At 63.6% G+C, this 114,196-nt stretch carries 97 protein-coding genes and 6 pseudogenes (2 of these 103 only partly in view); 68 read left to right on the top strand and 35 right to left on the bottom strand.

Annotated elements, in window-relative coordinates; all coding sequences use genetic code 11:
* The 4 genes and pseudogenes from AC3AP7_RS07075 to AC3AP7_RS07090 form a co-directional block, all read left to right on the top strand.
* Positions 1-334, top strand: partial view of a tyrosine-type recombinase/integrase gene (locus AC3AP7_RS07075; RefSeq protein ID WP_475764382.1) — the 3' end only. 545 nt of this gene lie to the left of the window's left edge; 334 of the gene's 879 nt are visible here — the last part of the coding sequence; the start codon falls outside the window, past its left edge; its stop codon occupies positions 332-334.
* A gap of 8 nt (positions 335-342) precedes the next feature.
* A complete protein-coding gene (locus AC3AP7_RS07080) occupies positions 343-1,551 on the top strand; it encodes an IS91 family transposase (RefSeq protein WP_475764381.1) in 1,209 nt (402 codons plus the stop codon).
* Between the two features lie 681 nt (positions 1,552-2,232).
* Positions 2,233-2,391, top strand: a pseudogene (locus AC3AP7_RS07085) (ATP-binding protein); the annotation flags it as partial.
* A 251-nt stretch (positions 2,392-2,642) separates the two neighbouring features.
* Positions 2,643-3,422: pseudogene (locus AC3AP7_RS07090) on the top strand (IS110 family RNA-guided transposase); the annotation flags it as partial.
* A gap of 39 nt (positions 3,423-3,461) precedes the next feature.
* Here the strand turns inward: AC3AP7_RS07090 and AC3AP7_RS07095 are convergent.
* A protein-coding gene (locus AC3AP7_RS07095; protein WP_475764380.1) for an IS3 family transposase occupies positions 3,462-4,642 on the bottom strand; the annotation gives its coding sequence in 2 pieces (ribosomal slippage) (positions 3,462-4,390 and positions 4,390-4,642; 1,182 coding nt in all).
* Between the two features lie 53 nt (positions 4,643-4,695).
* Here AC3AP7_RS07095 and AC3AP7_RS07100 point away from each other — a divergent pair.
* The 6 genes and pseudogenes from AC3AP7_RS07100 to AC3AP7_RS07125 all read left to right on the top strand — a co-directional run.
* Positions 4,696-4,959, top strand: a pseudogene (locus tag AC3AP7_RS07100) (transposase); the annotation flags it as partial.
* Positions 4,960-5,256: 297 nt separating this feature from the next.
* A protein-coding gene (locus tag AC3AP7_RS07105; RefSeq protein WP_475764379.1) for an IS5 family transposase occupies positions 5,257-6,074 on the top strand; the annotation gives its coding sequence in 2 pieces (ribosomal slippage) (positions 5,257-5,605 and positions 5,605-6,074; 819 coding nt in all).
* 10 nt (positions 6,075-6,084) lie between these two features.
* Positions 6,085-6,429, top strand: a pseudogene (locus tag AC3AP7_RS07110) (integrase); the annotation flags it as partial.
* A 961-nt stretch (positions 6,430-7,390) separates the two neighbouring features.
* Positions 7,391-7,852, top strand: coding sequence for a hypothetical protein (locus AC3AP7_RS07115; RefSeq protein ID WP_475764378.1), 462 nt, complete (start codon positions 7,391-7,393; stop codon positions 7,850-7,852).
* 10 nt (positions 7,853-7,862) lie between these two features.
* Positions 7,863-8,555 carry a nucleotide-binding protein gene (locus AC3AP7_RS07120; protein ID WP_110856520.1) on the top strand — a complete coding sequence of 231 codons (693 nt, stop codon included), beginning with the start codon at positions 7,863-7,865 and terminating at the stop codon, positions 8,553-8,555.
* On the top strand, positions 8,548-9,318 hold the full coding sequence (locus tag AC3AP7_RS07125; protein WP_475764377.1) for a hypothetical protein: 771 nt from the start codon (positions 8,548-8,550) through the stop codon (positions 9,316-9,318). The genes AC3AP7_RS07120 and AC3AP7_RS07125 overlap by 8 nt, the downstream gene beginning before the upstream one ends.
* Here the strand turns inward: AC3AP7_RS07125 and AC3AP7_RS07130 are convergent.
* Positions 9,313-11,538 carry a ParB/RepB/Spo0J family partition protein gene (locus AC3AP7_RS07130; protein WP_475764376.1) on the bottom strand — a complete coding sequence of 742 codons (2,226 nt, stop codon included), beginning with the start codon at positions 11,536-11,538 and terminating at the stop codon, positions 9,313-9,315. The two genes, AC3AP7_RS07125 and AC3AP7_RS07130, sit on opposite strands and share 6 nt — an antisense overlap.
* A gap of 124 nt (positions 11,539-11,662) precedes the next feature.
* On the bottom strand, positions 11,663-12,496 hold the full coding sequence (locus tag AC3AP7_RS07135; protein ID WP_475764375.1) for a DUF932 domain-containing protein: 834 nt from the start codon (positions 12,494-12,496) through the stop codon (positions 11,663-11,665).
* Positions 12,497-13,186: 690 nt separating this feature from the next.
* Between AC3AP7_RS07135 and AC3AP7_RS07140 the strand changes: the two genes are divergently transcribed.
* The 13 genes from AC3AP7_RS07140 to AC3AP7_RS07200 all read left to right on the top strand — a co-directional run bounded on the left by AC3AP7_RS07140 (position 13,187) and on the right by AC3AP7_RS07200 (position 24,930).
* A complete protein-coding gene (locus tag AC3AP7_RS07140; RefSeq protein WP_475764374.1) occupies positions 13,187-13,507 on the top strand; it encodes a hypothetical protein in 321 nt (106 codons plus the stop codon).
* On the top strand, positions 13,504-13,869 hold the full coding sequence (locus tag AC3AP7_RS07145; RefSeq protein WP_060126803.1) for a helix-turn-helix domain-containing protein: 366 nt from the start codon (positions 13,504-13,506) through the stop codon (positions 13,867-13,869). Before AC3AP7_RS07140 ends, AC3AP7_RS07145 begins: the two co-directional genes overlap by 4 nt.
* Entirely contained in the window at positions 13,866-14,762 is an 897-nt protein-coding gene (locus AC3AP7_RS07150) for an ImmA/IrrE family metallo-endopeptidase (protein WP_475764373.1), read from the top strand. Before AC3AP7_RS07145 ends, AC3AP7_RS07150 begins: the two co-directional genes overlap by 4 nt.
* Positions 14,755-15,606 (top strand): thymidylate synthase family protein, encoded by an 852-nt coding sequence (locus AC3AP7_RS07155; RefSeq protein WP_475764372.1) that lies wholly within the window; start codon positions 14,755-14,757, stop codon positions 15,604-15,606. Before AC3AP7_RS07150 ends, AC3AP7_RS07155 begins: the two co-directional genes overlap by 8 nt.
* On the top strand, positions 15,603-16,757 hold the full coding sequence (locus tag AC3AP7_RS07160; RefSeq protein ID WP_475764371.1) for a nucleotide kinase domain-containing protein: 1,155 nt from the start codon (positions 15,603-15,605) through the stop codon (positions 16,755-16,757). Before AC3AP7_RS07155 ends, AC3AP7_RS07160 begins: the two co-directional genes overlap by 4 nt.
* A complete protein-coding gene (locus AC3AP7_RS07165) occupies positions 16,757-17,671 on the top strand; it encodes a nucleoside triphosphate pyrophosphohydrolase family protein (protein ID WP_060126809.1) in 915 nt (304 codons plus the stop codon). Before AC3AP7_RS07160 ends, AC3AP7_RS07165 begins: the two co-directional genes overlap by 1 nt.
* Positions 17,672-17,681: 10 nt before the next feature.
* Positions 17,682-18,101, top strand: a complete 420-nt coding sequence (acpS, locus tag AC3AP7_RS07170) for a holo-ACP synthase (protein ID WP_475764370.1) — start codon at positions 17,682-17,684, stop codon at positions 18,099-18,101.
* 15 nt (positions 18,102-18,116) lie between these two features.
* A complete protein-coding gene (locus tag AC3AP7_RS07175; protein ID WP_475764369.1) occupies positions 18,117-20,321 on the top strand; it encodes a metallophosphoesterase in 2,205 nt (734 codons plus the stop codon).
* A 209-nt stretch (positions 20,322-20,530) separates the two neighbouring features.
* The gene (locus AC3AP7_RS07180) at positions 20,531-21,424 is read left to right on the top strand and encodes a nucleoside triphosphate pyrophosphohydrolase family protein (RefSeq protein WP_475764368.1); all 894 of its coding nucleotides are present in this window, start codon (positions 20,531-20,533) and stop codon (positions 21,422-21,424) included.
* Between the two features lie 121 nt (positions 21,425-21,545).
* Entirely contained in the window at positions 21,546-22,043 is a 498-nt protein-coding gene (locus AC3AP7_RS07185) for a TIR domain-containing protein (protein WP_475764367.1), read from the top strand.
* A 2-nt stretch (positions 22,044-22,045) separates the two neighbouring features.
* The gene (locus AC3AP7_RS07190) at positions 22,046-22,690 is read left to right on the top strand and encodes an Nmad2 family putative nucleotide modification protein (RefSeq protein ID WP_475764366.1); all 645 of its coding nucleotides are present in this window, start codon (positions 22,046-22,048) and stop codon (positions 22,688-22,690) included.
* 243 nt (positions 22,691-22,933) lie between these two features.
* The gene (locus tag AC3AP7_RS07195; protein WP_475764365.1) at positions 22,934-24,109 is read left to right on the top strand and encodes a toll/interleukin-1 receptor domain-containing protein; all 1,176 of its coding nucleotides are present in this window, start codon (positions 22,934-22,936) and stop codon (positions 24,107-24,109) included.
* Positions 24,109-24,930 carry a hypothetical protein gene (locus tag AC3AP7_RS07200; protein ID WP_475764364.1) on the top strand — a complete coding sequence of 274 codons (822 nt, stop codon included), beginning with the start codon at positions 24,109-24,111 and terminating at the stop codon, positions 24,928-24,930. Before AC3AP7_RS07195 ends, AC3AP7_RS07200 begins: the two co-directional genes overlap by 1 nt.
* Before the next feature lie 236 nt (positions 24,931-25,166).
* Here the strand turns inward: AC3AP7_RS07200 and AC3AP7_RS07205 are convergent, their stop codons facing one another.
* Positions 25,167-25,682: a hypothetical protein gene (locus AC3AP7_RS07205; protein WP_475764363.1), complete on the bottom strand. Its 516-nt coding sequence runs from the start codon at positions 25,680-25,682 to the stop codon at positions 25,167-25,169.
* Positions 25,683-25,844: 162 nt separating this feature from the next.
* On the opposite strand from AC3AP7_RS07205, the gene AC3AP7_RS07210 reads away from it, so the two are divergent.
* Positions 25,845-26,432, top strand: a complete 588-nt coding sequence (locus AC3AP7_RS07210; RefSeq protein WP_475764362.1) for a hypothetical protein — start codon at positions 25,845-25,847, stop codon at positions 26,430-26,432.
* A gap of 120 nt (positions 26,433-26,552) precedes the next feature.
* Here the strand turns inward: AC3AP7_RS07210 and AC3AP7_RS07215 are convergent, their stop codons facing one another.
* Together AC3AP7_RS07215 and AC3AP7_RS07220 are read right to left on the bottom strand one after the other, a co-directional pair.
* Positions 26,553-28,340 carry a UvrD-helicase domain-containing protein gene (locus AC3AP7_RS07215; RefSeq protein ID WP_475764361.1) on the bottom strand — a complete coding sequence of 596 codons (1,788 nt, stop codon included), beginning with the start codon at positions 28,338-28,340 and terminating at the stop codon, positions 26,553-26,555.
* Positions 28,337-30,085, bottom strand: coding sequence for an ATP-dependent nuclease (locus AC3AP7_RS07220; RefSeq protein ID WP_475764360.1), 1,749 nt, complete (start codon positions 30,083-30,085; stop codon positions 28,337-28,339). Before AC3AP7_RS07220 ends, AC3AP7_RS07215 begins: the two co-directional genes overlap by 4 nt.
* Positions 30,086-30,694: 609 nt before the next feature.
* Between AC3AP7_RS07220 and AC3AP7_RS07225 the strand changes: the two genes are divergently transcribed.
* Both AC3AP7_RS07225 and AC3AP7_RS07230 read left to right on the top strand, forming a co-directional pair.
* Positions 30,695-31,471 (top strand): hypothetical protein, encoded by a 777-nt coding sequence (locus tag AC3AP7_RS07225; RefSeq protein WP_475764359.1) that lies wholly within the window; start codon positions 30,695-30,697, stop codon positions 31,469-31,471.
* Between the two features lie 1,110 nt (positions 31,472-32,581).
* Complete coding sequence (locus tag AC3AP7_RS07230; RefSeq protein WP_475764358.1) at positions 32,582-33,424, top strand: hypothetical protein; 843 nt, start codon at positions 32,582-32,584, stop codon at positions 33,422-33,424.
* 461 nt (positions 33,425-33,885) lie between these two features.
* Here AC3AP7_RS07230 and AC3AP7_RS07235 read toward each other — a convergent pair whose 3' ends face one another.
* Positions 33,886-34,800, bottom strand: coding sequence for a LysR family transcriptional regulator (locus AC3AP7_RS07235; RefSeq protein WP_475764357.1), 915 nt, complete (start codon positions 34,798-34,800; stop codon positions 33,886-33,888).
* Between the two features lie 65 nt (positions 34,801-34,865).
* Between AC3AP7_RS07235 and AC3AP7_RS07240 the strand changes: the two genes are divergently transcribed.
* The 6 genes from AC3AP7_RS07240 (at position 34,866) to nosR (ending at position 41,267) form a co-directional block, all read left to right on the top strand.
* Positions 34,866-36,365 (top strand): nucleobase:cation symporter-2 family protein, encoded by a 1,500-nt coding sequence (locus AC3AP7_RS07240; protein ID WP_475764356.1) that lies wholly within the window; start codon positions 34,866-34,868, stop codon positions 36,363-36,365.
* A 19-nt stretch (positions 36,366-36,384) separates the two neighbouring features.
* A complete protein-coding gene (locus AC3AP7_RS07245) occupies positions 36,385-36,906 on the top strand; it encodes a nucleoside deaminase (RefSeq protein WP_475764355.1) in 522 nt (173 codons plus the stop codon).
* A gap of 553 nt (positions 36,907-37,459) precedes the next feature.
* Positions 37,460-38,857, top strand: coding sequence for an ATP-binding protein (locus tag AC3AP7_RS07250; protein WP_475764354.1), 1,398 nt, complete (start codon positions 37,460-37,462; stop codon positions 38,855-38,857).
* A 2-nt stretch (positions 38,858-38,859) separates the two neighbouring features.
* On the top strand, positions 38,860-39,240 hold the full coding sequence (locus tag AC3AP7_RS07255; RefSeq protein WP_475764353.1) for a response regulator: 381 nt from the start codon (positions 38,860-38,862) through the stop codon (positions 39,238-39,240).
* Positions 39,221-39,820: a chemotaxis protein CheC gene (locus AC3AP7_RS07260; protein WP_475764352.1), complete on the top strand. Its 600-nt coding sequence runs from the start codon at positions 39,221-39,223 to the stop codon at positions 39,818-39,820. The genes AC3AP7_RS07255 and AC3AP7_RS07260 overlap by 20 nt, the downstream gene beginning before the upstream one ends.
* Positions 39,821-39,851: 31 nt before the next feature.
* Positions 39,852-41,267, top strand: coding sequence for a response regulator c-di-GMP phosphodiesterase, NosR family (gene nosR / locus AC3AP7_RS07265; RefSeq protein ID WP_475764351.1), 1,416 nt, complete (start codon positions 39,852-39,854; stop codon positions 41,265-41,267).
* A gap of 195 nt (positions 41,268-41,462) precedes the next feature.
* Here the strand turns inward: nosR and AC3AP7_RS07270 are convergent, their stop codons facing one another.
* The 13 genes from AC3AP7_RS07270 to AC3AP7_RS07330 form a co-directional block, all read right to left on the bottom strand.
* Positions 41,463-41,792, bottom strand: a complete 330-nt coding sequence (locus tag AC3AP7_RS07270; RefSeq protein ID WP_475764350.1) for a hypothetical protein — start codon at positions 41,790-41,792, stop codon at positions 41,463-41,465.
* Positions 41,793-41,956: 164 nt separating this feature from the next.
* On the bottom strand, positions 41,957-42,673 hold the full coding sequence (locus AC3AP7_RS07275; RefSeq protein WP_475764349.1) for an O-methyltransferase: 717 nt from the start codon (positions 42,671-42,673) through the stop codon (positions 41,957-41,959).
* 109 nt (positions 42,674-42,782) lie between these two features.
* The gene (locus tag AC3AP7_RS07280; protein WP_475764348.1) at positions 42,783-43,079 is read right to left on the bottom strand and encodes a 4Fe-4S dicluster domain-containing protein; all 297 of its coding nucleotides are present in this window, start codon (positions 43,077-43,079) and stop codon (positions 42,783-42,785) included.
* 2 nt (positions 43,080-43,081) lie between these two features.
* The gene (locus AC3AP7_RS07285; protein WP_475764347.1) at positions 43,082-43,390 is read right to left on the bottom strand and encodes a hypothetical protein; all 309 of its coding nucleotides are present in this window, start codon (positions 43,388-43,390) and stop codon (positions 43,082-43,084) included.
* Between the two features lie 10 nt (positions 43,391-43,400).
* Complete coding sequence (locus tag AC3AP7_RS07290; protein ID WP_475764346.1) at positions 43,401-43,982, bottom strand: RNA polymerase sigma factor; 582 nt, start codon at positions 43,980-43,982, stop codon at positions 43,401-43,403.
* Positions 43,983-44,392: 410 nt separating this feature from the next.
* Positions 44,393-45,913, bottom strand: a complete 1,521-nt coding sequence (locus tag AC3AP7_RS07295) for a SulP family inorganic anion transporter (protein WP_475764345.1) — start codon at positions 45,911-45,913, stop codon at positions 44,393-44,395.
* Positions 45,914-45,978: 65 nt separating this feature from the next.
* Complete coding sequence (locus AC3AP7_RS07300; protein WP_475764344.1) at positions 45,979-46,875, bottom strand: formylglycine-generating enzyme family protein; 897 nt, start codon at positions 46,873-46,875, stop codon at positions 45,979-45,981.
* A gap of 112 nt (positions 46,876-46,987) precedes the next feature.
* Entirely contained in the window at positions 46,988-48,355 is a 1,368-nt protein-coding gene (locus AC3AP7_RS07305) for an arylsulfatase (RefSeq protein ID WP_475764343.1), read from the bottom strand.
* Positions 48,356-48,440: 85 nt separating this feature from the next.
* The gene (locus AC3AP7_RS07310) at positions 48,441-49,301 is read right to left on the bottom strand and encodes an ABC transporter ATP-binding protein (RefSeq protein WP_475764342.1); all 861 of its coding nucleotides are present in this window, start codon (positions 49,299-49,301) and stop codon (positions 48,441-48,443) included.
* On the bottom strand, positions 49,298-50,197 hold the full coding sequence (locus AC3AP7_RS07315) for an ABC transporter permease (protein WP_475764341.1): 900 nt from the start codon (positions 50,195-50,197) through the stop codon (positions 49,298-49,300). The genes AC3AP7_RS07310 and AC3AP7_RS07315 overlap by 4 nt, the downstream gene beginning before the upstream one ends.
* Position 50,198: 1 nt before the next feature.
* Positions 50,199-51,635 carry an ABC transporter substrate-binding protein gene (locus AC3AP7_RS07320; RefSeq protein ID WP_475764340.1) on the bottom strand — a complete coding sequence of 479 codons (1,437 nt, stop codon included), beginning with the start codon at positions 51,633-51,635 and terminating at the stop codon, positions 50,199-50,201.
* Between the two features lie 111 nt (positions 51,636-51,746).
* Positions 51,747-52,550: a GntR family transcriptional regulator gene (locus AC3AP7_RS07325; RefSeq protein ID WP_475764339.1), complete on the bottom strand. Its 804-nt coding sequence runs from the start codon at positions 52,548-52,550 to the stop codon at positions 51,747-51,749.
* Between the two features lie 175 nt (positions 52,551-52,725).
* On the bottom strand, positions 52,726-53,373 hold the full coding sequence (locus AC3AP7_RS07330) for a cadmium resistance transporter (protein ID WP_475764338.1): 648 nt from the start codon (positions 53,371-53,373) through the stop codon (positions 52,726-52,728).
* A gap of 395 nt (positions 53,374-53,768) precedes the next feature.
* On the opposite strand from AC3AP7_RS07330, the gene AC3AP7_RS07335 reads away from it, so the two are divergent.
* Positions 53,769-54,554, top strand: coding sequence for a GntR family transcriptional regulator (locus tag AC3AP7_RS07335; protein WP_475764337.1), 786 nt, complete (start codon positions 53,769-53,771; stop codon positions 54,552-54,554).
* A 199-nt stretch (positions 54,555-54,753) separates the two neighbouring features.
* Here the strand turns inward: AC3AP7_RS07335 and glgX are convergent, their stop codons facing one another.
* The 3 genes from glgX to AC3AP7_RS07350 all read right to left on the bottom strand — a co-directional run bounded on the left by glgX (position 54,754) and on the right by AC3AP7_RS07350 (position 59,670).
* Entirely contained in the window at positions 54,754-56,955 is a 2,202-nt protein-coding gene (gene glgX, locus AC3AP7_RS07340; RefSeq protein ID WP_475764336.1) for a glycogen debranching protein GlgX, read from the bottom strand.
* A gap of 142 nt (positions 56,956-57,097) precedes the next feature.
* Positions 57,098-58,147 carry a hypothetical protein gene (locus AC3AP7_RS07345; RefSeq protein ID WP_475764335.1) on the bottom strand — a complete coding sequence of 350 codons (1,050 nt, stop codon included), beginning with the start codon at positions 58,145-58,147 and terminating at the stop codon, positions 57,098-57,100.
* Positions 58,148-58,266: 119 nt separating this feature from the next.
* A complete protein-coding gene (locus AC3AP7_RS07350) occupies positions 58,267-59,670 on the bottom strand; it encodes an MFS transporter (RefSeq protein WP_475764334.1) in 1,404 nt (467 codons plus the stop codon).
* 188 nt (positions 59,671-59,858) lie between these two features.
* Here AC3AP7_RS07350 and AC3AP7_RS07355 point away from each other — a divergent pair, with 188 nt between their 5' ends.
* Positions 59,859-60,104, top strand: coding sequence for a DUF2934 domain-containing protein (locus tag AC3AP7_RS07355; protein ID WP_475764333.1), 246 nt, complete (start codon positions 59,859-59,861; stop codon positions 60,102-60,104).
* A gap of 290 nt (positions 60,105-60,394) precedes the next feature.
* Here AC3AP7_RS07355 and AC3AP7_RS07360 read toward each other — a convergent pair whose 3' ends face one another.
* The gene (locus tag AC3AP7_RS07360; RefSeq protein ID WP_475764332.1) at positions 60,395-61,867 is read right to left on the bottom strand and encodes an MFS transporter; all 1,473 of its coding nucleotides are present in this window, start codon (positions 61,865-61,867) and stop codon (positions 60,395-60,397) included.
* Between the two features lie 173 nt (positions 61,868-62,040).
* Between AC3AP7_RS07360 and AC3AP7_RS07365 the strand changes: the two genes are divergently transcribed.
* The 4 genes from AC3AP7_RS07365 (at position 62,041) to AC3AP7_RS07380 (ending at position 67,412) form a co-directional block, all read left to right on the top strand.
* Positions 62,041-62,808 (top strand): coniferyl-alcohol dehydrogenase, encoded by a 768-nt coding sequence (locus AC3AP7_RS07365; RefSeq protein ID WP_475764331.1) that lies wholly within the window; start codon positions 62,041-62,043, stop codon positions 62,806-62,808.
* A 33-nt stretch (positions 62,809-62,841) separates the two neighbouring features.
* Positions 62,842-64,314: a benzaldehyde dehydrogenase gene (locus tag AC3AP7_RS07370; RefSeq protein WP_475764330.1), complete on the top strand. Its 1,473-nt coding sequence runs from the start codon at positions 62,842-62,844 to the stop codon at positions 64,312-64,314.
* 68 nt (positions 64,315-64,382) lie between these two features.
* Entirely contained in the window at positions 64,383-65,219 is an 837-nt protein-coding gene (locus AC3AP7_RS07375) for a p-hydroxycinnamoyl CoA hydratase/lyase (RefSeq protein ID WP_475764329.1), read from the top strand.
* A gap of 18 nt (positions 65,220-65,237) precedes the next feature.
* Entirely contained in the window at positions 65,238-67,412 is a 2,175-nt protein-coding gene (locus AC3AP7_RS07380) for an acetate--CoA ligase family protein (protein WP_475764328.1), read from the top strand.
* A 41-nt stretch (positions 67,413-67,453) separates the two neighbouring features.
* On the opposite strand, the gene AC3AP7_RS07385 is transcribed toward AC3AP7_RS07380, so the two are convergent.
* Positions 67,454-67,966, bottom strand: coding sequence for a MarR family winged helix-turn-helix transcriptional regulator (locus AC3AP7_RS07385; protein WP_475764327.1), 513 nt, complete (start codon positions 67,964-67,966; stop codon positions 67,454-67,456).
* Between the two features lie 105 nt (positions 67,967-68,071).
* On the opposite strand from AC3AP7_RS07385, the gene AC3AP7_RS07390 reads away from it, so the two are divergent.
* The 4 genes and pseudogenes from AC3AP7_RS07390 to AC3AP7_RS07405 all read left to right on the top strand — a co-directional run bounded on the left by AC3AP7_RS07390 (position 68,072) and on the right by AC3AP7_RS07405 (position 71,910).
* Positions 68,072-69,364: an MFS transporter gene (locus AC3AP7_RS07390; RefSeq protein ID WP_475764326.1), complete on the top strand. Its 1,293-nt coding sequence runs from the start codon at positions 68,072-68,074 to the stop codon at positions 69,362-69,364.
* Positions 69,365-69,516: 152 nt separating this feature from the next.
* A pseudogene (locus tag AC3AP7_RS07395) lies at positions 69,517-69,689 on the top strand (sugar O-acetyltransferase); the annotation flags it as partial.
* Between the two features lie 345 nt (positions 69,690-70,034).
* Positions 70,035-71,270, top strand: coding sequence for a PepSY-associated TM helix domain-containing protein (locus AC3AP7_RS07400; protein WP_475764325.1), 1,236 nt, complete (start codon positions 70,035-70,037; stop codon positions 71,268-71,270).
* 181 nt (positions 71,271-71,451) lie between these two features.
* Positions 71,452-71,910: a hypothetical protein gene (locus AC3AP7_RS07405; RefSeq protein WP_475764324.1), complete on the top strand. Its 459-nt coding sequence runs from the start codon at positions 71,452-71,454 to the stop codon at positions 71,908-71,910.
* 43 nt (positions 71,911-71,953) lie between these two features.
* Here AC3AP7_RS07405 and serC read toward each other — a convergent pair whose 3' ends face one another.
* Together serC and AC3AP7_RS07415 are read right to left on the bottom strand one after the other, a co-directional pair.
* Positions 71,954-73,048, bottom strand: a complete 1,095-nt coding sequence (gene serC, locus AC3AP7_RS07410; RefSeq protein WP_475764323.1) for a 3-phosphoserine/phosphohydroxythreonine transaminase — start codon at positions 73,046-73,048, stop codon at positions 71,954-71,956.
* Positions 73,049-74,602 carry an ATP-grasp domain-containing protein gene (locus AC3AP7_RS07415; RefSeq protein WP_475764322.1) on the bottom strand — a complete coding sequence of 518 codons (1,554 nt, stop codon included), beginning with the start codon at positions 74,600-74,602 and terminating at the stop codon, positions 73,049-73,051.
* A gap of 288 nt (positions 74,603-74,890) precedes the next feature.
* Between AC3AP7_RS07415 and AC3AP7_RS07420 the strand changes: the two genes are divergently transcribed.
* The 10 genes and pseudogenes from AC3AP7_RS07420 (at position 74,891) to AC3AP7_RS07465 (ending at position 84,358) form a co-directional block, all read left to right on the top strand.
* Positions 74,891-75,346 (top strand): DnaJ family domain-containing protein, encoded by a 456-nt coding sequence (locus AC3AP7_RS07420; RefSeq protein WP_475764321.1) that lies wholly within the window; start codon positions 74,891-74,893, stop codon positions 75,344-75,346.
* Positions 75,343-75,996, top strand: a complete 654-nt coding sequence (gene tadA / locus AC3AP7_RS07425; RefSeq protein ID WP_475764320.1) for a tRNA adenosine(34) deaminase TadA — start codon at positions 75,343-75,345, stop codon at positions 75,994-75,996. The genes AC3AP7_RS07420 and tadA overlap by 4 nt, the downstream gene beginning before the upstream one ends.
* Positions 75,997-76,032: 36 nt before the next feature.
* Positions 76,033-76,959, top strand: a complete 927-nt coding sequence (ldcA, locus tag AC3AP7_RS07430) for a muramoyltetrapeptide carboxypeptidase (protein WP_475764319.1) — start codon at positions 76,033-76,035, stop codon at positions 76,957-76,959.
* 700 nt (positions 76,960-77,659) lie between these two features.
* Positions 77,660-78,376, top strand: coding sequence for a GntR family transcriptional regulator (locus AC3AP7_RS07435; RefSeq protein WP_475764318.1), 717 nt, complete (start codon positions 77,660-77,662; stop codon positions 78,374-78,376).
* A 344-nt stretch (positions 78,377-78,720) separates the two neighbouring features.
* Entirely contained in the window at positions 78,721-80,217 is a 1,497-nt protein-coding gene (locus AC3AP7_RS07440) for an NCS1 family nucleobase:cation symporter-1 (RefSeq protein WP_475764317.1), read from the top strand.
* Positions 80,218-80,248: 31 nt separating this feature from the next.
* A complete protein-coding gene (locus tag AC3AP7_RS07445) occupies positions 80,249-81,100 on the top strand; it encodes an aspartate/glutamate racemase family protein (protein WP_475764316.1) in 852 nt (283 codons plus the stop codon).
* A gap of 189 nt (positions 81,101-81,289) precedes the next feature.
* Positions 81,290-82,241 (top strand): annotated as a pseudogene (gene puuE, locus AC3AP7_RS07450) (allantoinase PuuE).
* A complete protein-coding gene (uraD, locus tag AC3AP7_RS07455) occupies positions 82,238-82,762 on the top strand; it encodes a 2-oxo-4-hydroxy-4-carboxy-5-ureidoimidazoline decarboxylase (protein ID WP_475764315.1) in 525 nt (174 codons plus the stop codon). The pseudogene puuE and the gene uraD overlap by 4 nt, the downstream one beginning before the upstream one ends.
* A 64-nt stretch (positions 82,763-82,826) precedes the next feature.
* The gene (gene alc, locus AC3AP7_RS07460; RefSeq protein WP_475764314.1) at positions 82,827-83,840 is read left to right on the top strand and encodes an allantoicase; all 1,014 of its coding nucleotides are present in this window, start codon (positions 82,827-82,829) and stop codon (positions 83,838-83,840) included.
* A complete protein-coding gene (locus tag AC3AP7_RS07465) occupies positions 83,837-84,358 on the top strand; it encodes an ureidoglycolate lyase (protein ID WP_475764313.1) in 522 nt (173 codons plus the stop codon). Before alc ends, AC3AP7_RS07465 begins: the two co-directional genes overlap by 4 nt.
* Before the next feature lie 453 nt (positions 84,359-84,811).
* On the opposite strand, the gene AC3AP7_RS07470 is transcribed toward AC3AP7_RS07465, so the two are convergent.
* Together AC3AP7_RS07470 and uraH are read right to left on the bottom strand one after the other, a co-directional pair.
* Positions 84,812-86,002 (bottom strand): urate hydroxylase PuuD, encoded by a 1,191-nt coding sequence (locus AC3AP7_RS07470; protein WP_475764312.1) that lies wholly within the window; start codon positions 86,000-86,002, stop codon positions 84,812-84,814.
* 39 nt (positions 86,003-86,041) lie between these two features.
* Positions 86,042-86,395, bottom strand: coding sequence for a hydroxyisourate hydrolase (uraH, locus tag AC3AP7_RS07475; protein WP_475764311.1), 354 nt, complete (start codon positions 86,393-86,395; stop codon positions 86,042-86,044).
* A gap of 612 nt (positions 86,396-87,007) precedes the next feature.
* Between uraH and AC3AP7_RS07480 the strand changes: the two genes are divergently transcribed.
* Positions 87,008-88,414, top strand: coding sequence for an 8-oxoguanine deaminase (locus tag AC3AP7_RS07480; RefSeq protein ID WP_475764310.1), 1,407 nt, complete (start codon positions 87,008-87,010; stop codon positions 88,412-88,414).
* A gap of 40 nt (positions 88,415-88,454) precedes the next feature.
* On the opposite strand, the gene AC3AP7_RS07485 is transcribed toward AC3AP7_RS07480, so the two are convergent.
* Positions 88,455-89,387 (bottom strand): LysR substrate-binding domain-containing protein, encoded by a 933-nt coding sequence (locus AC3AP7_RS07485; protein WP_475764309.1) that lies wholly within the window; start codon positions 89,385-89,387, stop codon positions 88,455-88,457.
* Between the two features lie 253 nt (positions 89,388-89,640).
* Here AC3AP7_RS07485 and AC3AP7_RS07490 point away from each other — a divergent pair, with 253 nt between their 5' ends.
* From AC3AP7_RS07490 to AC3AP7_RS07505, 4 genes are all read left to right on the top strand, one after another.
* Entirely contained in the window at positions 89,641-91,257 is a 1,617-nt protein-coding gene (locus AC3AP7_RS07490; RefSeq protein WP_475764308.1) for an ABC transporter ATP-binding protein, read from the top strand.
* Between the two features lie 47 nt (positions 91,258-91,304).
* The gene (locus AC3AP7_RS07495; RefSeq protein WP_475764307.1) at positions 91,305-92,411 is read left to right on the top strand and encodes an ABC transporter permease; all 1,107 of its coding nucleotides are present in this window, start codon (positions 91,305-91,307) and stop codon (positions 92,409-92,411) included.
* A gap of 19 nt (positions 92,412-92,430) precedes the next feature.
* Entirely contained in the window at positions 92,431-93,360 is a 930-nt protein-coding gene (locus tag AC3AP7_RS07500; protein ID WP_475764306.1) for an ABC transporter permease, read from the top strand.
* Positions 93,361-93,435: 75 nt separating this feature from the next.
* Complete coding sequence (locus tag AC3AP7_RS07505) at positions 93,436-94,530, top strand: BMP family ABC transporter substrate-binding protein (RefSeq protein ID WP_475764305.1); 1,095 nt, start codon at positions 93,436-93,438, stop codon at positions 94,528-94,530.
* Between the two features lie 198 nt (positions 94,531-94,728).
* Here AC3AP7_RS07505 and AC3AP7_RS07510 read toward each other — a convergent pair whose 3' ends face one another.
* A complete protein-coding gene (locus AC3AP7_RS07510; protein WP_475764304.1) occupies positions 94,729-94,938 on the bottom strand; it encodes a dodecin in 210 nt (69 codons plus the stop codon).
* 174 nt (positions 94,939-95,112) lie between these two features.
* On the opposite strand from AC3AP7_RS07510, the gene AC3AP7_RS07515 reads away from it, so the two are divergent.
* Together AC3AP7_RS07515 and AC3AP7_RS07520 are read left to right on the top strand one after the other, a co-directional pair.
* Complete coding sequence (locus tag AC3AP7_RS07515) at positions 95,113-96,012, top strand: NAD(P)-dependent oxidoreductase (protein ID WP_475764303.1); 900 nt, start codon at positions 95,113-95,115, stop codon at positions 96,010-96,012.
* Between the two features lie 244 nt (positions 96,013-96,256).
* Positions 96,257-97,849 (top strand): ABC-F family ATPase, encoded by a 1,593-nt coding sequence (locus tag AC3AP7_RS07520; RefSeq protein WP_475764302.1) that lies wholly within the window; start codon positions 96,257-96,259, stop codon positions 97,847-97,849.
* Between the two features lie 112 nt (positions 97,850-97,961).
* On the opposite strand, the gene AC3AP7_RS07525 is transcribed toward AC3AP7_RS07520, so the two are convergent.
* Positions 97,962-98,867: a LysR substrate-binding domain-containing protein gene (locus AC3AP7_RS07525; protein WP_475764301.1), complete on the bottom strand. Its 906-nt coding sequence runs from the start codon at positions 98,865-98,867 to the stop codon at positions 97,962-97,964.
* A gap of 184 nt (positions 98,868-99,051) precedes the next feature.
* Between AC3AP7_RS07525 and AC3AP7_RS07530 the strand changes: the two genes are divergently transcribed.
* Genes AC3AP7_RS07530 through AC3AP7_RS07540 form a run of 3 tightly spaced genes read left to right on the top strand, consistent with a single transcriptional unit; the run spans position 99,052 to position 103,059 of the window.
* Entirely contained in the window at positions 99,052-100,461 is a 1,410-nt protein-coding gene (locus AC3AP7_RS07530; RefSeq protein WP_475764300.1) for an MFS transporter, read from the top strand.
* A 16-nt stretch (positions 100,462-100,477) separates the two neighbouring features.
* Positions 100,478-101,953, top strand: coding sequence for a CapA family protein (locus tag AC3AP7_RS07535; protein WP_475764299.1), 1,476 nt, complete (start codon positions 100,478-100,480; stop codon positions 101,951-101,953).
* A gap of 11 nt (positions 101,954-101,964) precedes the next feature.
* A complete protein-coding gene (locus AC3AP7_RS07540) occupies positions 101,965-103,059 on the top strand; it encodes a M14 family metallopeptidase (protein WP_475764298.1) in 1,095 nt (364 codons plus the stop codon).
* A gap of 63 nt (positions 103,060-103,122) precedes the next feature.
* On the opposite strand, the gene AC3AP7_RS07545 is transcribed toward AC3AP7_RS07540, so the two are convergent.
* Positions 103,123-104,055 (bottom strand): LysR family transcriptional regulator, encoded by a 933-nt coding sequence (locus AC3AP7_RS07545; protein ID WP_475764297.1) that lies wholly within the window; start codon positions 104,053-104,055, stop codon positions 103,123-103,125.
* A 331-nt stretch (positions 104,056-104,386) separates the two neighbouring features.
* Here AC3AP7_RS07545 and AC3AP7_RS07550 point away from each other — a divergent pair, with 331 nt between their 5' ends.
* Entirely contained in the window at positions 104,387-105,634 is a 1,248-nt protein-coding gene (locus tag AC3AP7_RS07550) for a porin (protein WP_475764296.1), read from the top strand.
* Positions 105,635-105,788: 154 nt separating this feature from the next.
* Positions 105,789-107,261: a CapA family protein gene (locus AC3AP7_RS07555; protein ID WP_475764295.1), complete on the top strand. Its 1,473-nt coding sequence runs from the start codon at positions 105,789-105,791 to the stop codon at positions 107,259-107,261.
* Between the two features lie 362 nt (positions 107,262-107,623).
* Here AC3AP7_RS07555 and AC3AP7_RS07560 read toward each other — a convergent pair whose 3' ends face one another.
* Positions 107,624-108,928, bottom strand: a complete 1,305-nt coding sequence (locus tag AC3AP7_RS07560) for an MFS transporter (protein ID WP_475764294.1) — start codon at positions 108,926-108,928, stop codon at positions 107,624-107,626.
* 542 nt (positions 108,929-109,470) lie between these two features.
* On the opposite strand from AC3AP7_RS07560, the gene AC3AP7_RS07565 reads away from it, so the two are divergent.
* From AC3AP7_RS07565 to AC3AP7_RS07575, 3 genes are all read left to right on the top strand, one after another.
* Positions 109,471-110,718 carry a LysR family transcriptional regulator gene (locus tag AC3AP7_RS07565; protein WP_475764293.1) on the top strand — a complete coding sequence of 416 codons (1,248 nt, stop codon included), beginning with the start codon at positions 109,471-109,473 and terminating at the stop codon, positions 110,716-110,718.
* A gap of 138 nt (positions 110,719-110,856) precedes the next feature.
* On the top strand, positions 110,857-112,047 hold the full coding sequence (locus AC3AP7_RS07570) for an NAD(P)H-dependent flavin oxidoreductase (RefSeq protein ID WP_475764292.1): 1,191 nt from the start codon (positions 110,857-110,859) through the stop codon (positions 112,045-112,047).
* 70 nt (positions 112,048-112,117) lie between these two features.
* On the top strand, positions 112,118-112,774 hold the full coding sequence (locus tag AC3AP7_RS07575) for an OmpW/AlkL family protein (RefSeq protein WP_475764291.1): 657 nt from the start codon (positions 112,118-112,120) through the stop codon (positions 112,772-112,774).
* A gap of 23 nt (positions 112,775-112,797) precedes the next feature.
* Here the strand turns inward: AC3AP7_RS07575 and AC3AP7_RS07580 are convergent, their stop codons facing one another.
* Positions 112,798-113,001, bottom strand: coding sequence for a DUF1289 domain-containing protein (locus AC3AP7_RS07580; RefSeq protein WP_475764290.1), 204 nt, complete (start codon positions 112,999-113,001; stop codon positions 112,798-112,800).
* A gap of 449 nt (positions 113,002-113,450) precedes the next feature.
* Between AC3AP7_RS07580 and AC3AP7_RS07585 the strand changes: the two genes are divergently transcribed.
* A protein-coding gene (locus tag AC3AP7_RS07585; RefSeq protein ID WP_475764289.1) for a polyamine ABC transporter substrate-binding protein crosses the window boundary here: on the top strand, positions 113,451-114,196 show its 5' portion. Its footprint extends 355 nt past the window's final position; only the first 746 of its 1,101 coding nucleotides appear in the window; its start codon is at positions 113,451-113,453; its stop codon lies off the right edge, out of view.

Consider the following 114,196-nt stretch of genomic DNA (forward strand, 5'->3'; position numbering starts at 1 on the left):
CCACCCGAGGGAATGGCTCTTTCCGGGGAACATTCCGGGGCGGCCCATCAGCCGCCATGCCGTGGGCGACGCATGCCAGCTTGCACGTGAGCGCAGCGGCATCACGAAACCCGTTACGCCACATTCTTTGAGGCACGCGTTCGCCACTCATCTCCTGGAAACCGGTGCTGATGTACGCAGGATCCAGCTGCTCATGGGACATCGCAGCATGGCGACTACGGCACGGTACCTCAAGCTGGCGACGAGCACCGTGTGCGCCACCACCAGTCCCTTCGACCTGCTGCCGCATCCCGCACCCGTTCCACCCCAGCCGCCTGCGCCCGAGTACTTCTGAAGCCGGCGATGCGACAGGCGCTCGAGGTGGCGGACATCTTCCGCCGCTGCGGCCCTCACTACCGGCAGACCCATGCCGACGCCCTCAGTCGTGCCCAGCGCCGCGCGATGAGCGCGATCGAGCTGTGCCGCACCGCCGCGCTCGGCGGACATGTCGAGCAGTGCGATGCCTGCGGCCATCAGCGCATTGCCTACGACTCGTGTCGCCATCGCTGCTGTCCGAAGTGCCAGTCGCTTGCCCGCGCGCAATGGCTCGAACGCCGGCGGGCAGAACTGCTCCCCGGGCTCGAGTACTTCCACGTCGTCTTCACACTCCCCGAGCCCATCGCTGCGCTCGCATACCAGAACAAGAAGATCCTCTACGATCTGCTTTTTCGCACCAGCGCCGAGACGCTGCGCACGATCGCCGCCGATCCGAAACACCTGGGCGCGGAAATCGGCTTCATCACGGTCCTGCACACGTGGGGGCAGAATCTGCTACACCATCCGCACGTGCATTGCGTGGTACCGGGCGGCGGCATCGCCCCGGACGGCGAACGCTGGATCGCCTGCCGGCCAGGCTTCTTCCTGCCCGTTCGGGTACTCTCGCGGCTCTTCCGGCGGCTCTTTCTCGACCAGTTGCACCGCGCGTTCGATGCCGGCGCGCTGCGCTTCCATGGCCAGCTCGAGCCGTTGCGTGATCCGCGAGCGTTCGCCACCTGGCTCGCGCCCGCTGCTCACGCGCAGTGGGTCGTCTACGCGAAACCACCGTTTGGCGGCGCCGCACAGGTGCTCGATTACCTGGGCCGCTACACGCATCGCGTCGCCATCTCGAATAACCGGTTGCTGCGCTTTGATGGCGATTCGGTCCTGTTCCAGTGGAAGGACTACCGTCACCAGGTCCGCCACACGACCATGACGCTCACGGCCGACGAGTTCATCCGCCGCTTCCTGCTGCACGTGCTGCCCGCCGGCTTCAAGCGCATCCGCAGCTACGGGTGGCTCGCCAACCGCCATCGGACAGCCCGCCTCGCCATCTGCCGGCGGCTGCTCGGCGTCGAGCCGCCCGCCGCTGCGTCACCCACCATCGGCGAAGACTACCGTGACCGTTACCAGCGGCTCACCGGCAGGTCACTGCGCGATTGCCCCGTGTGCGGCAAGGGCCACATGGTCCGTATCGAAGGCGGTGTGCCTGGCATCCTGCCGCGGGCTCCGCCTGACCCGAGCAATGGGCACTGAGCGCCATCAGCACCACCCCCGCGCACGTTGGTCTTCCCCCATGCGGCCAACGCGAACCGACTCGTGCCGTGGCGTCGTCGCACCATCACAATGCCGTGAAGCTCTGCACTACCTGCCCGTTGACCCTCGAATTCCCGCTGTCGTCGCGCGGCTTGCTCTATCAGAGCGCCTCGTTCCGGCGTGCAATGGCCAGGCGCCCGGTCGTGCGAATTACCGCGCCGTTCATTCAATGCCCATAGAAGCAAATGCCTGCGGAGCGGTTTAGCACAAACATTTTTTTGATTACCGATCGCGGAGCGGCCCCGGCCGGCCTGTTCGCGCGTAAGTAGCCGCGATCGCCAACCAAAAAAATCTCTGCTTTATATACCCAACGATATAAGAGGCATACCTCTGCGCTTACCGTCCTGCAGGCGACAAAAGACTTGCGAAAGGTCTCTCTATGGCTCGGTCATGCGAGCATGCAGACGACTGAAATGTACACACGGATCGAGCATTCCGTGAAACTGGAAGCGCTCGAATCTGTCGTGGCGCCGAAGCTACGCTCCGGGCGCTTCAAGGCGACAGACAAGCTAATTGCGTCGCTGAACACCGCACATATTACGCATAGACGGAAAAGCGCTGGACGCTGATGGCAGCGGGGTTCGTACCGTCGGACTCCGCATAAGATTATTCAGCGCATTACAGATTCCAGTCGACAGTTGGCATGCCGCGATTGGCGATCCGACGCTTGCTGACGCCATTCTCGACCGGCTCGTTCACAACGCGCATCGCTTGACGCTCTCGGGCGAGTCTATGCGCAAGCGCCGAAATGGTTTGACCACCGACGGCGAGGAGGAGTAAAAGAGCTCACCCCGCGTCGTCGCGTCCGCAGCGCTCGCTTTGCTGTGGAATCGCTGCTCGACTTTGCGTCGAATGCCCGCTTGCCTTGCCGTGGAACGGCTGCTCGATTTGCGCGGAATACGCACATTGCCTAAGAAACGGTTTCAAAAAAGCTTCGTGGGGGCTGTTAACCCATAGCGCAACCTGTAATGGGATGGTCACCCCCTCCTCGCAGCAGGTGTACGCTGCCCGGATTCCTCGGGAGATCTGCCATGCAAAACGTCACACTGGTCGGAATTGATCTCGGCAAGCACGCTTTTCACCTTCACGGTCAAGACAAGGCTGGCGCTGCTGTATTTCGCAGAAAGGTGTCGCGCAAGCAACTGATCGAATTCTTTGCAGCGTTCCATCCATGCACGGTAGTCATGGAGGCGTGCGCAGGCGCACACTGTATGGCACGCAAGCTTGCCGAACTTGGCCACGACGTAAAGCTGATCTCACCTCAGTTCGTACGGCCATTCGTGAAGAGTAACAAGAACGACTTCGTCGACGCGGAGGCAATTTGCGAAGCAGCTTCGCGACCGTCGATGCGCTTCGTTACGCCGAAGACGGTATCACAGCAGACATTGTCGGCTCTGCACCGGGTACGCGATTCGCTCGTGCGGGACAAGGTGCGCACCACCAATCAGATGCATGGATTCCTGCTTGAATTCGGCGTCACGCTACCTGTCGGCAATGCCGTGGTCAGGCGCCTGCCTACCTTGCTGGCCGAACATTCACTGCCGCCACGTCTTGTCGCGATTCTTGAGCGGCTGCATGCACATTTCAAATATCTTTCGGAGCAAATTGGCGAGATCGAGAAGGAGCTCAATCGGCAGCTTGCAGATGACACTAGAGCTCAGCGATTACTTACCATTCCCGGTGTTGGAGCGATTACCGCAAGTTTACTTACCTCCGAACTCGGCGATGGAAAGCAGTACCGATGCGGCCGCGACTTTGCCGCCGCTGTTGGATTGGTACCACGTCAGTACAGCACGGGAGGCCGGTCGAACTGAGGTTCCCTCGGTTTTTCGCCTTCCAGAGGCCCCGGGTTATGCAGCCGTTTCCTTTGTTCGCTGAGCCGCAAGCCAGTTTTGCATGAACTGGGTTGGCGACACGAAGCCGAGTGATGAATGACGACGACTGCGGTTATAAAACACTTCAATGTATTCGAACAAGTCCGCCACGGCTTCGCGATGCGTGCGATACCTCGTGCCGTGTACCCGCTCGTTCTTCAGGCTGTTGAAGAAGCTTTCTGTCGGCGCGTTATCCCAGCAACTGCCTTTGCGGCTCATCGAGCAGCGCATGCCGTACGAGTTCAGCTTGCGCTGGAATTCTTGACTCGCGTATTGACTGCCTCTGTCCGAGTGATGCAGCACGCCGGGCGCGGGCCGGCGGCGGAACCATGCCATCGTCAGTGCATCGGTCACAAGGTCCGCCGTCATGCGCGGCTTGACGGACCAGCCCACGACTTCCCGGTTGAACAGGTCCAGCGTGACGGCCAAATACAGCCAGCCTTCGTCCGTCCAGATGTACGTGATGTCCGACGTGAACACCTGATTGGGCTCGGCCGGCGTGAAGTTGCGGTTCAACACGTTCGGCGCGACCGGCAGTTTGTGTCGAGAATCGGTTGTCACCCGATAACGGCGCTTGTGGCGGGCTCGAATACCGTTGTTGCTCATCAGCCGCTCCACCCGTGCTTTGCTGGCTGGAAAGCCGCGAGCGCGAACCTCCTCAGTCATGCGCGGCGAGCCGTAGGCGCCCTTGTACTGAGCGTGAATCGTCCGAATCAACGTGAGCAACTGCGCATCGGTCAGCCGCTGACGCTCGGGCGTGCCGCCGCGCTTCCAGGCGCGATAGCCGTTCACGCTGACATCAAGGACCTCGCACAACGCCGACAGCGGATAGTGCCGGCACTGCGTGTCAATCCAGGCGTACTTCACAGGAGGTCCTTCGCGAAGAACGCCGCCGCTTTTTTTGCGATTTCCAGCTCCATCTGCAAGCGCTTGTTCTCCGCTCGAAGGCGCGAGAGCTCCATCTGTTCTGCCGTGACGACCTTCGCCCCGGCGCCGTTCAGCTTGCCGGCTTCGGACGCCTTGAGCCAGTTGCGCAGCGTCTGCGTCGACATACCCAATTCGCGGGCCACGGCGCTCACGCCTTGCCCGTCCTTGACTCGTTGCACGGCAGCTTCCTTGAACTCTGCCGTGTACACCTGGTGCGGTACCTTGAACATTTCTTCTTTCCTTCCTTTGGGTCGAGTTTATACACGACCTGCTGGAAGGCGAAAATTCAGGGGAAGCTCAGAACCTGTTGGGAATTTCCAAGCGGGGAGACAAGAACATCCGCCGGTTGCTCGTCCAATGTGCACGTTCCTTCATGCTGCATCTGAACAGGCACCCGGGCAAGATGGCCGACTGGGTGCGTTCAATGCTCGCAAGACGACACTCAAATGTGGTGGCATGCGCCCTCGCTAACAAGTTCGCGCGAATAGCCTGGGCCATTGCGAGTCGCGACGCAGTATTCGACCCATGCAAGCGGAGTGCCACTTGACGAGCAAGGCCATGCGTTATCGCTTTACCGAAGTCAAACCATCTGGTTTTGCGAATGCTGAATACTGATGACGTGAACGGCAAACCGGCCTGACGGAAACCCTGAGAGGTTAACCAGCTTGTGAAGCTGCCCCTGTTATCAGGACCACCAGGCGCGATTCTCATCGAGGCGCAACGGCTCATCAAGCCCTGACGCCGGATAGATTTACGCAAGCCCAACACGCCATAAGATTCAACATTGCAAAAACGGGGGTGACCATAGATTAACCTCGATCGTCGTGACAACAGGATCGAGGAGATGGGCAAACCAATCATCGATGACGAACTGTGGGCACTGATCGAGCCACTGCTTCCACCAGCGAAGCCACACCGCTTCAAGTATCCGGGCCGCAAGCCGGTTCCGGATCGGGCTGCGCTGACCGGCATCTTGTTCGTGCTGAAGACCGGTATCCGCTGGCGAGATTTGCCTGCGGAGATGGGATGCGGCTCCGGTGTCAGTTGCTGGCGAAGGTTGCGCGATTGGCAGCAAGCCGGCGTATGGGATCGCTTGCACGCAGTGCTTCTGGCGAGGTTGCGAGCGGCGGACAAGATCGACTTCTCGCGCGTCGTCGTGGACTCGTCCTCGATTCGCGCGGTTGGGGCGGGCGAAAAACTGGTCCGAACCCCACCGATCGAGCGCGACCCGGATCCAAGCATCACCTCGCCACCGACGCCAACGGAACGCCCATCGCGGCAATCCTGACTGGGGCCAATCGTAACGACGTCACCCAACTGGTTCCGCTGATTGAGGCCATCGTGCCGATCGGCGGCAGGCGTGGACGGCCTTTGAGCCGTCCTGGCCGCGTCTACGCTGACCGCGGTTACGACCACGACAAATACCGACGCGTGCTGCACAAGCGCAGTATCCCCACGAGCATCGCCCGCCGTGGCCACCCGCACGGCAGTGGCCTTGGTAAAGTCCGTCGGGTTGTCGAGCGTACACATGCCTGGTTGCATCATTTCCGTCGTCTACATATTCGCTTCGAACGTCGCGCTGACATTCACGAAGCGTTCCTCAAACTCGGCTGTTGCTTGATCTGCTGGAATACTCTTCAGCGCGTGCAGCGGTCTTTATGAAACCGTCTCTAAGGCGAAATACGGTTATCTCTTCCCGGGCTGCAGAGAAGGGCGTCCATTGTCGAATATGGCGATGCTGAGTCTCCTGAAACGCATGTCGCGGCCCGGGATCACCGTGCATGATTTCCGGTCGACGTTCCGCGACTGGGTGGCCGAATGCACGGAGTATCCGGATTCGTTGGCGGAAGTGGCTCTGGCTCACGTCATCTGTTCGCAGACGGTGGCGGCCTACCGGCGTCGCGACCAGCTTGAGCGTCGGCGCCTGATGATGGAGCAGTGGCGAAGGTATTGCAGCAACGAGCAGACAGAGTCTGCGCAAACCGCGTCGGCTGTACCAGAAGCATTCACTGCCTAGTTCTTGTTCGAACACGCGGAAGACTGGGCCATTCGACAGGTTTCTTCCAGTCGGTCCTTAAGCAATGGACGACCGGCAATCGGAGTAGCAGTCACTCGAATGATCATGTGACCGCGGTGGCGAACAGCTTACGCTGCTTGTTTCGATCGCTACTGCTCCCAACACTCTCGGCGTCCAAAACCGGCGATAGCCAATCCTGCCATCCCTTGTTTTCTGTGCATTTTTTGTGGTCCAGAGTAAACGCCGTGCGCAGAAGTTTCTGCGTTAGCGTAAACGGCCGATCGTGCCGTGGAGAATGGCGTGCGTTGTCGTTGCGATGACGATGCGACGTTGGGTTGTGTCTGTGTCAACGCATTGCGTAAAACGATGTGTTAAGGGATGCGCAACCAGTGCGTCTTAAACTGCGAACCAGTGGCGAACCCAATGTGTGAAGTCTGCGCGCTGCCGTGCATTGGGCGCTCACCAAAATGCGAATGGTTTGCTGGGTAAATGTGCTGATCGATGCGCTTCGCGAGGCGCATGAAAATACAAAACGAGAGAGTGTGCTGGGAGCCAATGCAACGCTCGGAACGAGTGAAAGCATGTGAAGGGTGCGATTCAAGCGGTGCGCTATGGGGCGAGCATCGAACGCGCAGACGAGAGCGATACACCATGAGCAGTTCCCGGCTAGGCGTGTACAGTCTGCATGCCTACATGTGACGCAACCGAAACCGGAATCCGGCGTCAAGGTGATGGTCTCCGGAGTGAACGGCAAGCGCTGCCGCGGCGCTCCTAGATCCGTCGGTGAAGCGTGTCGCGTGCGCACCACATACGCAAAAAATGCGTTGTTCTCCTACATTCCCTTCGCTGCCGGTGTGTTCCTGAGCGGGCAATTCATGCGTAAAAGCCGTGTTGACGCGTGCTCAGGACGTGCGCACGATGGTGTCACAGCGATGCGTAGCCGATGTTCAGGAGGGTAACGATGCCTGTTGCGAAGGTCTATACGAAGTCGCAATGGGAGGCGTTTGCCCGCGCGCTCGATGCGCTGCCAGAGAAGCCGGATACCGAACGTGGCGTGACGGTGCGCGATGCGATGAAGGACATGCGCGTGCGCGTGCGGACTGCGCAGGCGAAGGGCTATACGCTGGAGCAGATCGCGGAGCAGGCGCGGCAGCAAGGACTCGACATCACGGCTGGGACGATTCGCTACGCACTGCGCTCGACCGGGAAAGGCGGTGGCGCAGGTGGTGGTGCGCGGCCAGCACCAGCTGCACGCGCGCCCGGTGCTGAGAAGGTGTTCACGGTGCAATCGCGCACGCAGGATGTGACATCTCCGGCAAAGCATGTTCGCAAGGATGGGGGAAAGACGGAGGCCAGACCGCAATCCGGGCCGGTGCAGGGCGCACTCGGATTTGCGATCCGGCCCGACACTGACGATCTGTAGAGGAGTCGAGATGGATACGACAGTCAATCCCATCTATCTTGTGGGCGGTGGCAAGGGCGGTGTTGGCAAGAGCCTTGTTGCGCTCGCGCTGGTCGATCATCTGCAGCGGCGCGGAGTGAAACCCGTGCTGGTTGAGAACGACACGTCAAACCCTGACGTGATGAAGGCCGTGCAGGGCGAGATTGATTGCGCCGCGTTCGATCTGGACGAGGCGGACGGCTGGATCAACTTCGTGAACTACTGCGACGAGCATCGCGACGCAGTTGTGGTGGTCAGCACGGCAGCCCGCAACCAGGATGGCGTCGCCCGCTACGGTGCGACGCTGGCTAGCACGCTGGGCGAGCTTGGCAGGCGGCTCGTCGTGTTCTGGGTGATCAACCGGCAGCGCGACAGTTTGGAACTGCTGCGCCAGTTCGGGGAGACGTTTCCAGAGGCGATTACACATGTTGTACGCAATGGCCACTACGGCGCGCCGGACAGGTTCGTGCTGTATCAGGACTCGAAAATCCGCAAGAGTGTCGAGGCGAAGGGCAAGTCGCTCGACTTTCCGGAACTCGCGGATCGCGTGGCAGACGATCTGCGCAGTCAGCGCCTGTCGGTGCGCAAGGCGGCAGAGTCGCTGCCCATTGGGCAGCGCGCGGAACTGCTGCGCTGGCGGGCCCTCTATGACACGATGTTCACCGGGGTGACGGGCAATGCCTGAACGGAGGGCGCGGCGCGGACGTCCTGTCGATCCGCTCGCCCGGCTCTTTTACGACGTGACCGGCGAGAAGCCGGACGATGCGAGTCTGCTGCGCATGCGCCAGGTGTCGGTGGCCCTGAATCTGCGCGACAACGATGCGCTGTGGTCGGTGCTGGCGGTGCTCGAATACTATGCGCGGCTTTACGAGGCGATGCCGGAGCGCATCCGGCAGGCAGGCAAGGGCAATCTGGACGCAGTGCGGGATGAGGCACGTGAGGCAACGGACGCGTTGATGGCGCAGCACCGCGACGCGCTCGCGCGCTGCAAGGCGACCATAGAACTCGCGGAACGGATGACCGTTGAACACGAGGCGAGGTATCGCGCGACGCTCGCGGCACTGAATGAACAGGCGTTGGTTGCGCAGGCGGGGCGCGCGGCTGACCGGATAGCGCGCATCGCGGGAAACCGGGTAGTGGGCGCGGTAGCCGTCGCGGCTCGCGAGCACCGGCAGCAACTCGACGCAGCGGTAGCTCTGTTTGAGCGGGAAATGAGCACGGCAGCGGCGCGCGCCGCGAAGGTTGAGCAGATAGCCGCGCGACGGATGACGAAGGCGTTCCGCGCACTGGTGGTGGGGGCGCTGATCGTGATTCTGCTCGCGGCGACAGCGGGTGCGGTGGCGGGCCGCTACTCCGGTAGTCATATGGTGCGGGCAGAGGGTTTGCCGTCTGCCCGCACCGGTCATACTTCCTTGATGTCGCCTTTCATGAACGCGAGCGCATCATGAAGCGTGCGCGAGGCTGGCAGCGGTCGGAAAGGGCCACGGCGGCTGCGTGCTGGCTGGGGCGGGAGCCACGGCCACACCGCAAGCCGTGTTGTTGATGCCACTGTGATTGCTCCCGGGCTTGGCGGCACCTTCGTCGTCGTCCTGCGCCTTGTCAGAAGCATTGCCAGTGTCCGGGCCGTGTTCGTCCTCGCCGGGGTTCCCGTCCTCGTCGTCGCGCGCTTCCCATGACGGCATGACCGGGATTTCCGTATCGGTGAGGATTTCCGGGAGCCACGCGACCTTCGCCAGCCGCAGTTCGGCTGCGGCAGCGGCGTCGGCCTTCTTCATCTTTCCGAGGTCGGCGGCAACCTTGGGCGACACGGCTGCGGACACGACTTCCCCGATGCGCGCCTTGCTGACATGATCGAAATACGTGGTGCGGGTCGGCGTCCAGTACCGGGTCATGTCCAGGTGCAGCGCGCCCGCGAGCGCGCTGATCGCCTGCGGCTTTTCCTCGCCCACGATGCCGTCGAGCAGGGTGCCGGTGCAGAAGGCAAGCAGGTCGAGCAGCGTCGTCCCCGGATCCTGCTTGGAGAGCCACGGCAGCAGGTCGGCGCGTTTCGCGGGCAACTCGGCGACCCATCGGGCGCGCTGTGCCTCAATAGCATTCCAGGCGGCGCTGGTGGGGAGGTCGTCCGCCGCGCGCAGGAGTCTGTCGTGATTGTTGTCGCCGGACAGCGCCAGATAGTCGCGCGCGGACGTGTGGCCGTAGTACTCGGGCAGCGCTTGCGGAACGAGATGCCGCAACAGGGCCGCGAGCGCGACGGACGGCTGCGCGACCATTTCGGCGTGGATGGCGACGGTGCGGTGCGCGGTGAGTCGCTGGCAGAGTTTAGCGCTATGAACCGGTTTGATCTTCGTTCCGTGGCCATCTGACGGGGCCGCAGCTTCGGCTTGTGGCGTGCCGGTGACAGTCGCACCCGCCGCGTCCAGTGCCGCACTGTTTTCGCGCCGCACGAGACCGCGCTCGATGAGCAGCTTTCCCTGCGGATCAATGATCACGAACGCACCTGCCTCGACCATCTGCTGTGTATCCCACACCAGGGCATGGCTTTCGAGTGCGACGATCGCGGCGTTGACCAGTCCGATTTCGGCATCAAGGCGGTCAGCTTCCTCGTAGGCATTTTCATCGTCCTCGGGGAGCGCTTCCAGCTTCCCGGACAGGTCGTCCTGCTGTGCCGTGAGCGCGTCCATCTTGCGCTGCTCGTCGTCGGTAAAGGGGCGCTGGATGGGGCGCAGTTTGCCATGGCGGTTGACTTCCAGCAGGTCACGCTCGACGCGGGTTTCTGTCCAGCCCCAACCCTCGGCGCGGACCTCTTCTGCTGCCGCGTCGAGCTTCTGCGCGACGAGACGCTGCAGCAGTTCGGCATCGGCAATGTAGCCCGCATTCCCATCGTCGCTGAAGAGGTCACGGCGTACATACCCGCCCGCTGCTTCGTAGGTGTCGAGGCCAATGAAGCGCACAAGGCGGTTGCGGCTCGCGTCGATTTCGGCCCGCGTGATCGCCTGCCGCAGATAGTTGGGCTGACGCTGCCACTCGTTCGCATCGAACCAGATGTGTTCCTGCGTCTCGTGGTTGTCCGCGAGGGCGAGTGCGGCAAGCTGGTCGAGCGTGATTGCGTCCTCGCGCAACAGGGCCAGCAGCTTTGGGGATACGCTGGCGAGCTTCATGCGCCGTTTGACTGTGAGCGGCGAGGCAGAAAACAGCGCGGCGATGTAATCGACGCTTCTCCCTTCCTCGGCCAGCATCCGGTATGCGCGCAGCACGTCGAACGGATCGAGCCCTTCGCGCTCGGTATTCTCGATCAGGGAAATGGCGAGGGCTTCACCTTCACTGACGATCCGCACGGGGACCGGGTAGTCGGCGGCGATGTCTTTCTGTTCGAACAGGAGGTCGAGGGCGGCCTCGCGGCGCTGACCAGCGCAGACGCCATATTTGCGCTGCCTTCCGCGCGATCCCTTGATCTCATGGACGACGAGGTTTTGCAGCAGACCCTTGGCCCGTATATTCGCAGCGAGGCCGGGAATGCCGGACAGGGGTTTCGTGCGCGCATTCAGTGGTGAAGGCCGCAGGGTGGAATACGGCACGGTCACGATGGGCTGCTCGTTACCGAAGTGGGATTCGAGCACGGTAGCCGGTTCGGCGGTGTCTGCCGGGGTGGTTTCGAATTGGGCTTGCATGACTGACTCCAGAAAGAAGAAAAGAAAGTTCCGGGTCGGGCACTATCGGATTCCGTCATGACTTGACCCGGATAGGAGTCCTGACAGATATTGAGAAGGAGCGGCTTTCTTGCCCCTGTCGTGGCTAAGCCTTCATTTGGCGCATTGCGTCGGCGAGCATCCAGAGGGCGCGGTTGAGCTTCACGTTCTGGTCGATACCGGTGATGGGGCGGGTGGACATCGAGCGACCCGTGCGCGAGCGACCATGCAGGCCGCCTTTGGTGAGGTTTTCCTGAACGCGGTTAAAAACGGTCCAGAGGTCGTCGCGGCGATCCTCGAAGCGGCGCGAGGCAAGCAACTGGCTGTCGGTAACCGGGGCCGGTGCCTCTGCGTCGGTCGGGTCGTAGCGCAGCGCCAGTGCGGAGCGGGCGAACGCGTGCTGTTCGTCGCGGTCGAGCGTGACGGCACGCATGCCTTCCTTCTGCTCGCGGATCAGGTCGAAGCCGTCGAGCACGTCGAATGCACCGTTGATCACGTTCTGGACGATGTTGCCCTTGTGCGGGACGCGGATATCCGCGACGTTGTCGCCCGCCACCATGCCGTTCTGGCAGACGAAGCGCAACATGCCCGCGAGCATCTGGTAACTGCTGGTGCCATCGTGCGAATTTAGCAGCACGATTTCGTTGGCTTCCTCGCCGGTAATCTGGTCGGCGTAACGAAGCCGAAGCATGTGTTTCGTGTACTCGCGACGATCGTCGTGCCGCACGCGGGTCTGGCAGACCATGAAAGGCTGGAAACCTTCATTACGCAGGCCGCGTAGCACGTCGATGGTTGGAATGTAGGTGTAGCGTTCCGAGCGGCTTTCGTGCTTGCCGACCGCAAAGATGGACGGGGCAACGCGGCGAATCTGGTCGTCTGAGAGCGGCGAGTCGGCGCGCAGCATCGGGGAGCCGTATCGGAAAGAGGAGGCGAGTTGCATGGCAATCTCCAGAGTCAAGGTTGAGGACCTGAACCGGGCGAGGGGATGTGACTTGCCGTTGCGGCTGAACACCTCCCGGTGGAACTCGGGTTTGGCCTTGTTGCCGCCAGGTTCCCGGGTTTCCGCCCGTGCGACTTGAGGAGCCGATTGCGGACAGACGTCAAGGAAAAAGGCGAGGGAGGGGTGCGGGCAACACGGTCCCTCGCCCCTTGACGTCTGCCCGCTATCGGCTACGGTCGCGGGTCAAGGGCGGGAACCTGGGAACCGGATGCATGCCGAGCCTCGGGTTGACCGGGCAGGGGCGCCATAAGCGAGGGCGATCACGGCAGCATGTGCAGACTGCGTGTGAAGCGATATTGGAGGGATGAGGGGCCGCGAATCGATGCGCGACAGGTGTGAGTCGCTGCTCGTGGCCAGATACTGGGCTCAGAAGCCCGAATTGGCTGCGTTCGCGCCGAGTGCGCCGTAGCTGAGCGATGGTCTGTCCCTTCGCTGCGCTTAGTGGCACCGTTTCGGCCGGTCCCGGCCGAGCGGTTTCGACGCTGGCGGTCGCAATTCCTTGTGTTCGTCGTCACGGACACGATCCAGTGAGGTTCAATATTGACGCTCAACGTTCAAAAAAGCTTGCGCCTGAAAAATTGCGTGGTAAGATAATCTTACTACCGGTAAGGCCGGGCACGGATGGCAAACATGAACGCAGCCGTAGTACGCGCATCGCTCGTCGAAGTTCTGCAGGAAATTCAGGCCGCAAGCGGACTCGAATGCCCACCTCTTGTCGGTGAAACGAAGCCGATGGAAGCCTTACCGAAGTTCGACAGCAAAATCTGGCCTGTAGCCATAGGGATGCTTGCCGCGAAATTGGGAGTCGTAATCGCGAACGACGTAAATATCTTTCGCAAGGAAAAGAGTTGTATTGCACTCACCCTTGACGAAAGCGTAGAGCTCGTCGTGGCGCTGGTCGACGCACAAGCTCCGGCACAACAGGCCGCACAGGCGGCAAACGCAAAATGAGTGAACAGCAAGAAGCCAAGCGGGCCGAAATTGCTTCCCGGCTACGGGAAGCCAGGAAAATGGCCGGGTTGTCGCAGGGGCAGGTCGCGAAGCTGCTTGAAATGCATCGACCGACTATCTCCGAGATAGAGGCAGGGAATCGCCGGGTGTCGGCGGAGGAGCTTTCGCGATTTGCGGAAATATACGACGTCACCGTTCCGTGGTTACTTGCCGAAACGGCTGAGCAACTGGAAACGGATGATCCACGGCTGCAACTCGCTGCGCGAGAGCTGGCCAAGCTCAAACCAGACGATCTCGATCGCCTGCTGCGCTTACTGGCATCGATGAGGGGCACCGATTCTGAAGGCGAAGGTAACTCATGATGAGCGCGAATTCCTCAGTGTCGACGTCGCGCACGGAACAGAAAGCATTGGTCATGAAGGGGATGCAGGCAGCAATTGCCGCACGCACGAAGGCCGGTCTTGACCAGAAAAGTCCGGCGTGCATCTATGGACTCTGCGAGGCACATCGCGTCACGGTACGGTTTAACGACATCAATATGGAGGGGATGTACGACCGCGAGCCTCGCCCCCGTATTCATGTTTCGGCTTTGCGACCATTGGCAAGGCGTGCATTCACCTGCGCGCATGAACTTGGACATCATGTTTTTGGGCATGGCTCAACAATCGACGAACTGCGGGAAGAGCAGCTCTCGACCGAGGCCCGCCACCCGGACGAAGTGCTCGCAGACGCTTTCGCTTCGTTCGTCCTGATGCCGACGTTGGGATTGCGCGAAGCGTTAAATCGACGCGGACTAAACCCGAACACCGCTTCCGCGGCACAAATGTATGCAGTCGCGTGCAATTTCGGTGTGGGGCAGGCGACGCTCGTCAATCACATGGCTTACGGCATACAGGCAATGAGCTTGGCACGGCGTGCAGAACTCGGAAAGATAACCCCGAAGATGATCCGGACTGAGCTCCTCGGGGAAGTTGTGCCTGAACCACTGACGATTGCGGACCGCGAATGGAACTCGCCAACGCTTGACGCGGAGGAGGGAGCGCGGCTGCTGCTTCCAATGGGTGTTGTCGTGGATACGGCAATCCTGATGCCAGAGCGAGACGTAAAAGCAGGAAGAGTTTTTCGCATCATGAGGCCGGGTATCACGCGTGTCGTCATCCCCGGAACTTCATGGGCCACCTTTGTGCGCGTAGCCAGGAGGCGGTACGTTGGACTCGCGCGGTATCGCCACCTAGAGGATGTGTCAGATGACTAAGCGACATACACCAGTCGTAGCCCCATTTCTCGTCGACGAGCCTGATTTGTCCCGCGCTTGGGCCAAAGCGGTACTACACGTTATCGACCATGGAGGGACCGAGATTTCTCCTTTGGTGTTGAGCGTAACGGGCTTTGACGAGGACGGGATGCCTGCTGAGGACTCAGGCGTTCGTAGCGAACTGGACAAGCTGTTGCTTTCCAAGAAGTTCCGAGATGTTGAGGACGTCGCCTTTACGATCTTTCCGCAACGACTTTGGCAGATCGCACGAGGCGACAGGAAGGTATTGTTCAAGCTGTACCGTGACGCTTTTCCTCGCTATCAGGCAATGAATCGCCGGGACAACAAGCGAGGACTCTACTTCGAGCGCTTGACAAGCTTTGGGAGTGGCCCGTGCGATGGAAATCAGCTGGAATGGATTCTGTCGCAATACAGCGCACGGGATGGCGTGCGGCGGTCGATGTTTCAGGCAAGTGTTTTTGACCCGGCACGGGACCATGTCGCAGACGCGCAGTTGCAGTTTCCCTGCATGCAACATGTTAGCTTTGAGCCCACAGGCGAAGGCTTGGTCATTAACGCCTTTTACGCGACACAACAGTTGTTTGTGAAGGCCTACGGCAATTATCTTGGGATTGCGCAGCTTGGCGCTTTCATGGCACAGCAAATGGATATGAAGTTGATACGGATAAACGTAGTGGTTGGTGTTGCCAAATTTGAAAGGATCTCGAAGACTGATCCGGCTATGAAGCCGTTGCTTGCGGCCGCTCGCGCGTGCCTCACGGAGCACGAATCGGCGGTCTCGCCGCAGCCAGCAGAACAAACGACAACAGAGACAGTGGCGTGAGACGCAAATCAAGTGTTGGTGCAAGGAGCGGCGACGGGGCGGGGGGCGATACGACGGAATTGGTTGATGCAATATCGAAGTCGTCGCATCTGTCGCCCTTGAAGGTGTCTACGGCGTACGACAGCTATTGGCGCTTTGCCGTAGAGAGACAGTGCGTTTTTTTTCGCCGACTTGCCGGTGAGCCTGGGCCTTGGACTGCCGATCCGATCATATGCGCGCATAAATTTACGAATGCATACCGCGCGTCAGATCGGGTTAGCCAGTATCTGATTCGGCATGTCATCTATCGCAATGACTTGCCCGATTCCGCACCTGAGGTACTTTTCAGGACGTTGTTGTTCAAGCTGTTCAACAAGATCGAGACATGGGAATTGCTCGAGTATGCTTTCGGTTCTATAACGTTCAAAGATTACCGTTTTGAGCGATACGATCGCGTTCTAAGCGAGGCGATGCGCGCCGGCGCGCGTATTTATTCTGCTGCCTATATCATGCCACCGGGAGGATCCGCATTTGGTCATGCGGCAAAGCACCAGAACCATCTTCGGCTTTTGGAAAGAATGATGGCGGACGACCTGGCGGGTCAACTTGGCAGAGTGCGGAATATGCAGACGGCGTTTGAATTGCTGAGAAGCTATCCGACTATTGGCGACTTCCTAGCGTATCAATTCACGACCGATATCAACTATAGCGAAATCACCGATTTCTCTGAGATGGATTTTGTCGTGCCGGGGCCAGGAGCGCGAGATGGATTGCGGAAGTGCTTTTCCTACAGTGCGGGACTTAATGAAGCTGAGCTTATCCGGTTGATGGCGGATAACCAGGAGCGAGAATTCGAGCGGCTTGGTATAACGTTCCAATCACTATGGGGGCGCCGACTTCAGCTTATCGATTGTCAAAATCTGTTCTGCGAGGTTGACAAATATGCCCGTGTCGCTCACCCCGAAATCGCTGGAATCTCAGGGCGAACGCGTATCAAGCAGAAATTCTCGCCAACCGGGCCACTCAACCCTCCGTGGTACCCCCCCAAATGGGGCCTCAATGAAAAGATTGACGCGAGCTTTGTGCCTCTTAAATCCAGTCAAGAAAGAGGAAAGAAGCGCAAAAGTTTGACGCAAGAGACGCAAGGAACTTTGAAACTCGGGGACTCGTAATGAACCTGAACGTTTACCAGCAGGAAGCGCAGAAAACCGATCGTGTACCTGGGCGTCAGAAGAACCAGGTCGGCACAGATGTCATCGTGCCACTCTTGGGTCTTGCTGGTGAAACGGGCGAGTTATTAAGCGAATACAAGAAGCATTTGCGCGACGGAGATTCTCATCAACTTTTCAAGGATCGCGTTGCCGAAGAGTTGGGCGATCTCCTTTGGTATATCGCCAACGTTGCAACCAAGTTCGGTCTCACTCTAGAGGATATCGCGAGCATCAATCTTCGCAAGACGCAGGATCGCTGGGGTGACCAGGACTCCTCGTCAGTAAATTTTGACGCTGACTACGACGCGCTTGAAAGCTTCCCTCGGCGATTTGAGGTCGAACTTAGTGAAGTGTTAGTCAAAGGCAAGAAAAAAATACGCGCGCGGATGGATGGAAAGAAAATCGGTGACGACCTAACCGACAACGCTGATGATCCTGACGGTTACAGATTTCATGACGTTTTCCACTTGGCTTATGTTGCCGTCCTTGGCTGGTCACCGGTGATCAGAAAATTGCTAAAGCGAAAACGAAAGAGCCGCGCCGATATAGACGAGGTTCAGGATGGGGGGCGTGCACAGGTAATCGACGAAGGTGTTGCCGCCCTTGTATTTGAATACGCCAAAGGCCACAAATGGCTGGAGGGTGTATCAGAGCTCGACTACCATCTGCTTCGAACTATCAAAGGGATAACGTCCCTTCTTGAAGTCAGAAAGCGTTCGATGGGTGAGTGGCAGAGGGCGATTCTCTTAGGGTTCAAGGTGTGGCGCGAGGTACTTGCCAATGAGGGTGGCAGGATTCTCGTAGACATGGATGCGAAGGATTTGAAATATCTCGGTCCAATTAAATTGGTCGGTAAGAAAAGCAAATCCCGATGAGGAGCGTGGAATGACGGCGACACACATTGCAAAGCCACTGGGAGGTATCCTGGGGCACGGTCTTGACGTTGTCGATATCCGTGAATTTTCAATACTCGTCAAGGAGCCAGCGCTTCCTTTCCTCGATCGCTATTTTACTTCGAAGGAGCTGGCTGCGGCGGGGACCGGTGTCGATCGGTTGGCGAGATTGGCGGGACGATTCGCCACAAAAGAGGCCGTTCTAAAAGCGCTTGGGATAGGGTGGGGTGATGGTGTCTCGTTTACCGATGTGGAAGTTTTGACCTCAAATGCTGGGACACCTACTGTTGTTTTGCACCGAAGTTTGGCTAATTTGCAGATCGAACGCCATATAGAAAGCTGGCTGGTTAGTTTGAGCCACGCAGGAAACGTCGCCGTCGCTAGTGTCATCGCCTTGGGATGCGTGTCTTGACGACGATCTGTAGGAATGCTTACCTTTAAACACGTAACTATTTTGAGTGCTATGTCCAGTTCCGCGACATTTCTTCATTTGACGGACACACACCTGGCGTTGGCCGGTGTGCCTTTCGTGCGCGACGACCATAAAGTAAAGATCCCCGCGATCGATGGTGAAACACGAGAGTCGGCACTCGAACTGCTGTTTATCCGTCTTGCCGAACGATTGAGTCGTAGCCGTCATCAACTGGATGGGGTGTTGTTCACTGGCGACGCGCAAGAGCGGGGGCAACCCGGTGGTCATAGGATACTTCTCGATCTCCTGCTGCATCACTTTGGGCCTTTAGGCGTCACGGCGGCCAACATCGTTGCCATCCCCGGGAATCACGACGTCCCGCGTGTTAGCGAACCCAGTTCCGCCGCCCGCTACGCCGAGTTTATAGAAGTGTGGCGAAAGGCCGGGTGCGTAACTCCCTGGCTGGACGGAGTCGATGCGTCGGACAAAGAGGGCGGACCGCATCGACTCGTTAGTGATGACGGACGTTGGGCTGTTTTTCCAATCAACACAAGCAACTGGTCCCACGCTACCCAGATCCTCCCTGAGCCGCTCGCAAGCGTATGGGCTGCTCTACCCTCTATCGCGGCGAAAGGGAGCCAGGAGATGGAGGCGAATCTACGGCGTCAGCTCGACGCTTTAGCTCGCTACGACATGGCTCGAGTGTCCGGTCAGCAACTCGAGGTTCTACGGAAAGTAATTGAAGAGACACCACGGCCGTCATCAGGACGACAAGTCAGGTTCGCGCTGCTGCATCATCACCTCCGCACACCGAGCTTACGCGAGGAGCTGAAGCCGTTTGCGGATATTTCCAACTTGGAGCAAGTACGGACCTTTTTACGCGATCGGGATATCGCTGTTGTCGTGCATGGTCATAAGCACGAGCATTCGGTTCAATTCGAGCACGTCTACAATCGTGACGGTGACAAAGAGCACCGGATTCTTGTGATATCTGGGGCAACATTCGAAGCAAGAAGCGAATCTGATGCCGCTCGCCTGATTACTCTTACTGGCATGCCCAACAGCCCAGCCGTGTCGATCGAGCCGGTGCAAATTCCGCGTAGCGGTGTCGAACTCATTGATATACCACCCATTGTTCGTCGAATCTGGACCACTGACGTTGTTCAGGGGGGGCCAGTCGTTATCCAAGGTAATAGTCTTGATGAGGTCTACGAACGCGCCTGTGAGGCAGCTGCAAAGGAAGCCGCAAACGGAACGCTGATCGTTCATCTCGATATTGAACTCGGGGTATCCGGAGACCTGCCTCTGCCCACAGACTACCCAACGTCGGAGCCAATGGATGAGTCGGAGCGCCAGCGTTGGCTGAAAGATCTTGTCACGTGGTGGCAGCTCGATCGGTCAGGTCTGGAAGATCGAATGCCATTCGTGCATGGGGCCCGCCTTCGGCGCTTCGGCGGTAAGATCAACCAGATCGAACGAGTAATCAAGCTCCTAGAGACGAAGGCCAGTACCCGAGCGATAGCGGTTCTAATCGATCCGTTCCGGGACTTCACGGCGGACGGAACACGGGAAGAATTCGCCTCTTTCTGCTTGGTGGAATTTAAACGCCGCGATTTGGGAAATGCACAACACGCGGTCGACGTTATTGCGTTCTACCGCGCCCAGGAATTCGCGCGGTGGTGGCCGATCAACGTCGCCGAGATGCGATATCTGCAATGGGAAATCTGTAACGCTTTGAGATTTCGACCGGGCCGGATTACGACGATTACCGGTGACGCGCGTACCCATTCTCGATCGCCCACGCAAGTCGCTATGCCGATCATCGATCGTTGGCTTGATCAGTCGCCGGAGCGGTTCCATCTATTGGCAAATGCCTTGGTACATCGCTCTGCGCGAAATGACGCCCAGCGCGATGCCATGCGTGGCTGGGAACGTACGCTCTGCGATCTCGAAGCAACGGCCAAAGAATATAACCCAGATGGCCTTCCGGTAGCTATTGAAGGACTCAACCTGCTGGCGTCGTATCTGGAGGTCGTCGATGAAGGTGAGGATCAGGACCTCGGAATGTTTGTACGTGTTTTGCGGCGTTTGGCACGAGACAACGAGGGATTCGAGAAGGGCTCACGTTCGAAAAGTGACTTCGATCGTTGGGCGCCGAGTGCGTTGGATGCTGTGTCCGAGCTGCGGTCGCTCACAAAGAAACGCGTGCAGTCTCCCTGAGTAGGATGTAGCTTTTACATGAGAGGCTGTGGCGATGCTGCAATTTCAAGCGTCAAAGCGCGTTATGGAGGTCTGTTGATGTTCGCCTTTATTTTACTTGGAATGCGAACCTAAGAAGCGAAAACCATCATTTTTCTCGGCGCCGGAGCCCAACCGGTTGGGGCTTGGCGCAGGTCTTTTGATGGATCACATAGTTACCCGGATGATCGATGAAACTGAATGAATATCAACAGCGAGCAAATGCTACGGATCAAGTTGCAGATACGCAGCGAATTGAATCAGTGATGACCCCGGTACTTGGTCTCACGGGAAGGGCCGGGGCATTATCGACGGAGTACTTACGCTATTTGCGCGACGGACCCGCCTATTTGGCATTTCGTCCGCGCATTGGAGAGGTGCTTGGCGATCTACTATGGTACGTGTCTAACATCGCACACAAGAATGACCTGAGGCTTGAAGACATCGCCAGGCAGAATCTTGACAAAACTAGCAACCGCTGGGATCGAGGTACAGAGGGAGAAGCTTGTTCCCCTGATTTCGATGGCGAATTTCCCAATAATGAGCGGTTTCCTCGTCTGTTCACCGTGGATGTCACCGCAACGAGAAAGCCCGATGGTACAAGTGCGGTGTCACTTTCATACAATGGCAATCCCTTCGGGGACCCATTGACCGACAACGCCGAAAAGGAGGATGGCTATCGCTTTCATGACATCTTCCACTTAGCCTTTGTTTCGCACTTGGGCTGGTCGCCAGTACTTCGAGGTCGACTTTTCTTCAATTGCAAGCGGAAAAGTAGCCCGACCGTCGATGAAGTTGAAGATGGAGGGCGTGCAGCTGTAATCGATGAAGCTATCGCGGCGCTGATTTTTAACGAGGCACAGAAGAATTCCTACTACGAGGGTGTCAACAGTGTGAGCATTCAGTTGCTTCAACTCATCAGTCAGTTGACCGGTCACCTAGAGGTCAGTCGCTGCACGATGGCCCAATGGGAGCAAGCCATTCTTAATGCTTTCGAGGTCTGGCGGCGGGTACGGAGTCACCCGAACGGGCGCCTAGTCGGAAATCGAGAAACCCGCCGAATCGAATATGTCACCAACCCATGAGCGCCGCCGTATTCGACGTAAATTAGAGAGTGCGTTTGCGGCGCGTTGAACCAAATTCGGAATCGAGACTAGCATCTGGCTGTCGCTAACGTGTGCGGAAATATCAGCGAGGATCCATGAAATGACTAAATCTGAACAGCGGAGGCACCTTTTTATCAGCCACCATCATCGAGATGATGCTTTGGTTGATAAATTTACGGGGCTACTCGGGGGAAAAGGGTGGGATGTGCGAAACAGCTCGATTCGTGCGAAGCCCGCGAACCAGGAGCGGCTGGATCGAGGTTTGGTGAAAGATGCTGTGATTGAGCGTTTGCTTCGGATGAAGATTTCATGGGCATCTACCGTTGTAGTTCTGATTGGAGAAAAGACCCATACAAGACCTTGGGTTAACTGGGAAATCGATCAGGCGCATGCTCAAGGTAAGAGAATCGTCGGAGTATTTGAGCAGGGAGGGAAGGATGCGGATATTCCTAAGAGCCTTGAGAAATATGCATCGGCCATAGTTGGATGGAATGCGAATAGTATTAAAAAGGCAATCGACGATGGGGATAATACATTTGAGAATCCAGATGGCTCAGTTCGATCCCCAGTAAACGCCTCAGTGACCTCTCAGTGTTAGCCATGTCGAAGGTATATATGTATGTGGTGGATCGCGATTTTGGGTTTGCGCCGAATCCGTTCCACAAATTGTGCACTTTGGCGACTTGCAAACCAATTATTCGGCGTGTAGCCAAAGAGGGGGATTGGGTTATTGGAATGGGAGGTTCACGGCTAAAAGCAACGGGTAGATGCATATTCGCTATGAGGGTGTCCAGTTCAATCACGTTCAACGAATACTGGGAAAATCCGCTCTATCGAGACAAGAAGCCAGTGCGAAATGGAAGCAAAAAAATGATGGTAGGCGATAATATTTATCATCAGGCTTCTGGAGATTGGAGGCAGTTGAATTCGCACCATAGTTATCCAGATGGTTCGCCAAATATTTATAACGTAAAAAACGACACCCAGACCGATGCGGTTCTCGTGTCAGATTATTTTTTTTATTTTGGTGCTGCGGCCATAGAAATTCCGGTCGATCTGCTCCGGAAAATCAATTATAGAAATGCAAGGCATCACAGGGTTTTTGATATTTCTGACGTCGAACTGTTATTGAAATTTATAGAATCAAATTTCGCATCTAATAGAGTGCTCGGAGACCCATTTGATTTTGAGACGGCGAGTGCCAGATATTCCGCGAAGGACAACAAGGTCATAGTGGAAGGTTAGGGGTCGAGCATATATTACAATCCAGATGAACAAATTTTCTGGGCTGTCAACGGTTCTCGCGGAGCTATCCGAAGTCGCCGAAGAAACGTGCCGCTTGGCTGGCATTGTGCATGTTGGTATACAGTTCGAGTGCAGGCCGCGAATGCCGGCGCTTGCATTCATGTCGTTGAAGATTTGAATAACGAGACAAGAACCCGAACATGAATGATCGGGATCGACGCCTGAAAAACGCTTAGGACATCCATGGTCGATATTGCTCGCCCTTTCTTAGTGGTCTACATCGTCTGGCATCCAGATTTTGAGGACGGAGCCGCGGTGGCGGAGGTGTTGAGGAAGCATTTTCGCCGCGAACTTTACGCAAACGTGGCGGGAGGCACGGGCTTAAGCGTCATATTCCGTTCTGAACCGGCGCCTGACGCCGGAAGGCCGTTGCCGATCGATCTTGGCGAGGCGGAGACGACGGCTATAGTCGTACTCTCGGAATCATTCCTGGCGAACGATGCAGATTGGATGGCGTACATCCGTGAGTTGTCTGAACAGACGGACGCTGCGGGTCTCGCGGCACGACTGTTCCCCGTCGCGATTGAGCGGACCGGACTCGTCGTGGCGGAGCAGGCTCTGCGATGGGATCAATGGAGCGAGACACTGGCTGGCGACAAGCTCCTTCTGCGGCTAATCAGTGAGCTGACATACGAGTTCTGTCGCATGCTCAGACACTATCTCGAACACCTGAAGCGGCCGGAGGAGGACAGCGAGGCACTCGTCAGGTATTTGCAGAAGGTTCAGATATTTTTGAGCCACTCCAAGCACGACGATGACGGCGAAAGCATTGCGCGTCGCATTCGCGAGCATCTTCATGTTGGCCATGGTTTGGGCAGTTTTTTCGACGTACACGATATTCCAGCGGGACTTCGCTTTAATGAAGTCTTGCTGAAGCAGGTGGCTCAGAGTGCGGTCGTCGCGATTCACACCGACTCGTATTCTTCTCGCGAATGGTGTCGGCGCGAGATTATCGAGGCCAAACGGCGGAATGTTCCACTGGTAGTCGCCAACTGCATTGGCGATCAAGACGAACGGGCGTTTCCGTACATGGGCAACGTCCCGATCGTGCGTATGGATCCTCAGCTCGCTGATCGTATCGATGTCGTTGTTGGGCGATTGCTCGATGAAGTGCTCAAGGACTTCCTCTGGCGTTGCCGGGTTGAACTTGAAAGAGGCGGCGAGCGCGACGTCGTTTTCGTTCCCCGCGCACCTGAGCTCGTTTCGCTTGCCGGACTTCCCCCGGTTTCGGAGATGGCACAACCGACTATCGTCTATCCAGACCCGCCCTTGAGCGCTGAAGAGGAACGTCTGTTTGAAACTGTCGCGCCACATGTGCGGTTGCGAAGCTTCACAGAATGGATTGCGGAGGAGATCTGATGACTTACCGTGAGGCACTGGCGCAGCATGCCGTTGCGATTTCGACCTCCGATAGCCCGGACATGCCAGCTCTTGGACTTAGTGATCAGCACTTGAGCGATGCCATGACGGAAATTGCACGTCACCTGCTTGCCCTCGGGGCCCGGATAGTCTATGGCGGTGACCTGCGTGCGAACGGCTTTACCGAGCTGCTATTCGAACTCGTCGCGCGGCACCGTCGAGATGCCGATGACGGCGATGAGCGTGCCGGAATTCTGAATTATCTTGCCTGGCCGGTGCACATCCAGAAGCCGGTACAGGAGCTGGAGCGGATCCAGTCGGACCTGAACGGGGTAGCCAAGCTTGTCCTTCTGGACCTGCAGGGGCGAGTTGTCACCATGGGCGAGCGGAGGAATTTTCCCGAACATCATCCGACAGGCGAGGAGTGGCGACAAGGGCTTACAGCGATGCGAGAGGCGACGGCGCGAACCACACACGCACGTATCGTCCTTGGCGGCCGCGTCGATCGGTACAGTGGTTTGATGCCGGGTATTGCAGAGGAGGCGTTGCTGGCGCTCCAAGGTAAACAGCCGCTCTTCGTGATTGGCGGGTTTGGTGGTTGCGCCCGCGATATCGCGGAGACGCTGGGTATGGTAGCCCCGTGGGCAAACGCACATCGTGGTTGGGCCGAGCGCCAGGCATTTGAGGTGTTCTCTTGGTGTGACTTGAATAATGGCTTGACGGAACAGGAAAACGCAATCGTTGCTCGCACGCCGCACGTGGACCAGGCTGTTGCGCTAATCTTACGGGGGCTTTTCCGACTCGGACGAAGGGCCGTCTGACGTAGTGTAAGAGGGTGTCTGCAAGTTCGGCCAGGATATCGCTGGACAACACCTGATATGGACGACCGTTCCTGCGAAGAGGTCGTCCTTATGTGATCGGAGGTTCTGATCGTTGAGCGAAAGAAAGATTCGGTTCTCGCATGCTATCTGATGAGCCTTGTGTTTTCTGCGTCGGCGAGGGGATCGTTGATGCACGGCGTCGTGGTAATTTGGCGCTACTGCGGATGCTATTGGGGCTAGACGAAAAACTTAAGGCCCAACGGTAGGCCGATGATGACGCTCAGGGCCGGCAGATAGGTTCGGGAATGGCCCGGCGGAAAGAACGGGTTGGCAGCAATCTCGGCGAGCGCGACAAAATACAGGGCGAAGTACTCGAACATGAGGGCGTGACCAAAGGCTTGGAAAAAAGCGGCGGCGAGTCCGAAACCCATAACGACCGCTGCCGCGACGGAAGCCAAGGCGACAGCGCGAGCGACGATATGGTCAACCAGCGCCGTGAGGTGAGACAGTTCACGTTTTGCACGTAATCGCTCGACGGTTCCTTTGACGAGCCAGAGGAACATCACCGTCAGGACCATCGAATTGAAGGCGATATGCTCCTGAAGCAATTCAGCTCCCCATTGTGCTTTGTTGAAGTATCGGTAGCCAACCCACTGAACGAGCCCACAAATGAATCCCAATGCACCGAAGAACGGTAGGTCGTTGAGTAGGTCTTTGGCTGCTAGCATCCATGGGATATTGCGTCCTGTCACGTGGTCTCCATTTCCGTTGGCGACAGGCGTGCGTAAGCTTGCGTTGCGCACACGTCAGCGGTCGTCATACTGCATTTCCGCATGAAGCGGTTTTCCGCGATAGTTAGAAAATTTCGAAATTTTTACTGTCCGAGATTATTTTCATCCAGTCATCAAGAAAACATGAATACCAATAATTGGCCACCATGTATTGTCACAGCTTTTGATCTCGTTGGTACTCGCAGCCTTGCCACATCTGGCAAAGGCTCGTCAGCGATGATTGCAATGCAAAGTCGCGCCGTGGCAAAGATCAATCACGGTCTCCCGCTACATAGTCACGGATACATATGGAACGACTCTGTCTTGCTCCTTTCCTACATGACGGAGCCGAACTGGTCTAGGAAAGGATTCTTTGCTGAGTTAAACGACTTCAGGTCTTTTCTGCAGCATGCGTGCGGCGCGTCGATCTATGCTATATCGGTAAAGGGACTGGCGTTTCCGCATAATGCATTTGCGCCGGCTGTTTTCGACGGCCAAATTGCGCATCAACCACGTGCTGTTGTATTGAAGACATCGAGCTGGGCAATGGCAAATTGCTTTCTTATCGAAAAGATGCTCGGACATCATCGTGCGGACTGGTACATCGACAGCAGAATCTCAGATGGTGCCGATCTTCCTGTGCCATTTGCGTCGGACACGATTGAGCTCTTGCCCAAGAAAGAATCGAGAAGGATCGACATGTTCAAAGGAAACATTCATCTCATCGATTAAAGGTGCGATACCATTTGCTCGGTTGCTTAGTCGTGCCACATCCCCCGCATGTCGGTATCCCTCTCGTCATGGTTGCCTTGCTGTTGGGCGAAAATTCGAACTCGTCAGAATCTCCGACGTTCATTCCTGTTCTCCCATTGTTACCGAGGGAGTTTCCGTTTGGAGACGAGGTGCGACGTGAGTCACCGGCATGCCCGCCTCGTGAAAACCGAACGCAATCAGTTGCGGACGCAACTCGGCCAGTGCATTGGCTGGAACACCCAGCCAGAGGAGGTTTCTAGCCCGAGTCACTGCGACATACCCAATACGTCCCACCTCTGAATCGACTCCGGCTAACAAAGCGGCAACATGCTCTTTGGTTGCCATATAGAGCACGGCGTCCAGACTCTCGCCCTTCACTTGGTGAACCGTATCAATACGGATTCGAGGGGCGTTGGGGGCGGCAAGGTCTGCGGCAGTGACAAGCGGGGCATTGGGCAGGCCTTTCTTTGCCAGCTTCATGCCGATGTTGTCAGTAGCTTTCAGACCATGCGCGCTTTCCAGGGTAGCGAGCAACGCCTTTACCCTCGCGAGCAATTGCGGATGCCATTCGGTGTCAGCCAGCAGCGTCGCTGAAGGCAGGCCCGAATCGGGGTCGCGCGTAAAACGCCAAACGAGACGTCGCAGGCTCTTGGGTCCCGGGTAGCGGGTGGGTTGAGTGATCGCGGCCACCAGCTCTTTTGGCGGATCAGCAAGAAGGCCGACGATACAGGTGGCGACTGCCTTGAAGGCGGACACGTAGTCCTGTTTTTTGTCACGCGCAACGGCAGCTTGGGCAAAACTCTTCACCGTTCCCTGGCCCGCCGGCGAATCGTTGCCAGCCAATCGGTCGGCAAGGTCGCGGCCACGGCATAGCACGGCAGATCGTCCGATTTCCAGCTCCGCTGCGAGTACCGCGGTTTGGAAGGCGGTTACAACCTTGTCGCGGTCAGTCGTCTTGTACGGAATGAAGAACGCGCCATGGGTGGTCTTGGGCGCCTTGCGGTCGGCCACATCCTTCCGAGCCGAGAGCTTGTTGGCCAGGTCGACGATGGGGGGGGCAGAGCGGTAGTTTCGGGTCAGGCCCAAATCTGTGATCCCGGTGCGCTCACCATACTGAGCCAAGAACCGTCCGTTGGCACCGGCAAATTCGTAGATGCCCTGGTTAGGATCGCCGATCAACGAGATCCGCACGCCGGCGCCGATCAGTTGTTCGAGGATAGCCTGGTGAGGGGCGCCGATGTCTTGCGCTTCGTCGATGAGAATGTGCGGATACCGGCGAGCCAGGGCGCGCAGGACAAGGGGCTGTTCCTTGAGTGTCCGGAAGCACCAGTAGCGGCCAAGGTTATGCGTATAGGCGCCCGTCTTTCCCAGCCGATGGACGATCCTCGATGCGATGTCTTGATCCAGCGCCACAACCTGGTCGTTATTCGCGTAATAGAAATAGAGGCCGGCGTCACAGGTTCCGACCTGCATGCTTGTGATGCTGACGGGATAGCTAGCCGGCTTGAATGTGAACCCGCTCAGGAACGCTTCGCCGCCTGTCACGAGGAACGCGGCTTGGGCCGCTTTCATCGTTCGATGCGCGTGTGGATGAAGCACGTGACGCGTGATGAATCCATCCAGTGTGTCGATGTCAACACGGTGGCCGCCCGCGCCGACAGACATTTCCCGGACGAGGGGCTGATAACCTTGTCGAAAGGTATCCACGGCCACGTTGGAGAAGGACAGCAGTGCGACCCATCGCCGATGGTCGCCGAGTTGTCGGCGTATTTCGGCGAGCCGTCGAACCGCCGTCAGCGTTTTTCCGCTTCCTGCGCATGCGATGACGGCCATGGGCTCAAGCGACGCATCAATGATCGCCGACTGTTCAGGTGACAGTTCCGTCATGAGTGTGCCGGCGCCTTCTGGCAGGCGTGCTCAATGGCCAGGCGTAGGTACTCCGGCACGGTGCATGGCGCGCCGTCCGCCAGAATCTGGGCGAGCGCTTGCCCAAATCGTCCTTTCTGGACGTTGTTCTGCGTTCGTTCGAACATGCCGCTGAACAGGAGCCGTGCCTTGTCGGCGTCTGCGGTGGCCGCATTGACCGAAGTTTCAACCGCTTCGCCGATTTTCGGATGCAGCTCCTTGAGTGCCTTGAGCATCGCCGAGCGATTGTCCTGGTGTAGCGCCAGGTCATACTCAAGCGTCTTGACGCCGTGAAAAATCTTGACGAGGGCGTCTTCGCTTTCCTTCATCTTGGCGGTGTTGTCGGAAACTTTGACGGCATCGCCGGCAGCCGGGTACAGCGCCTTCGGTTCGCTTCCGTCGGAAGGCGTGTCCACGGGATCGGCGTCCGTAATCACGGAAATCGGGATCTTCAAGGCTTTCTCGCCAAACAAGGGGAGGAATGAATCGAAGTTCAGCCCCTCGACGCTGATGAGGCTCACGCCATGTTCGCGTAGCCTGTAGCCGGCCTTTTCGGCTAACACGCTGACCAGCATCAATTCAGCGGCACCTTCCACGAAGATGACCCGGCGGGCGAAAAATATCTCCGCGCGCGTCACGTCGAGGTAACGCTCCAGCTTTTCCCGCTTTCCCTTCCCAAAGCTAATGTCGCGCGGGAAGAATGTCTCGACTGCGCCGCCTGTGTCCACCATGCACGCCAGACTGTTGATATCGGCAATACTGGCGAAGTTGGGGGAATGGCTGGTCACAAATAGCTGGACCGGCTTCTCTCCATCCGTGGCCTTGATGGTCTCGAGATAGTCCAAAAGGACAGCCTGAAGCTGAGGATGCAGATGCGCTTCAGGTTCTTCAACGATCAACCCACGGTAGTTCGACTCCGGGTTCTTGGCCAGCTCGCTGAGAACCACCGCCATGAAAATCAGGTTATTGAAGCCAAGCCCGTTCTGTTCGATCTCGAACGCGTCGACCATCAGTGAAAGACGAGACGCCAGTCGCTGAAAGTCGCTCCCACTTAACCCCAGCTCCAGCAGTTGGGCCAACTGGGGGCCCAGCATAGTGTCGTGCCGACTCTTGATTGCCGTATGGGTATTGGTGATCGGCTGATGTTTTTTCAGCTCTTCGTCGAGCTTCTTCAGTGCTTCATTGATCTCGCTGCGTCCGACATCATCGGACAGCAGCTGAAACAGCCGCGAAAGTTGGCTGGTACGACTGGGTTTCAGGCTTTGTGACGCATCGCGGAGTGGGGGCAAATACACCCCGCGGAGGTTCTCCATCATGTCCGCCGTCAATCCCACGTCTTCATGATCGCCGCACCAGCGTTTGGCGCGCAGGCGGCCTATCTTGTCAGCGTCCGCATAGCGAATGGTAACGTGTGCTTCTGCGTTGCCAACGGCATCCATTTTCAATGCCGGAAGGAAGTCGGCCTCATCGTCTTCGTCAAGGCCGCGAAATATATACTGGAACGTGATGTCCCCGGCTGGCGTCCCGCCATGAGGTCGATGCACATCGTTGATGTCGAGCCGAGGATACGGTTCGTCATGCCCGGCGAGTAACGCCCGCAAGCCATCGACGACAGCAGTCTTGCCCACATTGTTCGCGCCCACTAGGACATTTAAGCCCGGTTGGAATCGCAACTCTGCTTTCTGGAGCTTTCGAAAGTTTGAAATCGTCAACTGCGCCAAATACACGTCTGCCCCCTGGTCACAATTTGTCGTTGTTTCGGTCGTTCGCGTTTTACATGGTAACGCATACATTTCAGAAGCCAGGCGTCGGTGGTCGTGGCGCGGAATGGGGATGTCGCGGCATGCCGACGTCGGGGTTTCGACGGCGCGCGGTACCTCGCATCGAAGCCCGGCAATCGAGCTTTGGCACCTGACACCGGGGCCTGAATATCGAACCGCATGCCTTGGTGAGATATTCGCTCCGGCCCCGTCGTGGCTATAGACAGAGCCACTCTGCCATTCATTGAGCGACAGCTGGCAATGACGGGAAGTGCTCCACGGTTGCGCACCCAGTGAAACGAGGATCGATGAGCTTCGAAAGGCTATCGACGCAGCCTTGAACTTCCAAGCCAAGTACGCCAGTGCGCCATTGTTCCCGATGTGGAACTCCGCCGACACAGTAGCCAAATTTCACGCACGGCGTGCCTTCGAACATGGCTAACGTATTTCCGCTTGGAGGACGTCTGCGGCTTGCGGCAGCCTTGAGATATCTCCGCGCGAGAGCGTTTGTCCCGGTGCACTTCACAAAGAAGTTTCCACGCCATAGAAAGCTAGAGATCTAGGATTTAATATAAAATGAACACAGCGAATTATATCCCGTATGGTAGTGTGGTGCCAATTTTACTTGAAAGCCAGGATTTACCTGGCATGCCATTTTTTAGTGGGACAGGTTTTTTTGTCTATTTTCCACCATATGATGATATTTTCTTTGTCACAGCAAAGCACTGCGTGATAGATGCCTGTGGAAAAGAGAAAGGTGTTGTGACGATACCTTATCATCAAAATCAATCCGATCGTGAAGCAGTTAATTTTGATGGCTTCTTTCTCGTGAAGGCTTCGCAAGACGAAGAGGAGTATGAAGACGTCGCAATATACGTCGTCGCAGATGTAAGTGATGAGAAGCGAAATATTTTGAAAGGGAGAGCACTCCCACTGCGACATCAAGATGACGTCGATTTCATGATGGAGCGTCTAAAGTTAGGTGGTGGCAAGCTCAGGGCTGTAGGGTTTCCTGGAATTTCGAAGAGCATTGACTATGACGAGGGATTGGCGAGGGTGCAGCCAAGAGGGTTTCACGGGACTTTCGCTGGCGACAGCGTAATCGGCGGACGTTACAAGCTTGAGAATTTAAACTGGAAAGATGGTGATTTGGATGGGTTTAGCGGATCGCCCGTAATTGAGTTTGCTCTCGATGCTCAAGGAAACATATCGGTGTTTGCAATTGGACTGGTAACGACAGGGTCTGGGGATGTTGCGCATTTCTTGCCAATGAGCTTTGTAACTGACGCAATTGCGAAATTTATTATCCAAAAATATCATCCGGACGGAGGTGGCTACAAGTCGGAAACCTAAGAAATTGTCTTTTCAGAGGGCGATTCTCCAGCTAACCAGTATTGTATGTAGACTTTTGCGGTGCATCGAGATTGGAACGGTATCGAGGGCTGCGGTCGAATGAGCCTGACGGTATCAACGGCGGTATGATGCTCACAAAACGTCGTGCGATACCGGTGCGCGCGATTTTTTCAAACAGGCAGACCGGTGATCTGCCGAGGTGTTTCGATAGCTGCCGCCAACTGCCGGACACATTTTTCGGTATCGCAGGCGGTATCGACGCCGCGCGACGAGGCTCAAACGCCCGTCCCCACAAGGCTTCAGCCATTGGGTTGACAATCGAGTGGGAGTGAGGTGGAAGGAATCCTTTTTTAAATCAACCGGTTACATCAACTGGCAAACGAGGTGGGCTTGACCATCGCTTGCCGGAGTCGATTTGTAATCTATTGAAAAATATGAGGATTTTTTCATTTCAATCCGTGTTGTGCCAAGTTGCAGAGGGCCCGGATTGACGGTATTTCTGACGGTATACGGGGCGCTGTGCGCAAGAGGTCTGCCGTATACCGTCAGTGGCGTTGACGGTATACGGGACGGTATCGGGGAACCGTGCGACAGGGACGTGATTGCCGGGGCGCCGACGTGTCAGTCGTTCGATTGACGGGGCCGGCTTCTGACCAAGGCTCCCGATTGTCGTCGGATTAGAAATTAGGATGACATAGTTTATTGAGCGTTGCTTTGCTCGTGCCGCGATCTTCGCGGGCCCGGCCCCACGTTAGATCTGGCTTGCGTCGCGGGACATCCGCGAGATAGCGGCCACCTTCGGTTAGTCGACAAGCTTGAGCAGATCGTTGACAATCCCACTCGTTGCGGTTGTTGGTCGTCAAAAGTGGGCCGTCGTCGAGAGGCGCGGATCGATCGTCCGCGAACGAAGAAACAATGCGGCCCACTTTATTTCGCTTGGCTACATCGTTCGCGGTTAACTGATTCCGAGTGGCACAACGAGTATCGACACGTGAATAAGCGTCGTCGTAACTATCATGGATTTCTTGGGGGGTTGTGTTGAGAGCATGGAAGAGCGCGAAGAGTACAGCGGTAGCTTGGTGGAGACAAACCCCTACATCAATAAAGGCCGTGGTTTTTCTACTGCTGGCGGTATGGGCCACTTACGCTATATTTTTAGCGAGCCTTCAGAGAACAATTCCGGTAGCGACCTCGACACAACGCATCGCTGGCCTCTTCATAGAGGCCACGTTGCTGGCCCAACTAGGTTTCGGCCTATACGTCATCGCACTTGTCGGGCGAAAACGCGCTATCGGCCGTCTCGTCGTACTCATAGGGTTCGTTGGTCTCTCAGCCTTTCGCTTCGCACACTCAATTAAACTGAATGTCGACACGGGCACCGCTGTGTTCCTGATGCTTGGCGCTGCCTCTGCGCTACTCTTCACACACGAAAGTCTGATGTGGTTTCGCTCTCGTGTCGCGGAAGCACCGAAGAGAAATCCCACAGGGAAATTTGATCTTCGCGAAAGTGTGCCGATCCTCAATAGCGACACACCGGCCACTGCAAAAATTGCCGCACTTGTTTTTGTGATTTCTTATTGGATATCCCTCCATTTATTGATCGAGATAGCTCATGGCGCATATTTACTCTCGGTGAAGCATTTTTCTATCTCACCCAAAATATCGGCAGGCACTTTAAGGAGCTTCACACTCTTCTCCGTCGCGGTGCTCGCCGTATGGGCATTAGTGAAAGGATTTCTGATCGTCAAGCTATTTTTTCGGCGCGGCTGGGCGAAAAACGCACTATCCGCGATAGCACTGGTAATTTTCTTTGTGGTCTTCTTGACGCACTTAATGCACCCGGAGAACGCGTCGATGACGCTAGGCAATAACCTTGAGCATGTCGCCGAAGTCGTAGCCGTGATTTTGCTGTTCACCCCGAAAAGTACGATTTGGTTTAAATCCAAGGGATAGGCGCCGATCCGATTTCAGAAGATCGGACGTCTGTTTTGTAGAAAATCAATAAGCCGAAATGGATCGCCTGCTGCCGACCGCGTGAAACAGGCGTCGGCCATCATGAGCCGTCCGCCGGGAGGCCCTCTGCGATATTCGAGCGTCATCGACCATCCAGAAGCGGTCGCCCAATCGATGTCTCCGGTGCGGTCGCGGACTGCAGTTAAGCCGGATTGCCAGCAGGTCTGCTCATCCTTCGGTGTCAAATGCGCCAGAAGCGCTTGGCCAAACGAGGCCCTGGGTGGGCCTCTGAGCACCGTTGGGGCCCATCACGGGCCCCGTCAAGCCATTCATGTTCAACTCATTCTCGCGGCACTGAGCGGCGAAAAGCGTGGTGCCGCTATCACTGCGTCGTCTGAGCGCATGCGAGCAGCGGAATCGCAAACAGTCCCCGGACTCTCTTCGCGTCGTCTCGAAGCTCGCTACAGGGTGGTCGCATTGCCATTGCGATCCAGTTCATAGACCTTGTGGCCCTGCAGACGGCGCTTCAACCAGACGCCGGCCTTGCCCAGCACGCGCGTTTTCAACCACGTCAGATCGACGCCCACCAGCCAGTCGGTGTGCGGATACGCCGCCAGTTGCAGTTCGACGAATTCACCATCGGCCAATTCGCGCAAGATCAACTGCCGCGGCAGCGTCGTCCAGCCCAGCCCGGCGCGTGCCATCTCCAGTAGTGCCAGGTAACTCTCCGCCTGCCAGCTTCGCGCCGAATCGAGATACTCCGTGCCAGGAAGCGTGTTGTTGTGCGCGCTGAAGACGAGGCGGCGGTGCGAGCGCAACTCGGCGAAGCTCACACTCGTCAGGCGTGCAAGCGGGTGATCGCGATGCGCAATATGAGCAAGAATCAGCTTGCCAACCTGCGAGAAACCAAGGTCCCGAGAATATGCAGGCTGTGCAAACGCGACGCCCAGATCCACTTCGCCCTTTAGCAGCAGATCGTTGACGTCGCCGTGCATGGGATGGCGAATATCGAGGTCGACGTTGGGAAATTGCACGGAAAAATCTGTGATGGCCGGCATGAGCGTCTTGTGCGGCACCTCGATCGCGAGTGTCAGTCCAGGCTCGACCAGGTCCCCGAGGTCGTTCGCGTGGGACTCGAGGTCGAGACACCGCTCCAGCACCAGCTCGACCTCGTTGAGCAGCTTGCCCCCGGCAGCAGTCAGCACCGGCAGCTTGCTTGTGCGATCGAAGAGCGGCAAGCCCCAGTCCACCTCAAGGTTCGCAATCGCCATGCTGATGGTCGATTGCGTCTTGCCCAAACTGCGCGCCGCCGCAGAAAACGAACCGGTCTTCACCACCCGGGCAAACATCTCGAGCTGTTCAAGCGAATAGCGCATTGCCTCATCCTGATGTATCAAGAAAATCGATGAGTGATCATTTTGCCCGATCGCTATCGTGATGGATGATGGCGCACGGGCCGAGGCATGGCCAGCCGTCTACGCGGAGCGATTTTCGGCACGCGGCTCGCTGGCGCAGGGCGGCTCGAAACGAACCAGGGAGACATTGCATGAGCAGACAAAGTACGCATCGTGTGGACGAAATCCTGCCGGCGCGGCAACTCGCGAGCTACGGATTGCAGCACGTGCTGGTGATGTACGCGGGAGCCGTGGCCGTGCCGCTCATTCTCGGCAGCGCGCTCGGCCTGACGCAGCAGCAAATGGTGACGCTCATCAACGCCAATCTGCTGACCTCGGGTGTCGCCACACTGATTCAAACGATCGGCCTCTGGACGTTCGGCGCGCGGCTCCCGTTGATCCAGGGATGCTCGTTCATCGCTATCGCGCCGATGATCATGATCGGCAAGCAATACGGCCTCACATACGTGTTCGGGTCCGTGATCGCTGCGGGCGCTCTGACTGTTTGCATCGCGCCGGTCTTCAGCCGCCTGTTGCGCTTCTTTCCGCCAGTGGTGATCGGTAGTCTCATCACGATCATCGGTGTTTCGTTGATGCCGGCCGCAGCGATCTGGCTGGGCGGCGGCAATCCAGACGCCCCCGGCTTCGGCGCGGCCGCGAATCTGATGCTCGGCTTCGCCACGGTGGCGGTCACACTGTTCATCTACGCGCGATTCAGCGGATTCGTCGGCAATCTTGCCGTGCTGATTGGCCTGATCGTCGGCACCCTCGTCGCGACGGCATGCGGCATGACGAGCTTCGCGCACGTCGGCGAGGCGTCCTGGTTCGAGATCAGCGCACCATTCGCATTCGGCATGCCGCACTTCGCCGCGACGCCGATCCTCGTCATGGCGCTTGCGATGCTGGTCATCATGGCGGAAACGACCGGCAACGTGCTCGCCATCGGCACGATCATCGGCCACCCGTCCACGCAGACGACCCTTGGCAATGCATTTCGCGCGGACGGTCTCTCGACGATGCTCGGTGGCATCTTTAACAGTTTTCCCTACAACGCATTCACGCAAAACACCGGGCTCATTGCGCTTTCGAACGTAAAGAGCCGCTATGTGGTCGCTGCCGCAGGTGGAATCATGGTGCTCATGGGACTCTTTCCCAAGCTCGGCGCGCTGATCGCCTCGGTGCCGCGTCCTGTGCTCGGCGGCTGCGCGGTCGTGATGTTCGGCATGACGACGGTCGCTGGCATTCAGGAACTCACGCGCGTGCGGTTCGAAGGCACGCGCAACGCGATCATCGTTGCGGTCTCCGTGAGCGTCGGCGTGCTGCCGATGTCGTTTCCCTCGCTGTTCGCGCAAGTGAGCGGGCCTGCGAAACTGATTCTCGACAGCGGGATCTTCCTCGGCGCGATCACCGCCATCTTGCTCAACGTCCTGCTCAACCACGAGCGTCAGCCCACCGATGCCTCCGATACCGCGCATGCCATCGTCGGCGGCGCGGGCAGCGAAGCGCACACCGAAGCCCATCGACCGACCCATCCTCTTCTCCCTTGACCAAAAGGAAATCTTTCAGATGAGCGCAAATACGGCACGCGAATCCGCGACCCCTTGCGAGCGCGATATGGCTCTGCTGCGCGCCACCATCGAACTGGCTGACGAGTCGCGCCGCAAAGGCCGCCATCCATTCGCCGCAATCGTGGCGGACGAGCACGGCAACATCGTCGCTTCGGCCGGGAACAATTCGATGCCACCGGCAGGCGATCCCACCCAGCACGCCGAACTCGCAGCCGCGGCGATGGCTGCCCGCCTGCTGTCACCCGAGCAACTTGCTCGATGCACGCTCTATACGAGCGCCGAGCCATGTTGCATGTGCGCGGGTGCGATCTACTGGTGCAACATCGGGCGTGTTGTCTACGCGCTATCCGAACATCGCCTGCTCGCACTAACCGGCGCGCACCCTGAAAACCCGACCTTCTCGCTACCCTGCCGCGAGGTCTTCCTGCGCGGGCAGCGGCCAGTCGAAGTGGTCGGCCCCCTGATCGAGGACGAAGCGGCATCCTCGCATCGCGGCTTCTGGACTTCTGGATCTAGGTGACGGCATGTCTGGCAGTTCGATTCACGTCGTGGACGTTGCGCGCGGCCTCGTCGCGCAAGCGCTTGCAGTCAGCGCGTCGCGCGTCGACGCACAGGGCCGCGTACTGCTGTGCAGAGGGAGGATCGGCGCGGACGGGTGCCTCGCGGCACTCGACACGCTTGCGTCCCCGCGTTCCCGGCGCGGATGAGGTGACGCTTAGCGCCGGGGCCTGACATAAAGAGCACGGGCTAGCCTACGCAGCGTTTCCGCTCCTCGACGCAATCGTCGATCGATTCGGTCTTGCCGACGTGACGCAGCACTATCATTTGCCGTTCAAATTGACGCGCTGCGTTTTTTTTCCCGGTAACGCGGATGCGGCTATCCGGCCGGTTCGCCCGGCTTTGATGGGGCGCCGGTTGTCCGTATCCGGCGCGGGCATTCATCTCGCATCGGTGTGCGATTCAACGGTTTTTTAGCGCGGCATATTCCTCAGGTAAATACGGATATCAGAAGGTGTCGCCACGGCCGTTATGCATGTGTGGCCACGCGTGTTACGCGGTCGTCGGGAGCTGAAATGGAACCGGTTGGAGCGGATACGCTCGGATTCGCCATTGCCGATCTGGTGGACGTCGGCGTATTCGCGGTGGATCGCGACATGCGGATACGGGTCTGGAACGGCTTCATGGAGCGGCATAGCGGCCGCAATCGCGCCGGACTGCTGGGCTGCCCGCTGTTCGACGCATTTCCCGAGTTGCAGGAAAAATGGCTGCGCAAGAAATTCGAATCGGTGTTTCAGCTCGGCTCATACGCTTTCAGCGACTGGCAGCATCGTCCTTACCTGTTCAGATTCGAGCATAACCGGCCGATCACCGGCGCACTGGACGCCATGCGGCAGAACTGCACGTTCATCCCGATCAGGGACGGGGCCGGCGTGAGTGCCGTATGCGTCACCATCAGCGACGTGACCGACGTCTGTATCGCCTGGGACGAACTGCAGAAGCGCGAACGGCTGGTCAGCGACGCCCTCGCGCAGCTCACCGAGCGCAACCGCGAACTGTCGGCGGCGAATGCGCAGCTCGAGCAGGCGCATCAGCAACTGCTGCAGTCGGAAAAGCTTGCCGCGATCGGGCAGCTTGCGGCCGGGGTGGCGCACGAGATCAACAATCCGGTCGGCTTTGTCCTGTCTAACCTCAATTCGCTCGACACCTATGTGCATGACCTACTCGGCGTGATCGACGCATACGCGGAAGTGGACGCGCAGCTCGGCGCGCACGAACTGCGCCGGCTCTCGGCAGTGCGGCGCGACGCGGATCTCGAGTATCTGCGGGAAGACGCGCCGACGCTGTTGCGGGAGTCCAGAGAAGGGCTGTCCCGCGTGCGCGAGATCGTGGTCGATCTGCGCGATTTTTCGCGCGTGGACGGCGCCCATACGTGGGAATGGGTGGATCTGCATCGCTGCATCGAATCAACGCTGAATATCGTCGGCAAGGAGGTCCGGTATCACGCGGAGCTGGTGCGCAGTTTCGGCGAGCTGCCGCCGATCCGCTGTGTGCCGTCGCAGATCGGCCAGGTCGTCATGAACCTCGTCATGAACGCGGCGCATGCCTGCGCGAGCAGCAGCGTCCACGCGACGCCCGGCATGGTGTGCGTGCGCACGGGCACCGCGGCCGACGGCCTTGCGGTCTGGCTGGAAGTTCAGGACACAGGCTGCGGAATCGCGCCGGAGAACCTCAAGCGGATTTTCGAACCGTTCTACACGACGAAGCCGGTCGGTCAGGGCACGGGACTCGGGCTGTCGGTGACATATGGCATCGTGAGCGCGCACGGCGGCTCGGTCGACGTACGCAGCGTCGTGCACGAGGGCACCACGTTCAGGGTCACGCTGCCCGTCGACCAGAACGCCCAGCGTGACGCGTCCGGCAATCTCCCGCCCGGTTGCCAGGGCCGTGCCGGTTCGGCCGACGGAGGATAGCCATGTCGCTACCGGTACTCGTGGTGGATGACTCGAACCTGGCGCGCAGGCTGTTGATCGCCAGCCTGCCGCCGCAGTGGGATGTCGAGATCAGTCAGGCTTCGAACGGCGTCGAAGCGCTCGAAATGGTCCGGCAGGGCAAGGGCCAGGTGATGTTCCTCGACCTGACCATGCCGCTGCTCGACGGCTTCGGGGTCCTCGCGCAGTTGCAGCAGGACGGCAGGCATCCGTTCGTCGTGGTCGTGTCCGCCGATGTCCAGCAAGGCGCGGTCGAGCGGGCATTGCAACTCGGCGCGACGGCGTTTGTCGCGAAGCCGGTCAAGGCGGCGGCGCTGCTGGAAGTCTTGAAGGAGTACGGCGTGTATGAGCGAAATCTTGCTTAGCGACGAGCACCGCGATGTGCTGCAGGAGATCACGAACATCGGCATGGGTCGCGCGGGTGCGGCGCTCGCCGCGCTGCTCGGCACGTTCGTCACGCTCAGTATCCCGTCGGTGCAGCCGGTGGCATCGGCGAGCCTGCCGGCGCTGCTCGAAGCCTGCTGTCCCGCGGGGCGCGCGCAGCCGGTGATACGGCAGGCGTTCAACGCCGGCGTGGCGGGCGAAGCGGTCGTGGTCTTCGGTCGGCAGGGGATGGAAGAGTTGCGCGAGCTGATGGGCTACGACGCTCCGTCGGAGATGCATGAGCGCGAGATGCTGGCCGATGTGGCCAACCTGCTGGTAGGCGCCTGCGTGCAGCGGGTATTCGAACAGCTCGAGCAGCGCATCACTTTCACCCCGCCGACCGTTCACGAAGAACTGCTGCTGCAGACGGACAGTGCGAGTTCGCGATGGCGTGTCGCGCTGCTCCTGCATGTTCATTTCAGTCTGGAGAAGGGCGGTTTTACCGCGCACCTGGCGATGCTGCTTCCCGATAGTGCCGTCGACCATATTCGCGCGGCGCTGGAACGGATGATGGGCGGCTGACCGACGAAACAGAACGCGAGAGGGGGCTACGATGAGCGAAACCGGCCAGGCGGTCGACGCCGCGGCGATCGACACCGGACTACCGGACGAGCCGTCCGGATCGATCCTGATTGTCGACGACGAACCCGGCGTGGTGTCGGCATTGCGCCGGCTGCTGCACAGAACCCGCTACCAGGTGCATACGGCGGAGAGCGGCGCGGCGGGACTTGAAATACTGGGCACCCATCCTGTCGATCTGGTGATTTCGGACATGCGGATGCCGCACATGAGCGGCGCGGAATTTCTCGCACGCGTGCAGGCGGGCTGGCCGGGTACCGTCCGCCTGCTGCTCACCGGCTATGCGGACATCGACTCGGTGGTGAGCGCGATCAATGAGGGGGGCGTGCATCACTACCTGCACAAGCCGTGGGACGACCACGACCTGCTGCTGACGGTCAGGCGTTCGCTCGAGCAGCATGCGTTGCAACGCGAGACCGCGCGGCTCGCCGAGCTGACGCGTGCACAGAACGAACAGCTCCGGCAGTTCAATGCGACGCTCGAGGCCCAGGTCAAGGCACGCACTGAAGAGATCGGCCAGACGGTGATGTTTCTGGAGAAGGCGGACGAGGAGCTGAAGAGCAATTTCACTGCGATGCTCAAGGTGTGCGCCAACATGATCGAGATGCGCTGCGGCGCGCTGGGGGGACAGTCCTCGCGCGTGGCGGACCTGGCCCGCCGGCTGGCGCTCGAATCCGGGATGAGCCACTACGACGCCCAGGAAGTGTATTTTGCGGGACTGCTGCTTGGCATCGGCAAGCTCGCGCTGCCCGATTCGATCCTGCAGAAGTCGGTGGACAAGCTCACGCCGACGGAAGCCCGCACCTATTTCCAGCATCCGTTGCACGCGCAGATGACGCTGATGCCAGTGGGCAACCTGCAGCCGGTCGGGATCATGATCCGTCACCAGTACGAACGCTACGACGGACGCGGGACGCCCGCCGGATCAAGCGGTGCGGATATCCCACTGGGGGCGCGCATCCTGTCGATCGTGCGGGATTTCGAAGGGTTGCAGTCGGGCGGACTGCTGGGGCGCGTCGTTCCGGATGCGCAGATCGTGTCGATATTCCGCTCGCAGGCCGGCTTGCGCTACGATCCCGCGCTCGTGGAGCACTTTCTTAAACTGATCGGCACGAAGCAGGGCGAGGGCAACGACCACATCTGTATCGAAACCGCGCGGCTGAAACCGGGCATGAAGCTCGCCGACGATCTCCGTACGCCGCGCGGCGTATTGCTGATGACGCGCACGAGCGTGCTGGGAACGCATCATATCGCGCAGATCCGACGCTTCGAGGAGTCCGAGGGGGTGCACTTTTCGGTACTTGTTTGCTCAGAAGGCGTATCGGCAGCGGGCACGGACGGCGCCGCACAGGAGGATCCGGCACGGCAGACAGCGAACCCGCCCGGATGAGCGGGGCGCGAGGCCAATCCGCTGTCGGGCCGGCCCATGCGCCGGCCGGCTTCTTGCCGGCTGAACGGCAAGAAGCGGACCTTCGGCGGTTGCGCGTTCGGCGCGGGCACCGGGCGTTCGGCGCGGGCGCCGGGCCTGCGGCCGGGTATGCGTCAAACCCGGGGTTCGTCGCAGTGCGCCCGGCGCCTCGCCGCGTCACTGGCCGTCGTCCTTCGACGGGCCGTGTGTCCCTTCGAGCGGCTGATGCCGCTCGTTGCCGAGTCCGGGAAAGAACGCATTCCACGCGGCGCGCACGCCGACTGCCGCGGTCGCCGCCGCATCGATCGTTTCGGCATCGGCGGATCTGGCGGGATCGGCGCGCAGGCCGCGCCAGTGGGAGAAAACGAGCGGCGGCTTTTCGGTCCATTCACCCGCGGCAAACTTCGCGAATGCCGTATCCCCGCTCACCAGCCGAACCTCATACCATCCATCCCGAACCGGTGCGTAGCGGTCCAGTGGAAACCATCTGGTCGATTGAAGTCCCATATCGCCCCCTCTCGTCGTCGATTGGCGCTAACCGTTACGCATGATGCGTGCCCGGACGAGCGATGGTTCGCGGCACGGGAGGGCGCCGACCTGTTCCGGGGAGACTGCGCGATCGACCATCCTGCGCGCGGCGGCAGCCGTTCGCGAGACGACGCATCGTCCGCTCACGACACGACGACCGTAAATTCGACCCCTGATTCAAAGGCCAGCGTCGTGGTCGAAAAGCGAGGATTGTCGTCGAGATAGCGCTTGTACGGCCGAACGGCGTCCTCGGCGGTGTACATGTTGTCGGCGAGCACGACCGATCCCGGCCGTAGCAGGCGCTCGACCTGCCTGAACAGCCGGAGATAGGTGTCCGCCCAGACGTCGATGAACACCATGTCGAATGCGCCGTCCAGTCCGGCGACGGTCTGGAATACGTCGCCTTCGCGCAGCTCGACATACGCGTCGACGTCCGCTGCGTGGACGTGAGCGCGCAGCCGCGCGCACTTGAGCGCATCCCGTTCAGTCGCCACGACCACGCCGCGGCCCAACGTGCGGAGCGCCTCGGCGAAATAGAGCGTGGACACGCCGCACGAGCTGCCGAGTTCGAGGATGCGGGCGGGCTTCTGCGAGAGCACCATGTTGCGTAAAAATTGTCCCGTTTCCGCCGACACGGCCAACGAAAGCGGCGTGCCTTGCGACGATTCGAAATCTTCGCCGGACAGCCCGAGCGTTTCGAGAAACCGTCCGCGCAGCCGGGGCGCAAGCATTTCGTATTCGTCGGCAAGCGTGAGAAACGCTTCGTCCGATCCCTCGAACTGCGCGCGTGCGCGGGCAATCATTTCAGTCTGGCTCTGCTCGTGAAGCCGCTGCAGAAGAACGGTGGTGGATGAAGCCATGTGCGCTCCCTGGGGTGATCGATCCTGTCGATGACGTCCGCCACGGCCGCTCCTGTCGGGCGGGCCGCGCCGTCGTTCCGTCACCGGCGGACAGGTGTACGTGTGACGCTTATGCGGTCCGGGCGAGCCGGATCGCGCGTTCGGGGCATGCGGTCACGCACCGTCCGCACGAGCGGCAGGCGTGCGCATTCGGCGTGTAGGCGACTTTCATTCCATGCACGCGCAGCTTGAGGCGATGCATCCAGTCGAGGCCGACATAATCCGCCTCGTCGATGCGCCGGATCTCGAACACGTGCTCCGGGCAGACCGCGAGGCAATCGCCTTTGCCTTCGCAACGTTTCAGGTCGACGACCGGCGCAATCACCCCCGGCTTCCGCCTGCAGTCGTCCGTCGATTTCTCGCGCATGCTCACTCTCCCGTGCGCGGCGCGCGGCCCGATCGCCACGCGGTCCGGAACAGCTCGCGTTCCTCGGGCGTCATGGCTTCCCATTTGCGCCAGTGACGCCGTGCGCGCCAGCCGCCGTGTCCGCGAAATCCGCCGAACAGGATGCGGCTCAACACCAGCAGGCCCAGCGCATGGGCGAAGTCGATCGCACGGGCGCCGACGAATAGCGCCGGAATCACCCAGTTCCACAGCATCATGACGACCCACCCGAGCACGCCGACGGCGACCACCACAAGCAGCGCCTTACCTGCACATCTGATTCGAAATTTCATTCGGATTCCTCTAGATATCGAGTTCATCATAAATCGCCTGCAACCGCGTGCGCAGATGCAAGACCGCGTAGCGTTTGCGCGCGAGCAGCGTATTGAGCGAGACACCGCCTTGCGCGGCCATCTCCTTGAAGGAACGGCCCTCCAGTTCGTGCGCGACAAACACTTCGCGCTGATTCGGCGGCAACTCGTCGAGCGCGTCCTGCAAGGCCTGAAGCAGCAGCGCGCGGGCGTAGCGTGCTTCGGGACCGTCATCGTGCGCCGGCAGGGCGAGGTCGAGGCGATACTCGCCGCTCGCGTCGTCCTCTCCCTCGTGCGGATCGGTCAGCGGCTGCTCTTTCTTCTTGCGAAAGCGATCGATGATGCGGTTGCGTGCGGCGCGAAAAAGCCAGGCGCTCGCCTGCTCGATCGGAGCGGGCAGCCGGTACGCCTGCACGAATTCATGGAATACGTCCTGAAGGATGTCCTCGGCATCGTCCGGGTCGCGAATGCGGCGCCGGATGAAATTGACGAGCCTCGCTCGTTCACGCATCACGGTCGCGGTGATGTCGCGGTCTGGGTCGGTCATCGGGCGCGAGGTGGGAGGCGGTTCCATGCGCCTGAAGACGTTTCAGGCGCGCGGATATTGTGGCGAGCGCAAAAAAACTGCGTTGCCGAATTGCCGGGCGGCAGGACGCGGCACGGCCCGGCACGGCCCGGCACGGCCCGGCACGATGAGCATTATGGAACAGGATGGTGCGCAGAGATCGCCCGCATGGCACGCGCGATCGCGCATGACAGTCTTGAGGGCGCATTGCGGCGGTGACGGGATCGAGGGCGCGGGCTCTTTCAGACGCGTCCGGCGCCGGTTCTGCAGTGTGGACGGACAGCGGCTGTCCACTGCCCGTCAGGCGTTTCGGCGTGGCTGGCCGGCAATATTGTCCCGGTGCGCGGCCCGGACGAGCGGCGCGCTCCGGCGCCCGCCGCGCCGCCGTAATATGCGGCGACCCGCGGCGACCCGCGATATCAGCCGACGTTCAGTTTGCCGCTCAGGCGTGCGTGAAAATCGCGGCTATGCTCGTCGAGCCCGACAAACTCGACGTCGGTGCCGCGCCGACGGTATTTCAGCGCGATCGCGTCGAGCACGGCGACGCTCGACGCGTCCCAGATCCGCGAGCGCGAAAGGTCGATCGACACCGACCGTGGATCGCCGGTGTAATCGAAGTGTTCGACAAGCCCGTTGCTGCTGCCAAAAAACAGCGGTCCGTGAACGTCGTAGCGCACGCTGCCGCCGTCCGTGGACAGCGTGCGCGTCGCCCCCGCCGCGCGCGCGAGCCGGCGCGCGAGCAGCAGGGTGGCGAGCAGCGCGCCGCCCACCACGCCGAGCGCGAGGTTGCCCGTGTACACGGTCACCGCCACGGTCAGCAGCATCGTCACCGTTTCCGTAACCGGCAGGTGTCGCAGCGTGGCCGGACGCAGACTGTGCCAGTCGACCGTCTTGAACGCCACCACCATCATCACCGCGGCCAGCGCCGCCATCGGAATGTAGGCCATCACCGTGCTCAGGCCCGTGATCATCAGCAGCAGCGTGAGCGCCGCCGCGAGCGTCGACAGACGCGTGCGGGCGCGGCCGATGCTGACGTTCACGACCGTCTGCCCGATCATCGCGCAGCCCGCAATACCGCCGAAAGCGCCCGCACACAGGTTGGCGGCGCCGAGCGCCCAGGATTCGCGCGATTTGTCCGACGGCGTATGCGTGATTTCGTCGACCAGCGTGGCCGTGAGCAGCGTTTCCATCAGGCCGACGAACGCGATGCTGAGCGCCGGCTGCCAGACGATGCGAAGCGTCTCGAACGAAAACGGCACGACCCACGCGGTCAATCCCGGCAAGCCGGCCGCGTTCGCGTGGGAGGGCTGGGCGCCCCCCACGGTCGGTACTGTCCCATGCAACACGACGGTCAGCAGCGTGGCCGCGGCGATCGCGAGCAGCGGCGAGGGGATCGCCCGCGTGAAGCGCGGCATGACCAGCACGATGCCGAGCGTGAGCGCGAACAGGCCGTACACGGCGGACGTCTGGTGCAGCACGTGCGGCACCTGCGCGCAGAAGATCAGCACGCCGAGTGCGTTGACGAAACCGAGCATGACCGGGCGCGGAATGAAGCGGACCATGCGCGCGAAGCCGCCCAGACCGAAGCCGATCTGCACGATGCCGGCCAGCAGCACGGCGGGCAGGATATAGCCCGCGCCGTGCGCGTGCGTCATCGGCCCCACGACGAGTGCGACCGAGCCCGCCGCGGCGGTCACCATCGCGGGCCGTCCGCCGAACAGCGAGGTGACGACGAGCAGCACGACAGACGCGAACAGCGCGGCGCGCGGATCGACGCCAGAAACAAAGGAGAACGAAATGACCTCCGGAACCAGCGCGAGGCTCGTCACCACGCCGGCCAGCACTTCCCGGAACCATTCGCGGCGCGTGGCCGGCCAAAAGCGATGCGAGGAGCCGCGCGCATCGGGCGGGGCGTCGATTCCGGTAACGGGAGATGTCATGAAAGCATCCGTTTGCGAGAACAATAGGGTGTGCGGCGCCTCCCGAAGAGGGCCGCACATGAAGATCAGATCCGGACGATGCAGCGAAAGCCGATATGGCTCGTCGAGGTATCGAGTGTCTGCCCCTGGCGGGCGGCCGGCCGGTAGCGCAGGCAGTAGCTGGGCGCACAGAGGTGCGAACCGCCCTTCACCACGTTGCGCACCGTCGGATCGTCGAGGCCGGACGACGGAATGCAGCACGATTTGGCCTCTTCGGCGCCGGGGGCCGCGCCGTAGCGTGTGGCGGTCCATTCCCAGACGTTGCCCGCCACGTCGTAAAGACCGTAGCCGTTGGGCGGAAACGAGCCGACCGGCGACGTGCGTTCATAGCCGTCGAGGGCCGTATTTTGCCACGGGAACGCACCTTGCCAGGTATTGGCCATCTGCACGCCGTCCGGAGCGAACTCGTCGCCCCACGGGTAGATCGCGCCGTCGAGCCCGCCGCGCGCTGCGTATTCCCACTCGATCTCGTTCGGCAAGGTCTTGCCCGCCCACGTCGCGTACGCATGAGCGTCCGCGAACGAGACATGGACGACCGGGTGATCGTGCAGGCCGGCGAGATCGCTGTGCGGCCCCTGCGGGTGCCGCCAGCTCGCGCCGGGCACGTATGCCCACCATTGCCGGTAATCGCGCAGTCCCACGCGCCCGGCTGGCTGCGTGAAGACCAGCGAACCGGGGCAGAGCAGCGCGGGGTCGGCGTCCGGATAACGCGCCGGATCGGGCGCGCGCTCGGCCGTGCTCAGATAGCCGGTCGCGGCTGCGAACGCGGCGAACTGCGCATTCGTGACGGGATGCGCGTCGATCCAGAAGTCCGGTGCACGCGTGCGCCGCGCCGGACGCTCTTCCGGATAGAACGCGTCGGAACCCATCAGAAACGCGCCGCCGCGCACCCGTGTCATGCCGGACGTCAACGAGTCGCGCACGCGCGACTCGACGGCGTCGCCCGGCTGCGTCGTTTGCTTCGCTGTCTGGCCTGCGCAGCCGCAACATCCGGGCTTCGCAGGACCGCTATCCGCTGGCGGCGCTCGCATGGCGTTACTCCGTCATCGCCGACTTCGGCACGAAGTCGAGCGGCGAGCCAGGCGGAATCAGCGCTTCGCGCCTGACGCTCTCGTCGAACTCGCGCACGACGCGATGCGCGTGCTGCATCACCCACCAGCGCACGTAGCGCTGATTCACTGCTTCGCGCTCCTTCGGATCTTCCTGCAGATGCGTGATGCGCGCAAAGCCAAGCGGCAACTCGGGATCGTGGAAATGCTGCTGACGTTTGAAGTTGATCTTGAAGTCTTTCCATTTCACCGCATGCAGTTCGTCCTTGAGCCAGACCATGCACGATTCGCGGTTCGACGTGTCCTGCTCGCCGCGGAAGAACGCGCTCTGGTCGCGGCCGTCGATCAGCCGGTCGTGCGGCACGTCGCAGCCGGCGAAGCGCAGCAGCGTCGTGAACATGTCCGTCACGTGCACCATCTCGTTGCTCTCGATGCCGGCCTGGATGTGGCCCGGCCAGCGCGCGAGCAGCGGCGTGCGGATGCCGCCTTCCGCCGAACTGAAGTACGAGCCGTCGAAAAAGCCGCCGGTGCCGCGACCGGCCAGATGATCCTCGGCGCCGTTGTCGCCGCACAGGATCACGATCGTGTCGTCGGCAATGCCGAGCCGGTCGAGCTCGGCGAGCAGCACGCCGAAGTCGTGATCGAGCATCAGCAGGCAGTCGCCCCAGTCGCCGTTGGTGCTCTTGCCGACGAATTCGTCGCGGGGGAGCATCGGGAAGTGCATCAGCGAATGGTTGAAGTACAGGAAGAACGGCTCGTCCTGCGCGGCGCAGCGCTGCATGAAGTCGATGCCGCGCTTCTGGTATTCGAGGTCGCAGGTTTTCTTGGTTTCCATCGTCAGCTGCTCGTCGAGCAGCGCACGGGTGCCTTCGCCCTTGCGGCCTTCGTGCATGTGCGAATAGCCGTCGCGCTCGGGCACGTAGTGAGGATCTTCGAGCCACATGCACTCGTCGTAGGTGCGCAGCGGGCCATACCACTCGTCGAAGCCGTGGTCGGTCGGAAAGCGGCCGTCCTCGGCGCCGATGTGCCATTTGCCGAGACACGATGATTTATAGCCGGCCTGTTCGAGAATCTCGGCGATCGTGATTTCCCAGGAGACGAGGCCGCCGCCATTGCCGCCCAGCGCGATCGTGTGATTGCCGGAGCGGATCGGATAGCGCCCGGTCATCAACGCGGAACGCGTGGGCGTGCACTGCGGTTCCACCACGTAATGCGTGAGTTTCATCCCTTCTTTCGCGAACGCGTCGATGTGCTTCGTGTCGGCGCCGCGCAGCCTTCCGCCGCCGTAGCAGCCGAGCTCTCCCATCCCCAGATTGTCGACGTGGAAAAAGAGAATGTTCGGTTTTTTGTTCATTACAAAAACTCCTGTGTATAAAGTGCGAGTCCTGCTCGCGTTCAGGGGCGCGCGCGCTGCGACATGCGGCGCGCGCGGGCGACGCTTACATCACCGTGTCGACGCCGGCCGGACCGACCTCCAGCCCGAATCCGGCGACACCGCCTGTTTCCAGTTCGGGGCCCATCGCCGCGAGCGATTCCTCGCGAATCAGCCCCTTGAGCCGCTGCACCAGATCCGCAAACGCGGGCGTGCCGAACATCTCGGCGGTGCGCGGGCGCGGCAGCGGCACGTCGATTTCCGCCTTGATGCGCCCGGGGCGCGCGGTCATCACGTAGATGCGGTCGGAGAGAAAGACGGCTTCTTCGATGTCGTGCGTGATGAACAGCACCGAGAGCCGGAACCGCTGCCACATGTTGGTGAGAATTTCCTGCATGACGGTGCGCGTCTGCGTATCGAGTGCGCCGAACGGCTCGTCCATCAGCAGAACCCGCGGACTCGCCGCGAGCGCGCGCACGATGCCGATGCGCTGGCGCATGCCGCCCGACAGCTGGTCCGGATAGTGATGCTCGAACGCGAGCAGGCCCGCGAGGCCGAGCAGCGTGCGCGCCGTGCTCTCGCGCCGGGTGCGGGGGACGCCGGCCATTTTCAGACCGAACTCGACGTTCTCGCGTACCCGCAGCCACGGAAAGAGCGAATACTGCTGGAACACCACGCCGCGCTCGGCGCCGGGCTTCTGGATCGGCACGCCGTCCAGCGTGGCGCTTCCGCGCGAGGGCTTCGTGAAGCCCGCGACGATGCCCAGCAAGCTGGATTTGCCGCACCCCGACGGTCCGATCAGGGACACGAACTCGTGCGGCCGCACCGTGATCGAGACGTCCTTGACGGCTTCCGTCTGCGCGTCGCCCGAGCCGAACACGACGCCGATCCCGGTGCATTGAACGAGGCCTTTCGCTGTGTGATTCATTTGCGCGCTCCTTTGACAAAGGCGAGCCACGGCATCATGAGTTGCCCGACGAGGCGGATCGCGCCGCTGCAGGCAAGCCCGAGTGCGCCGATCGTGATCATCCCGAAGACGATCGCCGGATAGTCGACGAGGGAATAGGCTTCCCACGTGTAGTAGCCGACGCCGTACTGCCCCGCGATCATTTCGGCGGCGATCAGCGACACCCACGCGACCCCCATGCCGACCGCGAGTCCCGTGAAAATGTTCGGCATCACGCCTGGCAGGATCACGTACCAGAACAGCTGGATTTCATTCGCGCCCAGGCAGCGCCCCGCCCGCAGCAGCACGCCGTCGAGCGAGTCGACGCCGTCGACGGTGTTGAGCAGCACCGGATAGAACGCGCCGATGAACGTGATGAACACAATCGAGGATTCGGTCGTCGGCCACAGCATGATCGACAGCGGCACCCACGCGATCGCCGGAATCGGCCGGAGAACCTCGATCGCCGGCATGCACAGCAGGCGCACGAGCCGATAGCGTCCGATCAGCAGACCGATGCCGACGCCCAGCACGAGCGCCGCGGTGAATCCGAGCAGGATGCGTCGCAAGCTGTCGGCGATATCCACGCCGAACTTGCTTGACCCGACGACACTGAGCGCTTCGTGCAGCACGTCGAGCGGCGTCGGCACATCCTGAAAGCGGATGTAGAACTGGAGCCTGTAGCGGGTGCCGAGATACCAGACGAGCAGCAGGGCGCCGATCGAAACCGTCGCGAGGACGGCGCGCACCACGAGGCTCTTCAGGCTGCCGGCGTGCGGCAGGCTGAGCCGGCGCGAACGGCGCGCCGGTTTTTGCAGGGCCTCCGCGAGCGCTGGGGGCAACGCGTGATCGAGCTCGATGTCCCATGAGCGTTCCATGTCAATGCCCTCCGTTGCCGGCCGCAGCCAGCGCCTGCGTGTAGGTGGCGACACTCGCCCCGGTCTTCTTCGCGTACTGTTGCGCGTCGCGCTTGAGCAGCCACGGGACGATGTCCGGCGCCGTGCCGTTTTGCGCGTCCACCGTATAGAACGCGGCGTTGGCGAATACCATCACGCCGAGCGCGTGATCGGTCAGGTAGACCGCGTCGAGCTTCTTGCCTTCGGCGTGATAGCGATTCACCGCTTCGAGCGTGCAGACGGGCGAACTGAACGGCACGATGCGCGCGCCGTCCACCCAGATCTGCCCTGCGTCGGCGGGCTTCGTGACGGCGACCTTGCAGACCGGATCCCTGCCTTCGACCGGGTAATTGCTGAAATTCGCGAGTTGCGCGTCGTAGTTCAGACCCAGCTCCTTGTAGGCTTCGCGCACATACCGGTCGTCGACCCACTGGTCGATGTTCAGGTCCTTGACCATCTTCAGCCGCTTGAGCACGCCGTAGTCGGTTTTCAGCGCGGCGACCCAGCGGGGCTTGATCGTGGGATCGAGCGTGTCGATGCCGCCGGGACCGAGGAAGATGTAGGCCACCTCTTTGGGCGTGTGCGTCCAGGTCTCGATCTGCCGGGCCGCCTGCTCGGGGTCGTGGCGCAGCCAGTCGTCCGCCGCGAGCATCGCCTTGATGTACGCGACCACCACTTCCGGATACTTCTCGCCGAAGTCCTTGCGGATCACGATGCCGTGAAAGGTCGGCTGACGGGTCTCGGCGCCGTCGAAAATCTTGCGGGCGTAGCCGCGAAACGGCAGCAGTTCGGCGAACGGCACGAAGTCCGCATGCGCATCGATGCGGTTCTCCTGGATGCTGGTGCTGCCGACTTCGGGAGACTGGTTGACGAGCTCGAAGTAGTCGCTCGGCAGACCGCGGCTTTGCAGCGCGGCGAGCAGCATCCCGTGCGCGGCCGAGCCGAACGGCACCGATACGCGCTTGCCCTTGAGATCGTCGAGATCGTAGTAAGGCGAGTTCTTCGGCACCACGACGCCGTTGCCGCTACCCAGCGCGTTGTAGGCGATGACGGCGACGAGTTCGGTGTCGTTGCCGGTCGCATGTCCGGTCGCGCCGTTGACGAGCAGCGGGTAGTCGCCCATCATGCCGATCTGCAGGTTGCCCGCGATCATGCCGTTCGTGATGGGCGGCCCCGACGTGGCGTTCTGCCACGTGATGTTGTACTTGACCCCCTGGTATTTGCCGGTTCGCGGCAGATACTTGTCGAGCAGACCGAGTTGCCGGATCACGATGCCGGCCGTGACGGTATTGGTCGTCGTGTCCTGTGTCCCGATGCCGATGTTGATGGTCTCGCCCCGGGCAGCGCCGGCGAGCATGGAACCCATTGCGATCAGCGATGCGCTGCAAAGCGTGCGGCAGATGAAACCCTTCATTCGCATGATGTAACCCCAGGTGATGACGACATGAGCGGATCCGTCGTGGCGCCCATGTCATGCTGACAAGAACCAGGCCGCCCGATGGACGCCTGCGCGTGGCCCAGCATCGGGGGATCAGACAAGCGCCTGGTTAGCATGGCGCTCGACGCGAACCTTGAACTGGAATGCGTCTCCCCGGTAGTACAGTTCTTCGTATTCGAGTGGCGCGCCCTCGCGCGTGTGGATCACGCGCTCGATGAAGAGAATGGGCGCGCCCTCCGCGACACCGAGCAGGGACTGCAGCTCCTCGGTGGCGAGAATCGAGCACATCCGCAGATCGGCATGACCCAGCGCGATCTGGCAGTCGTTTTCGAGCACGGAAAAAACGTCGCGATTGGCGAGGTCGGCTTTTGCCACACGGCGTCCGACTGCCTCGGGCAGAAAGGAAACGTCGAGCGAGATCGGCTTGCGATTCAGAAATCGCAGACGGCGCAACTCCGTCACCCGGTCGTCCTCGTCCAGACCGAGCCGCCTCGCGACATGCTGGGGCGGGCGGACCGTACGCGTCGCCAGGACCCGCGAATGCGTGTCATAGCCGATTTCGCGCATGGCGGCGCCGAACCCCTGCAGGCTGCCGAGATCCTGATACGCGCGCGGATGCGACACATAGGTACCCTTGCCGTGGATCCGGAAAATCAGCCCCTCGCTTTGCAGATTGCCGAGCGCCTGGCGGACCGTGATGCGGCTGACGCCGAACGACGCCATCAACTCGCTTTCCGAGGGCATCTGCGCGTTCGGCTGATACGTCCCCTGCAGGATCCGGTCGCGCAGGATATCGGCGATCTGCGTGTAAAGCGGGCAGTGCGCTTCGAGATGCGTGGAATCGCCGCCGTGACGGGAACCGGGAACCGGTTCGGTGCTGATTTCGCTCGTTCTCATGTCAGTGGATATAGCTTGTCATTACAAGATGGACGGTTCGAGGCAAGACATATGCCATGCGCGTAAAGGCCTTTTCAGCGGCGTTTAGCCGTTCCTCGCGCGGCCGGGGCACCGCGCTGGTGCTGCGCCCCGTGACGCGCGGTGCATCGGTGTGGGCTGCTGGTGCGCATATCGCTCATGCCCGGACGAACGAGCAGAGCCAGGTGAGCGTGTCGAAGCGGACCAGCAAGGCCATGCCGATCGTCGCCGTGACGAATGGCGAGAGCTGCCTGATCGCGTGACGAATCGCCCCCGGCGCAATATGCAGGCGCGCAACCGCGAATGCGCAGACGCACATCGCCAGCGTGAGAATGGCGAGCACGACGACGATCGAGGTGGCTTGCGGCAGGGTGCGCCGGACAAGCGTGGCCGAGTACGCGAGCACGTTGTCGGTCGCGCAGCTCGTCGCGGCCATTGCCACGGTTGCGACGTGTCGCGCGTGGCCGGTGCGCAGGCGCGGATAAGGCCGCATCCCGGAGGTATCCATCGACGCCGGATCCCGCGGGGTAGCGGACCGGCGCCGGTCGACGATACGCTTCAGTCCGATGGAAAGCGGCACGATCCCGAGCAGGCCGATAACCGCCTGATGGCCTGCGAACGCGAGTGCAACGACACTGGCGGACAACGCAAGCTGGGCTGCGAAGCTCACGAGCTGGCCCGCCACGATGTCGACGGTGCGATACCGCGCGTCGCTGAAAAAGCCGAGCAGGAGCGCGTAGCCGTCGACGTTGGTGGACACGTAGGCAAGGGCGGCTGTCACGATCAGTTCTATCCAGAAAGTCATAGGTCTCTGCCGGGCTGTTCAGTCGGGTAACTTGTTATGACATGTCAGTACGCGGCATATCTAGCAAGGTCGATGCCAACGCACGCATGCCGTCCAGACGGGCTTTGCGCGTGTCGTATCGCCAGAAAAACGTGCATCGGGAAGCGCGGAGGTGCATGGCTGCTGCTTGCCGGTGCAGCGCAGCCGTCCTGCCGGCACGGTGCGCGCAGAGGCGCGCCTCTTTGCGGCAGGGGGGCGATGTCGTGGACGGAGCGTGCCATCCGCGGGCGCCGCGTGGCGAGCCGGCGCGCTGACCGGGGCGCAAACGGCGGGCGCACCCGCGTGCAGGCGAGGTTATAATCCGCAGACCTCAAGCTGCGGATACCGGCGTTGGCCTTTACACCGGTCCTTTTTCCATGCCGAAACGCCGCCCCGCCTTTGCGATCGATTCACCCGTTCCGCTCTACATCCAGATCAAGAACACGCTGCGCACGGGCATTCTCGACGGCGCGTATCCGCCGCATAGCCGCATGCCGTCCGAGAGCGAACTTCAGGCGATGTTCGAAGTGAGCCGCATCACGATCCGGCAGGCGCTGGGCGATCTGCAGAAAGAAGGCTTGATTTTCCGGGTGCACGGCAAGGGCTCTTTCGTTTCTCAACCAAAGGCCTTTCAGAATGTGACGTCGCTGCAGGGCTTCGCGGAGGCGATGTCGGGCAGCGGCCATGAGATCATCAACCGTGTCGTCCAGTTCCGCTTCGTTCCGGCACCGGTCGAGGTTGCCGGAAAACTCGGCCTGGAGGAGCACGCTGTGGTGGCCGAGATCCACCGGGTGCGACTGCTCAATCGCGAGCCGGTCTCCTATGAAATCACGTTTCTGCCGGAAGCGATCGGCCGCCGTTTGCAGCGCGCCGATCTGGCGACGCGCGACATCTTCCTGATTCTCGAAAACGACTGCGGCATGGCGCTCGGCGCCGCCGATCTGAGCATCGATGCAACGTCCGCGGACAGCGCCACCGCCCGTGCGCTGGCGATCAGGAAGGACGCGCCATTGCTGCGTATCGAACGGCTCACGCACGATAGCCGCGGAAGGCCTGTGGATTTCGAATATCTGTATTTCCGTTCCGGCACGTTCCAGTACCGGATGCGTGTCGAACGCAAGCGCGCGGCCACGGCCAACGGCAAGGTGAGACGCGCGGGCTGAGCGGAGCGAACCCGGCCGCGACGGGTGTCGTTGCCGCGCATACCCGCACGTGCTGCAAGCCGGCGGCGGCGAAATATCGCCCGCATCGCGTGGCACGAACGGCGCTTGTCGCGCGTGTGCGCGCGCCGTGTTTCCCGTGCGGGCGATAACCGTGCAGCAGCATGACGCACACGCGCGCACACGCGTTGTACGACCGCCATTACGGATTTTTCACTTCGTCGGTCAAATCGCTCGCGAGGCGCGCGAATACGCGTTCCGTCGCGCCGCGCGCGTGCAGTGCGAACAGCAGCAGCGAGCGGCCTGTCACCTGGTAGACATCGCCCGCCTCGAAGACCGGCAGTTCGTCGCGGACCGGCATATGTGTGTCGACGAGGCACGTCCACTGGTCGTTGCCCGGCACGGAAGGCAGCGTAAATCCGACGACGTCGTGATACGCATTGAACACGATGAGCAAGGTCGCGTCCGCTGCAAGCCGCATGATGCCGCTGGTTCTGGATCGACCATCGATCAGCATGCCGAAGCATTGCATCCGGGCATCGCCCCATTGTTCGTCGACGAGCGGCACGCCTGCCGGCGAGAGCCATGCGACGTCCGTCACGCCGAGCTTGTCGTTATGCTCGCCGATGAGAAAGCGGTTGCGACGCAGGACCGGCAGTGCGTGACGCAACGTCGTGAGCTTGCGCACGAAGTCGGCCAGCGCGCGGCCGTCGTCGTCGATTGCCTCCCAGTCGATCCAGCTGAGCGCGTTGTCCTGACAGTAGGCATTATTGTTACCCTGCTGCGTGCGTCCGAATTCGTCGCCGGCCAGCAGCATCGGCGTACCTTGGGCCAGCAGCAGCGTCGCGAGGAAATTGCGCTTCTGGCGCTCGCGCAACAGGCGGATGCCGGCGTCGCCGGTCGGGCCTTCCGCGCCGCAGTTCCATGAGCGGTTATCGCCGTGTCCATCGCGGTTGTCTTCGCCGTTGGCCTCGTTATGACGCTCGTTGTAGGAAACGAGATCGTGCAGCGTATAGCCGTCGTGCGCGGTCACGAAGTTCACGCTCGCCCACGGGCGTCGTCCGCGCCGGTTGAAATGGTCGCCCGATGCGCACAGGCGTGTCGCGAGATCCGGCGCGATGCCTTCGTCGCCTTTCCACCATGCGCGGACGGTGTCGCGAAAGCGGTCGTTCCATTCGGCCCAGCCAGGCGGAAAGCCGCCCACCTGGTAGCCGCCGGGCCCGCAGTCCCAGGGCTCGGCGATCAGCTTCACGCTGGAGAGAATCGGGTCCTGACGGCAGCTGTCGAGAAAGCCGCCGCCCTCGTCGAAGCCGTACGGTTCGCGCCCGAGGATCGTGGCGAGATCGAAGCGAAAGCCGTCGACGCCCATTTCGACCACCCAGTAGCGCAGGCTGTCCGTGACCATCTGAAGCACGCGCGGATGCGACAGGTTGAGCGTATTGCCGGTGCCCGTGTCGTTGATGTAATAGCGCGGCTCGTCCGGCATCAGGCGGTACCAGGACGCATTGTCGATGCCGCGAAACGACAGCGTCGGTCCGAGCTCGCTGCCTTCGGCCGTGTGGTTGTAGACGACGTCGAGGACGATCTCCAGACCGCTTTCGTGGAACCGGTCGACCATGTTCTTGAATTCGTCGATGGACGCCTGTGCGCCCACCGAATAGCGCGGATCGGGCGCGAAGAAGCCGATCGTGTTGTAGCCCCAGTAGTTCGTCAGTCCGCGTTCGAGCAGATGCGCGTCGTTCACGAAGGTGTGGACGGGCATCAGTTCGACCGACGTCACGCCTAGTTCGCGAATCGTTTCGATGACCTTCGGGTTCGCGAGTCCCGCGAAAGTGCCGCGCTCGTCCTCGGGCACACCGGGGTGCCGGATCGTGTAGCCGCGCACGTGCGTCTCGTAGAGAATCGTGCGTTCGCGCGCGACGCGCTCGCGCAGCGGGTGATGCCAGGCGAAGGTCTGGTCGACGACCCGGCAGCGCGGCACATAGGGCGCACTGTCGCGCGCGTCGAACGAGAGGTCGGCGTCGGCGCTGCCGAGCGTGTAGCCGAACACCGCCGGATTCCACACGAGCGCGCCGACGTGCGCCTTGGCGTACGGATCGAGCAGCAGCTTGTGCGGATTGAAGCGGTGTCCCGCGTGCGGTTCATACGGGCCATGCACGCGATAGCCGTAGACCGCGCCGGGCTTCAGGTCGGGCACGAACACATGCCACACCTCGTCGGTGTACTCGGGCAGCACGATGCGCTCGATCTCGCGCTGGCCGGCGGCGTCGAAAAGGCACAGTTCGACCTGGGTCGCATTCGCCGAGAACAACGCGAAATTGACGCCGTTGCCGGTCCATGTGGCGCCCAGCGGGAAGGGCTGGCCCTCGGCGATGCGGGTCGCGGTCTTGCTCGAAGTGGGCATGGCGGCGGCTCCCGGGCTCAATGCCACAAAAGCGCGATCAGGATGATGACCGGAATGGGAACGCCGAGCAGATAGAGCAGGATCGAGCGCATGATTGCCTCCTTGGGGTTGCGGTTCGTAACGCAGATGTGCCGCGTCGGATTCAGTGTTCGCGCATCCGGCCGCCGACGGTCGCCATCAGACTGGCGGCAAATGCCCCCATCAGCAGCGAAATGAACAGCCACAGGGTCACGTGGATCGTGATACGGCGCGCCTCGTCCGCGGCGGCGCGCGATGCGTCGTCGAGCGCGTTCAGCTTGTTCACGAGGCCCGACCAGATCGTCGCGACGCGCGTCTGCGCATCCGCCGGCGCGAGCCCGGTTCGCTGTGCGACGATGCGCGCGAGGTAGGCGGCGTCGGCGGGCGCGAGCGTGCCGCGCGCCGGCAGCGCGTTCAGAAAGATGCGCCCGATCGCGCGGTTCTGTTCGGCGAGAACGGCTGCGGACGGCGCAGTGTCCTGGGCAGAGGAGAGCGCGGAGGGCGCGGATGCGACAGATGCAGCGGGTGCATCAGACGCGGCAGCTGCGGCAGACGCAGCAGATGCGGCAGATGCGGCAGATGCGGCAGATGCGGCAGATGCGGTGGCCCCTGCGGCCGGACGCAGCATGCTGTCGATGAAATAGCCGATGGGCCAGGTCTCGTAGGCGGCACGCGCGTTGCCGCGCGCAGCCGCGCTCACCGGGCCTGCCATCGCCGGCGCCGCAGCGCCGGCTTGCGCGATGCCCACGCGCGCGATCCCGGAGAGCGCGGAAGTGAGGACGACGGCGCTCAGCAGTGTCGCCACCGACCATGCAAGAAAGCCGTGAACGCTGTCGCGAAAGTGCGTTTCGTCGAGGCTTGCGCCGGGCCAGTGGCGCCGCAGGCGGCCGGCCAGATAGCCGCCGAGTCCGGCCGACATCAGTTGCGTCACGCAGACCCAGATGATCGCCGCCACGCCGAATGCTCTCGCGTGCATGCCATTGCCGGGCCACGGCGAAAGCGACGAGAGTCCCAGCCCGGTGCCGAGCATGATCAGGATGAGCGAAAAGGCCGTCATGCCGAGCGCGCCCGCGATGACCGCCCCCCACGAAACGGCGGACGGTGCGCGCCGATACCCGTACGGCGCTTCGTGCGAGGCCGCGAGGTCCGCACCCAGTCGATCTGTCTGGCTCATGTTGCCTCCGATGTGTCGTTTCGCTGGCATCAGCAGAAAACGTGCCGCGGCGCATGCCGGGGCTGTGGACGCGTGAGACGGGTGTCCGCGCTCGCCGCGAATGGCCGGCGCGCGTGCCGTTATGGCTTCGGTCCGCCGGATGCGGCCGGGCCCGACGCGCCGTGCGTGCCGCGGCCGTCCTGCGCCACAGACTGTTGCTGCGGAGCGGCTCCGCTCGCGCCGGGCGCGGACCCGCGCAGCCCGAACGCGCAGCCCAACGCGGCGAGGGCGCCGAGCGCCGCGAACGCGCACACGCTCGGATAGCCGAAATGATCCGCAATCGTGCCGCCGACAATCGCCCCGCATGCGGACGCGAGCGCCGCCGTGGCGTTGAACAGGCCCATCGCGGCGCCCGCGCCGAACTGCGCGAGGTCGGCGGCCAGATCGTTCGAGGCGACGCTCAGCAACGGCCAGATGCCCTGGTAGCTGCCGAACAGCGCGATCACCGGCAATATCACCCATCCGGGATGAAAAAACGCCAGCATGGCGAGGCCGCCGAGTGTCGCCATCCGCGCCGCAAGGCCGATCCGCAGCGACGCACCGGGGCCGCGCCGGGTCGTGAGCCGGCCTGCGAAGTTGTACAGCGGTATGCTGATGCCGGTCGCAACCGACATCAGCATCGAAGCGCGCGCGACGTCGATGTCGAAGCGCTTGTCCATCAGAACCCGGTAGAGCGAACCGAATGACGACACCGCCAGCGAGAAGAGAAACCACGCGGCGAGAAACAGTCCGAATCCGGACAACGAGATGCGTCCGGCGCGGACGAACGCGTCGCGGCGCGGCCGGCGCAGGTGGCCGATCACCGACGCAGCGTTGGGTCCACTGTATCTTGGCAGATGCAATAGTTCGTCATCCTTAAGGTTGTGGCGCAGATGCGGCAGATGAAACGTGCCGCCCGGCACGGGCAGGCCGCGCGCGCCGATGACGAGCGCCGGGACGGCGAGCGGTGCGGCGACGAGGGTCGTGAGCCGTGCGGACAGGAATCCGACGAGTGCCATGCCGAACATCGAGCCGACTGCATTGAAGGTTTGCAGCCAGCTGATGCGAGGGCTCCATTGCGCCTTCGGCGCGAATTCGACGATGAACAGCGCGGCCACCGTGTTCGACGCGCCGGTGCCGAGTCCGATCAGAAAAGCACTCGCAAGCCACGGCCGCAGTCCGTGCAGCAGCGTGAACCCGAGGAACCCCGCGGCGATCAGGATGAACCCGGCAAAGAAGATCGCGCGATAGGCACGCGTGCGGTCGGCAAGTGGGCCTGACCGCGGCGCGAATACCACGCCGATGTTCTGCGCGGCGATCGCCACGCCGATTTCGCTGGCGCTGCCGCCCCCCCGGCTGACGACGAGCGGGATCGCGATCACGGCGAAGCCGGAGGCGAGCGCGCCGAGTATCGCGTAGGCGCCGTACCACGGCTGGATCCAGGCGCGAAGGTCCGCGGGGAGGGCGACGATCTGGCGGGAAACGGGAGGATGGGCGTCAGACATGGTCTGTGACGGTGCGATGGACAGGCATCGCCCACCAGCAAGCGTTGGTCCCGCGCAGGCGGCGAAGCGATTCGCGTCATGCGTGCGTCTGCGGCCCCCGGGTACGCGCCGTGCGCAGGCAGTGAGGCGGCGGGGCGTCCGGCCTTGCCGCAGCGCTCGGCATCCGTTCGCTCGACAAGGAGGGTCGCATGGATCAGCAAAAGGAAGACAGAATCCGGCAGCGTGCCTACCGGCTCTGGGAAGAAAGCGGTTCGCCGGAAGGACAGGCGGACGAATACTGGCGACGCGCCGAGGCACAGATCGACGCCGAAGGCGGCGCCGAGCCGCCGCCGGCCGCCGGGCAATCGGGCAAGCGGCGCGACGCCGGGGAGTCGCTGAAGGAGGGTGAGCGGGAGTCGTCGGGTGAGCGGGCGCGCGAGGCCCGTCGACGCTGACCATCGTGTGCGTCTGCCGCGATGCGATGCGGCAGACGCTGTGCGGCGGCGCAGTTTTACACGGGCATGCGCAATTTCGACCAGGCGGGCTGTGGCGCTGCGCTGCGTCATGGATGTGGCTGCAACGATTGCGACGATTGTTTATCGTGCGGTGCGGTGCGGTGCGGTGCGGTGCGGTGCGGTGCCCGCGCCCGCGAGCCGGACCACCGCGAGCCGGACCACCGTGCCGTTGCTGACAGCCCCTCTCCGCCTGTCCGCGCGGGAAGGCGCGCACGTTCGTTCAGCGGCACTCAGCCCCGCCCCGGATCGTCCTGGACCGCGCCGAGCGGCGTCGCGACCTGCTCGAGCGGCTTGCGCTCGGCGTCCACGCCCCAGATTGCCGCGGCGACGGCCGCGCCGAGCATGAGCGCGGAGCCGACGAGGTAGCCCGCGAACACCTGACCGCGCAGATGCGTGTCGATCAGCCGGCCAAAGAACGCGGGGCCGACGATGCCGCCCAGCCCCGTCCCGAATGCATAGAAGATCGCAATGGCGAGCGCGCGGATCTCCAGCGGAAACGACTCGCTGACGGTCAGATAGGCGGAGCTGGCTGCCGCGGATGCGAAGAAGAAGATCACCATCCACGCGAGCGTCTGCGTGGCGACCGTGAGCAGCCCCTGCTCGAACAGGTAGCCGCTCGCCGTGAGCAGCACGGCGGACAGCGCATAGGTCGCGGCAATCATCGTGCGCCGGCCGACGACATCGAAGAGCCGGCCCAGCACGATCGGCCCGAGGACATTGCCGAGCGCGAACGGCAGCAGGTATAGCCCGACCGCGTCGCCTGGCACGTGATAGAAGTCCGTGAGCACGAGCGCGTACGTGAAGAAGATCGCGTTATAGAAGAACGCTTGCGCGGTCATCAGCGCGAGGCCGACGAACGCGCGCCGGCGATGCCGCACGAAGATCGTGCGCAGCACGGTAGAGAGTGCGGTGCGGCTGTGCGCGCGCAGCCGCAGCCGGTCGGCCGGCGGGGCGGCGAGCGTGTGGCCGGCGTCGCGAAAGCGTGCCTCGATCCGCTCGACGATCGTGCGCGCCGCCGCGTGTTCGCCGTGCGTGAGCAGCCAGCGCGGGCTTTCCGGTATCCATGCGCGCATCGGCAGAATGAGCAGCGCGAGCGCGGCGCCGATGAAGAAGCACGCGCGCCAGCCCCAGTCCGGCGGCAGCAGGCGAGGATCGAGCAGCACGAGCGATCCCGCGGCACCGATGCCCGCACCGACCCAGAACGTGCCGTTGATGCTGAGGTCGGTCCAGCCGCGCACGCGCGCCGGCGTGAACTCCTGGATCGTCGAATTGATCGCCGCATACTCGCCGCCGATGCCGGCGCCCGTGAGCAGACGAAACGCGAGAAACGCCGCGAAGCTCCACGACAGCGCGGTCGCGGCGGTGGCCAGCAGATAGACCGCGAGCGTCACGAAAAACAGCTTGCGCCGGCCCAGCCGGTCGGTCAGCCAGCCGAAGACGAGCGCGCCGAGTACGGCGCCCGTGATGTACGCGCTGCCGGCGAGACCGATCTGCGCGTCGTCCAGGTGCAGCACGGGGCTCGTCTTCAATGCGCTGGCGACTGCGCCGGCCAGGGTGACTTCGAGGCCGTCCAGCAGCCAGGTCACGCCGAGCGCCACCACGATCAGCACGTGAAAGCGGCCCCACGGCAGTCGGTCGAGGCGCGCCGGCAGATCGGTCTCGACGACCTCGGCCGTTGCGGGGGGCGGCGTGGCGACGCGCATGAGGGTTCTCGTCGGGTGGGACGAGAGGCAAGCGCAAGCAGGCGGCGTGCCTGGCTGCGTGCCGCCGCCCCGGATTCATGCTGCGGTGCAGCTCGAAAAAATAGTTATGTCATGTAACGATTATGGTATAAAACTAAAAATGGCGATTAAACGAAACCATGGAGACAGCAGCAATGAATCTGCACGGGAAAACCCTCGTTGTCACGGGTGTCGCGTCCGGCATCGGCGCGGAGACGGCGCGCCTCGCCAGGTTTCATGGCGCGCGCGTGATCGGCGTCGATCGTCAGCCGGTCAACCTGACGCTGGAGGCGTTCCATCAGGCCGATCTGGGCGATCCGGCCGCAATCGATGCACTGGCCGCCCGCCTGCCGGAGCGTATCGACGCGCTGGCCAATATCGCGGGGGTGCCGGGCACGGCGCCGGTCGATGTCGTCGCGCGCGTGAACTATCTGGGGCTGCGCCATCTCAGCGAAGCGTTGCTGCCGCGCATCGCGCCCGGCGGCAGCGTGATCAACGTCGCGTCGATCCTCGGGGCGCAGTGGCCGCAGCGGCTCGAACTGCACCGGCAACTGGCCGAGGCGGCCGGATTCGAGGCCGGCGCCGCATGGCTCGGCGGCCATCCCGTGCCGCAGGCCACCTGCTATCAGTACTTCAAGGAGGCGCTGATCGTGTGGAGCGCACGTCGCGCGCAGGACTGGTTTGCAAGGCATTCGGTGCGGGTCAACAGCGTCGCGCCGGGTCCGGTCTTTACGCCGATCCTGGGCGACTTCGTCACGATGCTCGGGCCGGAGCGCGTCGAAGCCGATGCGGCGAAGATGAAGCGCCCCGCGTATGCCGACGAAGTCGCCGAAGCCATCGTGTTTCTCGCTTCCGATTCCGCACGCTGGATCAACGGCGTCAATCTGCCCGTCGACGGCGGACTGGCGGCCACCGCAATCTGAACATCCGATCAACGACGACAGGAGACACGCACGATGAGTACGCTTTCAGGCGCTTGGCTCGCCAACCCCGCCACCTGGCGAGGCGCAATCTTCAACGGCGACTGGATCGAGGCGCCCGGCGTCCTCGACGTCGTCGAACCTGCTTCGGGGCAATGGCTGCATCAGGTTGGCGAGGCCACGCCGGCAGACGTCGCGGCTGCGGTGAAAGCGGCGCGCGCGGCGCAGCGCGCGTGGGCCGCGACGCCGCCGCGCGAGCGCGCCGCGGTTTTTCATCGGGCAGCCGCGCTGTTGCAGGAGCAGGCTCCCGCGGCGGCGGCGCTGATCGCGCGCGAGACCGGCGCCATTCTGGCGAAGGGCGAGCATGAAGTGCGCGAGGCGATCGTCTTGCTGCAGCGCGCCGCGGCCATGCCGCTGGAAGCCAGCGGACGCGTGCTGCCGAGTGCGCCGGGGCGGCTCAGCCTTGCGCGGCAATTGCCGCTCGGGGTGATCGGCGTGATCTCGCCGTTCAATTTTCCGCTGGTGCTGTCGCTGCGCTCGGTCGCACCGGCGCTCGCCGTGGGCAATGCGGTCGTGGTGAAGCCCGATCCGCGCACGCCGTATGCCGGCGGCTGCGTGATCGCCGAAGTGCTGGCGGCCGCGGGCCTGCCCAAAGGGCTGTTGCACGTGCTGCCCGGCGGCGCGGACGTGGGGCAGGCGCTCGTCGAGGCGCCGGGCGTGCCGATGATCGCGTTCACCGGGTCCACGTCCGCGGGCCGCAAGATCGGCGAACTGGCGGGGCGCCATCTGAAGAAGGTCTCGCTCGAACTCGGCGGCAAGAACGCACTGATCGTGCTGGACGACGCGGATCTCGACCGGGCGGTGTCGGCCATCGCGTTCGGCGCGTGGTTTCATCAGGGACAAATCTGCATGGCGACAGGCCGGGTGCTGGTCCAACGCAGCATCGCGGCCGAGTTGACGCGGCGTCTCGCCGACAAGGCGCGCAACCTGCCGGTGGGCGACCCCGCCGTGGCCCAGGTCGCGCTCGGTCCGATCATCGACCGGCGGCAACTGCAGAACGTCGTCGACATCGTCGGCGCGTCGGTCGCCGCGGGCGCCGTGGTCGAGGCGGGCGGCACGCACGAGGGCCTGTTTTACCGGCCCACGGTGTTGTCCCATGTGAAGCCGGGCATGCGCGCGTTCGACGAGGAAGTCTTCGGACCGGTCGCCAGCGTGATTCCGTTCGACACCGACGACGAAGCGGTCGAACTCGCCAATCGCACCGAATACGGGCTGTCGGCGGGCGTGATCTCGGCGTCGCTCGGGCGGGCCATGGCGATCGGCGAGCGGCTGCACACCGGGCTCCTGCATATCAACGACCAGACCGTTGCCGACGAAGTGATCAACCCGTTCGGCGGCACCGGCGCCTCGGGCAACGGCACGAGCGTCGGCGGTCCGGCCGACTGGGAGCAGTACACGCACTGGCAGTGGGTGACGATCAGGGACGCCGTGCCGCAGTATCCGTTCTGAGCCGCAGACAGGCGCCTGCGCGCGGGCGCCGTGTTTCACCGTTTTCCGTTATTGATAAGGTATACGAAATGACTAGCCGTGAAGAAGAGCAGACCGTCGCTTTCAGCATCGAGGAAGGCGTCGCGTGGGTGAAGTTCAACCGCCCGGAAAAGCGTAACGCGATGAGTCCGGCATTGAACCGCCGCATGATGCAGGTGCTCGACGAACTGGAGTTCCATCCCGACGTGGGCGTCCTCGTGCTGACCGGAGAAGGGTCTGCATGGACCGCCGGCATGGACCTTCAGGCGTATTTCCGTGACACCGAGGCGCAGGGTCTGCAGGGCACGCGCAAGGCCCAGCGCGAGAGCTATGGCTGGTGGCGGCGCCTGCGCTGGTATCAGAAGCCGACGATTGCGATGATCAACGGCTGGTGTTTCGGCGGCGGCTATGGTCCGCTGTTTGCGTGCGATCTCGCGTTCTGCGCCGACGACGCGCGCTTCGGCCTGTCGGAAATCAACTGGGGTATTCTGCCGGGCGGCGGTGCGTCGAAGGTTGCCGCCGAACTGCTGTCGTTTCGCCGCGCGATGTACCACGCGATGCTCGGCGAGAATATCGACGGCCGCAAGGCGGAGGAATGGGGGCTCGTCAACGAGGCGGTGCCCGCGGCGCGCCTGCAGGCGCGCGTCCTCGAAGTGGCGCAGGCGCTGCTGAAGAAGAATCCGGTCGCGCTGAAGGCCACGAAGGATGCGATTCGCCGGGTGCGCGAGATGACCTACGATAATGCCGAGGACTTTCTCGTGCGTGCCCAGGAAGCGGCCAACAGCTTCGACGACGAGGGCCGCAAGGAGGGCCTTAGACAGTTCCTCGACGACAAGATCTACAAGCCCGGTCTCGGCACCTATGACGTGACCCGCAAGCCGGCCTGAGCGCAGGAGCCTGCCAACATGAATACGATCCAATCCGTGGCCGGGGCCGCCCGGCCCGGCGTGAGCGGCGGGGCCGTCGCGCGCCTGCTGCGGCCGGCGTCGATCGCGATCGTCGGCGCTTCGCCCACGCCGGGCGCGCTCGGTGCGTCGGTGCTGGCCAATCTCGAGCGCAACGAATACCGGGGCGACATTCATCTGGTCAATCCGAAGCGCGACGCGATTCACGGGCGGCCCTGCGTGAAGTCGATCGCGCAGCTGCCGCCCGGCGTGGACGTGGCCGTGCTGGCGATTCCGCAGCCCGCCGTGCTCGATGCCGTGCGCGAACTCGCGGCGCGCAACGTGGCGGCGGTCGTGATCTTTTCGGCGGGCTTCGCGGAGGCGGGCCCGGAAGGCATCGCGCAGCAGCGCGAGATCGCGGAGATTGCGGCGGCGGCCGGCATGCTCGTCGAAGGGCCGAATTGCCTCGGCTGCATCAACTACCGCGATCGCGTGCCGTTGACGTTCATCGAAACCGGCGTGAGCGAAGCGCAGGCGCAGCGTAGCCGCAACCAGCCGGCGATCGGCATCCTGTCGCAAAGCGGCGCGATGATGGCCGTACTCAATACGACGCTGACGAGCCGCGATTTGCCGCTGTCCTACGCGGTATCGACCGGCAACGAGGCCGCCAGCCATCTTGAGGATTACCTGGCATTCATGCTCGACGATCCGGGCACGCGCGTCGTTGCGATGATCGCCGAGCAGTTCCGGCAGCCGCGCCGGCTGCTGGAGGCGGCCCGCGGCGCGCGGCGCGCGGGCAAGCTGCTGGTGCTGCTGCATCCCGGCAAGAGCGCGGCGGCGCGCGCCTCGGCGGCGACGCATACGGGGGCGATGGCGGGCGATTATGCGGTGATGCGCGCGAAAGTCGAGCGCGCAGGCGTCGTCGTCGCGCAGAGCCTCGAAGAGCTCGGCGATATCGCGGAGATCGCGTTGCGTTGCGCACATCGGCCCGCTCGCGGCGCGGCGGTACTCGGCGAATCGGGCGCGTTCAAGGCGCTGTGCCTCGATGTCTGCGAGGAACTCGGCGTCGAGCTGCCCGTCGTCGGCGACGACGATTCGCCCGCGCTGCGCGCGGCGCTGCCGCCGTTCGTCGCGGTGGCCAATCCGCTCGATCTGACCGCCCAGGGCCTGGTCGATCCGGAGTTGTACTACCGCACGCTGTCGGCGCTGTTCGACGACGCGCGGTTTTCGTGCATCGTGGTCGGCCTGATCCAGACGGATCCGGTCACCTGCGCGATCAAGATGCCGCCTGTGCTGCGCGCGGTACAGGATCTTCGTCCGCGCAAGGCGGTGATCTGCGCGGGGCTCGACGAGGGGGCGGCGGTGCCGCCCGAGTACATTGCGCGCATGCGCGAACTGGGCATGCCGTATTTCCCCAGCACGGAACGCGCGTTGCGGGCGCTCGCGCGACTCGGCCACGCGGCTGCGCAGGACCACGAGGAAATCGCATTCGAGCCGGTGACGGCCGATCTGCCGCCGCAACGCGGCGTGGTGCCCGAATACCAGGCGAAACGCGTGCTCGCGCCGCTCGGCATTCCGTTTGCGCGCGGCGAACTCGCGACCGGCATCGATGTGGCGCTAACGGTTGCCGGGCGGATCGGCTATCCGGTCGCGCTCAAGGTGCAGGCCGCCGAGTTGAGCCACAAGAGCGACGTGGGCGGCGTGATCCTCGGCGTCGACGGGCCTCAGGCGCTACGGGCGGCGTGGACGGAGCTGGCCGGCAATATCCGGCGGCACGCGCCCACGGTGGTGCCGGACGGCGTGCTGATCGAGGCAATGGGTTCGCGCGGCCTGGAGATGATCGTCGGCGCGCGCCACGATCCGCAGTGGGGGCCGGTCGTCCTCGTCGGATTCGGCGGCGTGACGGCCGAGGTGACGCGCGACGTCCGCCTGCTGCCGCACGATCTGTGCAGAGACGCCTTGGTGCGCGAACTGGACCGGCTCAAAGGGGCGCCGCTGCTGCACGGATATCGCGGGACGCCTGCGCTCGATATCGATGCGCTGGCGGATGTCGTCGTGCGTCTGGGCGCATTGCTGCAATCCGAGCCGGCTATCCGGGAGATCGACCTGAATCCGGTGGTCGTGTATCCGCGCGGTCAGGGCGTGCTCGCACTGGACGCGCTGATGTTGCTGGAGCGCGACGAGGCAGCCGGCTGAGCGGGGTCGGGCGCGGAGCGAGGCGTGCCGCGCCGACGCGTTCAGACGGAAAAGACCTTTGACAGAAGGTGCTTCAACTGTGCCTGCTCGGCGGCACTAAGGGGGTGGACGGCCGCTTCATCGGCTTTTCGGGCGGCCTTCAACGCCTGCGTATGGCGCTTCGTGCCTTGCGGCGTGAGCGAAACCTGCTGAATGCGTTTGTCGTCGGTACTGCGCTGGCGCGTCAGCAATCCGTTCGACTCCATCCGGTCCAGCAGCGTGGCGAGGTTGGGCGGGGCGATCGCCAGCGCTTCGGCGAGCGTCTTCTGGTTGATGCCCGGGTTGTGCCGCAGCACCGACAGGACAGCGAAATCGGCTTGACGCAAATCGAGCTTTTCCATCTGCGCGTCGAAGTGCATCTGGATCACGAGATAGGTGCGCCGCACGTTGTATCCGAGAAGACCCAGCAGTTCCGACTGATCAGCCTGACCGGACAGTTCGTCGTGGGTGTGATGAGGAGCGGGCTTGGTCGGCATGGAGGTAGAGCGAGGCGGTACGCGGTTGCGCGAGATCATAGCACGCGCCGGGGACCGCCGTTTTCACCAAACAATTTATTTGTTATAACAAATATAAAAAGTAACTGGGTTGCGATACGGATACCTGTCGACAGGAGACAATTCATGCATGCTTCATTGCGTCAACATTCTGCAAGCAACGGAAAACATGATTCGGCGTACGAATTAAAAACGCTGGTCCTGCTTGGGTTGGGGTTCGGGCTGGTCGGCCTCGACCGCTGGATCGTCGCACCGCTGTTTCCCCACATGATGCACGACCTGCACCTCGATTTTCAGCAACTCGGGAGCCTGATCGGCATCCTGAGTGTCGCGTGGGGGATATGGGCCATCGCGATGGGGCCGGTATCCGACCGCATTGGCCGAAAACGCATTCTGGTCGTGACGATGGTCGCGTTTTCACTGCTGTCGAGCCTGTCCGGACTCGCGACGGGATTTGCGAGCCTGATGTTGATCCGCGCGGTGATGGGGGTGGCGGAGGGAGCATTTACGCCGGCCAGCGTCGCGGCCACCGGCGAGGCGTCGCTGCCGTCGCGGCGCGGCTTCAACCAGGGGCTGCAACTGAGCATGTTCTCGCTGCTGGGTCTCGGCTTCGCGCCGATTCTGGCGACCCAGTTGCTGCGCGTGCTGCCGTCGTGGCACTGGGTGTTTACGGTGTCCGCGGTGCCGGGTCTGATCGTCGCGTGGCTGATCGCGCGCACGCTGCGCGATCAGCCGCGCAGCGCGTTGTCCGCGCCGCGCGCCGCGTCGGGTCGGCCGCGCTGGACGGCGCTGTTCGGCAGCCGCAACGTGTGGCTGGCGACGTTGGCAATTCTGTGCGCGATGTCGGGCATTTTCGTCGTCAGCGCGATGGTGCCGACCTATCTCGTCGAGGTGCTGCATCTCGGCACGCAGCAGATGGGCTTCGTCGTCTCGGCGATCGGCTTTGGCGGGTTCATCGGTTCATTCGGGGTGGCCGGGGTGTCGGATTTCATCGGCCGGCGCAATGCCGCGCTGATCGCGTTTGCCGGCGCTGCGGTGCTGCTGTACCTGTTTGCCGGCGTCGGGGCGAATCCGACGCTGCTGTTCGTGCTGCTGTTCGGCGTGTCCGTGTTCGCCCTCGGTCTGCTCGGCCTGCTGAGCGGACCGATCGCGACCGAAGCGGCGCCCGCGGGCCTCGTCGCCTCGTCGGTCGGCTTCGTATCGGGGGCGGGCGAAATCTTCGGCGGCGGTCTGGCGCCAGCGGTTGCCGGATTCGTCGCGCAACACTTCGGTCTTGCGTCCACGCTGAGCTTCGCGCTCGGTGGCCTGATCGCGGGCGGCGTCGTGTCGGTGTTCCTCGTCGAGACCGCACCGCGCAGGCGCGATGCCGCGCGGCCGGCTAGCCCGATGAGCGCGTCGGAGGATAGCGTCGGAGGATAGCGTCTGAGGCGTGCGCCGGGTGCGTGACAGTCCTGGCATCGCATGCGGGTCGCGCAGGGCATCGCACTGCGCGGCAAGGCCGCAGCATCGACGGTTCGCGCCGTGTCGCGATACCCGGCGGATTCCGGCACGACACGCTTGTGCCGGACATGAAGCCGATCGTGACCAAGCGACCCGTCTGGATGGGTGCGGACGCAACGATTACGCCGGCGTAACGGTCGGCGAGAACGCGGTGGCGGCGGGTTCCGTCGTGATGAAGGACGTGCCTCGGGATACGCCTGTGGGCGGCAATCCGGCGAGCGTCTTCCGTTCGATCGCCGGGTAGACGCGCGTCGGCACGCGGGCGCGATGCGGGGACAGCACGGCGTCCGCGTGCCGACGCCGCCGGCGCGGCAACTACGGAGCGCGCGTCTCTGCTATTGCAAATGAGAATGTGTCGTATTATCATTGGCAATGGCTGGATGTCCGGCTCATTCTCCGGACTCTCCCTTCACCCGGCATGCGTGATTGCTCCGGCGGCGCGCCTCGTGCCGATCCGGCAGCCCGCGCATGCGTCATCCCCTCGATGCCATGCCCGCTCATCACCGTGCTTTCGCATCGCGTGCTGCATTCTGCTGAACATGGTGCAAACACGCGAAAGTAATCAGGAGTCCGACAGGATGGATGCGCGATGAGATCCGTTCTCGTGCGCCTGCATCGCTGGGCGGGTGTCGCTCTCGCGCTGTTCCTGTTTGTATCCGGCCTGACCGGCGCGGTCATCGCGTGGCACGAGCCGCTCGATGCATGGCTGAATCCGCGCTTCTACGTCGCGCAGTCGCACGAACCGCCGTTGCCGTCCATCGAGATCGCACGCCGGATCGAGGCGGCCGACCCGCGTCTCGTCATCACCTATTTGCCGCTGGCTGTGCCGCCCGGGCGCACGTTGCGCCTGCGTGTCGAGCCGCGGCGCGATCCGGCCACGCAACGACCCTATCCGCTCGGCTTCAACGAGATCGCGGTCGACCCGGGCACCGGCGCGATCCAGGCGCGCCGCGAATGGGGGGCGCCGTCGCTTCGGCGCCTGAATCTGTTGCCGTTCCTCTATCAGTTTCACTACACGCTGTACCTGCCGGTGAAAGGCGGCATCGCGACGGGCGTGTGGCTGCTCGGGATCGTGGCGATCGTGTGGCTGCTCGACTGCGTGATCGCGCTCGTGCTCGCGTTTCCGAAGCGCGCGGCCTGGCGCAAGTCGTTCGCGTTCCGCGTGCGCCGCGGCGGCTATACGTTGCTGTTCGATCTGCACCGGTCGGGTGGCGTGTGGGTCTGGGGCCTGCTGTGCGTGATGGCCTTCACGTCCATTGCGATGAACCTCGGCACGCCGGTGGTGCGCCCGCTGGTGGCGCTGTTTTCGCCGTTGACGCCGCCTGTCGGCGCAGCGGCTGTTTCGCCCGGCTCGCCCGGCTCGCGCAACGTCCCGCTGAGCCGCGCGCGCATCCTCGCGCTCGCGCGCGCTGCCGGACAGACGCTCGAACTCGATGCGCCACCCGGAGCGATCTATGCGCTGCCCGCGCAGCATCTCGTCGCCGTCGGCTATTTCCGCCCGGGCGATGGGGCCGGCAGCGGGCTCGGACATGCGTGGCTCTACTGGGATGCGACGACCGGCCGGCGCGTGGGCGCGAGTCTGCCGGGCAAGGGGAGCGCGGGCGACGTCTTCCTGCAGGTGCAGTTTCCGCTCCATTCGGGGCGGATTGCTGGTGTGCCCGGTCGGATTGCCGTATCGGCGATGGGGCTCGTTGTCGCGATGCTCAGCGCCACCGGTCTCGTGATCTGGCTGAAGAAGCTCGGTGCGCGGCGCGGCGCCGCACGCCGCGCGCGGCGGGCCGAACCGGCCGGGCATCCGGCGCGGCGGCCGGGCGCGCGGGAGTGAGGGCGGGAGTGAGGGCGGCGGGGGGGGGCGTGCGTGCGGGGCATGGGCACCCGGCCACGAAGCGCGTGCACTCGCATCGGGCGACGGCGGGCAACAGCGGTGGACAACAGCGGCGCGCTGCTGCGCCACGTGTGCGCAGTTGTCTATAATCGCGTCGAATTCGATCCTGGATAGTCGACCTGTGAAAACTTTCATCCTCATTGCGCTGACCGGCCTCGCGCTTGCGGGCTGCGCTTCCTCCGACAAACAGGCCGAGCGCGCGGCCGACTTCTCGCGCTCCGAAAGCCTGCTCACCGATGCGCAGCGCAGCGCGGTCGTGGCGTGCGACGACCCGGCCCAATGCGATCAGGCCTGGCAGTGGACGAAGACGTACATCGGCCAGCATTCGTCGATGCCGGTGGTGCGCGCCGACGCGACGTCGATCGAGTCGGATGTGCCGAGCCGCTCGGGGCGCCCCGTGTATTCGGCCACGCGGATCGCGAAGGGCGGCGGCGCGACGATCACGCTGTACGCGCAATGCCGCGGCATGTACGGACCGGACCGCGCGATGGGCTCGGGTTACGACGATTGCGTCCGCAAGATCGTCGACACGCAAAACGGCTTCGCCCCGTATCTCGACCAGCATCTGAGCGCGCACTGAGCCTTCGCCGGCCGCGTGCGCGTCGCATCGCGCGGCATCGCCGCTAGCGCGTGGCCTGATCGCGAAACACGTCGAGCCATTGTGCGAGGGCATCGACGGCTTCCGGCGTCACTGCGTTGTACAGCGACGCGCGCAGTCCGCCGATCGAGCGGTGGCCTTCGAGACCGTGGAATCCCGCCGCACGCGCGGCATCGAGCAGGCGCGCTTCGAGTGCGGGATCGGGCAGGCGGAACGCGACATTCATCGTCGAGCGATGGGCGGGCTCGCCATGCACGCGGTAGAAGTCCGCGTGCGCGTCGAGCGTGCGATAGAGCCGTGCGGCCTTCGCGCGATTGATCTGCGCCATCGCGGCAAGGCCGCCGATCTCGTCGCGCAGCCAGCGCGTCACGCACATCAGCACGTAGATCGCAAACACGGGGGGCGTGTTGTAAAGCGAGCGTGCGTCGACGTGCGTGCGGTACGCGAGCGGCGTGGGCAGCGGATGCGCCGCGCGCCGCAGGAAGTCGTCGCGCAGGATCACGACGGTCACGCCCGCCGGACCGAGGTTCTTCTGCGCGTGCGCATAGATCATGGCGTAGCGGTCGACGTCGAGCGGTGCGGCGAGCAGGTTCGACGACATGTCGCAAACCAGCGGCACGTCCGGCAAGCCCGGGATGTCCGCAAACTCGAGCCCTTCGACGGTCTCGTTCGACACGTAATGCAGGTACGCAGCGTCGGCCGAGAGCGCCAGGTCGCGTGCGGCCGGCAAGCGGCGGTAGCCGTGCACGCAGCCGTCCCAGACCACCCGCGTGGCGCCTTCGAGCCGCGCCTCGACAGGCGCCTTCGCGCTCCAGTAGCCCGACACGACGTACTCGGCATGGCGGCCGCTTGCGCGCAGGAAGTTCATCGGCAGCATCGAGAACTGCAGGCTGCTGCCGCCCTGCATGAAAAGCACATGATAATGATCGGGAATGCGAAGCAATGCGCGGAGATTGTGCTCGGCCTCGTCGAGCACATTGCGAAACCACGCCGAGCGGTGGCTCATGCCGAGCATGGACAGCCCGGTCTCGGGCAGCGCTTCGATCGCGCGCTGCGCATCGCGCAGCACCGGCGCGGGCAACGCGCCCGGACCGCCGGAAAAATTGGTCGGAGGATTCATTCAGACTGAAGTGACGCGCGTCATCAGACGCTCGAAGGCGTCCGCAATGCGCAGGACGTAGGGGTTTTTGTGGGCGAGCGGGCCGTTCGCGCGCTCGTAATGCGCGAGCATCGTCGCGTTCGCTTCGAACACGAAGAGCCGGCCGTCGGCGAGCACCGTGCAGTCGAGGCCGCCATAGTCGAGATCCAGCTGCCGGCCGATCGCCTCGACCGCGCGCTGCGCCCGCAGGCCGAGCGCGGCGGCCGGGTCGTGCAGGAAGCGGCGCTCTTCGTCGAGCTTCCACTGCGCGTCTTCCATGTCCGCGGAAAAGTAATGCACCATCCAGTGCGGCGAGATCGCCAGATGGTACGGGTAGGGCACGCGGTCGACGAACAGGATGCGGTACTTCCGGTAGTAGCCGTCCGGTGAGCGGTAATCGTGGAAAGCGGTGACGTAGCGCGGGCCGTCGATGCCGGACAGACGCTGCCACAGCGTATCGAGGTCGTCGCAGCGCGCGACGCCGGCGCCGCCGTGGGTGGCCGCCGGGCGGCACAGCACGGGCAGCGCGATGCGCTGCCGGGCGAGCACCGCGGCGAGCGCGGGCACGGACGCGGGCATGGCATCGAGCCGGATGCACGGCGCGCTCGCGACGCCGTCGAGCGCGCCGAGCAGCGCGGGAATCCGCTCGCGTGTCGTTTGTGCGATCCGCTCGGGCGGATTCAGCAGCGGCCGCGCGCAGCCGCGCACGAAGTGCGCGAGCCGCGCGGCGAGCGGCGCGGCGACGTCGGCGTCGCCGATCGCGTTGAACACGAGGTCGTAGGACGGCAGGCGCGCATCCTCGTCGTCGGCCGCGTAGTCGATGGCGTACTTGATCCGGCCGTTCACGCGGCCCGGCAGCAGCGCGTCGAGCGGCACGTTGCCCGCGCTGCGAGCGGCGCTCAGCAGCAGCACGCGGCGCGTCTGGCCGGGCGCGGTCTCGACGAACACGCGCTGGATGCGGTAGGCCCGCTCGCGCCATGCGTGCGCGTCCGCCTCGCGGCCCGCGCTCGCGTGCCACGCGGCGAGGTTCTGGCAGGCGACGGCGTTGAGCGGATCGAGCGCCAGCACGAGCGCGTACCAGCGCGCCGCGGTTGCGTGGTCGCCCTTCATGAAATAGCCGGTGGCGACGTCGCACAGCGGCGCGGCGCTCGCGTCGGCGACACCGCGCGTGTACGCGTCGAGCGTGTCGGCGGCGATCAGGTGGGCGAGCGCGCCGAGTTCGTCTCCGGCATCGCGCCGGGCGTCGGCCTCGGCGCGGTGCCGGGCCGGGTCGCGCGCGGCGCGGACGATCGCGGCGGCCGTGCGGGCGTCGGGGGTGTCGGGTGGCTCGGGCAACTCGGGCAACTCGGGCAACTCGGGCAACTCGGGCAACTCGGGCAACTCGGGCAACTCGGGCAACTCGGGCAACTCGGGCAACTCGGGCAACTCGGGCAACTCGGGCAACTCGGGCAACTCAGGCGACTCAGGCGACTCAGGCAACTCGTCCGCGCGGGCGGCGGCGGGAGGGGATCCGGCGGAGGCGTCGAAAGGCTTCATCGTCTGCGGGGTGGGCGGAGGGCATTGCGCCACCGGGTGAGGCGGCGCGCGGGCGGGCTCAAGATTAACGCCGATTGGGCAGCCGCGGTGTGAAATCGCGCCGACGGGTTGCCCGCTGCGACTGCTTCGCACGCAGCGCCCCCGACGCCGTCCGCGCCGCGAGCTACGCCGTTCGCGCCGCTCGCAAAGTTAACGGCCAGACGGGGCCGCCCGGCGCGCCTGCGCGGATAGCGCGCTGCCAGGGAGCACCCTGATAGAATGCGGGGGCCGCAACGTAGTGGATTGCCGATGAGATTGCTTGATGCGTTAGTCGAACAGCGTATTGCCGCCGCCGCCGCGCGCGGCGGGCTGGACGACGGGCCGGAAGGGCGCGTGCGCCACACCGGCGAAGAGGAGGACGCGCGGGAGGACGCGCGCGTGCCGCAGGCGGCGCGCGTCGCCAGCCGGATCCTGAAGGAGGCCGGCTTCGAGCCGCCGGCGCCGGATCAATTGCGCGCGCTGTGCGATCTGCAGGCGGACCTGCAGGCGGTCGGCGGGCGCGCGGCGCGTCAGTGGCTGCAGGCGCGGCCGCACGCGCGGCTGCTCGCGCACGGGATGGCGCTCGAATCGCTGCATGGCGGGCCGCCCGTGCTGCCGCGCGAATACTGCCGGCGCATCGCCGAGCGGCTGTGCGCGCGGGCGGCACCCTTGCAGACGCCGGGCGCCGGCGCGGCGCCGCTGGCCGTGTACGCGGAGGCGCAGTGAGCGACGCGCCCGCGCCGCAGGGCGCACCGCAGAACGCGCCGGAGGGCGCAGCGCAGAACGTGCCGCAGAACGCGCCGGAGGGCGCGGACGCCGCGCCGCCGCCGCCCACCGCCCGCGACCTGCATTTCATGCGCGTCGCGCAGGCGGCCGCCGAGCAGGCGCGTGCCGCCGGCGAAGTGCCGGTCGGCGCGGTGCTGGTGCGCGGCGACGACGTGATCGCGCAAGGCTTCAACCATCCGATCGGCGCGCACGATCCGTCCGCGCATGCGGAGATGGTCGCGCTGCGCGCGGCCGCGCAGACGCTGTCGAACTACCGCTTGCCCGGCTGCGAGTTGTATGTGACGCTGGAGCCGTGTCTGATGTGCGCGGGCGCGATCATGCATGCGCGGATTGCGCGGGTCGTCTACGGCGCGCGCGATCCGAAGACCGGTGCCTGCGGCAGCGTGGTCGACGCGTTTGCGAATCCGCAACTGAATCACCATACGACGGTCATCGGCGGCGTGCTGGAGGATGAATGCGGCGACGCGCTGCGCGCGTTCTTCGCCGAACGCCGGCGCGCGGCGCGCGCCGTGCGCGCCGCATCGGGCGACCCGGCTGCCGGCGATGGAGAGAACGGCGCACAGAACGGCGCGCCGGCCGATCCTGTCTGAGCCCGAACTGCGAGCGTTTTCTGCCATTTTCCCGCCATGATCCCTCATCGCCGCATCGATCTCGTCGCTCCGTCGGGGTATCCGCACGATCCGGAAGCGGTGCACCGCGCGCTGGCGCGCCTGCGTGCGCAGGGGCACCGGATCGACAACGTCGAGGCCACCGCGCGGCGCTATCAGCGCTTCGCGGGCACCGACCGGGAGCGCGCCGCCGATCTGAACCGCCTCGCGGATCCGTCGCGCGAGCTGCCCGACATCGTGCTGGCGGTGCGCGGCGGCTACGGCGCGGTGCGCATCCTGCACGGACTCGACTACGCGGGCTTGCAGCGGCGTCTGACCGGCCAGCCGGTGGCGATCGTCGGCCATAGCGATTTCACCGCGATCCAGATGGCGCTGTACGCCCAGGCCGGGCTGAAGAGTTTCGGCGGCCCGGTGCTCGCGGGGGACTTCGGCGCCGAGCCGCTGAACGAGGCCATGCTGCAGCACTTCTGGGCCGCGATCAGCCAGCCCACGCTGACGGTGACGGCGCGGGCGCCCCAGGCGCAGACCGCCGACGTGCGCGGCACGCTGTGGGGCGGCAACCTCGCGGTGCTGACGGCGCTGGTCGGCACGCCGTACCTGCCGCCGGTCGAGGGCGGCATCCTGTTCGTCGAGGACATCGGCGAGCAGCCGTTCCGGCTGGAGCGCATGTTTTATCAGTTGCATCTGGCCGGAATCCTCGAACGGCAGCAGGCGCTGCTGGTCGGCCGGTTCACCGGCACCCAGGCGTACGAGTACGACAACGGCTACGATCTGAAGACGATGATCGAGCAGGTGCGCGCGATCGCCGGCATCCCGGTCATCACGGGGCTGGAGTTCGGCCATATTCCCGGGCTGCTGACGCTGCCGGTCGGCGCGGACGCCCATCTGGTCGCCGACGAACACGGGTTCAGTCTGACGCTCTCGGACTATCCGCACCTCGGCTAGCGACACCGGCGCGGCACGACGTAGCGGCGCACGGACGCACGGACGCACAGACGCACAGACGCACGGACGCACGGACGCACGGACGCACAGACGCACAGACGCACGGACGCACGGACGCACAGACGCACGGACGCACGGACGCACGGACGCACGGACGCACGGACGCACGGACGCACGGACGCACAGACGCACGGACGCACAGACGCACAGACGCACGGACGCACAGACGCACGGACGCACAGACGCACAGACGCACAGACGCACAGACGCACAGACGCACAGACGCACAGACGCACAGACGCACAGACGCACAGACGCACAGACGCACAGACGCACAGACGCACAGACGCACAGACGCACAGACGCACAGACGCACAGACGCGGCATGGCGGGCCTGGCCCGCGTCCTTTTTCGCCCGGTCCACGCGCCTCATTTATGCAACTAACGGTCTGATTCTCCCGCGCCCGGAGAACGCGTTTGTAGCTGCATTCATTCGCCATTTTGTTGACAAAACAGGCCGCCAGGCAGGCGATGCCAGGGCACAGAAACCTATAATCAAGGGCGACACAGCCGCTTTCAACGCTCTGGGCCGCCGATCCTGGCGCTAGAGGTGTACCCAGGATTGTCACCAATGAGACGCAAAAATTGTTGACAATTCGGCTGGCTATTTTAAGATACCGGACATAACGGAACGCAAATCATGGCGACACCTTCCACACCCCTGTCGAACGGCTCGAAGCCCGAAGCAATCGCCGAGCGCATTCGCGCCGCGATCCTCGAGCATCGGCTGGAGCCCGGGGCGAAACTGACCGAAGCACAGTTGTGCGAAGTATTCGGCGTGAAGCGCGGGCCGATCCGCCAGGCGCTCGCGCTGCTCGCGACCGACCGGCTGGTCGATCTCGAACCGAACCGCGGTGCGTTCGTCGCGAGCCCGTCGCTGCAGGAGGTGCACGAGGTGTTCGAAATGCGCCGCATCATCGAGCTGGCGGTGGTCGAGCGGATCTGCAGCGGGCACGGCCCGCGGCGGCTGAAGGGCATCGGCAGCATGATCGGCCGCGAGCGCAAGGCCTTCGAGACGCGCGATTTCTCCGCGTGGATCCGGCTGTCGGGCGAGTTTCATACGGAGCTCGCCGGGCTCACCGGCAACACGGTGCTGTGCGCGTGTCTGGACGGACTGGTCGCGCGCTCGACGCTGATTTCGGCGCTGTACGAATCGCCGGGCCGCAGCCCGTGCTCGTTCGAAGACCATGAAGCGATTCTCGCCGCGCTCGACGCCGGCGATGCGCAGCAGGCCGCCGCGCTGATGGCGCGCCATCTGCAAAGCGTGGAATTGAGAATGCTCGACCGCCCGGCGCGCGGCGCGGTCGATCTGCAGGAAGTCTTCGCCGCGCGCCCGGGCAGGCTCGGACCGTCCTGAGCCTGCGCTGGCCGCGCCGGGAAGCGCCCGCTGCTGGTGCGCGGCGCACCGAAAAGAACAGACGGAAAACAGACGGATCACCCAGGCATCATCGCAGCAAGGCGGTGCGGCGGAACTCGCCCACGGCCGGCGCGCGGCCGCCCACGAGGCGGCAACGGCCACGCCAGAACGCAGCAGCGCCGGTTTGCGGCCCGGACTGAAGCGATAACGACAAGTGCTCAAGCACGACGATGACCGCAGCCCCGCCGGGAGGAGACACCGTTCCGCACGGAACGCACTGCTGGCACGGCGGATGCAGGGCCTGTCGACGCCTGTTCGACAGTTCACCGACCCAAGGAGATACCATGGTCCAGTTCAGTGCAGCACCGCATGATCCCGCGCTCCAGGCGTTCGCGGCGAATCCGGAGGCGAGCGGGGATTCCGCGCTGCCCGCCGGCTACAGCGAAAGGCTCTACAACGAAGATCTCGCCCCGTTGCGCGATCAGACGTGGAGCGCGTACAACATCTTCGCGTTCTGGATGTCCGACGTGCACAGCGTCGGCGGCTACGTGTTCGCCGGCAGCCTGTTCGCGCTCGGTCTGACGAGCTGGCAGGTGCTGGTCGCGCTGCTGGTCGGCATCACGATCGTCAACCTGCTGTGCAATCTCATCGCAAAGCCGAGCCAGCTGAACGGCGTGCCGTATCCGGTCGCGTGCCGCGCGACCTTCGGCGTGCTCGGCGCGAACATTCCGGCCGTGATCCGCGGCCTCATCGCGGTCGCGTGGTACGGCATCCAGACCTATCTCGCGTCGAGCGCGCTGGTGGTCGTCGTGCTGAAGTTCTGCCCGCAGCTGATGCCGTACGCGGACGTGCATCGCCACGGCTTCATGGGCCTTTCCGCGCTCGGCTGGGGCGGCTTCATGCTGCTCTGGGTGCTGCAGGCGCTGGTGTTCTGGCACGGGATGGAGACGATCAAGAAGTTCATCGACTTCGCCGGTCCGGCGGTCTACATCGTGATGTTCATGCTCGCCGGCTACATGATCTGGCGCGCGGGCTGGCAGAACATCCGGTTCAACCTGGGCGGCGTCAAGTATCACGGCTTCGGCGTGGTGCCGGTGATGGTGACCGCGATCTCGCTGGTGGTGTCGTATTTCTCGGGTCCGATGCTCAACTTCGGCGACTTCTCGCGGTACGGCAAGAGCTTTCGCAGCGTCAGGCGCGGCAATTTCTGGGGGCTGCCGGTCAACTTCCTTGCGTTCTCGCTGGTGACGGTCGTCACGACCTCGGCCACGCTGCCGCTGTTCGGCCAGCTGATCACCGATCCGGTCGAAACGGTGAGCCGCATCGACTATCCGCTCGCGGTGATCCTCGGCGCGCTGACGTTCACGATCGCGACGATCGGCATCAACATCGTCGCGAACTTCGTGTCGCCCGCGTTCGATTTTTCGAACGTCGCACCGCGCCTGATCAGCTGGCGCGCGGGCGGGATGCTCGCGGCGGTCGCGTCGGTGTTCATCACGCCGTGGAACCTGTTCAACAATCCGGCGGTGATCCATTACACGCTCGACGTGCTCGGCAGCTTCATCGGACCTTTGTACGGTGTACTGATCATCGACTTCTATCTCGTCAAGCGCCAGAAGATCGCCCTCCACGATCTGTACACGGTGGCGCACACCGGCGCCTACTGGTATCGCAACGGCGTGAACCGCAAGGCGGTCGCCGCGCTGCTGCCGGCGGCGGTGATCGCGGTGCTGTGCGTGATGGTGCCGGCGCTCGGCGCGACCGCGAACTTTTCGTGGTTCATCGGCGCGGGGCTGGCCGCGCTGTTCTACCGGCTGCTGACGTTGCGCGACGCGCGCTGAAATACCCGCAGCACAGGCAAAGGAGTAGCAGATGCGTATCAAACTGATCAATCCGAACACGACCGTGCGGATGACCGAAGCAATGGGCCGGTGCGCCCGCGAGGTCGCGGCGCCGGGCACCGAGGTGGTCGCGGTGAGTCCGACGATGGGCCCGCCGTCGATCGAGGGCTACTACGACGAGGCGCTCGCAACGCCGGGGCTGCTCGCCGAGGTCGCCGCCGGCGAGCGCGACGGCTTCGACGGCTACGTGATCGCATGCTTCGGCGACCCGGGCCTGTACGCGGCGCGCGAACTCGCGCGCGGGCCGGTGATCGGCATCGCCGAGGCGGCGATGCACGCGGCGAGCGTGCTCGCGCCGGGCTTCTCGGTCGTCACGACGCTCGCGCGCACCTGCGGGATGGCGTGGCATCTCGCGCAGCGCTACGGCATGACGCCGTTCTGCCGCAACGTGCGCGCCACCGACGTCGCGGTGCTCGAACTCGACCAGCCCGGCTCGGCGGCGCGCCGCATCATTCTCGACGAGTGCCGCCGCGCGCTCGCCGAGGACGGCTCGGACGCGATCGTGCTCGGCTGCGCCGGGATGGCCGAGCTGTGCGCCTACCTGCAGGACACGCTCGGCGCGCCGGTCGTCGAGGGCGTGACGGCGGCCGTCAAGTGGACCGAAGCGCTGGTCGCGCTGCGCCTCGGCACCGCGAAGCGGGGCGATTTTGCCCGGCCGCTCGCGAAGCGCTACGACGGCGCGCTCGCGTCCTTCAGTCCGGGCGGCGGCGACGCGCCGCGCGTCGGCCCGGCGGCGGCGCCGGTGCGCGCGGAAATCGCGGAAGCCGCGGAAAATACGGATAAAACCGCGCGCGATGCGGCAGTGCACATACATTCCGTCTGACCCGCACTATCTGCGCGGAGGTATGGGCCCACCCTGGGCTTTTCGCTACACTCGTTCAACCAGGTCTGCAAGCCGTGCGCCCGCGCGGCGGCGGCCCGGCGGCCGCGCCAGGGGCGCCGCCGCCGCGACCACCGCGTCCGCCGCCGCGCGCCCGATCCGTTCTGTCCCGTTACACGCCACCGTCAAACCATGCCACTCGATTCGAACTACCCGCGCGATCTGATCGGCTACGGCCGCCACCCGGTCGACGCGAAATGGCCCGGCCGCGCGCGCGTCGCCGTGCAATTCGTGCTCAATTACGAAGAGGGCGGCGAAAACTGCGTGCTGCACGGCGATCCGGGCTCGGAGCAGTTCCTGTCGGAGATCGTCGGCGCGGCCGCATACCCGGCGCGTCACATGAGCATGGAGTCGATCTACGAGTACGGCTCGCGCGCGGGCGTCTGGCGCATCCTGCGCGAGTTCGAGAAGCGCGGGCTGCCGCTCACGGTGTTTGGCGTCGGCATGGCGATCGAGCGGCATCCGGACGTCGCGCGCGCCTGCGTCGAACTGGGACACGAAATCGCCTGCCACGGCTATCGCTGGATCCACTATCAGCACGTGTCGCCGGAAGTCGAGGCCGAGCATATGCGGCTCGGCATGCAGGCAATCGAGCGCGTGACCGGCGAGCGTCCGCTCGGCTGGTACACCGGCCGCGACAGCCCGAACACGCACCGGCTCGTCGCCGAGTACGGCGGCTTTCTGTACGACTCGGACTACTACGGCGACGACCTGCCGTTCTGGATGGACGTCGAGGTCTCGGGCGGCGCGAAGGTGCCGCAACTGATCGTGCCGTACACGCTCGACACGAACGACATGCGGTTTGCGAGCCCGCAGGGCTTCAACACCGCGGATCACTTCTTCTCGTACCTGCGCGATGCGTTCGACGTGCTGTACGAGGAAGGCGACGAAGCGCCGAAGATGCTGTCGGTCGGCATGCACTGCCGGCTGCTCGGCCGTCCGGGGCGTTTTCGCGCGCTGCAGCGCTTTCTCGATCACATCGGGCAGCGCGACCGCGTGTGGGTAACGCGGCGTGTCGACATCGCGCGGCACTGGCGCGAACACCATCCTTACCAGCAGAAATAACCGCGGGGCGGCCGCATGAAAGCGATGCACTACACACTGGACCAGTTGAACCATCTCTCGACGGACGCGTTTGTCGCGGCGCTGTCGGGCATTTTCGAGCACTCGCCCTGGGTGGCCGAGGCGGCGGCGGATGCGCGTCCGTACGCAAGCGTCGACGCGCTGCACCGGACCATGTCGCAGGCGGTCGAAACCGCCGGCGAGGCGCGCCAGCTCGCGCTGATCAACGCGCACCCGGAGCTTGCCGGCAAGGCCGCGGTGCGCGGCGAGCTGACCGCCGAGTCGACCCGCGAACAGAGCGGCGCCGGGCTCGCGCACTGCACGCAGGCGGAATTCGACCGGCTGCACGCGCTGAACGCAACCTATCGCGAGAAGTTCGGCTTCCCGTTCATCCTCGCGGTGCGCGGCTATGACCGCCACGGCATCATCGCGAACTTCGAGAGCCGCGTGAACAACAGCCGCGCCGACGAACTGCGCGCGAGCCTCGACCAGATCTACCGTATCGCACGCTTTCGCCTCGACGAGCTGATCGACCCGCAGTGACACGCGCCGGCCGGCCGCACGCAAAGCGTTTTTTCCGCACTCACAGACACGAAGGAAGACAAAGATGGCACTCCCGATTCTCGACCCCAACGCACCGGACTTCACGCGCCGCTACGTGAACCTCGCGGACCCGCGTCTGGGCGCGCAGGCGCTCGAGGCGAGCGACGACTTCTTCGCACCGAAGGAGCGCATGCTCAATCCGGAGCCGGCCGTCTTCATCCCCGGCAAGTACGACGACCACGGCAAGTGGATGGACGGCTGGGAAACGCGCCGCAAGCGCAGCAACGGCTACGACTGGTGCATCGTGAAGCTCGCGCGCCCGGGCGTGATCAAGGGGCTCGACATCGACACGAGCCACTTCACCGGCAACTTCCCGCCGGCCGCGTCGATCGAGGCCGCGCGCGTCGTCGACGGCGCGCCGGACCAGACCACGCGGTGGACCGAGATCGTGCCGTCGATGACGCTGCAGGGCAACCATCACCACTACGTCGACGTGAGCGATGCCGGCGCGTACACGCACCTGCGCGTGAACATCTACCCGGACGGCGGCATCGCGCGGCTGCGCGTGTACGGCCAGCCGCAGGTCGACTGGGCGGGCGCGAGCCGCGCCGAGCTGTTCGATCTGGCCGCCATGGAAAACGGCGCGTATCTCGTGGCCGCGAACAACCAGCACTTCGGCGCGGCGTCGACGCTGTTGATGCCGGGCCGCGGCGTGAACATGGGCGACGGCTGGGAAACCCGCCGCCGCCGCGAGCCGGGCAACGACTGGGCGATCATCGCGCTCGCACAGCCGGGCGTGATCCGCAAGATCGAAGTCGACACCGCGCACTTCAAGGGCAACTACCCGGACCGCTGCTCGATTCAGGCCGCACACGTGACGGGCGGCACCGACAGCTCGCTGATCACGCAGGCGATGTTCTGGCCGGTGCTGCTCGGCGAGCAGAAGCTGCAGATGGACAAGCAGCATCACTTCGAAAGCGAGCTCGCCGCGCTCGGGCCGGTCACGCACGTGCGCTTCAACATCATTCCGGACGGCGGCGTGTCGCGCCTGCGTCTGTGGGGGAACCTCGCATCATGAAAACACTGCGGATCGAACCGCTGACGCGCGCCGCGTTCGCGCCGTTCGGCGACGTGATCGAACTGGAGGGCGCGAAGCAGATCCCGATCAACCTCGGCACGACGATCCGCTTTCACGATCTCGCGAACGTGGACGTCGCGGACGAGGGCGGCCGCCCGCTCGTGAACCTGTTTCGCGGCGAGCCGCGCACGCTGCCGTTCGAAGTGAAGATGCTGGAGCGCCATCCGCTCGGCAGCCAGGCGTTCGTGCCGCTCACTGAGCGGCCCTATCTGGTGGTGGTGGCGCCGGCCGGCGAACTCGATCCGGCGGCCGTCCGCGCGTTCGTCACACGCGGCTGGCAGGGCGTGAACTACGCGAAGGGCGTCTGGCATCATCCGCTGATCGCGCTCGATGAAGTCAGCGATTTCATCGTCGTGGACCGCGGCGGCGACGGGCCGAACCTGAACGAGCAGGATCTGGCGGAATCGCTGTGGCTGGGCGCGGACGCGCTGAGTGCACTGAATGTGCTGACTGCCTGAACCCGCTTCATGTCCACTTGCGAACGCTAGCGTGTTCGCCTCGAACGCCCGCGACTTCGGTCGCGGGCTTTTTTGTTGGGGCGTCCGGTTGTTCAGGCGGCCCGTCGCGGGTGCGGGGCGGCGGCGTGAAACGATCCGGTTGGCGTCATCGGGGCGCGTCCGCGGCGGCGGGCTGCCTGCCGTCGAGGACGGACGCACGGTCGTTCGGCGGCCCGGGATGCGCCGTCGGGTGGGCGACCACGCCGCGGCTCATCGGTCGTCCCGTCGCACCGGCGCCAGACTGTCCATGGTGAACGGGGGGGCGCCAGCAAGGGCTCGCAATACCGGGGCGTTCAGTCACGGAGCCGCCGCGCCACAAGACAAAACGGGCTTTCCGCCACGGCGGAAAGCCCGTTCAGGATGCGCCGGGGCCCCCGTGCGGGGGCATCGGCGCAGTGCGGGATCAGCGTGCGATCAGTGCGCGCCTTCCTGGAACCACGCGGCGATCTTTTGCCGTTCCGCGTCGGTCATGTGCGTGACGTTGCCGAGCGGCATCGCCTTCAGCGTCACCGCCTGCTCGTAGAGACGCTGCGCGTTCTGCGAGATTTCTGCCGGCGTATCGAACATCACGCCGGCGGGTGCGCTGCCCATCATCGTCGGGTGAGCCGAGTGGCAGGCGGCGCAGCGCTGCTCGAGGATCGGCTGGATGTCGGCAACCTTCAGCGCCGGCGCGTTGGCGGCCTCGGCGACCGGCACGACCGGGCGCGGCAGCGTCCAGGCCAGCGCGCCGAACATCAGGACGATGCCCGCGAGCGGCAGGCACCACAGCACCTGACCGCGGTGGCGCATCACGAAGAACTGGCGGATCAGCGCGCCGGCCAGCATGATCATCGCGAGTACGGCCCAGTTGTACGCGTGCGTGTAGGTCATCGCGTAGTGGTTCGACAGCATCGCGAACACCACCGGCAGCGTGAAATACGTGTTGTGCACCGAACGCTGCTTGCCGCGCTTGCCGTAGATCGGGTTCGGCTCCTCGCCCTTGAGCATCGCGGCGACCATCTTGCGCTGGCCCGGGATGATCACGAAGAACACGTTTGCCGACATGATCGTCGCGAGCATCGCGCCGACGATCAGGTAGGCCGCGCGTCCCGAGAAGATATGGCAGGCGAGGTAGGCGGCTGCGAGCACGTAGAGGCCCACGCACACGCCGAGCACCTTGTCTTTCGTGCCGAGCAGGCGGCACAGCGAGTCGTAGACGATCCAGCCGGCCGCGAGGAAGCCGAGCGCCGCCGCGATCGCGACCACCGGGCCCATGTCGAGCACGCTGCGGTCGATCAGGTACGTGCTCGGCGCGCACAGGTACAGCACCGTGAACAGGCTCGCACCGGACAGCCACGTGGTGTACGACGGCCACTTCGACCAGTGCAGGTCGTCCGGCATTTCGGGCGGCGCGACGGTGTACTTCTGCATGTTGTAGAAGCCGCCGCCGTGCACGTGCCACAGTTCGCCGAACACGCCGCGCCGGCGCGCGTTCGGATCCGCGGGCGGTTTCAGGCTGTTGTCGAGCGCGACGAAATAGAACGATTCGCCGATCCACGCAATGGCGGCGATGACGTGGAACCAGCGCAATGCGAGGTTCAGCCAGTCACTAATAAAGCCTTCCATGAAACTCCTCCACTCCTGATTTCGTTATCTGTGCGAGGCCTAGCTGCCCCGGTACGTGCTGTACGACCACGGCGAGACGAGCAGCGGCACGTGGTAATGGGCGTTCGCATCGGCGACGCCGAAGCGCAGCACGACGCGGTCGACAAAGCGCGGCTCGGGCACCCGCGTGCCGAGCGCGGCGAAATAGTCGCCGGCGCCGAACACGAGTTCGTATTCGCCGGGCACGAGCGCTTCGCCTTCGAGCAGGGGCTGGTCGCAGCGGCCGTCGTCATTGGTGAGGGTGGTTTTCAGCGCACGGCGCGTGTCGCCGGACAGCGCAAAGAGTTCGACCTTGATGCCGGCACCGGGACGGCCGTTGGCGGTGTCGAGCACGTGGGTAGTGAGCTTTCCCATTCGCAATTGTCCTTGTGTGAATGCGAGGTTTCGGCGGCGGCCCGATCCAGGTTACGTTGCGGCGGATCGAGGCTCCACGTCAGTGGCTACATACCCGTCGGCGGATTGAAGCGAGCGCCGTGGGAGTGATTGTAAAAAAGTTGTTCCCGTCCGCGCGCCACCGATAGGAAAGATAATGGCAGACGCATGAGATCGCCGCACGCGGCCCGCGCAGGGGACCGGGCGCGCTCCGCGCCGGGCGGACGGCGGGTCCGCGCGACGGACCGGCGGGTAGCGATCCGATCGTACCGGCGCCAATATTGGCCGCCATATGATCTCCGTGAATCCCGGTATCGCAGCCGCGCCATTGTCAGCGGTATTTTGGCTGGGGAAGGTTGAGCCTGTGCGCGGCGCAACCGCTGTGCACCCCGAAGACGGCGCAGCACGCCGGGTAACCGGGCCAACGGCGTTCGAACGAACGCGGCGGCACGGTGGCGTGCGCACCGCATCGCGTTCGAGCGTTTTTGCAACGTGCCGGCGTCGCGGCCCCGCAGGGGCGGCCCGCCGGCCCGGCCCTGCCGCCGCTGCCCGCCGTGCGGGCGCGGGCGGCTGTCATCGAGCGGAGACACACGAATGGCGATGGAGCAGTACGACAGGACGAACAGCGGGTCGGGCAGCCGCCCGAAAACGATGCTGGTGAAGCACGCGGACGTGCTCGTGACGATGGACGGCGCGCGCCGCGAACTGCGCGACGCCGGCCTGTACGTCGAGGGCAACCGGATCGTCGCGGTCGGCACGAGCGCGGCGCTGCCGGACACGGCCGACGAGGTGCTGGACCTGCGCGGGCACCTGGTGATCCCGGGGCTCGTCAACACGCATCATCATATGTATCAGAGCCTCACGCGGGCGATTCCGGCCGCGCAGGACGCCGAGCTGTTCGGCTGGCTCACGAACCTGTACCGGATCTGGGCGAACCTGACGCCGCAGATGATCGAGGTGTCGACGCTCACCGCGATGGCCGAGCTGCTGCTGTCCGGCTGCACGACGTCGAGCGACCACCTCTACCTGTACCCGAACGGCAGCCGCCTCGACGACAGCATCGCCGCCGCGCAGCGCATCGGCATGCGCTTTCACGCGAGCCGCGGCAGCATGAGCGTCGGGCGCAAGGACGGCGGCCTGCCGCCGGACGACGTGGTGGAGCGCGAGGACGCGATCCTCGCGGACACGCAGCGGCTCATCGAGACGTATCACGATGCCGGCCGCTACGCGATGCTGCGCGTGGTCGTCGCGCCGTGCTCGCCGTTCTCGGTGAGCCGTACGCTGATGCGCGAGTCGGCGACGCTCGCGCGCGCATACGGCGTGTCGATGCACACGCATCTGGCCGAGAACGTCAACGACGTCGCATACAGCCGCGAGAAGTTCGGCATGACGCCTGCCGAGTACGCGCAGGATCTCGGCTGGGTCGGCCCGGACGTCTGGCACGCGCACTGCGTGCAGCTGGACGACGCCGGCATCGCGCTGTTCGCGCGCACCGGCACCGGCGTCGCGCACTGTCCGTGCTCGAACATGCGGCTCGCGTCCGGGATCGCGCCGGTGAAGCGCATGCGGGCGGCCGGCGTGCCGGTCGGGCTCGGCGTCGACGGCTCGGCGTCGAACGACGGCGCGCAGATGGTCGCGGAGGTGCGCCAGGCGCTGCTGCTGCAGCGCGTCGGCTACGGCCCCGATGCGATGAGCGCGCGCGACGCGCTCGAAATCGCGACGCTCGGCGGTGCGCGTGTGCTCGGCCGCGACGACATCGGCGCGCTCGCGCCCGGCATGGCGGCGGATTTCGTCGCGTTCGACCTGCGCCAGCCGCTCTTTGCGGGCGCGCTGCACGATCCGGTCGCGGCGCTGGTGTTCTGCGCGCCGTCGCAGGTCGCGCTGTCGGTGGTGAACGGCAAGGTCGTGGTGCGGGACGGCCGGCTCGCGACGCTCGAACTGGAGCCGCTCGTCGCGCAGCACAACCGGCTCGCGCAGGCGCTCTACGAGGCGGCGGCCTGACGTGCGCGCCGCACGCTCACGGCGCGCCGGGCGGCGGCGCTCACGGCTTGTCGATCAGCGTGCGGGTCGCCTCGGCGACGAGGCTGCGCAGCCAGCGCACCTCGTCCGAGTAATGGACGCGCTCGTGCCACAGCTGGTAGTACTGCATCGGCGGGAAGTCGAGCGGCGCGGGCACGACCGTGAGCGGCAGGAACTTCGCGTAGTAGTCCGCGAACAGGCGCGTCGTCGTGAAGATCAGGTCGGACTTGATCAGCACGTACGGCGCGAGGTTGAAGTACGGCAGCGTGACGACGACGTGGCGCTTGAGCCGCTCGCGCGCGAGGTGCACGTCGATCGCGCCGCGCTGGCCGACCGAGTAGGGCGTCGGCGCGAGATGCGGCGCGTTCAGGTACTGGTCGAGCGTGAGTCCGCCGCGCCGCGCGAACGGGTGCGCGTTGCTCATCAGGCAGACGATCTGGTCGACGAACAGGTTCGACAGGTGCAGCTGCTCCGGCGGCTCCGGCCAGTTGCCGACGACGATGTCGAGCTTGCCGTCCTCGAGCGCGAGCTCGTAGTCGAAGGCCGGTCCGAGCGAGTGGAATTCGAGCGTCGCGTTCGGCGCGGCCTGCCGAAAGCGCTCGACGACGGTCGGCACGAACAGCACGTTCAGGTAGTCGGGGCAGCCGATCCGGTAGCAGCGGATCGAGGTCGCCGGGTCGAAGTTGTGCTGCTGGAACTTGATGCGTTCGATCTCGCGCAGCGCGTTCTGCACCGGTTCGAGCAGGCGCATGCCGTACTCGGTCGGCACCATGCCGGACTTGCCGCGCACGAGCAGCGGGTCGCCGGTGATATCGCGCAGGCGCCGCAGCGCCGCGCTGATCGCTGGCTGCGACTGGTTCAGCTTGACGGCGGCGCGCGTGACGCTGCGCTCCATCAGCAGGGTGTGCAGGACGCGCAGCAGGTAAGTGTCGATCGCCTCGCGTTGCTGGCTCATGGTTTCTCCGAAATATATGCTCTGGCTGATCGAGCGCTCAATGGGGCATACAAGTTTTAATATGTCCATTAACTTCCGTCAAGGGAGGGATACCCGCACAGCACGGCCGGACGCGGGTTTGCGGGAATTTTGGCGGCTCGACTGACAGGGTCGAATTGGGTATCGTCGTTGCGTGGGGGGCGGGCGCGGAGCGCGCGGCCGCCGCGTGCGGCGGCTTGACAGCGGCTTTTCCGATGCGTGACGAAAAACATTCATGAGTGACTCTTCCCATCGCGGCAGCGGGCCGCAGCGCGCGGATGCCGGGGTGGCGCGCCTCGAACTGGTGGGCATCAGCAAGCAGTATCCGTCGGTGCGCGCGAACGACGACGTGACGCTTGTCGTCGCGCCAGGCGAGATACACGCGGTGCTCGGCGAGAACGGCGCGGGCAAGAGCACGCTGATGAAGATCATCTACGGCGCGGTGCGGCCCGATGCCGGCGAGATCCGCTGGGAAGGGCAGCCGGTCGAGATCGCGAATCCGGCCGCGGCGCGCAAGCTCGGCATCGGCATGGTGTTCCAGCACTTTTCGCTGTTCGAGACGCTCACGGTCGGCGAGAACATCGCGCTCGCGCTCGACGAGCCGTTCAACCTGAAGGCGCTCGCGCGGCGCATCCGCGACGTATCGGCCGAGTACGGCCTCGACATCGATCCGCAGCGGCATGTGCACAGCCTGACCGTCGGCGAGCGGCAGCGCGTCGAGATCGTGCGCTGCCTGCTGCAGAACCCGCGTCTGCTGATCATGGACGAGCCGACCTCGGTACTCACGCCGCAGGCGGTGCGCAAGCTGTTCGACACGCTGCGCCGGCTCGCCTCCGAGGGCTGCAGCATTCTCTACATCAGCCACAAGCTCGACGAGATCCAGGCGCTGTGCGACAGCGCGACGGTGATGCGCGGCGGCCGCGTGACCGGCCGCGTGACGCCGCGCGACGAAACGCATGCGTCGCTCGCGCAACTGATGGTCGGCCACGCGCTGCCCGACTACACGCGCCGCCCGCACCAGCCGGGCGACGTGCTGCTCGACGTGCGCAAGCTGTCGGCGGCGAGCGACGATCCGTTCGGCACGGCGCTCGTCGACGTCTCGTTCAGCGTGCATGCGGGCGAGATCTTCGGCATTGCCGGCGTCTCGGGCAACGGCCAGGCGGAGCTGCTCGCGGCGCTGTCGGGCGAGTTGCGCGGCGAACGGCGCGGCGAACCCGGCCATGCAGCGGCGCAGGCGATCACGATTTGCGGCCGGCCTGCCGGACGGCTCGGCGCGGGCGCGCGGCGCGCGCTCGGCTTCGGCTTCGTGCCCGAGGAGCGGCTCGGCCGCGGCGCGGTGCCGGCCATGTCGCTTGCCGAAAACGCGCTGCTCACCGCCCATCGCCAGAAGCTGGTGCGCTCCGGCTGGATCCGCGCGGGCGCGATGCGCGCGTTCGCGCAGCGCTGCATCGAAGCCTTCGACGTCCGCTGCGGCGGCGCCGAGGCGCTCGCGCAGAGCCTGTCCGGCGGCAACCTGCAGAAGTTCATCGTCGGCCGCGAGATCCTGCAGGCGCCGAAGGTGCTGGTGGTCGCGCAGCCGACCTGGGGCGTCGACGTCGGCGCGGCCGCGTTCATCCGCCAGCAGTTGCTCGATCTGTCCGCGCGCGGCGTCGCGATTCTCGTGATCTCCGAGGAGCTGGAGGAACTGTTCGACATCTGCGACCGGATCGCGGTGCTCGCGCGCGGCCGGCTTTCGCCGGTGCGTCTGACCGGCGACACGAACGCCGAGGAGATCGGCCGCTGGATGGCCGGCCTGTTCGGCGAGAACGCCTCCGGCGCGGCGCCGGCAGCCGGCCAGCCGGCGCACGTCTGAGCGGGCGAGACGAGTCCCCGATTCCCTTTCACGCGAACCCGCTGACCATGAACTTTCCGTATCGACTCGAAGCCCGCCCCGCGCCGTCCCGTGCGATGCAGCTCGCCGTGCCGCTGATTGCCGCGGTGCTCACGCTCGCGATCGGCTTTCTGATCTTCGGCCTCGTCGGCCGCGATCCGGTGCAGGCGATGCACGCGTTCTTCATCGATCCGCTGTCGGATGTGAACGGCTGGTCCGAGCTGCTGCTGAAGGCGTCGCCGCTGTGCCTGATCGGCCTCGGCCTCGCGCTCGGCTACCGGGCGAACGTGTGGAACATCGGCGCGGAAGGGCAGATGGTGCTCGGCGGGATCGCCGCGAGCGGCATCGCGATTCACTTCGATCAGGCGAGCGGCTGGTGGATCCTGCCGACGATGATGCTCGCCGGCATTCTCGGCGGCATGGTGTGGGCGGCGATTCCCGCATTCCTGAAAAGCCGCTACAACACGAGCGAAATCCTCACGAGCCTGATGCTCACGTACGTCGCGACACAGTTGCTGATCTATCTGGTGAGCGGCCCGTGGCGCGATCCGCAGGGGATGAATTTTCCGCTCTCGGAGATGTTCGGCGGCGACGCGCTCTATCCGACGTTCGGCGGCGACTGGCACTGGAAATTCCTGCGCGGCACCCGGCTGAATGCGTCGATCTTCGTCACGATGGCCACGGTGCCGCTCATGTGGCTGTTCATGCACAAGAGCTTCGCGGGCTTCCGGATGAACGTGGGCGGTCTTGCCCCGCTCGCCGCGCGCTACGCGGGTTTCTCCGACAAGCGCACGATCTGGACGTCGCTGCTCGTGAGCGGCGGCCTTGCCGGGCTCGCCGGCATGGGCGAGATCGCCGGGCCGATCGGCCAGTTGCAGGCGACGTGGTCGCCCGGCTACGGCTTCACCGCGATCATCGTCGTGTTCGTCGGCCGGCTGCATCCGGTCGGCATCGTGCTCGCGAGCCTGCTGATGGCGCTGCTCTATCTCGGCGGCGAATCGGTGCAGACCTCGCTGCAGTTGCCGCAGGCGCTCTCGGGCGTATTTCAGGGCCTGCTGCTGTTCTGCCTGCTCGGCGCGGACCTGTTCGTGAACTATCGTGTGCGCCGCCGGGCTTCGGCCGCGCACGCTTCCTGACCCCTTTGCACACGCAGCCATGAATACCCAGCAAGCGAGCGATCTCATTTCGGGTGCGGTGACCGCCGCGATTCCGCTGATGTTTGCGGGCGCGGGCGAACTCGTCGCCGAAAAATCCGGCGTGCTCAACCTCGGCGTCGAGGGGATGATGCTGATGGGCGCGGTGAGCGGATACGCGGTCATGTCGGTGACGGGCGACCCCTGGCTCGGCGTGCTCGCCTCGATCGGCGCCGGGCTCGCGATGGCGCTGCTGTTCGGCTTTCTCACGCTCACGATGCTCGCCAACCAGGTCGCCACCGGCCTGTCGCTGACGATCTTCGGCACCGGGCTGTCGGCCTACATCGGCAAGCCGTACACGTCGGCCGCGGCGCGCGCGACGATCGGCACGTGGACGATTCCGCTGCTCTCGAAGATCCCGGTGCTCGGCAGCGCGATCTTCACGATGACGCCGCTCGACTATCTCGCGTTCGCGATGTTCGCGGTGGTCGGGTGGTTCCTGTACCGCACGCGCGCGGGGCTCGTGCTGCGCTCGGTCGGCGAGTCGCCGCAGGTCGCGCATTCGGTCGGCTTTCCGGTGCTTGGCGTGCGCTATGGCGCGGTCGCGTTCGGCGGCGGCATGGCGGGTCTCGCGGGCGGCTACTACTCGATCGTCAACCTGCATCTGTGGCAGGAGCAGCTCACGTCGGGACGCGGCTGGATCGCGCTCGCGCTCGTCGTGTTCTCGACATGGCGCCCGGGCCGCCTGCTGATCGGCGCGCTGCTGTTCGGCGCGGTCACCGGGCTGCAGTTCTACGCGCAGGCGATCGGCGTGCCGGTGCCCACGCAGTTCCTCGCCATGCTGCCGTACGTCGCGACGATCGTCGTGCTGGTGCTGATCTCGCGCAACGCGAACACGATCCGGCTGAATGCGCCGGCCTCGCTCGGCAAGCCGTTCTTCGCGGCCGGCTAGCGGCGCGGCGCACGAACGGCCCGCGCGGCCTGAATGCCTGAATTTGCTCGACCCCTTCACACGACAGGAGAACACATGAACAGAAGAACCCTGCTGGGCACAGCGGCTTTCGGTGCGGTTTCGCTCGGTCTCGGCGCGCTCGGCGCGCAGGCCGCGCAGGCCGCGGACGCACCGGGTGTCGCTTTCGTCTACCTCGGCAATCCGGGCGATGCGGGCTGGACCTACGCGCACGACCAGGGGTCGAAGGAAGTCGCGGCGAAGTTCGGCAACCGCATCAAGATCACGCGGGTCGAGAACGTCCCGGAGTCGGCCGACTCGGAGCGCGTGTTCCGCGACCTCGCGGCGAAGGGCAACAAGATCATCATCGGCACGAGCTTCGGTTATCAGGACTTCGAACTAAAGGTCGCGAAGGATTATCCGGACACGGTGTTCCTGCATGCGACCGGCTACAAGAAGGCCCCGAACTTCGGCACCTATGACGTGCGGATGTACCAGGGCGCATACCTCGCGGGCGTCGCCGCCGCATACGTGACGAAGACCGACGTGCTCGGCTTCGTCGCGTCGGTGCCGATTCCGGAGGTGGTGCGCAACATCAATGCGTACACGCTCGGCGCGCGCTCGGTGAATCCGAAGATCCACACGAAGGTCATCTGGATCAACAGCTGGTTCGATCCGGGCAAGGAGAAGCAGGCCGCCGAAACGCTGATCGGGCAGGGCGCGGACGTGCTGCTGCAGAACACCGATTCGAGCGCGACGCTCGCGACCGCGGCCGAGAAGCACGTGCACGCGTTCGGCTGGGATTCGGACATGAAGAAATTCGGCCCGGATGCGCATCTCGGCTCGGTGGTGGCGCACTGGGGCGTCTACTACACCGCGGCGATCCAGCAGGTGCTCGACGGCAAGTGGAAGAATACGCCGGTGTGGTGGGGCATTCCGCAAAAGGCGGTGAACCTCGAAGACCTGAACGACGCGGCGATCACCGCGGCGGGCGTGAAGGCCGTGGACGCGAAGCGTGCGCTGATCGCGAGCGGCACCTGGGACGTGTTCACCGGTCCGATCAAGGACCAGGCGGGCAACGTGAAGGTGCCGGCCGGCAAGACGCTCGCCGACCCCGAACTGCAGCGCCTGAACTGGTACGTGCAGGGCGTCGACGGTTCGCTGCCGCAATAGGGGTCACGCCGCGCGCCGCCTGCGCGGCGGGGCGGTGCCTGGCGGGGCGGCCGGAGCGGGGCGGCATGCCGTCGCGACGGTACCCGGCGCGCTGACGGCCGCCAGTCGCCGCAGCGCGCGCATGCAGTCCGACCGGTCCCGCCTGACCGATGTGCCCCGAGCGACGCATACCGGCGCATACCGGCGCGCGGGCCCGCATCAGTCGATGCGCAGCCCCACCTTCAGCGTGACCTGCCAGCGCACGACGCGGCTGTCCTCGATCTGGCCGCGTGTTTCGATTACTTCGAACCAGTGCAGGTTGCGCAGCGTCTGCGCGGCTTTTTCGATCGCGCAGCGAATGGCGTCGTCGCTCGACTGCGTCGACGAACCGGTCAGCTCGATCTGCTTGTAGACGTGATTGTCCGACATGGCGTTCTCCGTCGTCCCAGGTGCGTCAACCCAGTATAGGCAATCGGGCTTGCTGCGCGAGGCGGCCGGCTGCGGCGGCGTGCGCGGGCCGGTATCATGGAGCGCCGCGCGCGGGCGCCGTTGCGCGGGCGGAGACGGACACAGACAGAACATCCGATAGCGAGGCAGACGAAAGTGGAATTGGGTTTTTGCGGCCCCGGCCTGATGGGCGCGCCGATGATTCGGCATTTGCTGCGTGCGGGGCACGCGGTGCACGTATGGAATCGCACGCGCGCGAAGGCCGAGGCGCTCGGCGAAGACGGCGCGCAGGTCGTCGACGCGCCGCACGAGCTGGCCGCGCGCGCGGGCGTGGCGCTGCTGTGCGTCGCGGATGCGGCGGCGGTCGAGGAGGTCGTGTTCGGCGCAGCGGGCCTGCTCGGCGCCGCGGCGCAGCCGGACGACGCGCGGCCGCTGCGCTGCATCGTCGATCATTCGAGTATTCCGCCGTCGGCCACGCGCGCGTTCGCGCAGCGCGCGGCGGCGGCGGGCGTCGGCTGGGTCGACGCGCCGGTGTCGGGCGGCGTGGCCGGCGCGCTCGCCGGCCGGCTGGCGGTGATGGCGGGCGGCCGCGCCGCCGACGTCGCGGCGGTGACGCCGCTGATGAGCGCGTACGCGGCGCGCGTCACGCACATGGGCCCGGTCGGCGCGGGGCAGACGACCAAGCTGTGCAACCAGGCAATCGTCACGGCGACCGTCGCGGCGATCGCGGAGGCGGTCGGCCTCGCGCAGCGCAGCGGCATCGACGCCGCGCATCTCACAGACGCGCTCGCGGGCGGCTGGGCGGACTCGACGCTGCTGCAGACCTTCGTGCCGCGCATGACGCAGACGGGCCTGGCGCCGATCGGCGCGTTGCGCACGTTCCAGAAGGATGTCGACGCGGTCGCGGCGGCGGCGCTCGAAAGTGGCGCGCCGATGCCGGTGGCGGCGACCGTGCAGCAGTTGCTGCGGCTCGGCGCCGCGATGGGCCTCGCCGACGCGGACCTGTCCGCGTTCATCGACGTGCTGCAGACGCCGCGCGGCGGCGCGTCCGCCTGACGGACGGCGCACTGCAGGCGGCAGGCGGCAGGCGGCAGGCGGCAGGCGGCAGGCGGCAGGCGGCAGGCGGCAGGCGGCAGGCGGCAGGCGGCAGGCGGCAGGCGGCAGGCGGCAGGCGGCAGGCGGCAGGCGGCAGGCGGCAGGCGGCAGGCGGCAGGCGGCAGGCGGCAGGCGGCAGGCGGGTGACGCGCCGACGTGCTAGACTAGCAGGTTGTTTGCCGCTTATTTCTTCTGAGGACGCACTGTGCTGTCGACCGCCAATATCACCATGCAATTCGGGCCGAAGCCCCTGTTCGAGAACATCTCGGTCAAGTTCGGCGAAGGCAACCGCTACGGGCTGATCGGCGCGAACGGGTGCGGCAAGTCGACCTTCATGAAGATTCTCGGCGGCGATCTGGAGCAGAGTTCGGGCACGGTGATGCTCGAACCGAACGTGCGTCTCGGCAAGCTGCGCCAGGACCAGTTTGCGTACGAGGACGTGCGCGTGCTCGACGTCGTGATGATGGGCCACACCGAGATGTGGGCCGCGATGAGCGAGCGCGATGCGATCTACGCGAACCCGGACGCGACCGACGACGACTACATGCACGCGGCCGAGCTCGAGGCGAAGTTCGCCGAGTACGGCGGCTACACGGCCGAGGCGCGCGCGGGCGAGTTGCTGCTCGGCATCGGCATCGCGATCGACCTGCACAACGGGCCGATGAACGCGGTCGCGCCGGGCTGGAAGCTGCGCGTGCTGCTCGCGCAGGCGCTGTTCTCGAAGCCGGACGTGCTGCTGCTCGACGAGCCGACCAACAACCTCGACATCAACTCGATCCGTTGGCTCGAAGACGTGCTGAACGAGTACAACTCGACGATGATCATCATCTCGCACGATCGCCACTTCCTGAACCAGGTCTGCACGCACATGGCCGACATGGACTACGGCACGCTGAAGGTCTATCCCGGCAACTACGACGACTACATGCTCGCGAGCACGCAGGCGCGCGAGCGCCAGCAGGCCGCGAACGCGAAGGCGAAGGAACGGGTGGCGGACCTGCAGGACTTCGTGCGGCGCTTCTCGGCGAACAAGTCGAAGGCGCGCCAGGCCACCAGCCGCCTGAAGATGATCGACAAGATCAAGATCGAGGAATTCAAGCCGTCGTCGCGGCAGAACCCGTTCATCCGTTTCGAGTACGAGAAGAAGCTGCATAACATCGCGGTGGTGGCCGACAGCATCACGAAGCGCTACGAGCGCACGATCTTCAGCCAGTTCAGCCTCAGCGTGCAGCCGGGCGAGCGGATCGCGATCATCGGGCAGAACGGCGCGGGCAAGACCACGCTGCTGCGCTCGCTCGCCGGCAACCTCGCGACCGATGCGGGCACCGTCAAATGGGCGGAGAACGCGAACGCCGGCTACATGCCGCAGGACACCTACGAAGAATTCCCGGACGACGTCACCCTGATGGACTGGATCGACCAGTACCGCAAGGAAGGCGACGACGACCAGATGGTGCGCGGCACGCTCGGCCGGCTGCTGTTCGGCGCGGACGACATCCGCAAGTCGGTGAAGGTGCTCTCGGGCGGCGAGAAGGGCCGCATGATCTGGGGCAAGCTGATGCTCGGCCGCCACAACGTGCTGCTGATGGACGAGCCGACCAACCACATGGACATGGAGTCGATCGAGTCGCTGCAGATCGCGCTGGAGAAATACGACGGCACGCTGATCTTCGTGTCGCACGACCGCGAGTTCGTGAGCGGGCTCGCGAACCGGATCATCGAGGTGCGCACCGACGGCACGCTGCTCGATTTCGGCGGGAATTACGAGGAGTTTCTGGCGAGCCAGGGCGTGCAGTGACGTTTTCGGACCCTCCCGTTCGAGTGAGCTTACCGGCCCTGCCGGGGGCGACGGGCGTGCCGCGCACGCCGCCGGGCAACGGCACGCGCGCCACGGCGTGCGCACTTCGAGGTCAGGGCGCGGCCCACTCGCTCTGTGCGACCTCGCGGATGCAGCGGATAAAGTAAGCCGCGGCACCGGTCAGCATCCCGTCTTCACGCACAAGAAGGTTCATGCTCAGGCGGGGTAGATCGCCAGTGAGCGGCAAAGCGGTAAAGCGCTGGCGTAATTCGGGCATACCGATGGCAAACAATGACCAGAAAAAGACCACGTCATTGACCATCGCCAGACTGTGGAAGAGCGCGTGCGACGTGCAGCGCGTCACACGCGGCGGCGGCGCGAGGCCCTCCCGTGCGAACAGATCCGCGAGAAAACCCGGGAACGTTTCCGTGAGGTCGGTGTGGATCCACTCGGCCTCGCGCAACGCTGCGAGCGAGCAGGCGCCGGCAAGGCGGCTGTCGCGGCGTACCGCGAGCGAGGTGGGCAACGAGAACAGCGCTTCGTGCTGCACGGGCGTTTCTATGGTGTTGCCGGTGGCGGCACTCACCGCAAAGTCGAGCGTCCCACTCCGCAGTCGGGCGAAGAGCTGATCCGAGGTGTATTCGATGAAATCCACCTTCACTTCCGGCCATGCCTGACGGAAGCGCGCGAAAGCGCGCGGTACGATCGTCAGGCCGGCCAGCGGCGTCACGCCAATCGTCAGTTCTCCGTCGCGGCGCCCCTTAAGCTGATTCATGTCTTCGTGCGCACGGCACACCTCGCGCACGATCAGCCGCGCTCGCGCGAGCAGCGTCTGCCCCTCGACGGTAAGAACCACGCCTCGGGTCTGGCGCGTGACGAGCAGGATGCCGAGTTCTGCCTCGAGATCCTTGATCGCTTTGGTAATGGCGGGCTGCGTGAGGTGAAGCGCTCGGGCTGCTCCATGGAAGCTGCCCTGATCCGCCACGGCAACCAATGCAGTGAGTTGATGATGCTTCAAGACCTGCTCCATTCATTGATAAGCATTGTTAATCATTATAAGAAAATTTTGGTTGTTGTTTCAGACGGGCTCCCCCAAAGTGCAAAGACCTCGGGATGTTGGCCGTTTGCCGCACTGTCCCGGGAACGCAGGTTTCGCGCCCGCGCAGGAACCATGGTCCGATAATTGCCCGAGCCGTATGCCCATGAAGAAGTACTCCGCACGGCCTCGCTCGCAGAAGCCGCAGTCAGCGCTTGCCAGTCCTGATAGCGTTTTGCTGGCGGCGAACCCGCGTACAGACGAAGCTGCACGGGCGCACAGCGGGTTGCGGCTTGTGCGGTCCCGCGAAGATGCGCTCCACGGCGGAGAAGGCCGCCGGATGACGGTCGTCCTCCTGATGATCGTCATGATCATTGTGGTGCTCGACAAATCGATCTTCGCGTTCGCAGGGCCTCAGATCATTGACGAACTTAAGCTAACGCCGGAACAGTTCGGCTCGATCGGCAGCATCTTCTTTGTGCTTTACTCGGTTTCCGGTTTGCTGGTGGGATTCGTGGCGAACCGGCAGTCGACGCGCCGCATTCTCATTGCGATGTCGCTGGTCTGGATAACCGCCCAGCTCCTCACGGCCCGCAGTACCAGCTTTACGATGCTCGCTGGAAGCCGCGTGTTGCTCGGCGCAGGCTGCGGCCCCGGTACCGCTGTCACACAGCACGCCTGTTTCAAATGGTATGCGCCGCACAAGCGTGTGGTGCCGGCCGCGCTGATCCAGGTCGCGATCATGCTCGGTGCAATCACCGGCGCGCTCATGCTGCCGCTGGTGATTCAGCGTTTCGGCTGGCGCTTCGGTTATCTGTTGCTGGTGGGCGTCAGCTTCGTATGGCTGCTTGTATGGATCGCATCCGGCCGGGAAGGCAGTCATGACGATACGGCGCAGACGCCGGCAGGGACAGCGGTCTTCTACCGGGTGCTGCTGCTCAATCGCACCTTCGTGTCGGTGACCCTCGCAGCCTTTTGCAGTTACCTCCCTACCGCATTGATCTATAGCTGGGTACCTGTCTATCTGCAGCGCGGGGTTGGGCTTGAGCCTGTGCAGTCGGGCTATGTGGTGATGGTCGCGACGCTTGGTGTCATCGTGCTCAATCTGGTGGTCTCGATTTTCTCGCAGCGTGCGCTGGACCGTGGCGCGTCCGTGCGCCGTGCGCTGGTCGCGCCGTCGATGATAGCCTGCGTGGGCGGTGGCGTGGCAATGGCTGTGCTCGGTTTCGCTTCGCTCGGCCGGATTGGGACGATCGTGTTTTTCCTGCTCGGAAGCATGCTCGTCAACCTGCTGCCCGCCTTCGCCAATAGCATCGTCGCGTTCTTCGCTCCCAGCCGCCAACGTGCCAGCCTGCTCGCAATCCACATCAGCCTGATGACCAGCGCAGGCATGCTTGCGCCCTGGTTGGTCGGTGGGGCCGTCGAGCATCTTGGCGGGCACGTCGCGTCCGGGTTCGAGTTAGTGATTGGCTGTTTTGGATTGGTGCTGGTCGTGAGCGGGCTGCTGGGCCTCGTGCTGATCGACCCGGAGCGCATGCGCTCGCAACTATTCCACCCCGATCTTCCTTCGAATTGATACGTACTCCTCCAACATGACTCTCCACCATCGAATCAAGGCGCCCCAGCAGCCCCCCACTTCGCCCGAACTCCAGGTCGTCTCGCGCGAAGTCGATGTAGAAGACGGCTTCACGGTGATTGCCGTCGGCGACATCATCATTACCCACGGGATCCGCGCGAAGCTCGCCCGCAAATCGCCCGAGCTACTCGGAATTCTCTCCCGCGGTGACGTTGTCGTCGGTAATTACGAAGGCTCGGCGATTGATCTGAAAACCTTCAGTGGGCACCCGGAGGCGCTCTCCGGTTTCGCCTGGCTGACAAGTGACCCTGAGTGTCCGGCCGACCTGGCTTCAATCGGCTTCAACATGATGGCGCGTGCGAACAATCACGCGTTGGACTGGGGCGTGGCAGGCATGAAAATGACCGACGATCTCCTCGCTGCAGCGGGTATCGTTCACGCCGGCACCGGCGCAAGTTTGGCCGCCGCGCGCGCCCCGGCTTTTCTGAACACCGACAAAGCGCGTGTTGCGCTGATCTCTTATGCCACCACGTTCGAAGCTAACGCGCCCGCCAATGATGGCGCAGGCGAAGTTCCGCCACGACCTGGCTTGAACCCGTTACGCACGACCGCCCGCCGGATCGTCAGCCCGGAGGATTTCGCGGTGCTCAAGCGCCTCAACGATCAGGAAGCGTTCCAGGACCATTACCTGTTGCGGGCATTGCACGGCGAATACAGCTTGCATCTTGGCATGATGCTGCACTATCGCGCCGACCCTGAAGCGCGTCCGGGATCGCTGCGTATCGTCTTCGACTGCGACAGGCGCGATCAGGCCGCGATTGAGCGCAACCTGCGTCAGGCCAAACAGACCAGTGACTTCACGATCGTGGCCCAGCATACGCATGAGCCCGACAACTTCACCACGGAGATTCCCAGCTACCTGCAGGCATGGGCACGCAAGCTGATTGATGGCGGTGCGGACATGCTGTGCGCCCACGGGCCACATCAACTGCGCGGCATCGAAATCTATAATGGCAAGCCGCTCATGTACTCGCTGGGCAATTTCTGCTTCATGGATAACAGTCAGCAGATCGTTGCCCGCGACGAGTGGGAAAAGCTCGAATGGATGGCAGCGGAAGCCATCGTCGGTCCGAAGGGGATCACCGACCGTAACGCGGCTACACCCGCTGAATTTCTCGAATGGAAGCGCGTGATCGGTGTCTTCTCGGACCCGGTCTGGTTCGAAAGCGTTGTAGCGGAGTGCCAGTTCAATGACGATGGCCGGCTTAAGTCGTTGCTGTTGCACCCGATCGAGCTCGGCTTTGGCGGTCGTGACGCCGAGCGCGGCATTCCACGTCTGGCATTCGATTGTGCGGAGAACGGCTATCAGGCCCGCCGCATCATTGAGCGGCTTCAGGCGCTGTCGGGCGAGTTCGGTACGCAGATCGAGGTTGACACCGTTGCATACGGCGATCGCACGAGCAGCGTGGGCCGCGTGCGCTTGAGCGACTAAGGCAAGCGATAGTGGACCTCAGCAGTTTCTCATTAAGCTACGTGCAAGCGCGCGAGCACTTTCTGACGGCCTGCGCCGCGGCCGGCGTTGCCGTGCAGCACTACGTTCATCCTTTATGCGGCCGCGACGGCGAGGAGCTTGCGATCGACGTGGCCCGGACGGGGCCGCCGGATGCGGCTAACTTGCTCGTACTGAGCAGCGGCTGTCACGGTATCGAAGGCTTTTGCGGCTCGGGCGTACAGGTCGATCTCCTGCGCGATGCAGCGTGGCTGGCGCGTTGTCGCCGCGACGATCTGGCGGTGCTCTATATTCATGCGCTGAACCCGTATGGGTTCTCGTGGGAGCGCCGCGTCACGCAAGAGAATGTAGATCTGAATCGCAATTTCCAGGACTTCGATCATCCGCTTGCGGACAACGCCGCCTATCAGGACATTGCGCGTTTGCTCGTGCCGCGCCGTTGTCCACCGACGCTCGCAACGACGCTTGGTCTTATCCTGTACGGACTGCGTCACGGCAAGCGACATCTGCAGGCGGCGATTTCGGTTGGCCAGCGAGTCGATCCGGATGGTCTGTTCTACACCGGCTGCGGACCAACGTGGAGTCACCTCCAGATTGTCGAGATTCTTCGGCAGCATGCGCGCCAGTGTCGCCGCATTGCCTGGATCGATGTGCATACCGGCCTTGGCCCTACCGGGGTGGGGGAAAGGATTTACAAAGGCAGGTTGGACGCGGATTCGGTTGCGCGCGCCCGGCGGTGGTGGGGAACGGGTGTGACCCGCAGCGAAGAGGGAAACTCGACTTCGTCGACTGTCGGCGGAACACTTGACAACTGCGTGATGCGCGAGTGCTCGCAAGCCCAGTACAACGGACTGACCCTGGAATACGGAACCATGCCCGGTCGTCAGGTGCTGGCGGCGCTTCGCGCGGAGCAGTGGCTTTATCAACATCCGGAAGCGGACGCGAGTCTTGCGCAAGAGATCAAACGTCGGCTTCGGGCAGCCTTCTACATCGAAACGGACGCGTGGAAGAGAGGGGTGCTCGTCCAGGCGCGCGAAGTGATGGATCAGAGCCTCGCGGGCCTTGCCACGGCATTGCCGGGAACCTGAGGGCAAGTATAAGCATCTCGGGGGAATGGCGCGGCGCACGCCGCGCTGGGACGCCGTGAAGACTCAAACGCCCGATGCGAATCCGCCTGGGCGTATGTGACGGACACGCCTCCTGACGACATCGAGAATGCAATCCACAAAATATTCTGCTGGCCGCGTGAGTTGCGCCTCGGGGGGCGAGAACAGGTAGAGTTGCAGTGAGGGCGGACTCTCTTCTATCTTCAGTTCGACAAATGCACGACTGAGTTCGACTTCCTTAAGCGAATGTCTTGTCCAGGCAAACACGGCGTCCGAGCGCACCGTGAGGCCATAGAAAAGCCCGTACGACGTGCAGCGCGTCACATGGCGCGGCGGTTCGAGCCCTGCGCGCTTGAACATGGCCACAATGCAACTGGAATAATTATCGGTGACATCAGTGTGAATCCATTCGGCCTGCTGCAGTTGTGCGAGCGTCGACGCTTGCGCAAATGCACTGCCGGCTCGGGTGACGAAGACTGCATCGAACGAAAGCAGGGCCTGCACCTGGACACTATCGTCTACGAAACTATTCGGAAACGCCGCAAACGCCAGATCGACCATGCCCGTGCGTAGTTGCTCACGCAACGGGTTCAAGCCGAGTTCCACGAACTCGATCGTGACGTGTGGCCAGCGTCTGCGGAACTCAACGAATGCCTCCGCCAAGCCCGCGGTGCCGGCTATCGGCGACACCCCGATGACGAGCTTGCCTTCGCGCTGCCCCTTCATGTGAGCCAGATCCTCTTCGGCTCGTTCCAGCTCGCGCACTACTGTGCGTGCACGTTGCAACAACGCTTTACCTTCGGCGGTCGGGACGACACCCCACGGATTGCGGTCGAAGAGTCGCACTCCATACTTGTCCTCGAGTTCGCGGATTGCCTTGGTTACAGCAGGCTGTGTGACATGAAGCCTACGCGCCGCGCTTTTGAGCGTGCCAGTGGTGGCAACTTCAACGAGTGCACGGATCTGATGGGTTTTCATGATGCGGTACCGGTTGCCAGAAGTTATAGACATTCTAATTGTTGTGTTTATATTTTTGACGACAATAAATAGAATCGTACCGTAAAGGATGGCGAAGCAAATGACGGTGATGACGCATCGAATATCGGATAAGGCTGCTACAACCCGAATCGAGTGGACGCCAAACGAAAGTTTGCAATAACACGATCAAATCGTAAGCGCACGGCATGAGCACGGGCGTTGCGAATTGAATATCAATATGCCAGAAGCATGTCTGCGGGATTCTGGATGCACGATAACAGACTGCGATTAAATTATTCGCATTCCTTAAAAATAAACAAAGAGCATATCGATGTTAATTTGCTGTTTTGAGTCAGAATTTTCCGTACTCAAGCGCCGCCCGGAGTCGAAACCGGATCGCTGGACGTCGGCTGCCACGCGCGTCGTTATTGCGGCCGCGTTTTTGCAGCAAGGCCACGTCGCGTCGGCGCAGGTCGCGTCAAACCTGTTCTTCAACGAGTACTTCCGGGGGATACCTTACGCAGCAACGGATGCGTACACGCCGGGCGTGCGGCTCTATGGCGCGGTTGACCAGTCAATCGGCGTCCTGAAGGGTGCACAAACCTCGATCCTTCAACAAAGCGGTAACGAATGGACGTCGAAGATCGGCCTTTATGGAGTCGAGGATCTTGGTGGCGGATTCCGCGCCCGTTTCTCCCTCGAAAACGGCTTCGACGCTGCTAGCGGGGCGTTTGGCACCGCGGGTACGATGTTCAACCGCGAGGCCTGGGTTTCACTTGGCTCAGCGAAATCGGGCGAGGTGAAGCTCGGCTTGCAGGATGCAGTAGGCGTACCGCTTTTTGTCGACGTGTTCGGCGAGGTCATGACGATTTCAACGGTCGCCTATCTGGCTGGCTGGACCTATGACCTTGGTCCGGGCGCGAGCTATCAGCCATTGCACATGCCTGACGCACTGAGCTACTCGTCACCGTGGTACGGGCCGTTCAATGCGCTTTTCCTGATCGCGATGCACGACCAGGAATCCGCGGGTCCGACACTGACCAATCGCGCGATTGCCTTGAATTACTTCGACGGGCATTTGTTCGGCACGGTCAGCTACTTTGGCAGCTATGCGGCAAACGGTCTGAATCCGGGGCAATCCGTGCGTACCGATAACGTGTCGGGTGCGCTGATTTACGACGCTGGACATTACGTGCTGTCCGCAGGTTACAGCTTCCTTGCCCCCCGTCTGGAGGGTGACCGTGTTTCGTCGGTCTATACACTTGGTGCAATTTATCGCTATCAGGGGCGCAACGACTTTCGGGCTCAAATCGCTTACCGGACGGTGGGCGGCTGGGTAGATCATTCGTACGGTGTAACGCTCGGCTACGACTACAACCTGTCTACGCGCACGGCCTTTTACGTGCGAGGTTCGGTGATTCATAACATCGGCACCGCGCCGCCTTATAGTCACTATCCGTATCCGTACACGCAGCAGCCGACACTTGACAATGCTGGCAATGCTTATGAGACCGCGGATGGCAGGGCGTTTTACAAGACGCCGCATGTTTTGATGGCAGGTATTTATCACAAATTTTAGAGGCTGGGCGAGGCATTTTTCCGAGTCATCGCTGACGGGGTAGATGGCTGATGGTGGTTCTTTGTGCGTTGCCGCTGTCTTGATTTTGTTGACCGAAAGAATGGTGTGGTCTTTTTAAGTGCTTTAGCGAAGATGTACAACTTGGAGAAATGCTATGTCTAATATTAAGCACAACGAAGAATTTCCGGGCGAAGAGATTTCGCCGGATCAATGGTTTTCGGTGCTGACTGTAGGCGATGTCATCACTACAGTTCCATTCATGGAAGACATGGCGGGAGATGCGGATTTTCGGGACCTTCTGGAAATCATGAAGACGGCCGATCTTGTGGTGGGAAACTACGAGGGGTCGGTAATAGATCGCAGCAAATTTACTGGTTCGCCTTCTGCATTATCGGGGTTTGGCTGGCTTGTCACCAATCCCGATACCGTTCCCGATCTGAAAAAGATGGGATTTAACCTGCTATCGCGTGCCAATAATCATGCTACCGACTGGGGGCATGAAGGTCTGAAAATGACCGATGATATTCTTGAACAGCATGGATTCATGCATGCCGGTACCGGCGACACAAGAACGGACGCGAGGAGTCCATGTTACGGAAAAATAAGCAGGGGGAACAAAGAAGTCGCGCTTGTTTCATGGACTACCGAGATCACGGCAGATTCGCCAGCAGTCGACGCGCTCTTTGAGGTGCGAGCACGGCCGGGCGTCAGCGCTCTGCATCGTCATACTGTCATCCGTGCAGGTGTCGATGCCTACGCGAAAATTCAGCAAATCCTCGGTGCATTGGGCGTCAACTATCCGTGGGGGGAAATAGAGATCGGGGGAGTCAAGCTGATCGTCATTCTGAATAGCGTTATCGAGGTTGATCCATCTATCAAGCCATCTGACAAAATCATCGTCGAAAGCAGAGTAGATGAGATTGATAGAAAAGAAATTCTGAGTGGAATTCGGCAGGCCGTCGACAAAAAAATTTTTACTATCGCGGCTCAGCATCATCATGGAATATACAACAATTCGCTACATGTGGATAAGGATGTGCGCGAATTTTGCATAGAGGCAGTCGAGTCGGGCGCGAAGATGATTTTTGGTCACGGTCCGCATCGTTTGCGTGGCATCGAAATTCATAACAAATCTCCAATTTTTTATTCTCTCGGGAATTTTTTCTTCACAGATAATACCCAGGAGTATTTGACAAGAGACGAGTGGGAACGTTACGTATGGCGCGTTGTTAATCCGCGGCTTCCTGAGCATAGAAGAATTGTTCTTGACCCTGAAAAAACTTCGGTGGCGGATTTTCTGGAGTGGGAGCGACAGCTTGTTTTTGGCTCGGAGGTCTATTTTCAGAGCGTAATCGCCGTCACTCGATATTGGGCGCATTCGGATATTGCGATGGATATTATGCTTTATCCGATCGAATTGTTCTACGATGGGCCGGACTCCGTTCGGGGAATTCCGCGCCTCGCTGATCGAGAAACCGGAAGGAAAATTCTTGAGGAGCTGAAGAGCGCTTCGGCAGAATTCGGGACGGAAGTCGTTATCATGGAGCGCGGTTCGCGCATGGCGGGTTTTATAAAAATATCGGAAACTGGAGGGATTCCTCCTGAGGAATCGGCGCGTCACAATTGAATCCGGACCGGTTTTTTGTGACTAAAAATATGATAAAAAGGGGTGCGTCCGCCAGCTGATAATGGATCCCTTGATTTTCCGCCGCGTCCGCAATTCATGTTGCGGGCGCGGCCGGTATGCTATTTCCCGGGCGCTTCGTTATGGCAGGGACTGAGAATCGGTCACTGTATGGATGATCCTGCCATACGCTATGCAATTACACATGGTTGATTTGTTTTTCAACATCAGGCAAGCGTCGCTCTTTTACCGGCGATCGCAGCAGCGGCGCTTTACGGCAGAGGGGCCGGAGAGGAACGGAGAAGGCCTTACGGATAGCAGAGGTGAGCCTGCCCTCGCGCCGTCCCAATCCACGACCACTTACCTTAGCCCGCTTCCCCGGCCTCGCGCGTTCCCGCCGCGTCGCGCCGTCCCGCTTCGCCGTTGGCGTCGCCCGCCGCCACCTGGGTCAGATCGCGGCCGCGTGTTTCCGGCAGCAGCAGCGCGGCCGTCACGACGAGCACGTATGACACGCACGCGCACAGGCCCATCGAAGCGCCGAGCCCGAGCTTGCCGCTCAGCACGCCGACCGCGGTCGGCATGATCGCGCCGATCGCGCGGCCCGCGTTGCCGCACAGCCCTTGCGCGGACGCGCGAATGCGCGTCGGGAAGAGTTCGGCGAGGTAGGCGCCGGTGCCGGCCGCGGTCCCCGACTGCAGCGTGCCGAGCACGAAGCCGAGCACGAGCGTCACCGGCAGCGTGATCGGCGCGAGCGTGTAGACGGCCACCGCCACCGCCTGCAGGCACGCGATCACGATGAACGTCCGGCGTCGTCCGAAGCGGTCCGCCATCCAGCCGTTCAGGAATGCCCCGCTGAACGAGCCGAGAATGTTGATGGCGAGAAAACCGCCGACGTGCGTGATCGACAGGTGCAGCGCGAGTTTGAGATAGGCGGGCAGCCACGTGATCATCACGTAGTTGCCGCCATAGATGCCGAACGTCAGCAGCATCGTCTTGCACGTCGTCATGCGGTTCGGCCGGTCGAACACCGCCCACACGCTCGGCCGGTCGGCCGCGTGCGCGCGGCGTTCCCGCTCGAACACCGGCGCTTCCCTGATCGAGCGCCGGATCCACAGCACGAGCAGCGTCGGCAGAAGACCGATCGCAAACAGCACGCGCCACGCGAGCGACGGAGCCAGCGTGCTGAACAGCAGCGTCGACAGCAGCACCGCGACGCCGTAGCCCACCGCCCAGCCCGCCTGCAGGGAGCCCACCGCGCGGCCGCGCACCTGGGGGCGAATCGTTTCGCTGATGAGCACCGCGCCCACCGCCCATTCGCCGCCAAAGCCGAGGCCTTGCAGGCTGCGCGTGATCATCAGTTGTCCAAATGAGTTTGTCAGGGCAGACAGCAGCGTGAACACCGAGAACCACAGGATGGTGATCTGCAGGATCCGCACGCGGCCGTAGCGGTCCGCGAGTATTCCCGCGATCCAGCCGCCGAGCGACGCCATGATCAGCACGGTCGTGCCGAGCAGGCCGGCCTGGCCGCGCGTCATGCTCCACACCGCGATCAGCGTCGGGATAGCGAGCGCGTACATCTGCGTGTCCATCGCGTCGAGTCCCCAGCCGCTGAAGCACGCCCAGTACGTGCGTTTCTCGGGCGCCGTCAACTCCGTGTACCACTTGATCATCCTGTTGCTCCGCTCGCCGCCTCGCGTGTGCGGGCGGCAGTTGACTCGTTCGGCCGGGGACGCGCGCAGGCGTCCCGTTCCCGTGGGTGCGGCCGGTTGTGCGCGGCCGTGTGGCGGTGCGTGGATCCGTGCGCGCACCGTCGCGCGCGGCGTTTCCCGCCGTTTCTCGTCCTTCCTTGATGCCGGTTACGACGATACGGGCGGCGGGACATCGACGACAGCAAGGGTAAACGTGAATCCGGTGCGACATCGCGGCGCTCGGGCCGCATCGGCCATGTCGGTCCGCGCTGGCGAAAAGCCGGGCGAGGCGCAGCAACGCGGGGCCGGCGCGCGGCGGCCTCGCGCCCAGGGCCGGCCGCGGCCGTACCCCGCGTGCTGTCGGGTCGATAAACAGAACAGATGGCTTCAGAACCAGTTCGCAGGTGACGCCGCGCGGTCGTTACGCGTGTCGCAGGCCTGCTGCGTGCGGCTATACTGGGTGCCGGGCGTGGGCAGCATGCTGCTTGCCTCGCCGCGTTGAAGCGCATTCCGATGAACTTCCGATGAACAATAGTGCGCTACCGAATCTTGCCCATCTGCATGCCGTGCGGGTCATTGCCGTGCACGGCAGCGTGAGCCGGGCTGCCGTCGCGCTGTTTCGCGCGCAGTCGGCCGTCACGCGCGCGGTGCAGGAAACCGAGGCCGCGCTCGGCGAACGGCTGTTCGACCGCAAGCCGTCCGGGATGCTGCCGACCCCGGTTTGCCGCGCCGTGCTCGAGCGCAGCGAGCGCGTGTTCGCGGAGCTGGACACCCTCGCGCGCTGGAGCCGCGCGCGGCGCACGCCGCGTCAGGCGCTCGCGGACGGTAGCGTGCCGGCGTATCTGCTGAACACGCGGCGGCTTGAACTGCTCGCCACGCTCGCGCGCCACAGGCACATGCCGAGCGCTGCGCGCGCGCTCGGGATCACGCAGCCGGCTGTCAGCAGCGCGGTGCGCATCGTCGAGAGCGGCGCGGGCATGGCGCTCTTCTATCGCAATCCGCGTGGCCTGCTGCTGACGAGCGACGGCGATACGTTTCTGCTGCATGTGCGGCGCGCGCTGAACGAACTGCGTCACATCGCCGACGACATCGCCGCGCTGCGCGGCAGCATCCAGGGAAGCGTGAGCGTCGGCGCGCTGCCGCTCGGGCGCACGCTGATCCTGCCGGAAGCGATCGCACGGGTCGTCGCGCGCTACCCGGGCGTGCGCATCACGACGGACGAAAGCGCCTACGAGACGCTCGTCGGCGGATTGCGCGCGGGCGACATCGATTTCATCCTCGGCGCGCTGCGGCCGAACGATCCTGCAAGCGGTCTCGACCACGAAACGCTGATGTCGGAAGATCTGGTCGTGCTCGCGCGCCGCGATCATCCGCTTGCCGCCGAGCGCAATCTGAGCCTCGCGCGGCTCGCCGGCGCGCAATGGATCCTGTCGCGCCGCCAGTCGCCCGCGCGCGGGCTTTTCGATGCGATGTTCCGGCGCGCGAAGCTTCGGCCGCCGGTGCCGAGCGTCGAGTCCGCCGATCTTGCGGTGATTCGCGGCCTGCTGCTGCGCACGGACATGCTCGCGATCCTGTCCGCACAGCAGTTGCATTACGAACGTCAGTCCGGCCAGCTGGCCGTGCTCGACGTGCCGACCCGCAACACGAGCCGCGACATCGGTCTCACGCTGCGCGCAGGCGGCACGCCGTCGCCGGCGGCGCGCGCGCTGATCGACGCGATCCGGCTGGTGGTCGGCGAAGTGGCGCGCACGACGCGGGTCATCCGGCGCTAGGGCGCGCGAGCGCTCCATGACGCAGGTCAACGCGCGGCACGCGTGCGCGGCGTGACGCGGCAGCCGTTTGATCCCGCGCAATGCACACCGCGCGCAAACCGCGATCATCGACGTTTTCCATCGCCGATCCGGGGTGTCATGCTTTCTTCTCATCCGTTTGCGCCGCTCACGATTCGCGGCCGTGCGCTGTTGCCGGTCGTGCAGGGCGGCATGGGCGTGGGGATTTCCGCCCACCGGCTCGCGGGCAGCGTCGCGCGCGAAGGCGCGCTCGGCACGATCGCGAGCATCGATCTGCGTCATCATCATCCCGATCTGCTCGATGTCTGTCGTGCGCAGCCCGGGCGGGCGGCGCTCCTGCACGCGAACCGCGTCGCGCTCGCCCGCGAAATCCGCGCGGCGCGCGCGCTTGCCGGCGGACGCGGGATGATCGCAGTCAACGTAATGAAGGCCGTTGCCGATCATGTGGACTCCGTACGAATCGCATGCGAGAACGGCGCCGACGCGATCGTGATGGGGGCGGGTCTGCCGCTCGATCTGCCCGATGTCGTGCGCGGGCACGACATCGCCCTGATCCCGATCCTGTCGGACAGCCGCGGCGTCGCACTGGTGCTGAAGAAGTGGCTCAGGAAGGGCCGGCTGCCCGATGCGATCGTGATCGAACATCCGGCCCATGCGGGAGGCCACCTCGGCGTGACCGACCTCGCGGAGATCGGCGCGCAACGCTTCGACTTCGCGCGCGTGCTCGACGAAGTCGACGCACTCTTCACGGCACTCGGCGTGTCGCGTGCCGACGTGCCGCTGATCGTCGCGGGCGGGGTGAACAGCCACGCGGCCGTGCGGCGCTGGCTCGACGCCGGCGCGAACGGCGTGCAGCTCGGCACGCCGTTCGCCGTCACCGAGGAGGGCGATGCGCATCCTGCGTTCAAGCAGGTGCTCGCGCAGGCGCGGCCCGAAGAGATCGTCGAGTTTGTCAGCGTGACGGGACTGCCTGCGCGTGCGGTCAGGACGCCGTGGCTCGCGCGATATTTGCATCACGAGGCGCGGGTGCGCGAGAAGCTGGGGGCGCGCAGGCAGCGTTGTGCGACCGCGCTGGAGTGTCTGGCCGTCTGCGGGCTGCGCGACGGCATCGAGAAGTTCGGCCACTTCTGCATCGATACGCGGCTCGCGGCCGCGTTGCGCGGCGATGTCGCGAACGGGCTGTTTTTCCGCGGGCGCGACGCGTTGCCGTTCGGCGAGGCCATCCGCAGCGTGCGCGATCTGCTCGAACTGTTGCTGACGGGCGTCGTGCGGCCGCCTGTCGCAGGCCGCGGCGCGTTCTCGCTCGCTTGACGGGCGTCAACCCGGGCCGCGGGACAGACTTCGACAATCCCCTGCATGACCACACCCAACGGGGATAAGCATGAAGACTCGACTCACACGCCTGATCGGCGCCGCCGGCGCGGCGGCAAGCCTGCTCGCGCTCGGCGCGCACGTCTCGCCCGCATGGGCGGACGATGCCGGCGACACGGGCGGCATTCACGCGGGCGACGTGCTGGTGCGACTACGCGCGATCAGCATCGTGCCGAACGCACAGACGAGCGGCGCGCTGTCCACGCTCGACGTGAACGTCAACAATGCAACGGTCCCCGAGCTCGACTTCACGTACATGCTGCGCGACGACCTGGGCGTCGAACTGATCCTTGCGACGTCGCGGCACCAGGTGACGTCGAGCCTCGGCAATCTGGGCGGGGTGAACGTGCTGCCGCCCACGCTGCTGCTGCAGTACCACTTCAATCACCAGGGCATGATCCGGCCGTACCTGGGCGCCGGCCTGAACTACACGCTGTTCTATAACAACGGCCTGAACGTCGGCGGCGCGCCGGTGTCGATCACCGGCCACAGCTTCGGACCGGCCCTGCAGGCAGGCGTCGACGTGCAGGTGACGAAGCGGGTGTTCGTCAACGCGGACATCAAGAAGATCTGGATGCATACGGACGCCGCGCTGAACGGCAGCGGCCTGGGGCGTCTCGACATCGATCCGGTCGTGGTGGGCGTGGGGGTCGGCATGCGCTTCTGAGTCCGGGCCGCGCACGCGCCGCGCTACAGCTTGTCGTAGCGAAAACGCATCGCCGTGCCTTCCTGTTCGATGCGCGTCCACACCGCGCGCTTCTCCTCGTCGCTCAGGAATACCCAGTTCGCCACCTCCATCGCGGTGCGGCCGCAGCCCTTGCAGACTTCGTCGAAAAGCGTCGAGCAGACGCCGATGCAGGGGCTGTCGGGAAGGTCGTGAAGATTCGAGGTCATCGCGGGCCGGAGGGCACAAAAGCAGGAACGTGCCGCCATGTTACCCGATGCGCGGCCGGGCCCCGCCGCGCCTCGCATGGCGCGGCCGCCGCACCGCCGGTGCGCGAGCTTGCACACGGACTTCATCTCCCATCACCCATACCGTGCGCATACCGCACGAACCGGCCGGGCATCCGCGCCGGGCGCCCCGCCGGCCTCCAGCCGTACCCGGTATTTTCAAGAGTGGACAGCCGGCCATAACCCGCTAAAATTGCGCGCGATCGTGAGACGGCGTGCGATGCCGCGCATGCCGTGCGGCATGCGCTGTGCCGTTTGCACGACACCCCCGCATTTTTTTTGTGCGGGGCAATATTTAGTGGTAGCGTTCGGGTTTCTCAGGGGGGTGCGGCGGCGCCGCGCCGAAGCGTGGATAAAATGGGTCGGCCCGGCCGGGCCGGTTGGAGAACCAGATGAAAAGAATCGCAGTGCGCCGGCTTGCGGCGCTTGTCCTGTGCGCCGCGCCGTGGCTGACGGCCAGCGCGAAAGATACGCAGCTGAACGTGTACAACTGGTCGGACTACATCGCGAAGGACACGATCCCGAACTTCGAGAAGCAGACCGGCATCAAGGTCCGCTACGACAACTACGACAGCGACGACACGCTGCAGGCAAAGCTGCTCGCCGGCAACTCGGGCTACGACATCGTCGTGCCGACCAGCAACTACGCGGGCAAGCAGATCGCGGCCGGCATCTTCGCGCCGCTCGACAAGTCGAAGCTGCCGAACCTGAAGTATCTCGACCCGTCGCTGATGAAGCTGGTCGCGGGCGCCGACCCCGGCAACCGCTACGTGGTGCCCTGGGCATACGGCACGACCGGCCTCGCGTACAACGTGACGAAGGTTCGCCAGATTCTCGGCAAGGACGTGCCGCTGAACAACTGGGACATCCTGTTCAAGCCCGAGTACATCTCGAAGCTGAAGTCGTGCGGCGTCTCGGTGCTCGATGCGCCGGACCAGATGTTCGCGGCGGCGCTGCACTATATCGGCAAGGATCCGATGAGCACGAACCCGGCCGACTACGAAGCCGCGCTCGCGATGCTGAAGAAGATCCGTCCGTACATCACGCAGTTCAATTCGTCGGGTTACATCAACGACCTCGCGGGCGGCGACATCTGCTTCGCGTACGGCTGGTCGGGCGACGTCGTGATCGCGAAGCA

The sequence above is a fragment of the Paraburkholderia sp. PAMB 6770 genome (genome assembly GCF_057748135.1).

What these genes read in the sequence shown, in the direction of transcription:
- AC3AP7_RS07080 (WP_475764381.1), top strand. Translation starts at nt 343, where the DNA reads ATGCGACAGGCGCTCGAGGTGGCGGACATCTTCCGCCGCTGCGGCCCT.
- AC3AP7_RS07115 (WP_475764378.1), top strand. Translation starts at nt 7,391, where the DNA reads ATGCCTGTTGCGAAGGTCTATACGAAGTCGCAATGGGAGGCGTTTGCC.
- AC3AP7_RS07120 (WP_110856520.1), top strand. Translation starts at nt 7,863, where the DNA reads ATGGATACGACAGTCAATCCCATCTATCTTGTGGGCGGTGGCAAGGGC.
- AC3AP7_RS07125 (WP_475764377.1), top strand. Translation starts at nt 8,548, where the DNA reads ATGCCTGAACGGAGGGCGCGGCGCGGACGTCCTGTCGATCCGCTCGCC.
- AC3AP7_RS07130 (WP_475764376.1), bottom strand. Translation starts at nt 11,538, where the DNA reads ATGCAAGCCCAATTCGAAACCACCCCGGCAGACACCGCCGAACCGGCT.
- AC3AP7_RS07135 (WP_475764375.1), bottom strand. Translation starts at nt 12,496, where the DNA reads ATGCAACTCGCCTCCTCTTTCCGATACGGCTCCCCGATGCTGCGCGCC.
- AC3AP7_RS07140 (WP_475764374.1), top strand. Translation starts at nt 13,187, where the DNA reads ATGAACGCAGCCGTAGTACGCGCATCGCTCGTCGAAGTTCTGCAGGAA.
- AC3AP7_RS07145 (WP_060126803.1), top strand. Translation starts at nt 13,504, where the DNA reads ATGAGTGAACAGCAAGAAGCCAAGCGGGCCGAAATTGCTTCCCGGCTA.
- AC3AP7_RS07150 (WP_475764373.1), top strand. Translation starts at nt 13,866, where the DNA reads ATGATGAGCGCGAATTCCTCAGTGTCGACGTCGCGCACGGAACAGAAA.
- AC3AP7_RS07155 (WP_475764372.1), top strand. Translation starts at nt 14,755, where the DNA reads ATGACTAAGCGACATACACCAGTCGTAGCCCCATTTCTCGTCGACGAG.
- AC3AP7_RS07165 (WP_060126809.1), top strand. Translation starts at nt 16,757, where the DNA reads ATGAACCTGAACGTTTACCAGCAGGAAGCGCAGAAAACCGATCGTGTA.
- acpS (WP_475764370.1), top strand. Translation starts at nt 17,682, where the DNA reads ATGACGGCGACACACATTGCAAAGCCACTGGGAGGTATCCTGGGGCAC.
- AC3AP7_RS07175 (WP_475764369.1), top strand. Translation starts at nt 18,117, where the DNA reads ATGCTTACCTTTAAACACGTAACTATTTTGAGTGCTATGTCCAGTTCC.
- AC3AP7_RS07180 (WP_475764368.1), top strand. Translation starts at nt 20,531, where the DNA reads ATGAAACTGAATGAATATCAACAGCGAGCAAATGCTACGGATCAAGTT.
- AC3AP7_RS07185 (WP_475764367.1), top strand. Translation starts at nt 21,546, where the DNA reads ATGACTAAATCTGAACAGCGGAGGCACCTTTTTATCAGCCACCATCAT.
- AC3AP7_RS07190 (WP_475764366.1), top strand. Translation starts at nt 22,046, where the DNA reads ATGTCGAAGGTATATATGTATGTGGTGGATCGCGATTTTGGGTTTGCG.
- AC3AP7_RS07195 (WP_475764365.1), top strand. Translation starts at nt 22,934, where the DNA reads ATGGTCGATATTGCTCGCCCTTTCTTAGTGGTCTACATCGTCTGGCAT.
- AC3AP7_RS07200 (WP_475764364.1), top strand. Translation starts at nt 24,109, where the DNA reads ATGACTTACCGTGAGGCACTGGCGCAGCATGCCGTTGCGATTTCGACC.
- AC3AP7_RS07210 (WP_475764362.1), top strand. Translation starts at nt 25,845, where the DNA reads ATGAATACCAATAATTGGCCACCATGTATTGTCACAGCTTTTGATCTC.
- AC3AP7_RS07215 (WP_475764361.1), bottom strand. Translation starts at nt 28,340, where the DNA reads ATGACGGAACTGTCACCTGAACAGTCGGCGATCATTGATGCGTCGCTT.
- AC3AP7_RS07225 (WP_475764359.1), top strand. Translation starts at nt 30,695, where the DNA reads ATGAACACAGCGAATTATATCCCGTATGGTAGTGTGGTGCCAATTTTA.
- AC3AP7_RS07235 (WP_475764357.1), bottom strand. Translation starts at nt 34,800, where the DNA reads ATGCGCTATTCGCTTGAACAGCTCGAGATGTTTGCCCGGGTGGTGAAG.
- AC3AP7_RS07240 (WP_475764356.1), top strand. Translation starts at nt 34,866, where the DNA reads ATGATGGCGCACGGGCCGAGGCATGGCCAGCCGTCTACGCGGAGCGAT.
- AC3AP7_RS07245 (WP_475764355.1), top strand. Translation starts at nt 36,385, where the DNA reads ATGAGCGCAAATACGGCACGCGAATCCGCGACCCCTTGCGAGCGCGAT.
- AC3AP7_RS07250 (WP_475764354.1), top strand. Translation starts at nt 37,460, where the DNA reads ATGGAACCGGTTGGAGCGGATACGCTCGGATTCGCCATTGCCGATCTG.
- AC3AP7_RS07255 (WP_475764353.1), top strand. Translation starts at nt 38,860, where the DNA reads ATGTCGCTACCGGTACTCGTGGTGGATGACTCGAACCTGGCGCGCAGG.
- AC3AP7_RS07260 (WP_475764352.1), top strand. Translation starts at nt 39,221, where the DNA reads ATGAGCGAAATCTTGCTTAGCGACGAGCACCGCGATGTGCTGCAGGAG.
- nosR (WP_475764351.1), top strand. Translation starts at nt 39,852, where the DNA reads ATGAGCGAAACCGGCCAGGCGGTCGACGCCGCGGCGATCGACACCGGA.
- AC3AP7_RS07270 (WP_475764350.1), bottom strand. Translation starts at nt 41,792, where the DNA reads ATGGGACTTCAATCGACCAGATGGTTTCCACTGGACCGCTACGCACCG.
- AC3AP7_RS07275 (WP_475764349.1), bottom strand. Translation starts at nt 42,673, where the DNA reads ATGGCTTCATCCACCACCGTTCTTCTGCAGCGGCTTCACGAGCAGAGC.
- AC3AP7_RS07280 (WP_475764348.1), bottom strand. Translation starts at nt 43,079, where the DNA reads ATGCGCGAGAAATCGACGGACGACTGCAGGCGGAAGCCGGGGGTGATT.
- AC3AP7_RS07285 (WP_475764347.1), bottom strand. Translation starts at nt 43,390, where the DNA reads ATGAAATTTCGAATCAGATGTGCAGGTAAGGCGCTGCTTGTGGTGGTC.
- AC3AP7_RS07290 (WP_475764346.1), bottom strand. Translation starts at nt 43,982, where the DNA reads ATGGAACCGCCTCCCACCTCGCGCCCGATGACCGACCCAGACCGCGAC.
- AC3AP7_RS07295 (WP_475764345.1), bottom strand. Translation starts at nt 45,913, where the DNA reads ATGACATCTCCCGTTACCGGAATCGACGCCCCGCCCGATGCGCGCGGC.
- AC3AP7_RS07305 (WP_475764343.1), bottom strand. Translation starts at nt 48,355, where the DNA reads ATGAACAAAAAACCGAACATTCTCTTTTTCCACGTCGACAATCTGGGG.
- AC3AP7_RS07310 (WP_475764342.1), bottom strand. Translation starts at nt 49,301, where the DNA reads ATGAATCACACAGCGAAAGGCCTCGTTCAATGCACCGGGATCGGCGTC.
- AC3AP7_RS07315 (WP_475764341.1), bottom strand. Translation starts at nt 50,197, where the DNA reads ATGGAACGCTCATGGGACATCGAGCTCGATCACGCGTTGCCCCCAGCG.
- AC3AP7_RS07320 (WP_475764340.1), bottom strand. Translation starts at nt 51,635, where the DNA reads ATGCGAATGAAGGGTTTCATCTGCCGCACGCTTTGCAGCGCATCGCTG.
- AC3AP7_RS07325 (WP_475764339.1), bottom strand. Translation starts at nt 52,550, where the DNA reads ATGAGAACGAGCGAAATCAGCACCGAACCGGTTCCCGGTTCCCGTCAC.
- AC3AP7_RS07330 (WP_475764338.1), bottom strand. Translation starts at nt 53,373, where the DNA reads ATGACTTTCTGGATAGAACTGATCGTGACAGCCGCCCTTGCCTACGTG.
- AC3AP7_RS07335 (WP_475764337.1), top strand. Translation starts at nt 53,769, where the DNA reads ATGCCGAAACGCCGCCCCGCCTTTGCGATCGATTCACCCGTTCCGCTC.
- glgX (WP_475764336.1), bottom strand. Translation starts at nt 56,955, where the DNA reads ATGCCCACTTCGAGCAAGACCGCGACCCGCATCGCCGAGGGCCAGCCC.
- AC3AP7_RS07345 (WP_475764335.1), bottom strand. Translation starts at nt 58,147, where the DNA reads ATGAGCCAGACAGATCGACTGGGTGCGGACCTCGCGGCCTCGCACGAA.
- AC3AP7_RS07350 (WP_475764334.1), bottom strand. Translation starts at nt 59,670, where the DNA reads ATGTCTGACGCCCATCCTCCCGTTTCCCGCCAGATCGTCGCCCTCCCC.
- AC3AP7_RS07355 (WP_475764333.1), top strand. Translation starts at nt 59,859, where the DNA reads ATGGATCAGCAAAAGGAAGACAGAATCCGGCAGCGTGCCTACCGGCTC.
- AC3AP7_RS07360 (WP_475764332.1), bottom strand. Translation starts at nt 61,867, where the DNA reads ATGCGCGTCGCCACGCCGCCCCCCGCAACGGCCGAGGTCGTCGAGACC.
- AC3AP7_RS07365 (WP_475764331.1), top strand. Translation starts at nt 62,041, where the DNA reads ATGAATCTGCACGGGAAAACCCTCGTTGTCACGGGTGTCGCGTCCGGC.
- AC3AP7_RS07370 (WP_475764330.1), top strand. Translation starts at nt 62,842, where the DNA reads ATGAGTACGCTTTCAGGCGCTTGGCTCGCCAACCCCGCCACCTGGCGA.
- AC3AP7_RS07375 (WP_475764329.1), top strand. Translation starts at nt 64,383, where the DNA reads ATGACTAGCCGTGAAGAAGAGCAGACCGTCGCTTTCAGCATCGAGGAA.
- AC3AP7_RS07380 (WP_475764328.1), top strand. Translation starts at nt 65,238, where the DNA reads ATGAATACGATCCAATCCGTGGCCGGGGCCGCCCGGCCCGGCGTGAGC.
- AC3AP7_RS07385 (WP_475764327.1), bottom strand. Translation starts at nt 67,966, where the DNA reads ATGATCTCGCGCAACCGCGTACCGCCTCGCTCTACCTCCATGCCGACC.
- AC3AP7_RS07390 (WP_475764326.1), top strand. Translation starts at nt 68,072, where the DNA reads ATGCATGCTTCATTGCGTCAACATTCTGCAAGCAACGGAAAACATGAT.
- AC3AP7_RS07400 (WP_475764325.1), top strand. Translation starts at nt 70,035, where the DNA reads ATGAGATCCGTTCTCGTGCGCCTGCATCGCTGGGCGGGTGTCGCTCTC.
- serC (WP_475764323.1), bottom strand. Translation starts at nt 73,048, where the DNA reads ATGAATCCTCCGACCAATTTTTCCGGCGGTCCGGGCGCGTTGCCCGCG.
- AC3AP7_RS07415 (WP_475764322.1), bottom strand. Translation starts at nt 74,602, where the DNA reads ATGAAGCCTTTCGACGCCTCCGCCGGATCCCCTCCCGCCGCCGCCCGC.
- AC3AP7_RS07420 (WP_475764321.1), top strand. Translation starts at nt 74,891, where the DNA reads ATGAGATTGCTTGATGCGTTAGTCGAACAGCGTATTGCCGCCGCCGCC.
- ldcA (WP_475764319.1), top strand. Translation starts at nt 76,033, where the DNA reads ATGATCCCTCATCGCCGCATCGATCTCGTCGCTCCGTCGGGGTATCCG.
- AC3AP7_RS07435 (WP_475764318.1), top strand. Translation starts at nt 77,660, where the DNA reads ATGGCGACACCTTCCACACCCCTGTCGAACGGCTCGAAGCCCGAAGCA.
- AC3AP7_RS07440 (WP_475764317.1), top strand. Translation starts at nt 78,721, where the DNA reads ATGGTCCAGTTCAGTGCAGCACCGCATGATCCCGCGCTCCAGGCGTTC.
- AC3AP7_RS07445 (WP_475764316.1), top strand. Translation starts at nt 80,249, where the DNA reads ATGCGTATCAAACTGATCAATCCGAACACGACCGTGCGGATGACCGAA.
- uraD (WP_475764315.1), top strand. Translation starts at nt 82,238, where the DNA reads ATGAAAGCGATGCACTACACACTGGACCAGTTGAACCATCTCTCGACG.
- alc (WP_475764314.1), top strand. Translation starts at nt 82,827, where the DNA reads ATGGCACTCCCGATTCTCGACCCCAACGCACCGGACTTCACGCGCCGC.
- AC3AP7_RS07465 (WP_475764313.1), top strand. Translation starts at nt 83,837, where the DNA reads ATGAAAACACTGCGGATCGAACCGCTGACGCGCGCCGCGTTCGCGCCG.
- AC3AP7_RS07470 (WP_475764312.1), bottom strand. Translation starts at nt 86,002, where the DNA reads ATGGAAGGCTTTATTAGTGACTGGCTGAACCTCGCATTGCGCTGGTTC.
- uraH (WP_475764311.1), bottom strand. Translation starts at nt 86,395, where the DNA reads ATGGGAAAGCTCACTACCCACGTGCTCGACACCGCCAACGGCCGTCCC.
- AC3AP7_RS07480 (WP_475764310.1), top strand. Translation starts at nt 87,008, where the DNA reads ATGGCGATGGAGCAGTACGACAGGACGAACAGCGGGTCGGGCAGCCGC.
- AC3AP7_RS07485 (WP_475764309.1), bottom strand. Translation starts at nt 89,387, where the DNA reads ATGAGCCAGCAACGCGAGGCGATCGACACTTACCTGCTGCGCGTCCTG.
- AC3AP7_RS07490 (WP_475764308.1), top strand. Translation starts at nt 89,641, where the DNA reads ATGAGTGACTCTTCCCATCGCGGCAGCGGGCCGCAGCGCGCGGATGCC.
- AC3AP7_RS07495 (WP_475764307.1), top strand. Translation starts at nt 91,305, where the DNA reads ATGAACTTTCCGTATCGACTCGAAGCCCGCCCCGCGCCGTCCCGTGCG.
- AC3AP7_RS07500 (WP_475764306.1), top strand. Translation starts at nt 92,431, where the DNA reads ATGAATACCCAGCAAGCGAGCGATCTCATTTCGGGTGCGGTGACCGCC.
- AC3AP7_RS07505 (WP_475764305.1), top strand. Translation starts at nt 93,436, where the DNA reads ATGAACAGAAGAACCCTGCTGGGCACAGCGGCTTTCGGTGCGGTTTCG.
- AC3AP7_RS07510 (WP_475764304.1), bottom strand. Translation starts at nt 94,938, where the DNA reads ATGTCGGACAATCACGTCTACAAGCAGATCGAGCTGACCGGTTCGTCG.
- AC3AP7_RS07530 (WP_475764300.1), top strand. Translation starts at nt 99,052, where the DNA reads ATGAAGAAGTACTCCGCACGGCCTCGCTCGCAGAAGCCGCAGTCAGCG.
- AC3AP7_RS07535 (WP_475764299.1), top strand. Translation starts at nt 100,478, where the DNA reads ATGACTCTCCACCATCGAATCAAGGCGCCCCAGCAGCCCCCCACTTCG.
- AC3AP7_RS07545 (WP_475764297.1), bottom strand. Translation starts at nt 104,055, where the DNA reads ATGAAAACCCATCAGATCCGTGCACTCGTTGAAGTTGCCACCACTGGC.
- AC3AP7_RS07550 (WP_475764296.1), top strand. Translation starts at nt 104,387, where the DNA reads ATGTTAATTTGCTGTTTTGAGTCAGAATTTTCCGTACTCAAGCGCCGC.
- AC3AP7_RS07555 (WP_475764295.1), top strand. Translation starts at nt 105,789, where the DNA reads ATGTCTAATATTAAGCACAACGAAGAATTTCCGGGCGAAGAGATTTCG.
- AC3AP7_RS07560 (WP_475764294.1), bottom strand. Translation starts at nt 108,928, where the DNA reads ATGATCAAGTGGTACACGGAGTTGACGGCGCCCGAGAAACGCACGTAC.
- AC3AP7_RS07565 (WP_475764293.1), top strand. Translation starts at nt 109,471, where the DNA reads ATGAACAATAGTGCGCTACCGAATCTTGCCCATCTGCATGCCGTGCGG.
- AC3AP7_RS07570 (WP_475764292.1), top strand. Translation starts at nt 110,857, where the DNA reads ATGCTTTCTTCTCATCCGTTTGCGCCGCTCACGATTCGCGGCCGTGCG.
- AC3AP7_RS07575 (WP_475764291.1), top strand. Translation starts at nt 112,118, where the DNA reads ATGAAGACTCGACTCACACGCCTGATCGGCGCCGCCGGCGCGGCGGCA.
- AC3AP7_RS07580 (WP_475764290.1), bottom strand. Translation starts at nt 113,001, where the DNA reads ATGACCTCGAATCTTCACGACCTTCCCGACAGCCCCTGCATCGGCGTC.